Genomic DNA, 115,343 nt, shown 5'->3' with positions numbered 1-115,343 from the left:
GACGTCCCGCGCGACAGTGCCGGAAACCGGACCTACGATGCCGCGGCGGTTCGTCGGCTGGTGTTCCTCACGCGGATGAGGCTGTCGGGCATGGCCATCCGCGACCTCCAGCACTATGTGGAGCTGGTCGACCGCGGTGACGAGACCGTCGACGAACGCCTGGAGATGTTGCTCGAGCACCGTGACACGGTGCGACGCCAGATCGCGGAGCTGACATTGTCGCTTGCCGCAACCGAATACAAGATCGCCACCTACGGCGGAAGGACGCAGCCATGAGCACCACATCGAACAATCCGATCCCGCGACGACGCATCGGTGACCTCGACGTCTCGGCAATCGGTTTGGGTTGTATGGGAATGAGTTTCGCGTACGGAGAGGTCGACGAGGCGGAGGCACTCGCGACCCTGGACCACGCGATCGACACCGGGGTGAACTTCCTCGACACCGCCGACATGTACGGCCGCGGCGGGGCGAATGAAAAGTTGTTGTCGCGCATGCTGGCAAAGCGTCGCGACGAGGTGGTGTTGGCCACCAAGTTCGGCATCATCACCGATCCCGACACCGGCTATCCGACCGGCGAGGTGAACGGCTCGCCCGAGTACGTGCGGGCCGCCGTCGACGCGTCGCTGACCCGCCTGGGCACCGACGTCATCGACCTGTACTACGTGCACCGGGTGGATTCGTCACGTCCGATCGAGGAAACGGTGAGCGCGATGGCCGAACTCGTGGCCGCCGGAAAGGTCCGGCACCTGGGGTTGTCGGAGGCCAACGCCGAGACGCTCCGCCGGGCGGCGGCGGTCCATCCGATCGCAGCGCTGCAGTCGGAATGGTCGGTCTTCAGCCGCGACATCGAGGATCGCGAGTTGCCCGCCGCGCGCGACGTCGGCGCCGCGATCGTGCCGTACAGCCCGCTCGGCCGGGGCATGCTCACCGGATCGGCGCCTACCGAGCTGTCGCAGAACGACTTCCGGCAAACACTGCCCCGGTGGCAGGGCGACAATCTGACCGCGAACCTCGCTCTCGTCGACGAAGTACGTGCGGTGGCAGGTGAGGTCGGGGCCACGGCGGGCCAAGTCGCGCTCGCGTGGTTGCTGGCACAGGGCGACGACGTCGTCCCGATTCCCGGCACCAAGCGACGCCGGTATCTCGACGAGAACACCGGCGCCGTCGCACTCACGCTGTCGGCCGGGCAACTGGATCGGCTGGCGGCCTTGCGTCCGGCGGGCGAGCGCTACCCGGACATGGATTGGGTGTCCGGACGTTCGGGATAGCAGTTTTCTAGAACGTGTTCCAGTTTTTTGGAATCGGTGGCATCCTCGGGAGGTGATTCTCGACAGATTCCGTATCGATGACAAAGTGGCCGTGGTGACCGGCGCGGGACGTGGCCTGGGTGCCGCCATCGCGGTGGCGTTCGCCGAGGCGGGCGCCGACCTGGTGATCTCCGCCCGCAACGAAGCCGAACTCGACAAGGTCGCGGCCCGGATCCGTGAGGCCGGCAGGCGGGCGAAGGTGGTGGCCGCCGACCTCAGCGACCTCGACGCCGCGGCCGGACTCGCGCAGACCGCGATCGACGAGTTCGGACGCCTCGACATCGTCGTCAACAATGTCGGCGGGGCACTTCCGCGCCCGTTGATGGACACCAAGCCCAAGCACCTCTCGCAGGCCTTCGACTTCAACGTCTCGAATGCGCATGCGCTCGTCGTCGCGGCGGTACCGCATCTGCTCGCCAACGCCGACGGTGGGTCGGTCATCAACATCACCTCGATGGTGGGCCGCTCACCCGGCCGGGCGTACGCCGCGTACGGCACCGCGAAGGGCGCACTCGCGCAGTACACGCGGCTGGCCGCGATGGACCTCAACCCGAAGATCCGCGTGAACGGCATCGCCCCGGGAGCAATCCTGACCTCGGCCCTCGACATCGTCGCCGAGGACGAGAACATGCGCTCGCAGATCGAGTCGGCCACCCCGCTGCACCGGCTCGGCGATCCCGAGGATGTCGCGGCTGCGGCGCTCTATCTCGCGTCGCCGGCGGGTTCGTATGTCACCGGCAAGATCCTCGAGGTCGACGGCGGCATCGTGACGCCGAATCTCGATCTGCCGATTCCGGATCTGTAGGTCTCGATACGCCTCCTCGCTGCGCTCGTCGGCTACTCGACCGGCGGATGTGGGCGGCTACTCGTCCGGCGGGGGCGGGAGTCGCGGTCACGGGCGTTCGTTGCGGGAGGCCTTCTCGACGATGGTCGCGATGCGTCTGCTCTTGGTCGCCGGCTGCTTGGCGAACGCGATCTGACTCAGCCCGAACTTGCGGGCGCTGGGTGGAAAGGCGTCCCAGTTCGTGCGGGCCTGCGGCACGGCGTCGAGGGCGGCGGCGAGTTCGGGGGACTCGACGAGTGCCTCGGCATCGTCGAGCAGGGTCCACAGTCCGCGCGCCTTGGCGTCGTCGATCACCGACTGACCGGCCGGCCGCATCCGCTTCTCGGCGACCAGGTCCGCGACACGAGCCTTGTTGGACGCCGCCCACGCGCTGTTGCGGCCCCGGCGGGTGAACCACATACCGCGCCGCGCGTCGTCGATGGTCCGGGTGTGGCCGTCCACCCACCCCCAACAGAGCGCCTCACGTACCACCTCGTCGTAGTCGAGTGGCTGGTTTCCGGACTCCTTGCGCCAGAACACAAACCAGACACCGCCGGATTTGTCGTGGTTCTCGCGCAACCAGTTGTGCCACTCGTCGAGGGACCCGGGGTGGAGCTGCTCGGCGTCGGGATCAGCCATGGGAGAAGCCTAGGGGACCCCGGTACAGTTGAGGAGTGGGCGAGGTCTTCGCGTTTCTGGGCGAGCACTGGTGGCTGGTCTTCCCGGTCATGGGTGTGGCGGGTGGCTGGACGGCGCGCGTGGCGGCCTACAACGAGAAGCGTCGCAAGGACAAGATCGAACTCGCCCGCATCAAGGCTTCGGCACAGACCGAGCAGCTGCGGATCACCCAGACCAGCAAGACCGCCATCACCAAGGTGCTCGCGCGCCACGACGACGTCGACGCACGGTGGTTCGGCTACGAACTCGATCTGGCCACCCTCATCGAATACCCGATGATGACCGACCTGCGTGAGCCCCTGACCCTGGCCTTCCACCGGGCGAAGGTCCGCGCCGACGATCTGCGGCCCAACCATCCCGACGAACTCCTCGAACCCGCCGTGTTCGCCGAGTACCGCGACGCGGTCAGCGAATATGCGACCGCGTTCGACGCCGCCGAGCGAGAGGCCCGTCGTCGGAAGCAGGCCGACTTCTCGCCGGTCGAGCGGGAACGTCTCGAACGCGCGCGGCGATTGGTGGCAGTCGCCGCGGACAGCGCTGCGACACCGGCCGAACGTCAGGCCGCCTATCGGAAGGCGCGTGCCGAACTCGACGGTCTCATCGCGGTTCCGCCCGCCGCGAGCGAGAAGATCGAACGCCGCATCTCGGCGGCCTTGGAGCCCGGCCGCGAGCGCTGAGCTCGGCCGGACACGGGCTCACGGGGTGACCGACTCCGCTTCCTCGACCTCAGCCGGTCCGGCGAACTGGGAGTTGTAGAGCCGGCAGTAGGCTCCCTGGGCTTCGAGCAACTGCTCGTGATCGCCCTGCTCGACGATCCGCCCGTCTTCCATCACCACGATGACGTCGGCGTCGCGGACCGTCGAGAGACGATGCGCGATGACGAAACTGGTGCGGTCGGTGCGGAGATTGGCCATGGCTTTCTGGATGAGCAGTTCGGTGCGGGTGTCCACGGAGCTCGTGGCCTCGTCGAGGATCAGGATCGTCGGCTTGGCCAGGAACGCCCGCGCGATGGTGATGAGCTGCCGCTCACCGGCGCTCACCCCGCCGCCCTCCTCGTCGAGGACGGTGTCGTACCCGTCGGGGAGTGTGCGCACGAAGTGATCGACGTGGCTGAGTTCGGCAGCCTCGATCACCTCGGCCCGTGATGCCGTCGGATCCCCGTAGGCGATGTTGTCGTAGATGGTGCCGCCGAACAGCCACGAGTCCTGCAGGACCATCCCGGTCCGCTCCCGCAGGTCGTCGCGCGTCATCCGCCGCGAGTCCACCCCGTCGACCCGGATGGTCCCGGAGTCGACGTCGTAGAACCGCATGATCAGGTTCACCAGGGTGGTCTTGCCGGCACCCGTCGGTCCGACGATCGCGACCATGTGGCCGGGCTGGGCCACCAGCGAGAGATTCTCGATGAGCGGCTTGTCCTCGGTGTAGCGGAACGACACGTCCTCGAAGGCGATGAGGCCGTGGCCGTACGACGGCGACTCCGGGTCGACGGGATCGGGCGACTCCTCCTCCGCGTCGAGGACGTCGAAGATGCGTTCGGCCGACGCGACACCGCTCTGCATCAGGTTGAACATCGACCCGATCTGCGTGAGCGGTTGGGTGAACTGCCGTGAGTACTGGATGAATGCCTGTACCTCGCCGAGACTCAGCGCACCCGATGCCACCCGCAGACCGCCGACGACGGCGATCGCGACATAGTTCAGGTTTCCCAGGAACATGATCGTCGGCATGATGATCCCGGAGATGAACTGGGCCCGCCAGCTCGATTCGTAGAGTTGCTCGTTGCGGTCGTCGAAGGTCGCCTCGATCTCGTGCTGCCTGCCGAACGCCTTGACCAGCTCATGCCCGGTGAAGGCTTCTTCGACCTGGGCGTTGAGGGCGCCGGTGGAGGCCCACTGCGAGATGAAATGCGGCTTGGACCGTTTCGCGATCTGGGCGGTCGCAACCACCGCGAGCGGCACGGTGATCACGGCGATGAGTGCGAGCAGTGGCGAGATCCAGATCATCACGACCAGCAACGCGACCACCATCAGGACCGAGTTGAGGAACTGCGCGATGGTCTGCTGCAGACTCTGCGAGAGATTGTCGAGGTCGTTGGTCACGCGGCTGAGCAGGTCGCCGCGTGCAGACGCGTCGTAATAGCTCAGGGGCAGCCGGTGGACCTTTTCCTCCACGTCGGCGCGCAGACGCCGAATGGTTCCGACGACGACGATGTTGAGCAGATATGCCGACAGCCACGCCAGCACCGACGACCCGATGTACAACAACAGCACGATCATCAGGACCCGGCCGACCGCGGAGAAGTCGACGCCCACGCCGGGGGTGACGTCCATCGAGTTCACCATGTCCGCGAAGGTGCCCTGACCGCGCTCGCGCAGGTCTGCGACGGCCTGCGCCTTGGTGAGCCCGGCGGGCAGGGTGGCGCCGATGATGCCGTTGAACACCAGGTCGGTGGCATGACCGAGTACGCGGGGGCCGACCGCGGACAGGATCACCGAGACGACGATGGACCCCACCACGGTGAGAGTGAAGATGCGGTATCCGAGCAACAGCCGGAGCAGCCGTTTCACCGACGGCCCGAAGGTCCGGGCCTTCTCGGCCGGTGCGCCCATCATCGGGGGGCCGCCTCCGCCGGGGCGTGTCATGACGCCTCCTGGATGGCGAGCTGGGATTCGACGATCTCGGCGTACGTCTCGCAACTCTCGACCAGTTCGTCGTGACGTCCCAGGCCGACCACGCGGCCGCGGTTGAGCACGACGATCTGATCGGCGTCGACGATGGTCGAGACCCGCTGGGCGACCACGATGACCGCGGACTCGCGCGTCGCCGGCCGGAGCGCGGCCCGCAGCCGGGCGTCGGTGGTCAGGTCGAGGGCCGAGAACGAGTCGTCGAACAGATAGACGGCCGGTTTGCGGATCAGCGCCCGGGCGATCGCGAGCCGTTGACGCTGGCCACCGGACACCGTGGTGCCGCCCTGGGCGACGATGGTCTCGAGGCCGTCGGGCATCCGGGACACGAAATCGTCGGCCTGCGCGATCCGCAATGCCGCCCAGATCTCGTCGTCGGTCGCGTCGGCTCGGCCGTGGCGGAGGTTGGACGCGATGGTCCCGGAAAAGAGGTAGGGCCGCTGGGGGACGAGGCCGACCACCGCACGCAGTTCGTCCGGGTCGAGCCGGCGGACATCGGTGCCGCCGACGAGTACCTCGCCGTCGGTGGCGTCGATGAGACGCGGGATGAGCCCGAGGACCGTGGTCTTGCCGGAACCGGTCGAGCCGACGATGGCGGTCGTCGTGCCCGGTTCCACGCGGAAGCTGATGTCGCGCAACACCGGATCGTCGGCGCCCGGGTAGCGGAACTCGGCTCCGCGGAACTCCACGGTGGCGGGGTCGCCGGCGAATCCGACGGCCTCGGCAGGCGGTCGCACCGAGGTGTCGGTGTCGAGGACCTCGCAGATTCGTTCGGCACAGACGGCGGCGCGCGGCGCCATCATCGCCAGGAACGACGCCATCATCACCGACATCATGATCTGCATGGCGTAACTCATCATCGCCGTCAGTGCGCCGATCTCCACGCTGCCGTCGGACACCGCGTGGCCACCGAACCAGATCACCGCGACGATCGTCACGTTGGTGATGAGCATGACCAGCGGGAACATCAGGGCCATCAACCGGCCGACGCGCAAGGTCGCATCGGCGAGGCGGTCGTTGGCGACCGCGAAACGCTGGATCTCGTGGCGTTCGCGCACGAATGCGCGGACCACCCTGATCCCGGTGATCTGCTCGCGCAGCACTCGGTTGACGGCGTCGATACGCTCCTGCATCGCCCGGAATCCGGGGATCATCCGACCGATGATCAACGCCATGGTGATGCCCAGGATCGGGACCGCGATGGCCAGCAGCCAGGACAGTCCGGGTGCCACGTGGACACCCATGACGATGCCGCCGACGCACATGATCGGGGCCATCACCAGGATCGCCGTACTCATCACCACCAGCAGCTGCACCTGTTGCACGTCGTTGGTGGTGCGCGTGATCAGGGAGGGCGCACCGAATCCGCCGATCTCACGAGCCGAGAAGGTGTTCACCCGATGCAGGAGGTCGTGCCGGATGTCGCGGCCGACACCGAGCGCGGCACGTGCACCGAAGTACTGTGCGGCGATCGTGCAGATGACCTGGGCGACGGAGATGACGAGCATCCAGCCGCCGGTGCGCAGGATGTAGTCGGTGTCTCCGCGCGCGACGCCGTCGTCGATGATGTCGGCGTTCAGCGTCGGCAGATAGAGCATCGCCGCGGTCGCGACGGCCTGCAGCGCGACGACGGCAACCATGTTCCGCGGATAGTTCGACAGGTAGGTGCGGATGAGCCGACTCAGCATGACGAGATCACTCCGATGACGCTAGCAATGTCCACCGTCGGCCTGCGACCGGATTTCCGACTCCGTGGCCGGGAGCCCGCCACGCGCGCATCTCAAGGTGCGAAGGTGAACGGCACCGCGGCTTCCGGCGTGTAGGTCAGATAGGTGAACGACTCCTTGAAGTAGAGGGTCACGGTGTCCCCGTCATGTGAGTCGTATCCGATGGAGACGTCCTGGCCGATGTTCAATTCGAAGTCGCCCCCGCGGGTGCTGAGCAGGAAGGCGCCGGAGATGGCGGGCGCCCAGACGATGTCGCCACCGGCAACGAGGAGACGCTGGAGGTGGTCGCGGATCGGGACGCCGTGGTTGGACGTCTCGTTGACCAGTGTGTAGACCTCGGCCGACAGCGCCAGCGAGTACGGCCCCTCGACCGACGCGAGCCGCAGGGCACTGGTGGCCTGGGCGAGCGCCTCCGGATAGTCGCGCACGTCGTCGGGCAGCACGATCGGCGTGACCGACGCGGCGGCGCGGATTCCGCTGATGCCTGCCGCCGGGTATCCCTCGAAGACCGCCCGGTCCTCGGCGCGGGCGAGTTCGGCGGCGGCATCGCGGACCGGATCCCAGTCGGAGTCCTTCGAGCCGCGATCGACGTCGTCGATCGCCTCCCGGGTCACGGTGAACGGCACCTTCAGTTCCACCAGCGACTGTGCCTGCCGAGAGAAGGCGAGGATGCCGTCGGCGGGGGCGTCGATCTTTGTCCGGTGGCCGAGCGAGACGGACGCGACATCGTTGCCGAGCGGGCCCTTCACGTCCACGAGCCGGCGAGCGGCACTGTTGCGCTTGAACGAACGCGTGGCCTCCTCCTCGATCTCCGCCCACGCGGCGTCCGAGATCGGTGCGAGTTCGCGATGCAGGTTGTTCATGGCTGCCTCCTGTGGGTCGGCCGGTGCGGGTTGGTGGTGGTGGTCAACGCAGGGACCCGATGCCGAGTGAGTGGTCGGCGGGTCGGGTGTCCGCGGGTTCGGTTGGCTCCTCGTCGGAGGAGCCGGGCTCTTCCGAGGAGGAGGACTCCGTCGGGGCCGGGGGCGGATCCTCGAGGAAATCGATGGTGGGCGTGAAGAACTGCGCGCCGGTCACCGCGGTGGTGAAGTCGAGGAGCCGATCGTAGTTCCCGGGCGGATCGCCGATGAACATCTTGCGCAGCATCTCTTCGGTGACGTCCGGGCCGGCCGAGTAGGCGATGTAGAAGGTGCCGAGTTCACCATCGGCGGAGACGTCCCCGTACGGCATGTTGTCGCGGACCACGTCGATCTCTTCGCCGTCGTCGTTCTCGACCACGTTGAGCGCGACGTGGGAGTTGGACGGCTTCACGTCGTCGGACATCTCGACGTTGTCGGTCTTGGTGCGCCCGATCGCTGCTTCCTGCTCCTCGACGGTCAGCGCGTTCCAGGCCTCCAGATCTGTCACGTAGCGCTGGATCGCGACGTAACTCCCGCCCGCGAACTCGGGGTCCTCGTCACCGACGGTGATGGCGTCGATCGCCGCCTGCCCGACAGGATTCTCCGTCCCGTCGACGAAACCGATGAGGTCACGCAGATCGAAGTAGCGGAAGCCGTGGACCTCGTCGACGACGGTGACGGCGCCGCCGAGCGCGTTCATCGCCAGGCGGCCGACCTCGAAACACAGATCCAGCTGATCGGCCTTGATGTGCAGCAGCAGATCCGCCGGGGTGGCCGGTGCAGTGTGCACTTCGCCCTGGTAGGCGACGAAGGGGCGCAGCGACCGGGGGCGGGGCCCGTCGAACAGACGGTCCCAGGCCTGCGATCCGATGGAGGCGATCGCCGAGAGTGCGGCCTCGGGGGCACGTGAGGAGACCGCACGGGCGAGCGTGGGGAGATCCGACAAGACGTCGCGTACCGTGTCCTCGCCGCCGTCGTCGACGGTGAGGACGAGGAACAGGGCCGCCTTCGTCTTGCGCGTCAGGATCGTCTGCGGGACCGGCACCCGTTCACTCTAGCGGACCTTCGGTGGTCGTCGAGATCAGCGCCTGCGCCCGAATGGGTAGGCGAGCCAGACCTTTTAGGCCGTGAGGCGGGTCATCGCCGGGCGATCGCGCGGCCTGCGGCGCGGCCCGAGAAGATGCAACCGCCGAGGAAGGTTCCCTCGAGTGCGTTGTATCCATGCACGCCACCGCCACCGAATCCCGCGACCTCGCCGGCGGCGAACAACCCGTCGAAGGCGGTGCCGTCGGGACGCATGACCTGGGAGTCGAGGTTGGTCTCCAAGCCGCCCAACGTCTTACGGGTGAGGATGTTCAACCGCACGGCGATCAGCGGCCCGAACTGCGGGTCGAGGATGCGGTGTGGTTTGGCGACGCGCACGAGCTTGTCGCCGAGGTACTGACGGGCATTGGTGATCGCCATCAACTGAGCGTCTTTGGAGAACTTGTTGTCGATCTCGGCATCACGTGCCGAGACCACCCGCTCCACGTGCTGCAGGTCGAGCTTCGGGCCTCTCGTGATCGCGTTCATCCCGGCCACAAGTTCCGGCAGAGTGTCGCTCACCACGAAGTCGACGCCGTGTTCGGTGAACGCCTGCACCGGTCCCGGCGCGCCCTTCGCCAGGCGGCTCTTGGCGGCGAACTTGAGGTCCTTGCTGGTGATGTCGGGGTTCTGTTCGGAGCCCGACAGTGCGAATTCCTTCTCGATGATGGCCTGGGTCAGGATGAACCACGAGTAGTCGTATCCGGTGGAGAGGATCGCCTTCATCGTCGAGTTCGTGTCGAAGCCGGGAAAATTCGGTGGCGCCAAACGGTTTCCGTTCGCATCCAGCCACAGCGACGATGGCCCGGGGATGATCCGGATGGCGTGGTCGGGCCAGATCGGATCCCAATTGTGGATGCCTTCGGTGTAGTGCCACATACGATCTCGGTTGACCAGACTGGCGCCGGCGGATTCGGCGATGCCGAGCATCCGGCCGTCCACGTAGGCCGGGACGCCGGAGATCATCGTCGTCGGGGCCGGGCCGAGCCGATCGGTAGGCCAGTTCGCGCGGATCAACTCGTGGTTGTGCCCGATACCTCCGGTCGTGACGATCACGGCGTCGCCCCGGATCTCGAAGTCGTCGACCACCTCGCGCGACGACGCGACTCCCCGGTCGAGATCGGTCGGTGCCAGCACCGAGCCGGTGACGCCGACGGCGGCGTCGCCCTCGACGAGGATCTCGTCCACACGATGGCGGAAACGGAACTCCACCAGCCCGCGCTTCTCGGCCTCGAGGACCGGTTCGGCGAACACGCGCACGACCTCCGGGCCCGTGCCCCAGGTGAGGTGGAAACGCGGCACCGAATTGCCGTGGCCGTCGGCGAAACCGCCGCCACGTTCGGCCCACCCGACGATCGGGGTGATCCGGAGTCCGAGGTCGTGGAGATACTGACGCTTGGTCGACGACGCGAACTCGACGTAGGCGCGGGCCCACTGCCGAGGCCAGAAGTCCTCGTCCTCGCGGTCGAAACCGGCCGATCCCATCCAGTCCTGGAGCGCGAGTTCGGCGGAGTCCTTGATTCCGAGCCGGCGCTGTTCCGGGGTGTCGACCAGGAACAGCCCGCCGAGCGACCAGAACGCCTGTCCGCCGAGGTTGTTGCGGTTCTCCTGGTCCACGACGATGACCTTGCGGCCCGCCCGGGTGAGCTCGTAGGTCGCGACCAACCCGGCCAGACCCGACCCGACCACCACCGCATCGGCTTGCTGCTGGCTCACCGCACCCTCCCTCGTTTCCGTTGACGTCGAGACTAGCGTCCGCAGTGCGATGGTCCGCTCGGTTCACGTACCCGGGGGACGAACCACGCTGCGGGCGCGTCTCAGAGCGGGATGTCGCCGTAGCGGTGCGCCCAGGGATCGGCTTCTTCGAGTTGGGCGGCCAAGGCGAGGAGATCGCCGTCGGAGCCCAGACGCCCGACGAACTGCACGCCGAGGGGGAGACCGGCGGCCGTCCAGTGCAGCGGCACGCTGATCGCCGGTCGACCGGTCAGGTTGGCGAGCTGGGTGTAGGGCACCCAGCCGAGGCTCTGTTCGATGAGGTCGTCGAGGATTCCGGTGCGGGCCAGCAGGTTTCCGGCACGTAGCTTGGAGATGACCCGAGAGGCGGCCTGCAGCGGCGGCGGTGTCGTCGTGGCGCCGATCCGCAGCGGCGGCGTGGCGAGTGTCGGTGTGAGGAAGTAGTCGTAGGACTGGTGGAACGTCTCCAGTGAGATCACATGCTCGTTCACCTTGTTCAGAGCGCTCAGCGCCGCGACCACACCCGTGGATCGCCCGAGTTCCGCCATGGCGAGGGTGTCCGCCTCGAAGTCGCGGTCGGTGGCGCCGGTGAGGGTGCGCGCCTCGTCGACCTCGGTGGCCAGGACCGCGAACCAGATGGTCAGGAAGTCTCGCGCCAGCTCGGCGTCGTCATACGGCGGAGCCACCTCCTCGACGTGGTGACCGAGGCCCTCGAGCAGCGTGGCGGCGTGCTCGACGGCGGCGACCGCCTCGGGAGCCGGATTCGGGTTGATCGCCGACGACGCCGAATAGCCGATGCGCAACCGCGACGGCCGGTCGGCGATCCGGGTGGCGAACGGAGTGGTCGGCGTGGGTGTCGGATACACCGAGCCGGGAGTGGGCCCGACGATGGCGTCGTAGAGTCCTGCGGCGTCGCGCACGGTGCGCGACACCACCCCCTGCACCGCCATCCCGAACATCGCCTCGCCGGTCGCCGGGCCGAACGGGGAGAGGCCACGGGTCGGTTTCAGACCGACGAGCCCGTTGCAGGCCGCCGGGATGCGGATCGACCCGCCTCCGTCGTTGGCGCCGGCCGCAGGCACGATGCCCGCCGCGACCGCCGCGCCCGAACCACCAGACGAGCCGCCCGGCGTGTGATCGGTGTGCCACGGATTGCGCGCCGGGCCCCAGAAGTCGGACTCGGTGATGCCCTTCGCGCCGAACTCCGGGGTGTTGGTCTTGCCGAAGATCACGAGCCCGGCGTCGAGGAAACGACGGACCACATGGGAATGCTCGGGGGCGACGTGGCGGGCCAGTGACCGCGAGCCACTCGAGGTCGGATACCCCTTGTACTCCTGGGCCAGGTCCTTGATGAGGAACGGGACACCGGCGAAGGGGCCGGAGAGCTCCTGGCCGCTCGCCCGCGCGTCCGCCTCCTCGTCCATCCGGCGGACGATCGCGTTGAGGCGGGGGTTCACCGCATCGGCGCGTTGCCGCGCGAGCGCGAGCAACTCGGTCGGGGTGATCTCGCCTCGGCGCACCAATTCGGCCAGGGCGGTGGCGTCGTGACGGCGGTACTCGTCCAGGTTCACGGGCACAGCCTAGTGGTGCCGCCGCGGCGGCTGCGCGATGTCGCAGCGATTCACCCGGTGTCTGGCCGGCCCGCGCCTGCATCGGTACCCCGACCGATCGCGGTTGCGCACGCAAATCGATAACGGCGCGGTTTCGTCGGTGTGCACCCGCGTCCACGGAAAGTTCCGGCACCGGTGTGGAGGTCAGATACGTACAGGTAGAAGTCACGGGGCGCGTGCCAGCGCCCATCGGCAGAGATCACGATCGCCATTCCTGGCTTTGCCGGTGTGTTATCGAGCCGTTACACTGCCTCACGACGGGTATGCGCAGGGCCGTCGAGCCATAGAATCCCGTGAGATGACCGTGGCCCACTTCGTGGTCAAGATCGATAAGGACAACATCAATGCTGACACGCGCCCGTAAGCGCTTGGTCGCCGGACTTGTGGCCGTGGTGGCCGCAACGGGCGTGACCATGGTCGCTGCTCCGACAGCTCAGGCGGCCGGTAACACCGAGTACGTCTACTCCGCGGCAATGCACCGCAACATCCCGGTACGCATCGTCGACGGTGGCGGTGGTGGCCCGAAGCCCACGCTGTACGTCCTCGACGGTCTGCGCGCCCCGAACAACACCAGCGGCTGGCTGCAGAACACCGACGTCGACCGCTTCATGGTCGGCAAGGGCACCAACGTGGCGATCCCGTTCGGCGGTGGCGGCAGCTTCTACACCGACTGGGAACGCACCGATCCCAAGCTGGGCCTCAACAAGTGGGAGACCTTCCTGACCCGCGAGCTGCCCGCCTACATGCAGCGTCGCCACAACAGCGACAACCGCCGCAACGGCATCGCCGGTCTCTCGATGTCGGGCACCTCGGCACTGAACCTGGCATCGCGCCACCCGGGCTTCTACCGCGCGGTCGCGTCCTACAGCGGCTACCCGACGGTCACCCTGCCGGGCTTCAACCAGGGCATCCAGGCGTCGGTCGCCGAGATGGGCGGCAACCCGATCAACATGTGGGGCATCTGGCCGGCCGGTCAATGGGCCGCCAACGACCCGTTCCTGAGTGCCAACAACCTCGCGGGCAAGCACGTCTACGTGTCGTCGGGCACCGGCGTCGGCAGCAAGTACGACTCGTCGGTGAATCCGGCCAGCGCCAACTTCAACCCGGTCAAGTTCGCGCAGATGGTCCCGCTCGAGGTCGCCGCGTCGACCAGCAGCCAGATCTACATCGGTCGTCTGGCCGTGGTCCCGGGCGTCAAGCTGACCACGCACATCACCCCGGACGGCGTCCACTGGTGGGACTACTGGGAGAGCGACTTCAAGCAGTCGTGGGCCAGCACCTTCCGCCCGGCGTTCTTCTGATCGCCACGGACTGATCCCGACCGACGCGGCCGGTGACCTGAGGGTCACCGGCCGCGTTTGTGTTGTGCACCCACCACCCCCGCCGACCGGGCCCGGTTTCGCGTCGACCGGGCGCGTGCCCGTGAAACCGTCGGTGTTCTGACGGGGCCCCTGTGCCCGGTCGGCGGGAACTGTGCCCGGCCGGCGGGGAACTGGGCCCGAGGGTGGGGGACGGGCCGGATCGATGGCGAGGCCGCGCGGACGAACAAGGCTCCCACCACGTGCTCGGGAACGAGCGTGTGGTGGGAGCCTTGGCGGGACTACGGTCGGCTACTCGCCGGGTGGACGGCGGAAGTGCTGGGTGTCGTCGTCGTCGGTGGGCCGGAACTCGTCCGTGGGCCGCAATGTCTGCGTTTCGGAGTCGTCTGCCGCCGGAGGCTGGGTGAACGTCTGCGTCGCAGTGTCGTCGCCCGGCTCGTCGGTGGGTGTGTCCACCCGTGGGATCTGCTCGGTCGGTCGATCCCACGGATCGAGCGAGGTGCCGGCCGCCCCGGCACCGGCAGCGGCCGCCCCGGCCACCGGAACGGTCGGGTCGACCTCATGCCGCCCGGGCCCGGTGCTCCCCGTGGTCTCGGCGTCGTCCCACGCCGTCGTGTCATCGGCAGGCGGGGTGTCGTCGCCGTCCCGGTCGCGGCGTGCACGCCACATCAGGAAGCCCCACAGGCCCAGCAGCAGCACACCGACGATGCCGAGGATCAACGGCAACCAGAAGCTGCCGAGCTTGAGCTGACCGAGGTAGTCGTCGGCTTTGGCGGACTGGTTGCTGACGGTCTGATCGGACCATTTGAACCGCGCCTTGAGGACATCCATGCGGAAGTCCCGTACCGGCGCGGGCGTGTCCGAGCTCTGGTCGGGTGACCGGAAGAACTGATGCTGGTCTTCGACACCGTCGATGATGGTGCCGGTCTCCGGCTCGACGAACACGTGCCGGGTGGCCGTGGCATACCGGTGCATCGTGATCTTGTCGGTCGGCTTCACGCCGCGGCCGCTGATACCCCACCAGCTCGCGGGCATCGTCAGGATCGTGCCGATCGCTGCCTCGCCCTGCGCGTTCGGCAGGCCCGAGACGTCGGTCTCCGGCACGTCGCCGACGAACTCGTAGGTCGTGATCCCGTTGATGTCCTTCTCGCCCTTGAAGTTGACGGGGATGTCCTGGCGGGTGTTCGTGTCGTAGTACAGGTAGGAGCGCTTCTTGACGTCGAAGCCGAATTTGTACTGGAAGCCCTTGCGATCGGGGAGATCGACCGAGACGTCCTTCGGATTCACACCTTCGGGCGCGGCCTCGAGCTGCAGCGAGCTGACGGTGCCGTTGGGCACCGAGGACTTGCGATTGACCGAGACCCGATCGATGTTCGCGGTGAGCAGCCCGTCGTCACATTTGCGCTCGCTGTCGGCGGCCGCCATCGACGGGTCGGTCTCGTTGCCTGCGGCGTCTCGCACGCGGTCGATCTGAACGGTCTGGGCCGACTGCAGCGTCGCCTGGCGCTTGTCCGACGGGTCGACGATGACCGACCGGCGCTGCTGGGTGGCGTGTGCGTCCAGGACGCGTGCCTTGCGTTCACTGACCGAGCAGCGATCGAAGATCCGGGCGGGGAACCGGTCACCGCTGGATCCGTCCTCCGGCACCGTGGTCGCGACCGACGTGATGTCCAGGTCGAGGGGCACCACGCGCAGCTGAGGTACGAGGAACAGCGGTATGGCTATGGCAGCGGCGATGCATGCGGCGCCGAGGAACGCCGGCAGCGCCAGCCAAAGTCGTCTCATTCTCTCCACTCCTGTACTCCGGACTCAACGTCACAACAGTAGCGGCGCCGCGCCGTAACCCGACGGAGGTCTCGGACATTCCTGGCAACGACCGTGCCATACGCCTTCTCCCGGGCCGCCGACGGTCAGCCCGATCGGCTGCGGTCTGCTCGCCTGTCGCGTTCGGCCTCTTTCATGATCCCGGCCATGTAGCCGTAGATCTCTTTGTCGGACATGGCTTTCCATCGAGGTGCGAGCAGCTTCATGTATTTCTCGACGTAAAGAAGCTGTTTGCCGACGAGAACGAGTTCGCGCGGCAGCCGGGCATCGTGTGCTTTGGCGACTGCGGCGAGCTGGCGTCCGAGGTCCGTGTACGACATCGACCCGAGATCGGTCGATGAGAGCGGCGTCGTGACCCGCTTGATGTCCTCGGCGCCGCGGGCCGTCGACGACGTGGGATTGTGCACGGCCCCGAGGAGGAAGATGGCCCGGCCGGCCGATTCGTAGTCACCGCGCACGATGAGATCGACGACCAGTTGTCGCAGAATCCGGCGCGTCCGTTTGGTGAACCGTCCGACGATGCCGAAGTCGAGCAGTACGAGAGTGCCATCCGCATCGACGAGGACGTTGCCCGCGTGGAGATCGCCGTGGAAGAGTCCGCCGTGGAATGCGGATTCGAGCAGGGAGAGCAGCAGATTACGGCACAGCGCGACGCCGTCGTGTCCTGCCGCACGCACGGCTTCGGCGTCGTCGATGCGGATCGCGTAGACCCGTTCCATCGTGAGGACGCGGGAGGTGGTGAACTCGTCGTGGACCTCGGGCACCCGGACGCGGCTGCCATACGGACCCGGTCGTAGACACTCGTACCACTCGCGCATGGTGTCGGCCTCGTTGCGGAAGTCGAGCTCGGCCGACAGCCCGTCGGCGAAGTCCTCGACCACGTGCCGGGCGCTCAGCATGCGGCCGTATTCGGAGATCTCCGCAAGTCCCGCGAATCGCTCGAGCAGGGCGACGTCCGGTGCGAGGCGTTCGGTGATCCCGGGTCGCTGGATCTTCACCACGACCTCCTCACCGCTGTGCAGCGTCGCGGTATGGACCTGCGCGATCGACGCGGACGCGATCGGCTCGATGTCGAACGACGCGAAGACCTCTTCGGGACCGCGACCGAACTCGTCGATGAACAGTCGCCGGATGTCTGCGGGGTCGGCCGGACGCACCCGATCGAGGAGGGACTCGAACTCGGCCGACAGCGTCTCGCTGAACACCCCGGGGCTCGACGCGATGAGCTGACCGAGTTTGACGTAGGTGGGACCGAGATGTTCGAACGTCGTGCGGATCTCGTGGGCGACCCGCTGGGAGGTGGGGCGGCGGCCGTGGACGGCGTCCCCGAGGCTGTGGAGCACAAAGCGCCCGACGCCCGCCGCCGTGTGGGCGGTCGCCGTGCCGAATCGGGTGATCTCGGCGATCGGCGACACCGTCGGCAGCTGTCTGCGTAGGTCGTCGTCTGCGGAGTTCTGCATCGTCACCATCGGCAAGTGTAACGATGGCTGGTCCACCGCACCGGGGCCGCGCTGCCTCAGGCCGACGCCGCGGACGTTCGACGGTGGTCGATCCACCTGGTCAGGACGCCATTTCGCGGCGCGAGCAAATAGATCAGCGTGAACATCACACCCTGTGTCACCACCACCATTCCGCCGGGAGAGACGTCGGCGCCGTAGCTGATGTAGACGCCGACGATCGTGGCGGCCACCGCGATTGTCGGGGCGATCACCAGCATGTGCCCGAACCGGTCGGTCAGCAGGTGGGCCGAGGCCCCGGGGATGATCAGCATCGCGACGACCAGGATGACGCCGACCACCTGCAACGCGACCACACACGTCAGGGCGAGCAGACCGAGCAACAGTGCCCGAGCCATCGTCGGGAGAGGCCGATGGCATGGGCGTGGACCGGATCGAAGGCATAGAGAGTGAGATCTCGCCGCTTGGCCACCAGTACCGTCGCGACCACCGCGGCCAGGATCAGCAACTGCCACAGATCCGAGCCGGAGACGCCGAGGACGTTCCCGAACAGGATGTGGTTGAGGTCGGTCTGACTGGGCGTGGCCGAGACCAGCACCAGTCCGAGTGCGAACAGGGTGGTGAACACGATGCCGATCGCGGCATCCTCCTTCACCCGACTCGTGTCACGAACGGCCCCGATCAGCGCCACCGCCAGAAATCCGAAGATCACCGCGCCGATCGCGAACGGCACACCGACGATGTACGACAGCACCACACCGGGTAGCACCGCGTGCGAGACCGCGTCGCCCATCAACGACCAGCCGATCAGCACGATCCAACAACTGATGAGGGCACATACCGCGGCCGCGACCCCGCTCGCGAGGAAGGCGTCGCGCATGAACGACAGCGTCCACGGTTCGATGAGGAAGTCGATCATCCGGCCACCCCCGGATCGCTCGTGCGCGGGTCGAGGTGCGACGCGGCCGAGCGGCCGCGGTGGTCACCGAGGACGTCGACGCCGAAGGCGAGCGCGAGGTGCTCAGGGCGGAGCGCCTCGGCGGGGGTGTCGTGAACCAGCACGCGTTGCATCAGCAGGACGGCCTCGGTGGCGAAGGACGGCAGGGTGGACAGGTCATGGGTCGAGATCAGGATCGTCGCGCCGCGGGCGGATTCGGCCACCAGGAGATCGACGATGGTTCGTTCCGAACGCTTGTCCACGCCGGCGAACGGCTCGTCGAGCAGGAGTATTTCCGCACCCTGCGCGATCCCCCGGGCCACGAACGCTCGTTTACGTTGTCCGCCTGAGAGTTTGCCGATCTGGCGGTCGGCGAGGTCGGTGAGCCCGACCCGCGCGAGGGCGTCGTCGACGGCGGTACGATCGCGGGCCGACGCCCGACGGAAGATGTTCTGCCGTCCGTACCGGCCGGTCATCGCGACCTCGCGGACGGAGATGGGAAAGTCCCAGTCGACGTCTTCGGACTGTGGGACATAGGAGATGAGACCCTGGGCCCGTGCGCGATTCGGGGTTCCACCCGCGATCGACACGGTCCCCGACGACGGGCGCACGAGCCCCATGATCGACTTGAACAGCGTCGATTTCCCGGAACCGTTCATCCCGATCAGCCCGCAGATCCGGCCCGGCTGGAGGGTCAGTGACACCTTGTCGAGGGCGAGGACGCTCCCGTACCGGACCGTGAGGTCGGTGAGCTCGACGGCGGGAGTCCGCGAATCATCTTGCGGCGAAAGGTGTTCAGGGAGCAACACGGTCACCGTCCATTCCGGTGAGACCGCCGATGACGGTGGACAGGTCGTGCCGGAGCAACCGCAGATAGGTGGGGACCGGGCCGTTCGGCTCCGACAACGAGTCGACGTAGAGCGTTCCGCCGAACCGTGCATCGGTGGCCCGCTGTACTTGCCGCATCGGGGCGTCGTTCACCGTCGACTCGCAGAACACTGCGGGCACATGGCGATCGCGGACGAACTCCACGGTCCGCCGCATCTGCTGGGGGGTCGCCTCCTGCTCCGAGTTCACCGGCCAGATGTAATGCTCGGTGAGCCCGGTGTCACGAGCGAGATAGCTGAACGCTCCCTCGCAGCTCACCAGCGCCCGTTCGTTGTCGGGCAAGGCCGCTACCGCGGTGAGGAGCCGCGCCCGCTCGACGTCGAGGCGAGCGCCGTAGCGGTCGGCGTTCTCGCGGTAGTCGACGGCGTGGTCGGGGTCGACGCGGGCCAGACCGCGGGCGATGTTGTCGGCGTACGTCTTCGCCTCGACCGGCGACATCCAGGCGTGCGGATTGGGTTTGCCGGTCGCATGAGACGTACCGGGGTCCTCGGTGATCGGCATCGGCTCGATGCCGTCGGAGGCGACGATCCGGGGCACGTCGATGTCGGAGAGGAAGCGCTCGAACCAGTCGTCGAGGTGCAGCCCGTTGACCACCACCAGCGAGGCGTCGGCGGCTTTGTGCAGGTCGCCGGGCGTGGGTTCGTACCCGTGGATCTCCGCACCGAACTTCGTCAGGGAACTGACATCGGCATGATCGCCTGCGACGTTTCGGGCGATGTCGGCGAGCACGGTGAACGTGGCGAGCACCCGAGGCCGGTCCGGGAGGTCGCGGGTCTCGCAGGCCGAGCACGCGATGGAGAGCACGACGACCATCGCAAGGGAGATCCGATGCGTCGCTGACATGGGCCAACCCTAATTTCGGCTTACCGAACTCGCAAGTTAGCCGAGCCTGATCAGCGCGATCCCCGGAAGCGCGCGAATATTCCTGGTTGTGATCTATTCGCGCCGCATCCCACGCGTGCTCGCTTCTCCGCAACACTGGAGAGGGTGCGGAGAGATCCGCAGCGGAGTCACCGGATCATGAGTCTGAGTCCGACCCGCGAATCCGACGTCGAAGCGAGGGAGCACCCATGCCCACCACAGTCAACGCCTACATCGCGACAGCCGCCGACCAGCCGCTCAGCCCGTCCACGATCGAACGCCGTGACCTCGGCCCGAACGACGTCGCGATCGACATCGCCTACGCGGGCATCTGCCACTCCGACATCCACACCGCTCGCGGTGAGTGGGGGCGTACCGCGTTCCCGGTGGTCCCCGGCCACGAGATCGCGGGAACCGTGTCGGCCGTCGGGTCCGACGTCACCCGCCACCACGTGGGTGACCGCGTCGGTGTCGGTTGCTTCGTCGATTCCTGCCGCGAATGCGAGCCGTGTCGGCGTGGCGAAGAGCAGTACTGCGAACGTGGGATGACCGGTACCTACAACGCGGTCGGCCGCGACGGGGAGCCCACCCATGGCGGCTACAGCACCGGGATCGTCGTCGACGAGAACTATGTGTGCGGCATCCCCGAGGGCATCGACCTCGACGTCGCAGCTCCCTTGCTGTGCGCCGGGATCACCCTGTACTCGCCGTTGCGTCACTGGCAGGCCGGCCCAGGCAAGAAGGTCGCGATCATCGGTCTCGGCGGTCTCGGTCACGTCGGCGTCAAGATCGCGCACGCGATGGGGGCGGAGGTGACGGTGCTCTCGCAGTCTCTCAAGAAGATGGAGGACGGCGTGCGCCTCGGTGCCGATCACTACTACGCGACGAGTGATCCGGACACTTTCACTCAGCTGCGCAACGAGTTCGACCTGATCATCAACACCGTGTCGGCCAATCTGGACATCAAGAAATACCTCGGGCTGCTGGCGATCAACGGGACGCTCGTGGAGCTCGGCCTCCCGAGCACCCCATCGAGGTGCCCGCATTCGCGGTCACCGCCAATCGGCGGAGCTTCGCCGGGTCCATGATCGGCGGCATCGCCGAAACCCAGGAGATGCTGGAGTTCTGTGCCGAGCACGGCATCGGCGCCGAGATCGAGGTGATCGGTGCGGACAAGATCAACGAGGCCTACGACCGGGTGGTCGCCAGTGACGTGCGCTACCGATTCGTGATCGACACCGCGACCCTGTAGGCGCACCTCACCCATCTCATCCGAAGCTCCCGTGGCGCACACGCCGCGGGAGCTTCGTCGTTTCCGGGAGACGGACGGTGGGCGGCGGGAGCGCTTGACGGATACCCCCTGGGGGTATAAAACGGGCATATGGACCACACTGTCGAACACAGCTCAGTCGACGTCGCCGTCGACGACCCCGACACGAATGCCCCTGACATGCACGGTCACGGGGAACACGGCGCGCACGGCGACCACGTGGCGATGTTCCGTCGCCTTTTCTGGGCGATGGCCGTACTCGCCGTCCCGGTGGTCATCGCCAGTCCGATGTTCGCCGACCTGGTCGGTTACCAACTGCCGCAGTGGGAATGGCTGGACTGGGTGTCGCCCGTCCTCGGCACCATCATGTTCATCTGGGGCGGTCGGCCGTTCCTCTCCGGGGCGGTCGGTGAATTACGTTCTCGGACACCGGGGATGATGACCCTGATCGCGCTGGCCATCAGTGTCGCCTTTGTCGCGTCGTGGGGTGCCACCCTGGATCTGTTGCACCATGAGCTCGACTTCTGGTGGGAACTCGCGCTGCTCATCGTGATCATGCTGCTCGGTCACTGGATCGAGATGCGTTCCATATCGCAGACCACCTCGGCGCTGCAATCGCTCGCCGCGCTCCTGCCCGACGAGGCCGAACGCGTGGACGGTGACGAGCTGCAGACGGTGTCGCCCGCCGAGCTGCGGGTAGGCGACCTGGTCGTCGTGCGACCCGGCGGACGCATCCCCGCCGACGGCGAGATCACCTCGGGGACGGCAGAAGTCGACGAGTCGATGATCACCGGCGAATCGACCTTGGTGAGCCGCACGGTCGGCGACCGGGTCGTCGCGGGTACGGTCAGCGCCGACACGGCCATCCGCGTACGGGTCGGTGCGGTGGGACAGGACACCGCGCTGGCCGGTATCCAGCGGCTGGTGGCCGACGCGCAGAACTCGTCGAGCCGCGCGCAGCGACTGGCCGACCGCGCTGCCGGCTGGTTGTTCTGGTTCGCGCTGGCCGCGGCGCTGGTCACCGCGGTCGCGTGGGCCGCGGTCGGGCAGCCCGACAACGCCGTGATCCGCACCATCACCGTGCTCGTGATCGCCTGTCCACATGCGCTCGGGCTGGCCATCCCCCTGGTCGTCGCGATCGCGACCGAGCGCGCGGCCTCGATGGGTGTCCTGGTGACCGACCGGATCGCGCTGGAGACCTTGCGGCAGGCCGACGTGGTGCTGTTCGACAAGACCGGCACGCTCACCAGGGGTGAGCCTGCCGTGGTGGACGTCATCGGTGTGGGCGACCGATCGGCCGATGACGTCCTGGCCCTCGCAGCCGCCGCGGAAACCGACAGCGAGCATCCGCTGGCGACCGCCATAATCCGGGCCGCCGATGACCGCGGTGTCACAATCCCTGCGGCACAGGACTTCTCGTCGAGCCCGGCCCTCGGTGTGCGCGCCGACGTCGGCGGGCGTGAGATCGCGGTCGGCGGTCCGCGGTTGCTGGAGGAGCGCGGCCTCCGTGGGCCGGACGATGCGGAGGCACTCGTCGGGCACGGCAACACGGTCCTCTACGTGCTCGACGACGGAGCAGTGATCGGGGCGGTCGCCCTGGCCGATGCGATCCGGCCAGAGTCGGCGGACGCCGTCGGGGCACTCGCCGCCCGTGGTGTGACGTCGGTGATGGCCACCGGGGACGCGCACGACGTCGCCGCTCGGGTGGCGGCCGAACTCGGCATCGACCGCGTCTACGCGGGCGTCCGTCCCGAGGACAAGGAGTCCATCGTCGCCGACCTGCAGGCAGAGGGGCACACCGTGGTGATGGTGGGTGACGGCGTGAACGACGCTCCCGCTCTGGCACGCGCCGACGTCGGTGTCGCGATCGGTGCGGGGACAGACGTCGCGATCGGGTCGGCCGGGGTGGTGCTGGCCGGCGACGACCCGCGCACGGTGGTCTCGGCGATGATCTTGTCCGGCCAGGCCTACCGCAAGATGCGGCAGAACCTGTGGTGGGCGGCGGGTTACAACTTGGTCGCCGTCCCGCTCGCGGCCGGTGTGCTGGCGCCCATCGGATTCGTGTTGCCGATGGCTGTGGGCGCCATCCTGATGTCGATCTCGACCGTGGTCGTCGCGCTCAATGCGCAGCTGCTGCGCCGTGCCGACCTGTCGGTGCACTGACGCGCACCGCGCGCACACGGGGGAGGGGTATGGTTTTCGACTGGGAATCGAAAACAGGTCGGCGTGGTTGATCCCCACATCGACGTTCTCCCCCGAGAGGTGCGAGATGGCCCAGAACGACATGAGCCGTGACGAGCGCGACGAGACGCGCGCGGACTTCGTCGTGGTCGGCGCGGGCGTGGCCGGCCTGACCGCCGCCCTGCGCGCGGCCGAGGCGGGACTGCGCGTGGTGGTACTCAACAAGGGGCCCGCGTGGCATCCGGACCGGACCGAACAGGCGACCTCGACCTTCTATGCGCAGGGGGGTATCGCCGTCGTCGAACCCGGCACTCCCGAGGACTCGGTCGACCTCCACCTGGCCGACACGGTCGGCGCCGGGGCGGGCCTGACCGATCCGCTGAGCGCCCGGCCCATCCTCGCCGACGGCTGGCCCGCGGTGTCCGGGCTGATCAGATGGGGTGCGGAGTTCGACCGGAGCTCCGATGGAAGTCTGCTGAGGACCCGCGAAGGCGGCCACTCGGTGCGGCGGATCATCCATGCGGGCGGTGACGCGACGGGCGCCCAGATCCAGCGGACCCTGATGAGACGACTGCGGGCGGCCTCTCGGCATCTGTTCCTCATCGACCACGACGACGCGGTCGCCACCGCGATCCTGCGCGCCGACGGACAGACGGCCGGAGTCGCCTATCGCCGGGCGGGCCGGGACCGCGTCATCCATGCTCCGACCGTTCTGCTCGCCACGGGCGGCAGCGGGCACCTGTACGCGGCCACCACCAACCCGGCAGGCGCCACCGCGGACGGCATCGCCCTCGCGCTGCGGGCCGGGGCCGTGGTCGCCGACATGGAGTTCATCCAGTTCCACCCGACCATGCTCTTCGTCGAGGGCGCACGCGGTCGGCGCACGCTGATCAGCGAGGCGGTCCGCGGCGAGGGCGGCCGGCTGGTCGACGTGGACGGCAAGCCGGTGACCGCCGGGGTGCATCCGATGGGCGATCTCGCGCCGCGCGACGTGGTCGCGAATGCGGTCGAGGCGAGCATCGCCGAGTCCGGTCACCCGTGCGTCTATCTCGACGTGCGGTCGATCGCCGACTTCCCGGCGCGATTCCCCACGGTCACCGCGGGTGTCGCCGCCGCAGGACTCGATGTCGCGGCCGGCCTCATCCCGGTGGTGCCGGGCGCGCACTACCAATGTGGCGGCGTGCTCACCGACGTCGACGGCCGCACCGCGGTCCCCGGGCTGCTCGCGGCGGGCGAAGTCGCGCGGACCGGATTGCACGGCGGCAACCGGTTGGCCTCGAACAGCCTGCTGGAAGGGCTGGTCGTGGGACGCCGGGCCGCGGCGGCCGCCGTCGAGCGTCGTGGCCGCCGTGTCGGCGAGGGCCTGGTCGGCACGCCGGCGTCGCAGCCGGCCATGGCGCGGAAAGAGCTGCAGGACAGTATGTCCCGATTCGTCGCGCTCCGCCGGGACGCCGATGGACTGGCCGGGGTCGCCGCCGAGCTGAGCCGGCTCCCGGATCGGCCGATGGGTGCGGACGCCGACCTCGAGGACGCCGCGCTGACCCTGACCGCACGCGTCGTCGTCGAGGCGGCGCGAGCTCGCACCGAATCGCGCGGCTGCCACACCCGGGTCGATCATCCGCACACGGAACCGGTGGCCCGCACGAGCTGTTTCGGTCTGCTCGACGGTGAGCTCGTCGAGTGCGCAGGCAGCGAGACCGTCACCGGCCTCGTCGCGTTGGTGTCGTGAGTGGAGGCGGAGTCCCGGCGCGGTAACGTCGACGATCATGACCGCGCCCGGACGAGTCGTCCTCGACCTCGGCCATATTCGTCTGCACGCCCTCACCTGGGGTGAGCCCGATGCGCCACTCGCCATCTGCCTGCACGGTTTCCCGGATTCGGCGTGGACGTGGCGACACCTCGCCCCTCGACTCGCGGTGGCCGGCTATCGGGTGGTCGCACCGTTCACCCGCGGGTATGCGCCGTCGGAGATCCCGGACGACGGCGACTATCACGTCGCCGCACTGGCTCATGACGTTCTGCGGCTGCACCGCGAACTGGGCGGCGACGACCGGGCGGTGCTGATCGGACACGACTGGGGCGCCTTGACCGCGCACGCCGTCCTCGCCCGTGTCGACCACCCGTTCCGACGCGTCGTCGCGATCGCCGTGCCACCCATCGCCGCCATGCGGCAGGCGGGGACGTCGGGGCGCACGCGGCTGCGGCTCATCGGACGACAGATGGCGATGAGCTGGTACATCGCGTTCAATCAGATCCCGTTTCTCCCGGAACGAACTCTCGGGTGGCTCATTCCTGCTCTCTGGCGCCGTTGGGGGCCCACCCCGGAGGCCGACGACATCGACCACGCGGTGGCCGCGGTGCCGACACGCGCCCACGGTGCAGCGGTCCTCGGGTACTACCGGGCCATGCTCCGTCCGCGAGTCGATCCCCGGTACGCCGACCGCGCATCGGACTGGTTGAAGCCGCCACGCACGCCGCTGCTCTATCTGCACGGCACCCGCGACGGGTGCATGCAGGTGGAGTTCACCAACGGTTTGGCCGAGTTGCTGCCGGCGGGTAGCGAGGTCGTCCGGATCGACGGCGCAGGCCACTTCGTCCATCTCGATCAGCGCGACGCGGTCCACCGGCGGATCGTCGGGTTCCTGCGTTCGTGAACCCGGGTGCTCGACTGTCGTCGACGCCCCGGGCCACGTCGGGATTGCGGCCCGGCGCACAATCGACCCCATGTCGCGCCCCTTGACTCAGCCCGAACAGACCTCGTTCACCGGCGTCGACGGGATCGCGTTGCGCGCAGACGAATGGCGACCGGTGGGCGCGCAGGTCGGTCCGACGATCATTCTCCTGCACGGTGGCGGGCAGACCAGGCATTCCTGGAAGCAGACGGGTCAGCTCCTGGCGAATGCCGGCGCGCATGTGGTGTCGCTCGACACGCGAGGTCACGGCACCAGCGACTGGTCGTCGGACGGCCGGTACAGCCTGGAGTTGTTCACCGGAGACGTCGTCGAGGTGGTGGAGCAGATCGGAACACCCGTGACGCTCGTCGGTGCCAGCATGGGTGGGCTCAGCAGTATCGGCGCCGCTGCGCAACTCGGTCCCGACAAGGCTCGCGGGCTGGTGCTCGTCGACGTCGTCCCTCGTTTCGACCAGGCCGGGAGCGCGCGCATTCGCGACTTCATGACCGCCAATGTCGGCGGCTTCGACACCCTCGAGGATGCGGCCGATGCCATCGCCGCCTACCTGCCCCACCGGCCCAAGACCTTCAATCCGGAAGGTCTCAAACGCAACCTGCGCGCCGGTCAGGACGGACGCTGGTACTGGCACTGGGATCCGGCGTTCGTCAGGTCGAAGCCAGGCGATGACCGATTCGTGCGGGCCGAACATCTCGAGGAGCAGCTCGCGTCCCTGTCGGTTCCGATCCTGCTGATCCGCGGCAAGCTCTCCGACGTGGTGCCCGAGGAGGCGGTTGCCGGGTTCCGCGAGGTGGTCCCCGCTGCCGAGGTGATCGAGCTCGCGGACGCCGCCCACACGGCGGCCGCCGACGACAACGATGCCTTCACCCACGTCGTCCTCGACTTCATCGGTGCCCACCGCTAGGCGGGGCGCTGCCGGTCGCCGCACCTGCGTCCCGGCGACATGGGCCGCGTCTATGGCGGGGACGGTCGGTTCCTTCGTAGACTGGCCGCCGGGGAAGCATCGAGATGCACAGGCCGCCGGCCGACAGTCGTCTCAGGCGTGGCACGGTCGCCGGCCGAGGCAGATTTTCTTGATCGATTGCACATGTGCGTGACGCGCGAAGGAGAGGCCGGATGAACGGCGAGGGCTGCTGGTCGACGGTCGTATGCACGCCCGCAGAGCGCTCCGCATTGGGGCTGACGGGCCAGTCGGAGTGGTTGTTGCACTGCCGGCTCACGTCGGGTCATCAGGGTAATCACGCGACCGACGCGAGCTCGCGTCCGCGGGCCGACCGTCGACTGTGGCTGGAATGGAACGACTTCGACGACCACGCGCAGTCGCTCATCGAACGCAACCCGTGCTCGGCTCGCTCACCGCAGGGTGCGGCGTGCCTGTACTTCGAGAGCCACGGCGGCCGGCATTTCTTCGCGCCGTCGAACGGCCACGCACCGACCGCGATCCGCGGCCCGCATCCGGCGACGGGACCCACGCCGGCTCAGGGGCCAGGCCAGTCGGGCGAGATCCCGCGTCCGATGCCGCGCCCCGGTCCCGCCGGGCCGAGGACGCCCGCACCCCCGGCACATCCGGGCCAGGCCCCACAGTCAGACCGGATGCGGATGACGACCGACACCCATATCCCGATCGTCCGGCCGGCCGCCACCACCGCCACCCATGAATCGTCGTCGGAGGACGCGGCTCGCACAGGGCGTCGGTCGGGTGCGCGGCCGGCGGCACCGGTGTCGGGCGCCCATGCGAATGCGGGCAGCCGGCACGACGGTTATCGGCCGGGCAGGCGCTCCACCGATGCCGAGCCGCCGACGCCGTCGGGACCACGACCGGGAAGTCGTCATCGGCTGCCGGATGCCGCCGACGCGGGCACACCTCCCGCCGGTCCGAACCCGGCCGGCCCGCCATCCCCTCCGTCGTCCCCTCCGCCGTCGTCCCAACCGCCCTCATCCCCAGCGCCTCCGCCGCAGAAGCCGGCGCCGGAGGCCCAGCAACCGACGTCGTCGGTACCTTCGGGCGCCGCCACGCCATCGGTCAGCACGCCGAGCCCCTCGACCGATCGTGGCGATGCCGACCTCGCCACGGCTCTGAGCGAGGTCGCGGTGGCGTTGGAGAAGTTGGCCGCAGCGGTACGCGCATCACGTAAATAGAACCGGCGTCCCTGGTCGCAGTGGGTGGGCGCGGTACCTTGCGATGGACATACCCTAGGGGGTACCGGTATCCGTGGATCGCTGGTATACCTGTAGGGGGTATTGAAACCTGCCGACGTCGAGAGGATCGCACCGATGGAGCACGCACAGCACGGGTACATCGGCCGTAAGGACGACTACCTGCGGAGACTGCGTCGTATCGAAGGTCAGGCCCGCGGGTTGCAACGGATGGTCGACGAAGAGGCCTACTGCATCGACATCCTCACCCAGGTGTCGGCGATGACCAAGGCGCTGCAGGCCGTCGGGCTCGGCCTCCTCGAGGAGCACATGAACCACTGTGTGGTGAATGCCGCGCAGGAGAGCGACGCCGCGGGCCAGGAGAAGGTCGACGAGGCGATGCAGGCGATCACGCGCCTGGTCAGATCCTGACCGAATAGACACGGTCAGATCCTGACCGAATGGACACGGTCAGATCCTGACCGAATAGACACGGTCAGGTCCTGACCGATCCGAAACATGACTGCAAGGAGGAGTTGTCCATGACCACCAGTACCTTCACCGTCAGCGGGATGACCTGCGAGCACTGCGTGTCGTCGGTTCGCGAGGAAGTCGGTGAGATCCCCGGCGTCGACCGTGTCGAGGTTTCGCTCGACACGGGCGCCGTCGAGATCACCAGCGATCGTGCACTGGACCGAGACGAGGTGGCGGCCGCGGTGTCCGAGGCCGGTTACCGACTCACATGACCACCGGAACCCGGGTCGTCGGCTTCCTCGTCGCGTTGGCGGCCGTCTTCGGCGTCGCGTTCGGGATCGGGCGAGCGGTCGACCCGTGGGGTGGTGACGCCCCGGTGCAACCCCCGGGCGTCCATCAGCAACACACGGAGTAGAAGAGATGTCGCACACCATCGAGCGGATCGATCTCGACATCGACGGCATGACCTGTGCGTCGTGCGCGAATCGCATCGAACGCAAACTCAACAAACTCGACGGGGTCAGCGCGACGGTCAACTATGCGACCGAACAGGCGCATGTGGAATTCCCGTCCACGCTCGACTCTGCGGATCTGGTGACGGTGGTTCGTGGCGCGGGATATGGCGCGACGCCGGTACCGCAACCCGGGGACCGGGCTGACGGTGGCCAGGACGCGGAGGCGGACGGACCCGAGGACCGCGAACTGCGCGGGTTGCGGCAGCGGCTCATCGTGTCCGCGGTGCTCACGATCCCGGTGATCGTGCTCGTCATGGTGCCCGCGTGGCAGTTCACGTACTGGCAGTGGCTTTCGCTGACACTCGCCGCGCCGGTCGTGGTGTGGGGTGCTTATCCCTTCCACCGTGCGGCCTGGATCAATCTGCGTCACGGCACCACCACGATGGACACGCTGGTGTCGATGGGCACGTCGGCGGCGTTCGCGTGGTCGGTGTACGCGCTGTTCATCGGGACCGCAGGCGAGCCGGGGATGCGGCATGGATTCGACCTCTTCGCCTCCCGTGGCGACGGCGCGGGGAACATCTACCTCGAGGCGGCCGCGGGGGTCACCACTTTTCTGCTGGCGGGCAGGTACTTCGAGAAGCGCGCGAAGCGCCGCGCCGGCGATGCCCTGCATGCGCTGCTCGATCTCGGCGCCAAGGACGTCGCCGTCCTGGTGGACGGGGTCGAACGTCGAATGCCGGTGTCGGAGTTGTCGGTAGGCGATGAGTTCGTCGTCCGCCCCGGCGAGAAGGTCGCCACCGACGGCGTGGTGGTGCAGGGCGCATCCGCGGTCGATGCGTCGATGATCACCGGTGAATCGGTGCCGGTGGAGGTCACCGAGGGTGATGACGTGACCGGCGCGACGGTCAACACGAGTGGCCGGTTGGTGGTGCGCGCGAGCCGGGTTGGTGCCGACACCGCGCTCGCGCAGATGGCGAATATGGTGGCCGACGCCCAGGCAGGCAAGGCAGATGCCCAACGTCTCGCCGACCGCATCTCGTCGTACTTCGTCCCGGCGGTCATCGCGATCGCCGTTGCCACCCTGGGCTTCTGGCTGGGTGTGGACAGTGCGTCGGGCGGAACCGGCGGGGTCACCTTCGCATTCACCGCAGCAGTTGCAGTGCTCATCATCGCCTGTCCGTGCGCACTCGGACTGGCCACGCCCACGGCCCTGATGGTCGGAACCGGTCGGGGCGCGCAACTCGGCGTGCTGCTCAAGGGCCCCGAGGTGCTCGAGACGACGCGACGCGTCGACACGATCGTGCTGGACAAGACGGGAACGGTCACGACGGGCGAGATGAGCCTGGAATCGGTGACGGTGGTCGACGACGGGCCGTTCGACGAGGATCGGTTGTTGGCATCGGCGGCCGCCGTCGAAGCGGGCTCGGAACACCCGATCGGTGTCGCGATCGTCGCAGGCGCCGCCGGGCGGTCGTCGGAACCGTTACCCGAGGTCACCGGATTCCGGGCGACCGAGGGCTCCGGGGTGCGAGGCGTCGTCGACGGGGCCCGCGTGGAGGTCACGAACCCGCGCCGGCTCGAACAGCCCTTGCCCGAACGACTTTCCCGTGCTGTCGAGGAAGCGCACGAATCGGGCGCGACCGCCGTGGTGGTGTCGTCCGATGGCCGACCCGTCGGCGTCGTGGTGGTCGGGGACCGGATCAAACCATCGTCGGCGGCGGCGATCGCCGAACTGCGGCGCATGGGCTTGACGCCGGTACTCCTCACCGGCGACAACGCGGGTGCGGCCGATCATGTGGCGAGAGAGGTCGGGATCGACCGTGTGGTCGCCGAGGTGTCTCCCGCAGACAAGCTGTCTGCGATCAAAGATATTCAGGAGCAAGGCCATTCGGTTGCCATGGCAGGCGACGGGATCAATGACGCGGCTGCGCTGGCGCAGGCCGACCTCGGACTCGCGATGGGCACCGGAACGGATGCGGCGATCCAGGCGAGCGACCTGACCGTGGTCAGTGGAGACCTCTGGGCAGTGGTCGATGCGATCCGTCTGGCCCGGCGAACTCTCGCCACCATCAAAGGCAACCTCTTCTGGGCGTTCGCGTACAACGTCGCGGCGATCCCGGTAGCGGCGGCCGGATTGCTCAACCCGATGCTCGCGGGGGCGGCGATGGCGCTGTCGTCGGTGTTCGTGGTGGCGAACAGTCTCCGGTTGCGGCGCTTCCGTCCGCATCCCCGCTGACCCGCTCCCCGTTCCTCGCCGAGCGGTGACCGTCGTCCCCTCCTCTGACGGGGAGAACTAGAACAGGTTCTAGTCAATCGTCTACGCTATGCCCATGGCAGGTTCTGAGATCCCGGACACGATCGCGCTGGACTCGGTGGAGTCCTTTTCCGACGACGTCGACGTGCTGGTCATCGGGTGTGGTGTCGCGGGCGGGAGTGCGGCCGTGGAAGCGGCCGCGGCCGGGGCGAAGGTCCTGGTCCTCGAACGCGCGGCCGCCGCGGGCGGGACGAGCTGTATGGCCGGTGGCCACTTCTACCTGGGCGGCGGCACAGCGGTGCAGCAGGCCACCGGGCACGACGACAGCCCGGAGGAGATGGAGAAGTACCTCACCGCGGTGTCCCGGGAGCCCGAGCCGGAGAAGATCCACGCGTATTGCTTCGACAGCGTCGAACACTTCAACTGGCTGGAGGGTCTCGGATTCAGTTTCGAGCGCAGCTTCTACCCGGAGAAGGCCGTCATCCAGCCGCAGACCCAAGGGCTGATGTTCACGGGCAACGAGAAGGTGTGGCCCTTCAAGAACATCGCGACGCCCGCGCCTCGCGGGCACAAGGTCCCCGTACCCGGCGACACCGGTGGTGCGTCCATGGTCGTCGACCTTCTGGTCAAGCGCCTCGCCGAACTCGGGGCCGAGATCCGTTACGAGACCGGTGCGCGGCACCTCGTGGTGGACGAGGCCGGCGGCGTGGTCGGTGCATCGTGGAAACGTCCCGGCGAAGAGGGCGTCATCCGGGCGCGGTCGGTCATCATCGCGGCCGGAGGGTTCGTGATGAACGAGGAGATGGTGGCCCGATATGTGCCACATGTCGCCGAGAAGCCGTTCACCTTGGGCAGCACCTACGACGACGGTCTGGGTATCCGGCTCGGCGAATCGGTCGGTGCCGCGCTCAAGCACATGGACCAGGCGTTCGTCACCGCCCCGATCTACCCACCCAGCATCCTCCTGACCGGCATCGTGGTGAACCGCGACGGCGAGCGTTTTGTCGCGGAGGACTCGTATCACTCGCGAACCTCGGGATTCGTGATGGATCAACCGGATTCGGCCGCGTTCCTGATCGTCGACGAGGCGCATATGAAGCGTCCGGAAGTACCGCTGATCAACCTCATCGACGGCTGGGAGACGGTCGCCGAGATGGAATCCGACCTCGGGATCCCTGAGGGCAAGTTGCAGAAGACCCTCGCCGACTACAACGCGAACGCGGCAAAGGGTGAGGACCCGGACTTCCACAAGTCGGCGGAATTCCTCGCTCCCCAGGACCAGGGGCCCTGGGGCGCTTTCGATCTCAGTCTCGGCAAGGCCATGTACTCGTGCTTCACCATCGGCGGCATGGCGACATCCATCGACGCCGAGGTGCTCGACGGCGGCGGCGCACCGATCGCCGGGCTCTATGCCGCCGGCGCCTGCGCCGCCAACCTGGCGCAGGACGGCAAAGGGTACGCAAGCGGGACACAGCTCGGAGAGGGCTCGTATTTCGGACGGCGTGCCGGCAGGCATGCGGCTCGCCGCGCGGAGGTTGTGACCGAAGGGTGACGTCGCGGCCCGAGCCGGTCCATTTGTCGACCGACTGAGGTATCAAGGGGTGTGACCACGACTTCTCATCGCCCCGCCGGACTCTGGGCCGCCGCGTTTGCCGGCATCGTCGCGGTCGGCGCGGGGCTTGCGATCGGCGAACTCTTCGCGATCATGGTGGCCCCTGGCGCCTCGCCCTACTTCGCCGTCGGCTCTGCGGTTGTCGATCACATGCCGGACGGAATCCGCGAGTGGGCGATCGGGACCTTCGGGACCTCCGACAAGCTCGCGCTCTTCATCGGCATGGGTTGCATCATCGCCGCACTCGCCGCGGGTTGCGGTGTTGCCGAACGTCTTCGACCGCCCGCCGGCACCGTGATCGTCGTCCTCTTCGGCATCGTCGGCGTGATCGCCGCGCTCGCACGGCCGGACTCACGGTGGACATTTGCGATCCCGTCGGTGGTCGCGGCGCTCACCGCTGTGCTCGTGCTGAGAATTCTGGTCGGGATGCTGCGCCCATCGGTCGAAACGCCAGACGAGGACCCGCTCCCGGCGCCGGCCGGGGTGGGCCGGCGGTTCCTGCTGACCGCCGGTGGGATCGCCGCCGTTGCGGTGGCCGCCGGTGTCGTGGGCAGACGGGTCCTCGCCGACACCGCGCGAACCGTCGCCGACCGCACCAACGTCCGCTTGCCCATTCCCCGATCGCCCGCCCCACCCGTCCCCGCCACGGCTGATCTGCAGGTACCCGGCGCGACCCCGTTCATCACCACCAACGACGACTTCTACCGCATCGACACGGCATTGCAGGTCCCCAGTCTCACGACCGCGGATTGGTCACTGCGGATTCACGGCATGGTCGACAACGAGATCCGGATCGGTTGGGACGAACTGCTCGCGATGCCGATGACCGAACGGATCGTCACCCTGACGTGTGTGTCCAACGTCGTCGGGGGCGACCTGATCGGCAATGCGCGATGGCTCGGGGTGCCCATGAAGACTCTTCTCGACCGCGCCGGGGTACAACCGGGCGTCGACATGTTGCTCTCGACGAGCGCCGATGGCTGGACCTGCGGAACCCCACTGACGGCGGCCACCGACGGGCGAGATGCGTTGCTGGCCATCGGGATGAATGGGTCCCCGCTGCCGGTCGAGCACGGATATCCGGTGCGGCAGGTGATCCCGGGTCTCTACGGCTACGTGTCCGCCACCAAATGGGTGGTCGACTGGGAACTGACGCGATTCAGCGACGCCAAGGCCTACTGGACCACGAGGGGATGGTCGGCGCTCGGCCCGATCAAGCTCGCATCGCGGATCGACCGACCCGACTCACGGTCGGAACAGCCACGCGGAGAGGTGATCATCGCCGGGACCGCATGGGCGCAGCACACCGGCGTCGCGTCCGTGGACGTGCGCATCGACGACGGCGCGTGGGAGCCCGCTGTGCTGGCCGACGAATACTCGGTCGACACATGGCGCCAGTGGCGGTTCACCTGGAACGCGACACCGGGCGACCACACCGTGACCTGCCGCGCCACCGACAAGAACGGGCGCGTACAAGTCGAGGCGTACGCGTCTCCGGTTCCGGACGGAGCGACCGGACTCGACTCGAGGACGTACACGATCAGCTGACCGGGTCATCCGACCGGACGAGGTCGACAGACGAGAAACTCGCCCGTTCGACGAGCACGCCACATCCCTTCGGTCGTGCCCGATACACTTTGCTCACTTTGTCGGAGCGAGTGGTTCGAGGGCGAGTGAGCGTAGGGCGTGTGCGTCGGGTTCTGTTGTCGCTGACCGTGTTTCTGTCGGTCGGACTGTTCCTCCAACCAGGGTTCCAGCCGGGGTCGGCGAATGCGCTGGGAATCGGCGGGATCCAATTCCCCGACATCGATCCGCCGGTCTCGATCGGCGACCAGGATCTGACCCGTGCGAAGCCCGAATGGTTACCTCCCGCCCTCGGGGAGAACGCGTCGGTGATCCTGGTGCCCGGAACCACCGACTACGACGGCTCCGACCAGATGGCCAGGACGGCGGGGATCGGCTTCTACGATTCGCCCGACGGCGTGGACCACCAGCCGCCGATCACCATCGTCGACTATCCGGCGGCCTTCGGCCTCAACGTGTTCGGCATCCGGATCGACCTCGCGGGCGTCGGGACGTTCAACGACTCGGTCGACGCCGGGACCGCGACCGGCGTCGACGACGCCTATGCGGCCTGGCGCAAGCAGGGGCAGCAGGGCACGGTGATCGTCAACGGCTACTCCCAGAGTGGCCCGGTGGCGATGAACATCGCCTACGAGTTGCACAAGGATTATGTCAACGGGGTGGAGGGAGCCATCCCGGACGAGAACATCGTCGTGGTCGTCGGTGCGGACTCCCGCTTTCCCAACACGGGCGTGGAGAACGTCGTCCCGAGTTTCATGGACGGGATGTACACCAACGGTGATCGGGATCCGGCCGATACCGGTGACATCAAGGTCATCTCCTACTGCGTCCAGGGTGATGCCACCTGTGGGGTGGGCAACCCGTTCGCCGACCCGATCGGCACCTTCTTCTACCTGATCCCCGGCTTCTACACGCACGCATTCCTCGAGAGCCACGTCAACGACTACACCGAGGTCAAGAAGTGGGACAGCGACGACGGCAACACCACCTACGTGGTGCTCAAGGGCGACGGCGGCGGCAATCCGTGGGGAATGATGCTGCGTGACGTCGGCATCCCCGTACCGAAAGAGGTCGACGAGGCGCTGAACACCTTGATCCCGGTGCCGATGCCGGGCGAGCAGGCGGAGATCGGCGGCCACGTGATCCCGACGCCGCGGGAGTTGCAAGAGCAGATCTATGAGCGGCTCGGCTGGACTGTTCCCGCGACCGATCCGGACGTCCTCGACAAACGTGCACCGAGCGACGTCGATCCCACGACACCGGCAGCGACCACACCGGCAGCCACCACACCGGCGGCGCCCACCCCACCGGTGGCGAGCGCGACAACCGAGTCGACCTCATCGGCATCGGAGGCGACGACAACGACCGCGCCGGACACGCCGACCCCCGCGCCGGCGGTTTCGGCGACGACGGCTACGGAATCCGCCGACTCCACATCCGCATCCGAATCCGAATCCGAGCCCGGGATGGCGTCGGACCCCGCTGGGGAGCCGACCCACTCCGAGGCAACGGCCGATCAGGCCGGCCCGGATTCGTCGGATGGCAGGTCGTCGGGCGATTCGCCGGACTCGGAATCGGCCTCGGACACCTCGGATGACACGTCCGCCGATGGCGCCGGGCCGGGGGCCGGACGAGTGTCCGGCGACGCGCCCGCGCGGTCGTCAAGAGGTGAGTGACCTATCTGACTGCGTCGCCCCCATCAAATGAGCCCATGCTATGTTCGTCGCACGTTTTTGTGAGCCGGGTGACAAATGCACTGCTCCCGGTGCATCGCGACCCGACGTGGACGTGATGCAGGCATCGACCGCGGGGGTCCGGTCTGCCCGGTGTGAACCAGACAGGGTGAGAACTATGAGCGTGGGTGTCGTGCGCGAGTCCGCCGCGGGCGAACGCCGAGTGGCGTTGGTCCCCAAGGTGGTCGGCTCGCTGGTCGGTAAGGGTGTCCCGGTGATCGTGGAATCGGGCGCCGGCCTCGGGGCGTTGATCCCCGACGAGCATTATGTCGAGGCGGGTGCGTCGATCGGCGACCCGTATTCGGCGGACGTGGTGGTCCGTGTGGCGCCACCGTCGGACGACGAGATCGGTAAGTTGCGCGACGGGCAGAAGCTGATCGGTTTCCTCGCGCCGCGCAACGCCGACAATCAGATCGGTGCGCTCAAGGCCGCGGGCGTCGAGGCGTACGCGGTCGAGGCCATTCCGCGCATCTCGCGCGCCCAGGTGATGGATGCGCTGAGTTCGCAGGCCAACGTCTCCGGGTACAAGGCGGTCGTCGTCGCGGCCGATCTCTCCACCCGGTACTTCCCGATGATGACGACGGCGGCGGGCACGGTGAAGCCGGCGACGGTACTCGTGCTCGGTGTGGGTGTCGCGGGGCTGCAGGCATTGGCCACGGCCAAACGCCTCGGCGGTCGCACCACCGGATACGACGTCCGGCCGGAGGTGGCCGAGCAGGTGCGATCGGTCGGTGCCCAGTGGCTCGATCTCGGTATCGATGCCGCCGGTGAGGGCGGGTACGCCCGCGAGCTCACCGACGACGAGCGTGCCGCGCAGCAGCAGGCCCTCGAGGATGCGATCAAGGGATTCGACGTGGTCATCACCACCGCACTGGTGCCGGGTCGACCGGCGCCCCGGTTGGTGACGGCCGCTGCGGTGGAGGGCATGAAGGCAGGCAGCGTGGTGGTCGACCTCGCCGGTGAGACCGGTGGCAACTGCGAGCTGACCGAGCCCGGTGAGACCGTCGTCAAGCACGACGTCACCATCGCGTCGCCGCTGAATCTGCCGGCGACGATGCCCGAGCACGCCAGCGAGCTGTATTCGAAGAACCTCCTTGCACTGCTGGAACTCATGCTCGACGACAACGGCGCTTTCACACCGGATTTCGACGACGAGGTGTTGGCCGGAGCCTGTGTCACCCGTGAGGCCGGGGCGAGCGAAGCAGGAAACAAGACAGGGGCGAGTGCCTGATGTACAACGAACTGCTTGCGAACATCGCGATCCTGGTGCTTGCCGGGTTCGTGGGATTCGCCGTTATCTCCAAGGTCCCCAACACATTGCACACTCCGCTGATGTCGGGCACCAACGCCATCCACGGCATCGTGGTGCTCGGTGCGCTGGTCGTGCTGGGTTCATTGCCTGCCGACGCCAATTGGGGCGTACGCATCATCGCGTTTGTCGCGCTGGTGTTCGGAACGCTCAACGTGGTCGGCGGCTTCGCGGTCACCGACCGCATGCTCGGCATGTTCAAGGGTAAGAAGGAGACCGCCAAGTGAGCGCGCCCGTCCTGCAGTCAACCAGCCTGAACCTCGCCGTGGAATCGTCCGGCCAGGTATCCGAGGGACTCGGCTACGGGGTCACCGTCCTCTACATCGTCGCGTTCTCGTTGTTCATCTACGGCCTGATGGGCCTGACCGGACCCAAGACCGCGGTGCGTGGCAACTGGATCGCCGCGACCGGTATGGGTATCGCGATCATCGCGACCCTGCTCGGTGTGTACAACAACGCCGGCGATGCCGGGGTGCCGACGATCAACTGGGTGCTGATCGTGGTGGGTCTGGCAGTCGGTGTGGTGCTGGGCATCCCGCCGGCACTCAAGACCAAGATGACCGCCATGCCGCAGCTGGTGGCGTTGTTCAACGGAGTCGGTGGCGGCACCGTCGCGCTGATCGCGTGGTCGGAGTACATCGAGACCGACGGTTTCACCGCGGTCGGGGAGACCCCGGATGTGCACGTGATCGTCGGGTCGCTGTTCGCCGCGATCATCGGTTCGGTGTCGTTCTGGGGGTCACTGGTCGCGTTCGCCAAGCTACAGGAACTGCTGAACAAGAACTTCGAGAAGTCACTGGTCAAGGCGGCCAAGGGTTTCCAGTTCGCCAACATCGTTCTCGCCATCGCGGCCGTCGCGATCGCCGTGTACATCGGCCTGCGTGCCGACTCCACCTCGGCGACCCCGTGGTTCTGGATCGTGCTGCTGCTGGTGATCGCCGGGCTGATGGGCTTGTTCGTGGTGTTCCCGATCGGTGGCGCCGACATGCCGGTGGTCATCTCGCTGCTCAACGCGTTGACCGGTCTGTCGGCTGCGGCGGCAGGTCTGGCGCTCAACAACCAGGCGATGATCGTCGCCGGCATGATCGTCGGCGCGTCCGGCTCCATCCTCACCAACCTGATGGCAAAGGCGATGAACCGGTCGATCCCGGCGATCGTGTTCGGTTCCTTCGGCGGTGGTGACGACGCCGCCGGTGGCGGACCGGGTGCTGCCGGCGGCACGGTGAAGGCCACCTCGGCCGCCGACGCCGCGATCCAGATGGCCTACGCCAACCAGGTGATCGTGGTGCCGGGTTACGGACTCGCGGTCGCGCAGGCCCAGCACGCGGTCAAGGAGATGGCCGCGCTGCTCGAGGGCAAGGGTGTGGAGGTCAAGTACGCGATCCATCCGGTCGCCGGGCGTATGCCCGGGCACATGAACGTGCTGCTGGCCGAGGCCGACGTCGCCTACGACGCGATGAAGGAGATGGACGACATCAACGGCGAGTTCAACCGGACCGATGTCGCCATCGTCATCGGCGCCAACGACGTCACCAACCCGGCTGCCCGTACCGATCCCAGTTCGCCGATCCACGGCATGCCGATCCTCAACGTCGACGAAGCCCGTTCCGTCATCGTGCTCAAGCGTTCGATGAGCTCCGGCTACGCCGGCATCGAGAACCCGTTGTTCTACGGCGACGGCACCAGCATGCTCTTCGGCGATGCCAAGAAGAGCGTCGACAGCGTCATCGAAGAGCTCAAAGCGCTGTAGAGCGCGCCATCGCGAACTGCCCCCGCGCCCGGAAACGGGATGAGCGGGGGCAGTTCTCTGTGCGGACAATCGCCACACGCATGCGATTGCCGATGAGTTTCTCGCGGGGGTGGTGTCTACCTCAACACAACACCACACCACCACCAACAGAGGAGCTCGTCATGGCCACCGCAACCGCCACCCCGTCCACCACGCGCGAGATCGCCCGCACCCGTAGCGTGTGGCAGATCGTGGGCATCGTCATCAGCGTCGTGATCGGCGCCTTCCTCGCCTTCGACGTCGTCGGCAAGCTGACGCGGCCCGAGGCCGTCGTCGAGGGCACCGCGAAGCTCGGATTCCCGCTCGAGCAGACATACGTCATGGGCGTCGTCCTGCTGATCTGCCTTGTCGTGTACGCGATCCCGCGCACCGCGGTGCTCGGCGCGCTCGGCATCACCGCCTACCTCGGAGGCGCGGTCACGGCCAACCTGCGGATCGAGTCGCCGCTTGTCAGCGCGACTCTGTTCGCGGTGTACGTCGGTGTGCTGATGTGGGTCGGACTGGTCCTGCGTCGCCCGGAGTTGTTGAAGGTCGTCGGATTGCGCAAGTGAGGCGCGTTCTGTCTCGGTCACGTCGGTCTCGCTCATCCGCGCAGGGTGAGCGAGACCGACATGTGTGGTGGATTGGATAGACGTGCTCGTTCGGGTGGCGGGCGTTATCGACTTGGGATCGGACGGGTGTCGTGGCGTTGCCCGACCACCCTACTGTTACGTGAGTGACAATTGTGACCAGAGTGACTCGACGTCGTGCTGCTGCGCTGGCGGTCATCGCCGTGGCGGGCATCGGCGGTGTGGGCGTCGGCACGATGCCCCTCGTATCGGAGCGATCCGTCGCTCCGGCGGCAACGAGTGTCGATCCGGCGACGCTGTACAACTCCGCTCAGCAGAAGTTCGCCGCAGGAGACGTGGCGGGTGGCCTCGACGCGATCAAGCAGGCTCTGGCGATCATTCCGGTCGATCCGGATGCGCTTGCTCTGCAGGCGATCTGGTCCGATCAGGCCGACGACGTCGCCACGCGGCAGGCCGCTCTCGCGCGGCTGCGTGGGATCAATCCAGCGTTGGCGACCGCTGCCCGCAACATCAACGAGGGAGTCGCGGAGGCCGCGAGGATCGTCCCCGACACCACACCGAAGGCCGTCGGCGGACGAGCCGCGATCGTCGTTCTCGGGTACGGGCTCGGCCGTGACGGGAAAATGGCACCCGAACTGGTCCGACGGGTGACCGCCGGCAAGGCTCAGGCCGAAACCACCACCACCGCACCGATCGTGGTCACAGGTGGCGTCCCCAAGGCCGGGATCACCGAGGCGGCGGCGATGAAGAAATGGTTGGTGGCAGCCGGTGTCGACGCAGCCCGGATCACCGAGGAGGGCCGATCCGGGTCCACGGTCGCCAACGCTCAGAACACTGCCGAGATCTTGCGTGGCCAGGGCATCTCCGACATCATCCTCATCACCTCGCCGAACCACATCCGGCGCGGTGCAGCAGATTTCGCGGCAGTGGGGATGCGGACCGTCGCGACCGTGACCACGGCGACCGACCTGGCCAAGTATGCGAAGCCGTTGACTCGCGACCAGCAGAAGGGAATCCGGCTCGAGGCAACCCGAACCGCCAAGATCCCGGCGTCCCGCCAGACCGGGCTGCCGTCGCCGCAGAACCTGCCGGACACCGGACCCGGGCTGATCACCGAGTTCGGCGGCAAGTTGCTGGAGACCCTCCTCGGGACGGGATCGTCGGAGGCCAACTGATCGGGCGCGTGATGCGTCGCCGTCGAAAACATAAGCGGTGATGCATGTTTCGCCGCCAGGCAGGCGGCGGTGAACCAGGACACAGTGCCGCCGTCAGATTGTCCGGTCTCACAGAACTCGCTACGTGGGGGAAACCTCGGCTCAACATCCCATCGGTACGGTCGAGTGCATGCAGATGCCGGAGATGTCCTCTTTGCACGAACTTCGCGCCAACCTGAGATACGACCTCCCTGCTTCGCTGGTCGTGTTCCTGGTCGCCCTTCCCCTCTCGTTGGGTATCGCGATCGCATCCGACGCGCCGGTGATGGCCGGTCTGATCGCCGCCGTCGTGGGTGGTGTGGTGGCCGGACTGATCGGCGGCAGTCCGTTGCAGGTGTCGGGCCCGGCAGCCGGACTCACGGTGGTCGTCGCGGAACTGGTCGCCAATTTCGGTTGGAAGATCACGTGTTTCATCACCGTCGCCGCCGGAATCCTTCAGATTCTGTTCGGCCTGAGCAAGAAGGCGGGAGCCGCGCTGGCGATCGCCCCGGTGGTGGTGCACGCGATGCTCGCCGGGATCGGCATCACCATCGCGCTCCAGCAGGTCCACGTGCTCCTCGGCGGCGAATCGGGCAGCACCGCACTGGAGAACGTGACCCAACTCCCGGCCAATGTGTTGAACGTCGACTGGCAGAGCGCAGTGATCGGTGGGCTGGTGATCGTCATGATGCTCACCTGGACCATGCTTCCGGTGGCGGTGCGCAAGGTGCCCGGACCGCTCGTCGCGATCGTCGCCGCGACCGCTCTGACGGTGATCCTCGGACTCGATATCGAACGGATTGCGCTGGACGGCAACCTCTTCGAGGCCATCGCACTCCCCAGCTGCCGACCGGCAACTGGGGTGCGGTGGTGATGGGCATCGTCACCGTCGCTCTGATCGCGAGCGTCGAATCGTTGTTGTCGGCGGTCGCCGTCGACAAGATGCACACCGGCCCGCGCAGCGACTTCAACCGCGAGATGCTGGGCCAGGGCGGCGCGAACATCACGTCGGGTCTGCTCGGCGGGCTGCCGGTCACCGGTGTCATCGTGCGCAGCACCACCAACGTCGCCAGCGGTGCGAAGACCCGGGCGTCGGCGGTCCTGCACGGCGTCTGGGTATTGGTGTTCGCCGTGTTGCTGACCGGGCTCGTGGAGCAGATCCCCACCGCGGCTCTGGCCGGTCTGCTGGTGGTCATCGGTATCCAGTTGGTCAAGCTCGCGCACATGAAGACCGCGCTGAAGACCGGTGATCTCTGGGTGTACGCGGTCACCGTGGCCTCCGTGGTCTTCCTCAACCTCCTCGAAGGGGTCGCGATCGGTCTGGCACTGGCCATCGCGCTGGTGGTCTGGCGAGTGGTGCGGGCCGACATCGTCTCGGAACCCTTCGGGACGGAGGGGTCGCGTCAGTGGCTGATCCACGCCAGGGGCTCGCTGAGCTTCCTGTCCCTGCCGAAGCTCAACAAGGCGCTGACCGCGGTACCCGAGGCCGCCCATGTGACCCTGGAACTCGACACGGACTTCCTCGACCACGCCGCGACCGAGGCGATCGAGGACTGGGTATGGGCGCACGAGGCGGCCGGTGGATCGGTCCTCGTGCTCGAGAGGGGCAAGGCCCGTCTGGAACACGCGCGTGCGGCACCGCCGCGACGTCACACCTCAGGCGCGATCGGACTCACGCCGTGGCGTAGTCGTCGGCCACACGCCGCGGCCACCGGCACCACCGCGCCCGCGCTCCGCTCGATCATGGGCGGTGTCTCGGAGTATCACCGCGATCACGTCGACATCCTGCGCGCGGCGACGTCCGACGTCATCCACAGCCAGGACCCGGACTCGTTGTTCCTGACATGTGCCGATTCGCGGCTGATGCCCAACATCATCACCGCGAGCGGCCCGGGTGATCTCTTCACCGTCCGCAATGTCGGCAACCTGGTTCCGGGTGAGGCGTCCACCGACACGTCGGTGGCCGCATCACTCGAGTTCGCGGTAGGCGAGATCGGTGTGAGTTCGGTTGTCGTCTGCGGACATTCGTCCTGTGGGGCGATGAAGGCCATGCTCGCCGGCGCCGACGCGGCCGGTGGCAAGATCGGATCGTGGCTGGGCCATGCCATCCCGAGTCTGGCGGCACACCGACTGGGTCATCCCGCCGGGCGTGCCGCCGCGGACGCGGGATTCGCCGAAGTCGATCAACTCGCCGTGGTCAACGTCGCCAAACAGGTCGAGAACCTGATGCGTGATCCGGTGGTGGGTCCCGCGGCCGCCGACGGCAGGTTGCGCGTGGTCGGTCTGTTCTTCGACATCCCCACCGCGCAGGTGTTCGAGGTGACCGCGACCGGCCTACAGCTCGCGGGTACCGAGGCGCACGCGGGCACCACACTCACGTAGTGGCGGTGCGCACCCGTGCCGCCGACGTCAGAACTCCACCGAACGGAAGTGGGTGATCAGGCGCCAGCCGTCGGGCGGTCCGTCGAGTCCGTCGAGAACATGGAACGAGATGCCCGGCGGCTGGCCGCGGTTGACGATGTCGGAGCCCTCGAACGGCAGGTTGAGTGTCGAGGCGACCCCGGGTGCGATCGCCAGCGGCCGACCGGCGAAGGTGGTGACAGATGGCGTGTGAGCATGGCCGCACAGGAAGGCGACGATGTTCGGATGCTGGTCGACGAGCGCGGCCAGTCGCTCTTCACCCATCTGCCGGATGGAATCCATGAACGGCATCCCCAGCGTCGTCGGCGGGTGGTGGAACGCGATCAGCACCGGGGTGGTCGGTCCGGCGGCGGCGATCTCGGCGGACGCCCAGGCGAGCGTGTCGTCGGTGAGGTGGCCGTCGTTGCGTTCGGGGATGGAACTGTCGCAGACCACGAACAACACGCCGCCGATCAGCGCGACCTGATTGACCGGTTCATCGGTCACCCGGCCCATCAGGTGAGCGTTGAAAGCCTCTCGTCGGTCATGATTGCCCGCGGTGATGAGCATCGGCAGCGGGCTCTCGAGCACCCCGAACGCCTCGCGGTACTCCGACTCGCTGCCCTCATCGGTGATGTCACCGGTCACCAAGAGTGCGTCGATGCCGTCGGCGCGGGCATTGATGTAGCCAAGCGTCGATTCGATACGGCTGCGGTTGTACCGCGTGCCATTGAAATGCAGGTCGCTGATGTGGGCGACGACAAACACACGCGCTCCTCGATGACGGACTCACCTGAGGCTAGTCACATCGGCGACGGAAGGCGCACTGAGCCCTCGATCCCCGCGCGTCCCGTCCGGACCGGGTGTTGACAGCCGGCGTCGGGCATATGAAAGTCGGCGGATGAGACTACGAGGTGGGCGGCAACGTGACATGGCGCGATTCGCCGGAGCGACTGCGGTGGTGACCGGTGGGGGTTCGGGAATCGGCGCCGCGCTCACCAGAGCGCTCACCTCCGCGGGCGCGAACGTCGTCTGCACGGATCTGGACGTCGCTGCGGCGGAAGCGGTCGTGGGTGCGACGGCCGGCGCGCCAGGGACGTCGCGGGCCGCGGCTCTCGACGTCACCGACGGCGATGCGGTCCGTGCCCTGATCGACGAGGTGGTGTCGACGGACGGACGCATCGACCTCATGTTCAACAACGCGGGGATCGTGCTCGGTGGGAACACCGAACTCCTGGCGCCCGACCAGTGGGACCACATCATCGATGTCAACATCCGCGGCGTGGTGCACGGTGTCGCAGCGGCTTACCCGCACATGATCCGGCAAGGCTCCGGGCACATCGTCAACACGGCGTCGATGGCCGGGCTCGCCCCGGCCGGACTGCTCACGAGTTATGTCATGACGAAACACGCGGTCGTCGGGCTGTCGCTGGCATTGCGGACGGAGGCCGCCGCGCGCGGCGTCGGTGTGCTGGCGCTCTGCCCGGCGGCCGTGGACACGCCGATACTCGACGCGCCAGGTGTCGGCGGGTTCACCGGGCGGACCTACTACCTGTCAGGGCAAGGGATCCGGACACCCTATGCGCCCGACCGGCTTGCGAGGGAGGCGCTCGGTGCGATCGTCGACGACAAGCCGCTGCTGGTGGTACCCGTCCAGGCGCGGATGGCGTGGCGCTTCTCGCGCATGGCGCCGGGCCTGATGCAGAAGCTGGCGGCGACATTCGTCGCCGATCAGCGGGTGCGCCAGCAGCTGTGACCCGTGGTCGACCGGTGCCCGCCTCGCACCGGTTCAGTGGAGGGCGCGGTCGAACAGCTTCTGCAGTTCCGCGAAGTGCTTCTCGGTGGCCTCGTGGTGATAGATCGCGGTGTCGGCCATCGTGTAGCCATGGTGGGCTCCCGGGTACACCGACGCGGAGTGGGTGACACCGCATGAGCTGAGTGCGTGCTCGAACGCGGCGACGGCCTCCGGGGGCAGCGACTGATCCTCGTCGGCGTGGATGGCGAGGACGTCGGCACGGACGTCGGGCAACCGCCGGTGCGGGCTGCTGTCGTCGTCGGTGACCAGGCCGCCGGTGTGGAACATCCCGATCGCGCCCACGACGTCCGGTCGGGTGGCCGCGGCGAGCAGCGCGAGACGTCCGCCCATACAGTAGCCGGTGATCCCCACGTCCCCGTCGGCGACGCCGTCCAACCCCCGCAGTGTGTCGATGTACGCCGACAGGTCCGGCGCGGCGAGATCGTCGGTGAGTGCCCGGACCCGGGGCATCACCTCCGTGAAGAAGTCGGCCCGGCTCGCCGGATCGGTGAGGTCGGCGGTGGGCTCGAGATCGGTTGCGGCACCGGAACGATAGAAGACATTCGGCGCCAGCACGACGTATCCCCACGACGCGATCCGATCTGCCATCTGCTTGGTCTGCGGGCGCAAGCCGATGGCGTCGATGGCGAACAACACACCCGGCAGAGGGCCGGAGGCGTCGTCCGGACGCGTGAGATAGGCGTCGGCCACGCCGTCGGGGGTGGAGATCGTGATCATCTCGTCGGACACAGGTGTTCCTTTCCACGATGGACAGGGGTTCAGAGATCTCCGGGCAGCTTGTCACGCCGGATGCCGCGCCAACTCGGGTGGCGCAGGTGCCCGGTGGTGGTCCAATCCATGAACCGGACCTCCCCGACGAGCTTCGGCAGCACCCACACCGCGCTCGACGAGACGGGCCTGTCGAGCTTGTCGACGAACGGACAGGTCTTGATCCGCAGCGGCTCGAGTTCGTCGGCGAGTGAGCGTAGTTGGGCATCGCTGAAGCCCGTGCCCACCCGCCCGACGTACCGTAGCCCGGTCTCCTCGGGCAGGCCGAGCAGCAACGACCCGATGGTGTTCGACCGGTTGCCGCGACCGGGACGGTATCCGCCGATCACGACCTCGATGTCGCTCCAGTTCTTGTGTTTGAGCCATTTGGTGGTGCGTCGACCCTGCTGGTACGTCGATGTCCGTCGCTTGGCGACCACGCCCTCATAACCCTGTTCGCGACTGTGCTCCAGTGCGGCCCGTCCGGGCCCGTCGAGCAGCGGTGGCACTTCCGCATATGCGGAGTGTGCGAACGCAGGTGCGAGTTCCTCCAGCAGCTCCCGTCGTTGCGACCACGGCCGGCGTAACAGTGACGTGCCGTTGAGGTACAGCACGTCGAAGATGTACAGCTTGACGGTGAGGTCCTCGGCGGTGGTGTTCCGCGCTGCGAGCAGCGTGAAGTTGGTGCGGCCGCTCGCATCGAGAGCCACCACCTCGCCGTCGAGAACCACGTCGATCAGCCCGAGATCGTCGGCGACAGAACGTAATTGGGGAAAATCCGCGGTCATGTCGATACCCGAACGCGACGTGAGGCGGAAATCACCGTCGATGTAGCGCAACAGGATCCGATATCCGTCCCACTTCCCTTCGAACGCCCAGTCGCGGCCGTCGAGGTTCTCGATCGACTCGTCGGTGGCCAGCATCGGGCGCGGATCGCGCAGACTGTCGGGCATGATCGGACGCGGCTCATCGCTCATCAGATGGGCGAGCCAATTCTTGTCGCCTGTCTTGATGAGTGCGTACCGACCCTGCACCCGACTGCCGTGTAATCGGACGATCACCTCGTTCTCGCGCCACTTCTCGGTCTCATATGTGCCGCGGTCCCAGATCTCCACGTGTCCGCCGCCGTACTCGCCGTGCGGGATGTCGCCTTCGAAGTCGGCGTAATCCATCGGATGATCTTCGGTGTGCACCGCCAGCCGGTTCTGCCCGGGGTCGTCGGGCAGGTTCTTCGGGACCGCCCACGAGACCAGCACGCCGTCGCGCTCCAACCGGAAGTCGTAGTGCAGGCGGCGTGCGTGGTGCTCCTGGATGACGAAGATCGGATCGGACGACGCATCCCCGTCGGCGCGGTCGCGGTGCGCTTCGTCGCCGAACGGCTCGGGAGTCTTGTCGGCGTCGCGCTTGCGACGGTATTCACCCAGGCTGACAACCGCGTTGGGGATGGGCGGGTCGGCGGTGGGCGGGTCCGTGGTGGGCCGATCCGTGACGGGGGGAGCCGCGGTGGCGGCCGCGACGACGGCGTCGGTGTCGAGGTCCCCGGCATCGTGCTCGTCGTCGAGGTCGAGGAGTAGGTCGCCCTCGGTGGCAACCCGTTCGAGGACCTCGTGGAAGAGCAGCTGGCCGATGTCGGGGTCGGTCAGCTCGTCCCAGGACCGCGGCGCGGCGACCCACGGCTGCTCGCGCCCGCGCATCGAGTACGGCGCCAGCGTGGTCTTCGACCCGCTGTTCTGGCTCCAGTCGATGAAGACCTTGCCGGCCCGGATCGACTTGGACATGGTCGCGGTTATCGACTCGGGATGTGCGGCGGCGAGGCTGGTGGCGATCTGCTTGGCGACCGTGCGCGCCGCGTCCGGAGAGACGGGGCGGTCGAACCGCGCGTACAGGTGCAGACCCTTGCCGCCGCTCGTCACCGGATAGGCGGTCAGGCCGGCGGCCGACAGCATGTCGCGGATCATCAGCGCCACCTCTGCGCACTGCGACAGCGGGACGTCCGGGCCGGGGTCGAGATCGAGGACGAGGCGATCGGCGTTGGGTGCCGTGTGCGGGTCGGGGACGCGCCACTGCGGGGTGTGCAGTTCCAGCGCAGCCATCTGTCCGAACCACACGAGGTCGGCGCGGGAGGTCGCAAGCGGGTAGGTGATGACCCGTTTGCTGTGCTGCTCGCCGAACCGCTCGAGCCAGGCGGGCGCCGACTCCGGTAGATCCTTCTCGAAGAACGGCATCGACTCCACGCCGTTCGGCCAGCGTTTGCGGGTGACCGGTCGCCCGGCGAGATGCGGGAGCATGACGTCGGCGATCCGCGAGTAATAGTCGATGACCTCGAACTTCCGGGTACCGGTCTCCGGATACAGCACCTTCTCGAGGTTGGTGATGGGGATGCGACGACCGTCGACCTCGAGAATGTCTCCGCCCGCCATGACGACCATTGTCCACGTTCCGGGCCGAGGTTTCGGGTAACCGATGGCACAATGAACCCCATGCGCTCGATCTGGAAGGGCGATCTGAGCTTTGGCCTGGTGAACGTCCCGGTCAAGGTGTATTCGGCCACGGAAAGTCACGACCGGAAGTCGTACCAAGTCGATTCCAAGGACGGGACGCGGATTCGGTATCGCCGGGTACGTGAGGGAACCGATTCGGAGGTCGATTACTCCGACATCGCAAACGCGTACGAGACCGACTCCGGTGAGACGGTGATCCTCACCAAGGAGGATCTGGGGATGCTGCCGGTGCAGAAGAGCCCGGAGATCTCCATCCTCGAGTTCGTCCCCACCGAACAGGTCGATCCGATCTACTTCGACAAGCCCTATTACCTCGAGCCGGCGTCGAAGTCGCCGAAGGCCTACGCGTTGCTCGCCCAGGCGCTGCAGAAGACCGACCGGCTGGCCATCGCCAACTTCACACTGCGCAACCGCACCAGGCTCGCGGCGCTGCGCGTCGTCGACGGTGTGATGACACTGCAGACCCTGCTGTGGCCGGACGAGGTCCGCGCCGCCGACTTCGACTTCCTCGGTGACGAACCCGAGATCCGACCTCAAGAACTCGAGATGGCCGCGTCGCTGATCGAGACCATGGCAAAGGACTTCGACCCCACCGAGTTCGAGGACACCTATCAGGTCGAGTTGTCCAAGCTCGTCGAGGCGAAATCCGAAGGTGCCGAGGCATTCCCGACGACGGAGGAGGACACGTCGGCCGACGAGGACTCCGAGGTGGCCGACCTGCTCGCGGCGCTACGCGCTTCGGTGAAGGACAAGGGAGCCTCCGACAGTTCGTCGGATGACGACGAGAAGAAGTCGGCGCCGGCAAAGAAGGCCGCAAAGAAGGCCCCCGCAAAGAAGGCCCCTGCCAAGAAGGCGCCCGCGAAGAAGGCCGCCGCCAAGCAGGAGCCGGCCAAGAAGACCACTGCCAAGAAGACGACGGCGAAGAAGTCGGCCTGATGCTGCGACCGCGGTGCGCGGATGGGGTGACAGTGTGATGACCGACGAGCCCGGACATCTCGATGTGCTTATCGTCGGGGCCGGTTTGTCGGGCATCGACGCCGCCTTCCGGATCACCGAACGCAATCCCGGCCTGCGCTACCGGATCGTCGAGCGGCGCAGCCGAATCGGTGGCACCTGGGACCTGTTCCGGTACCCAGGCGTGCGATCGGATTCCGACATCTTCAGCCTGAGCTTCCCGTTCCGTCCGTGGCCCGGGGACCGAACCATCGCCGAAGGTGACGAGATCCGCGACTATCTGGAGGACACCGCACGCGAACTCGGGATCGACGAACACATCGACTTCGAGGTGTCGGTCACCGCAGCCGATTTCGACACGACCACCGATCTCTGGACGGTCACGACCGAGGCGGGTGGGTCGCGTAGGACCTATGTGTCGCGATTCCTCTACATGTGCACCGGGTACTACCGCTACGACGAGGGATACCTGCCGGACTTCCCCCGCATGGCCGACTTCGGCGGCGTCGTCGTCCATCCGCAGTTCTGGCCGGAGGATTTGGACTATGTGGGAAAGAAGGTGGTGGTGATCGGCAGCGGCGCCACCGCGGTCACCCTGATCCCGGCGATGGCGAAGGCCGCGGCCGAGGTCACGATGCTGCAGCGTTCGCCGACGTTCATGTTGCCTCTCCCGTGGCAGGATCCGATGACGAGACTGCTGCGCCGGGTGCTACCGAACACGTGGTCACATCATCTGATCCGGTGGCGAAATGCTCTGGGTACCATGGCCTTCTACCTCTACTGCCGGGCCTTCCCGAAACTCTCCCGACGTACCCTCCGGCAGATCGCGATCCGGCTGCTGCCGAAGGGGTACGACGTCGACACCCACTTCCGGCCGCGCTACGAGCCGTGGGACGAGCGGTTGTGCATCATCCCCGACGGCGACTTCTACCGAACGATCCGCAACGGTGACGCCGACGTCGTCACAGATCAGATCGATCGATTTCTGCCGGGCGGAATACGTCTCGTCTCCGGCCGGGAACTCGACGCGGACATCGTGGTCACCGCCACCGGACTCCAGTTGATCGCTTTCGGCGGTGCGTCGCTGAGCATCGACGGTCGCGACTTCAAGCCACACGACAAGTTCGCCTACCGCGGATACATGCTGAACGACGTGCCGAACATGGCGTGGTCGGTCGGTTACACCAACGCGTCGTGGACCCTTCGCGTCGATCTGACCAGCCAGGCCTTCGCGGACCTGATCGCGCACATGGACGAGCACGGTTACACCCACGCGTATCCGACGGTCGGGTCGGCGGTACTCCCGGAAGAACTGCTGCTGGCCCTCGACTCGGGGTACGTGAGACGATCCGCGACACTGCTGCCCAAGGCTTCGTCGGAAAGTCCGTGGCGCGTGCGGCACAACCTGATCCTCGATGCCATCGACGCGCGACGGTACGACGTGACCGAGGCGATGGTGTTCGGGACCGTCGAGCCACGGGTCACCGCGCCCTCGGCCTGAATAATCGCTGGCCGGGCGGGGTGGCGATCCGGCAAGCTCGACATGTGAGCACCGAGTCCGGTCGGCAGATGTCCGACCATGGTCTGTCCGTGGCGCTGAGGCCGTTCGCGTCGCGGCAGTACCGGCTGCTCGCCGTCGGGCTGGTGTTGGCCATGTTCGCCGACGGCGTGTGGACCGTCGGTGTGGTGTGGCAGGTCATCGAGATGGGTGGCGGGCCCGGCCGGCTCTCCGCCGTCACGGGTGTGGCCGCCCTCGGCATGGTGGTCTCCACCCTCGCCGGTGGCGTGCTCGCCGACCGGGTCTCGCAGCGCCTCATCATGATCGCGCTGGAGATGGTGAAGTTGCTGGCGTTCGCCGTCGTGGGAGTCGCCGCCATGCTCGGCGTGCTGAATCAGCCGTGCCTGGTCGCCGCGGCCTTTGTCGGCGGCGTCACGATGGGGATGTACTACCCGGCGTACTCGGCGCTGCTGCCGAGCATCGTCGAGCCTCGACAGTTGCAGGCCGCCAACGGGATCGAGGGATTCCTGCGTCCGGTCGTCTTCCAGGCGCTCGGCCCGATGGTGGCCGGTGGCGCGATCTCCATCGCCTCGCCCGCAGTGGCAATCGTGCTGGCGGGCTTCGCGAGTGCGGCGTCGTCGATCTTCTACGTCGCCATGGAGCCGGTGCGGGTCCGGCGTGAGCGCAGCGAGATGCCGGTGCACCACCCGTTCGTCTCGGTGTTGACCGACATCGCCGAGGGTTTCGCCTACATGTGGCGGACCCCGTGGCTCTGGGCGACGTTGTTCTTCGCCTGCATCCTGGTGCTCGCCACCATGGGGCCGATCGAGGTGCTGGTGCCGTTCGCCCTGCGGGAACGGGTGCACGGCGGTGCCGGCGACCACTCGTTGGTGCTGGCGGCGTTCGGCATCGGCGCGGCGTTGTCGTCGCTGGTGTTCGCCTCGATCCCGATGCCGCGGAGATATCTGACGGTGATGTTCTCGATCTGGGGTCTGTCGAGTGTGCCGTTGGTGATCATGGGATTCGCCGACAGCACGTGGATGTTCGTGGTCGCCGGGTTCCTGATGGGCATTCTCTTCGACGGTCCGATGGTCTTGTGGGGCACGCTGTTGCAGCGTCGGGTGCCACCGGCACTACTGGGGCGGGTCGCGAGTCTCGACTTCTTCGTGTCCGTGGCGTTGATGCCGGTCTCGATGGCGATTGCGGCACCGATGAGTCACGCGATCGGGTTGACCGCCACCTTCGTGGCGGCCGGTCTGCTCCCGGTGCCGGTCGCGGCGAGCTTCTACCTCGCCGCGCGCCTGTGGCGTGACGAGATCGATCACCCGCTGCGGATTCAGGTGACCGACAATCCCAAGGTCCTCACCTGATCCGTTCCGGCGGCGCCACGAGGTGTTCGGCAGCAGCTGCGACGGTCAGCTCGGTCAAGGCATCGAGGATCGGCGAGCTGAGTTTCCAGTACTGCCAGAACAGCGGGACGTCGACATGGTGGTCGACGATCGGGACCACCCGGCCCGCGGCGAGCGCGTCGGCGATCTGCACCTCGGGTACCGCACCCCAGCCGACACCGAGTTCCACGGCGAGGTGGAACTCGGTGGAGGCGGGGATGTAGCTGATCGGCGGCGAGACGGGTTGCGCAGCAAGGGTTGTCAGAACATCGCGCTGGATGTAGTCGTTGCGGTCGAACAGCACCATCGGCGCACGGGACAGGGCTGGCGCACTCGGTCCGTCCGGGAGCCAACGGGCCACGTAATCCGGTGTGGCGACGGGCAGATAGCGCATCGATCCGAGTGCTCTGGTGGTGCAACCGCGGATGCCGAGCGGATCGGAGGTGATGGCGGCGAGCACTTCTCCCGACTGCAGGAACCGGGTGTTCTGGCTCTCGTCGTCGCGGACCACCTCGATGGCGACCGGATGCTCGTGGTGCATGCGTGCGAGAACCGGGAGGAACCAGGTGGCCAGTGAGTCCGCGTTCGCCGCGATCGGGAGGTGGATGCGCGTGGAGTCCTCGCCGCCGGAGCCGCTGCCGAGGAGTTCGGAACGGGTCTCCTCGACCAGCAACTCCCATTGCTTGGCAAGGCGCACGAGCACCTCACCGTCGGGCGTGGCGGTGGCGGGTTTGGTCCGGCGGAGGACCACCCGGCCGACCGAGGTCTCGAGTGCCTTGATCCGCTGGCTGACCGCCGATGGCGTGATGTGCAGTGTCGTCGCGGCTGCGTCGAAGGTGCCCTCGCGAAGAACTGCGGCAAGGGTCAGCAAGCCTTCCTGGCTGATCTCCACGCCCGCCATCATAAGCTCTGCTGATGATTCGTGAAAAACATTCGCTGGATTGTCGGTGCGGTCGGCCTTAGCGTCGTTGCCATGAGCACTTACGTCCTTGCCGCGATCGCCGGGTTGCTGACCGGCGCCGGGCTGATCATCGCGATCGGTCCGCAGAACGTCTTCGTCATCCGACAGGGCGTGGCTCGCGCGCATGTCGTCCCCGTCGTCGCGGTGTGCGCGATCTCCGATGTGGTGCTGATCGTCGCGGGCGTCGCCGGCCTGGGCGCTCTGGTCTCCGCGCATCCCGCGGTCATCACGCTCGCCAAGGTCTTCGGCGGGGGGTACGTGATCGTGCTCGGGCTGCTGGCGGCGCGTCGGTGCCTGCGGAGCACCGAGGCGATCGTGACCAACGCCGGTGAGGCGAACACCGCGAGCCGTTGGGCGGCGGTCGGGATGACCCTGGCCCTCACATGGCTCAACCCGCACGTCTACCTCGACACGGTGCTGACGATGGGAGCCATCGCGAACAGTCACGGAAATGCCAAGTGGGCGTTCGCCGTCGGCGCCTGCCTCGCGAGCCTCCTGTGGTTCGTATCGCTCGGTGGTGGTGCCACCAGGCTCGCCCACCACTTCGCGTCGCCGAGATCGTGGCGGATCCTCGATGCCGTCGTCGCGGTGGTGATGCTCGCGATGGGGGCCATGCTGATCGCGTCGGTGGGTTCCTGAGGCCCTTCGTGACGCTCGCGGGCTCGCTCCTCAGGGAGCGGGGTGGCCGCGGGCTCGCTCCTCAGGGAGCGGGGTCGCCGCGGTGTCGCTCCCTCAGGGAGCGGGGGTCACACCCTGGCGGGTTCGGGCTTCCAGAGCGCCGGGTCCACCTGGGTCTCGATCGAGATCTCCCGGATGGCCGATCCCTCGACGTCGACATTGGGCACGATGCGGTCCAGCCAGCCGGGGAGCTTCCACGCCGAGTCGCCGAGCAGCGTGATCACCGCGGGCACCACCGCCATCCGGATGATGAAGGCGTCGAAGAAGACCGCCGCCGCGAGCGCGAAGCCCATCATCTTGGCGATCGTGTCCGGCGCCAGCATGAAGGCCGCGAACACGGAGATCATGATGACCGCCGCCGACGCGACCACCCGGGCACCGTGCTGGTATCCGATGATGACGGAATCCTTCGCCGAGACGCCGTGCACGTACTCTTCGCGCATCCGGGTCACCAGGAACACCTGATAGTCCATTGCCAGACCGAACACCACGCCGACCAGGAAGATCGGCAGGAACGAGATGATCGGTTTGGTGTGGTCGATCAGTCCGAAGTCGCCCTCCTGGAAGATCGCCACCGTCGCACCGAACGTCGCGCACACCGAGAAGAGGAACCCGATGGTGGCGATCAGCGGGACGAGCAGCGACCGGAAGACGATGGTCAGGATGATGAAGGCCAACCCGACCACCACGATGAGGAACGGGATCAACGCCGAACTGAGTTTCGACGAGATGTCCGACATGATCGCGGTCTGGCCGCCGACGTTGATGGTGGCACCGTCGGGCGCGCTCGCGCCGTAGTCGCGGATCTGTTCCATCAGTTCATGGGTCTGTGGACCGCTCGGCGACTGTTCCGGCGTGACCGAGATCAGCGCGGCCGTCGCGCCGGCCTGCGGGTTGGCCGGGTCGGAACCGTTGCCGATCCAGGTGATCTGGGCCGGGTTCGCCACGTTGTCGAGGCTCTTGACCTTCTCGACGACGGCCGTCGCGGCGGGGGCCACGTCACCGCCGTCGGCGTCGCTCACGACCACCAGCAGCGGACCGTTCACACCCTCGCCGAATCCGCGGTTGAGCAGCTGCGTGGCCGCATACTCGCTGTCGGTGGTCGACTCCATCCCGAGTTCCATCTTGGTCATCGGGATCGCGGCGACGGCCAGCAGCACGAGCCCGACGATGGCCACCGGTAGCGGGTAGCGGGTGACGAACCGTGCGAAGCGCAAACCGTTCGACGGCTCCGAGTCGGGTTCGTCGCCGTGCCGGACACCCGGGATGCGGGGCTTGAACGCGAATCGTCCGAAGGCGCCGAGGAGTGCCGGGATGAGCGTGATCGCGCCCAGCACGGCGACGAGGACGGCGACCGCCGCCGCAACGCCCATCTGGGTGATGAACGGGATCCCGACCACCGCGAGCGCGGCGACCGCGACCATCACGGTGAGGCCGGCGAACACGACGGCCGATCCCGCGGTGCCGACCGCTCGCCCGACGGCGGCCTCACGACTGCCACCCAGATTCAGCTCGGACCGATACCGGGACACGATGAAGAGCGCGTAGTCGATCGACACGGCGATGCCGAGCATCGTGATGATGGTGGTCGCACTCTGCTGGACGTCGATGATCTTGGCGCTCAACGTGACCAGCATGATGGTGATGCCGACGCCGAGGATGCCGGTGACGATCGGGATGAACGCGGCGATGAGCGCGCCGAACGCGACGATCATGATGACGAATGCGATGGCGAAACCGAGGAGTTCGGCGACGCCGCCCTGCTCGAAGACCTGCATCAGCGAACCGGTGCCCTGGACGTCGAGACCGCCGCCGCGGAACTCGGACAGCAGATCCTCGAACTGTTGCATGTCCTCGCCGGTCAGGTCCTGCACCGGGATGTCCTGGCGGATCTGGATCAGACCGACCTTGCCGTCGTCGCCGAGCACCGCGGACGCCATCGCAGGGTTCTGCGCGGCGGCGGTGACCGGGTTGACGACGGTCTGCGAATCGATCACCTCGGGCAGGGTCCGCGCCTTCGCGACGAGTGCATCGATCTGCTCGGTGTGATTGGCCAGCCCGTCGTCGGCGGCCACCAGGATGCTGGTCGACGCCTTGAGCTGCTGTTCGTTGATCGCCGAGAAGTCGGACTTCATCACCGACATCGCGCGATCCGAGTCGGTACCCGGCAACTCGAAGTCGGTGGAGAACTTGGGTGCGACCGCGCCGACGATCGCGCCGAGCGCGATGATCACGGCCAGCCAGGCTCCGACGAACCACCACTTGTGTCGGAACGTGAAACGCCCGAGCCGGTACAACCACAACGCCACGACGACCTCCCAATCGATGTGCCAGCCAGCCTATCGGGCGCGCCCGGGAGACCTGTGTGACAGCTCCCACTCACGACGGGGCGAACCCTACGATGTACCCATGATCGCCCCGATGAGCGTGGAGTGCCGACCGTGACCGAATCCGCCGAGACGCCCATGGCCGGTGCCGGCCGCCTGCGCCAGAACGAGATCTACACGCAAGGCATCCACGGGCGCAGGCCGCGAGTGCCCACCGACCATGCCGAACTCGAACGCCAGGCGCGGCGCGCGATGTCGGAGCGGGCGTGGGCCTACATCGCCGGCGGTGCGGGCGAGGGCTCCACGATGACGGCGAATCGCGCCGCACTCGACCGGTGGGCGATCGTGCCCCGGGTGCTGCGCGACGTGTCGTCGCGGACCACCGGCATCGAGCTGTTCGGGCAGCATCTTCCGGCGCCCGTGCTGTTCTCGCCGGTGGGTGCCGGCGCGCTCGCCGCTCGCGACGCCGACGTACACATCGGGCATGCGGCCGCCGAACTCGGTGTGCCCTACATCTTCTCGAATCAGGGCAGTGCCCCGATGGAGACGGTGGCGGCCGAGATGGATCGGGTCCGGCCGGGCGCGCCACGCTGGTTCCAGCTGTACTGGTCCACCGACGACGAGCTCGTCGACAGCCTGCTCGCGCGTGCCGAGAAGATGGGTGCCGCCGCCGTCGCGGTCACGCTCGACACCACGATGCTCGGCTGGCGCCCGCAGGATCTGAACCTGGGGTCGTTGCCGTTCGCGCGGGGGGAGGGCATCGATCAGTACACCTCGGACCCGCGCTTCACCGAGATCGTCGCCGAGCGCGTCCGATCTGCCATGGGCGGCCAGCGTCCGGAGATCTCCCTCGGCGCCATCAAGACCCTCTTCTCCATCGCCCGCAACGCGCCGGGCCGGATGCGTGACAACCTGCGCAGGCCGGAGCCGAGGGTCGCGGTGCAGACCTTTCTCGACATCTACTCACGGCCCTCGTTGAACTGGGACGACATCGAGGGGTTGCGTGACCGGACGTCGTTGCCGATCGTTCTCAAGGGGGTCCTGCATCCCGACGACGCGCGCCGGGCCGTCGATGCCGGTGTCGACGGGATCATCGTGTCCAACCACGGCGGCCGTCAGGTCGACGGTGCGATCGGCTCGATCGATGCCCTCGCGGCGATCGCTCCTGCCGTGGACGGGCGGATCAAGGTGCTCGTGGATTCGGGTATTCACACGGGCGCCGACGTCTTCAAGGCACTCGCACTCGGCGCAGACGCCGCGTGTATCGGCCGTCCGCACATGTATGGTCTCGCGCTGGCCGGCGCCGACGGCGCGCGCGATGTGGTCGCCAACATCATCGCCGAACTCGACCTCACGCTCGGGCTGGCCGGGCACACATCCGTCGCCGACGTGAATCCGACTGCGTTGCAGCGGGTGTGAGGGGTCTCGACAGCGAGCGGCTTATCGAGACCCGCGGGACGTCCTCAGACCAGGGGACGCTTGGTCCGGATACGGAAGCGGACATCCCACAACAAGAGGTTGAACGGGAATTCACGCAGCGGTTTCGGCAGTCGGTTGCTGATGGCGCGGGCGACCTTGTTGTGGGTGTCGAAGACGACGCGTTGCCACGGCTTGAACTCGAGCCCCATCTTGTCGCGGAAGTTCTCGGGCAGGAAGCCGATGGTCAGCAGTTCGAACCACCAGCCGACCAGCACGCTGAACCAGCGCGGCATGAACTCGGCACGGGTGATGCTCATCAGGTGCTCGCGGATGACCGGGTCGATCTCGAAGCTCTCGACGGTCTCGTTCCAGTACTCCTCGAAATCGGCCCGGGTGGCCGGCCACATCTCGCGCGGCACCTGCAGCGTGGTGCCGAGGACCGCCCCGTTCTGATACGCCTCGTCGGTGATGTCCGCGGGATCGCCGTAGATGTGCTGCATGTCCTCCCAGCCCTTGTAGAGGCAGGCCGCCACCCAGAGCTGCAGTGCGGGATCGAAGGCGTTGTACTTCACGGGACTGTCCGCGGTGGAGCGGACCTTGGCGTGCGCCTTGCCTACCGCCTTGCGATACGCCTTGCGATCGGCCGGACTGCCCATCACGGCAACCGCGAGGTAGCTCAGGGTGGTGCGAGTGCGCTTGATGGGGTGCTTGAACAGGTTGCCGCTGTCGACCCGGCTCTCGTACACGCCGTAACCGACCGCGGGCATCGCGAGCTGCATGATCACGTTGGCGGGGCCGGCCAGCGCCGAGATGCCCTTCATCTCGTTCATCCGGGTCGGTAGGGCGTCGAGTTCGCCGCGCGTCATCCGGGCGGCCGGTGGTAGGTATTCGGTATCCGGCGCTGTTGCCGAGTATGCGGTCGGCAGATCGACGTCATCGATGATCGGTTCGGTGCTCACCAGGACTCCCTGAAGTTGCTCGGGACGCATTCTGACAACGCGTGTTTTCTCTTTCATTCAACGATGTCATGGTCGTCGGTGTCAAGATGGACGTGTGGCAAGCACCTCCGAGACCAGGCCGACCGGCTCTTCGAGTACCGGCGGCAGACTGCGTGCGTATGGCGGGGAGGACGGCGGCAGCCGCGTCGCCCGTCGACGAGCCACTCTCATCGACGCCGCGCTCGAGCTGCTCGGCGCCTCCGACGGAGGGTCGGTCACGGTGCGTGGGGTGTGTCGGGAGGCCGGACTCACCACGCGCTACTTCTACGAGAGCTTCGATTCGATCGAGGCACTGGTCAACGCCACGTTCGACGAGGTGATCGCCGAGATCTCCGAGGACGCGCTCGCCGCCTTCGGCGCCGGCGACGACGTCGAGAGCAAGGTGAGTGGTGCCATCGCCACGATCGTCCGCATCATCGACGAGGACCGGCGCAAGGGGCGACTGTTGTTCTCGCAGTCGTTGCTCAGCCCGACGATCGCGGCCAAGCGAATGGAATCGACCGCGCTCTTCGCAGGACTGACTCTGCAATCGGCCTCGGGGTGGTAGAGGTCAGGTCGCATCCGAAGGCCCTGGCCGCGGCGCATTTCCAGGTCGGCGGTCTCGCTCACCTGCTGGCCGCGTGGCTCGACGGCCACCTGGACCTCGACCGGGAGGGAGTGGCGAGAGTGAGCGTCGGGCTGATGATGGCACTCGCCGACGGAGTGGAACGGTTCGGCGCATAGCGGTCGGTCCATGTGTTGCCGCTTCACCGCCATACCCGCAGGGACGCTATGTTGGAACCCATGAGTAGTGGAGCCGGCGAGGCGGAGGTGCGCCCACACTCCATCGGTGAATGGCGAGACTTCGGCGAGGCGGAACTCCCGGTACCGCTGGCGGCGGCGCTGGCCGCGTTCGCCGAGCAGGGCTATCACGGGACGTCGGTGCGGGAGATCGCGTCCCGCGCGAATCTGTCCGTGCCCGGGCTCTATCACCACTACCCGTCGAAACAGTCGTTGCTGCAGGGCCTGCTGGAACGGACCATGACGGACCTGCTGAGCCGGTCGGAAAGGGCCATCTCCGAGGCCGGTGACGAACCCATCGATCAGTTCGACGCGGTGGTCGAGTCGCTCCTGAGGTTCCACATGTATCGGCGAGAGCAGGCGTTCGTCGGGTCCACCGAGATCCGGAGTCTCGACGACAGCTACCGGCAGACCTATATCGGGCATCGGGACCGGCAGCAGCACATGGTCGACGAGGTCGTCTTTGCGGGTGTCGAGGCCGGGGTGTTCTCCACCCGATACCCCAAAGATGCGAGTCGCGCGGTCGCCACGATGTGCGTCGGGGTGTCGACCTGGTTCAAGCTCGACGGCGAACTCGGTGCCGACGAACTCATTGCGCGCAACCTGCAGCTCGCCCGCGCGCTGGTCGGATACCGCGCCGTCGCCGACGCGAACTGATCCGGCCGGCATCGACGCCGGTCCGACTTGACCGGCGTCTTCGCGGCTGGCATCGTGAGGGCGCCGAACGATCGCTCGGTCGGCGGACCTTGAGGAGATGCCATGCCCGTAGACCTGAGCTACGACCCGAATGTCTCGGAGATCGTCGACAAGACGAGCCGATTCGTACGCGACCACGTCTTGCCGATCGAGAACGCCCATGGCGGCGACGTCACCGCGGCCGGCGGGGACGACCTGCGTCGCGAGCTCAACGCGAAGGCCAAGGCCGAGGGGATCTTCGCACCGCACGCGCCGGTCGAGTTCGGTGGGCTCGGTCTCAACATGTCCGACCGCGCACCGGTCTTCGCGGCCGCCGGATACTCGACCTTCGGGCCGGTGGCACTGCACATCGGCGCGCCCGATGAGGGCAACGTCCACATGCTCGCGCACGTCGCCAGCCAGGAGCAGAAGCACAAGTACCTTGCCCCGCTCGCGGCCGGCGACGTCCGCTCGGCATTTGCGATGACCGAACCCTCGCCGGGCGCGGGCTCCGATCCCAATGCCTTGCGCACCAGCGCCGTCAAGGTGGACGGCGGTTGGAAGATCAACGGCGAGAAGCGGTTCATCACCGGCGCCGAGGGTGCGGGGTTCTTCATCATCATGGCGCGCACCGCGGGCGCACCCGGTGACCGCGGCGGCGCGACGATGTTCCTCGCCCCGGCCGACACTGCGGGGATCTCCGTGGACCGGCACATCGTGACCACCGACCGTTCGATGATCGGCGGCCACTGCGAGGTCAGCTTCACCGACGTCTTCGTCCCCGACGAGGACATCCTCGGTGAGGTCGACGAGGGCTACCGCTACGCGCAGGTGCGGTTGGGTCCGGCGCGGATGACCCATGTGATGCGGTGGTTCGGCTCGGCGCAGCGCTGCCACGACGTCGCCGTCGACTACGTGTCGCGACGAGAAGGATTCGGCGGCAAGCTCGGCGACCTCGGCATGATCCAGCAGATGGTCGCCGACAACGAGATCGACCTGGCGGCGAGTAACGCACTGCTGGTGAAGGCTTGTCACGAACTCGATCTGGGCAACCACGCGTCGAACGAGACCTCCATCGCCAAGACCTTTGCCGCGGAGGCATACACCAGGATCGCCGACCGCAGCATCCAGATGTGTGGCGGGATGGGTGTCTCCGACGACCTGCCGCTCGCACGGCTGCAGCGTGAGCTGCGTCCGTTCCGTATCTACGACGGGCCGTCCGAGGTGCACCGATGGGCCATCGCCCGCCGGGCGATCGGCCGGGCACGGAAAGCAGCCCAGTCGGCCGGGTCGGGGGCGAGCCGGTGAGCGAACACCCGGCATTGAATTCTGTTCTGCTTCGGGACTTCCTGGTCGGCCGCGGCGTCGACGTCATCGGGGACCTCCGCGTCGATCTCATCAGCGGCGGCAAGTCGAATCTCACCTTCAGTGTGCGTGACGATGTTTCGCACTGGGTGGTGCGCCGTCCACCGACGAGCGGGCTCACCCCGTCGGCGCACGACATGAACCGCGAATGGGCGGTGACGAGCGCGCTGCAGCAGACCGACGTCCCGGTGGCGCGAACTGTCGCGATCGATTCCGACGGGGAGGTCTTCGGCGCGCCGTTCACGGTGGTGGAGTTTGTCGACGGACCGGTCATCCGTACGTCGACTGACCTGAAAGCATTGTCGGACAGCGATATCGAGCGCAACCTCGACGGGCTCGTCGAGACGTTGGCCCGGCTGCACGAGGTGGACTACCGGGCTGTCGGGCTGGGCGAGTTCGGTCGGCCCGATGGTTTTGTCGCGCGGCAGGTGAAGCTGTGGGCGCGTCAGTGGGGGCACGTGAAGAGCCGCGAGCTCGACGACGTGGACAAGTTGGTCGCCGCGCTCGGTGACCGCGTGCCGACCGAGGCGCGCAACACCATCGTGCACGGTGACTATCGGGTGGACAACACCATCGCCTCGGCCGATGACCCGGGAATTGTTCGCGCGGTGGTGGATTGGGAGTTGTCGACACTCGGCGACCCGCTCACCGACATCGCGCTGATGTGCGTGTACCGTCGCCCTGGCTTCGACCAGGTGGTCGGCTTCGAGGCGGCGTGGACCAGCGATCGCTATCCGTCGGCCGACGACATCGCCGAGCGTTACGCCACGCGGACCGGACGTGACCTGGGTGACTGGGACTTCTACCTGGCACTGGCGAATCTGAAACTCGGTGTGGTCGCGGAAGGTATCGCACACCGGGCACGGGCCGGCGCATCGTCGGACGGCGCGGAAAGCGCCGGTGAGGCAACGGCCGAGTTCATTTCTGCCGGTCTGGAACAGCTGAGGGGGACACGGAATGTCGGATGACAAGGTGGCATTGGTGACCGGGGCGTCCCGGGGGATCGGTGCGGCGATCGCCGAGCGGTTCGCCGCGGACGGTTGGGACCTCACCATCAGTTCGCGTGGGCGAGAGGCGTTGGAGAGCAGGGCCGCCGAGCTCTCGGAGATGGGTGCCGGGCGAGTGGAGGTGATCCCGGCGGACATGACCGACGGGGATGCCGTCGCCGAACTGGCGACGGGGCATGTCGAGGCGTTCGGTAGGTGCGACACGCTGGTGATCAACGCCGGCATGGGACAGAAGGGTGCCGTCGCTGACCTACCGGTGCGTCGTTTCGATCGCCTCTATCAGGTGAATGTCCGTGCGCCGTACATTCTTCTGCAGACGCTGTTGCCGACGTTGCGCGCCACCGCCGAGACCAACGGTGTGGCGAAGGTGATCGCCATCGCGTCGATCACCGGTGTCTACCCCGAGCCGGAGCTGTCGGCGTACGGCTCGACGAAGGCCGCGCTGATCTCGCTGTGCGAGACGTTCAATCTCGAGGAATCCCGTAACGGCGTGAGCGCGACGACCATCGCGCCCGGGTACGTCGACACGGACATGTCGGATTGGCTCAAGGAGCAGATCCCCGGCGACGAGATGATCACCGTCGGTGACGTCGCCACCATCGCGCACTCGGTCACCCAGTTGTCGCGATACGCGGTGTTGCCCAACGTGGTTCTCACGCGCCCGGGGAACAATCTGCACCGGGCGTGACCCTTCGAGACGCTCGCAAGCTCGCTCCTCAGGGATCGGAAAGTCCTCTGCCGCAAGCTCGCTCCTCAGGGATCGGAAGGCCGTGCCCCTGCGAGGAACGAGCGATGCGGCCTGCCTGTTCCCTGAGGAGCGTCGCGAGGAACGAGCGATGCGTCTCGAAGGGTCCGTCAGCGGAACGTCGCTACTCCGCCGTCGCGATCCGCGAGGTGGGCGTGTTCGTTGAACGACACCACCGAGACGCCCGTGCGTCCGACGATCAGCTTCGACACCGAGGCGTTCACCATGGTGCGCGACAGCAGCGGCCAGGTCTGCGCCGGCACGTCCCAGAGCTGGCCCAGCCATTGGGTGATCGAGCCGGCGGAGGCGACCACGACGACGGTCTGTCCCGACCCGGCCAGGGCGACGGCGCGGTCGGCGGCGGCGGAGATACGCGTGCTGAAGTCGCGGTAGGTCTCCCCGCCCGCCTCATGGTGCTGGGCTGTGTCGGCGATCCACGCGGCCAGCCCGGCGTCGAGACGCTGTTGATAGCTGCGGCCGTCGCGATACTCCTCGGCGCTGGCCGAACCGACGAGGGCCGGCAGCGCGTACTCGTTCCAGTCGGGGTCGACCTCCGGAGCCGGGGCAGCGTCGAACGCTTCGAGAACTCCGGCGAGGGTCTGCGACTGCCGTGGGAGATCGCCACTCACCGCCGCCGTCACCTTGTCGGTGAGGCTGGCGAGCAATGCGCCGGTCAGTCGCGCCTGCATGACACCTGTGTCGGTGAGACCGCCTGGCCCGTTGGGCGCAGCATCGTCGGTGCCCTGGATTCCGTACGCATTCGGGTCCGCCTGTCCGTGCCGGACCAGATAGATCACGCCCATGCCTCACACCTTATGGCGTCTGCGGGCCTGGTGTTCGGGCGGCTGCCGATGAGTTCGGCTTGTCCGATCGGTCGATACACCGTGGGATCACGCGATGTCAGGAGTGTCCGAATTGTCGACGATGCTGTTCGTCAATCTTCCCGTGGCCGATGTGGCGCGCTCGCGGGCGTTCTACACCAGCCTGGGTTTCCGCTTCGACGCGATGTTCTGCGATCAGGGCACGGTCTGTATGGAGATCAACGATCACAGCCGAGTGGTTCTCCACACGCGGCAGCGGTTCGCGGGATACGCGGCAGGCGCGGTGGCGGATCCATGCGCAGGACGTGAGTCGCTGGTGGCGGTGTCGGCCTGCTCACGCGCCGACGTCGACCGATGCGCCGATGCGGCGCTGAGACATGGCGGTTGCGCGTTGCGGGAACCCGAGGATCTCGGCTTCATGTACTGTCGCAGCTTCTGCGATCTGGACGGCCACGCGTGGGAGATCGTCTGGATGGACCCCTCGCAGATACCCGCCGACGACTCGGCGACGTAGCGCCTGGGACGAATTCAGTGCAACGAACTCGGCGCGGTGCGGTCGGACGCCTCATACGGCGTGGAGGGTAGCCCGAACCGCGCAAAATCCTCCTCCAGATTGTCGCTGAAGAAGGCCACGACGTAGGAGACCTTTCCGGTGGCGTCGATATCGAGGACCTGGAGATGGAACGGACGGTGCACACCATCGGCCTCGCGCATGTAGAGACCGAAGGCCGGCTGTCCGTTCGCAATGGTCGGCAAGAGGATCTGATCGCCGTCCTTCTCCGCAGGGCAGTTGCGGCGGATGAGTTCGCCGATCGCGATGGCACCCTGATACCAGCCGGTGAACGGCGGCATCTCCCAGATGGCCTTGTCGGTGAACAGGTCCACGATGGCGTCGATGTCGTAGCGCTCGAAGGCCGATACATATTTGGCGAGCAGTTCGCGCTTGGCGTCGTCATCGAGCGTGCTCGGTGAATCCTTCTCGGGCGCGGCATTCTTCAGTTGCTCACGGGCGCGCTGCAGAAGGCTGTTGACGGTCGCCGTGGTGACCCCGATGGTGTCGGCGACCTCCGCGGCCCGCCACTGCAGGACGTCGCGGAGGATCAGGACGGCGCGTTGACGCTCCGGGAGATGTTGCAGGGCTGCGATGAAGGCGAGACGGATCGACTCGCGAGCCCCCACCACGTAGGCGGGGTCGGCGTCATCGCCCGGTGCGATCTCATCGACCGTGCCGGAGAACGGCTCGAGCCAGGGGACCTCATGGTCTTGCAGCAGGCTGTCGGTCGGGTCGAAGGCATCGCCTCCGAGGCCGGACGGGAGCGGCCGCCGCTGTCGGCTTCCCAGAGCGGTGAGACAGGTGTTGGTGGCGATCTTGTGTAACCACGTGCGCACCGACGCGCGCCGATCGAATCTGTCGTAGCCACGCCACGCGCGCAGGTAGGTCTCCTGCATGAGGTCCTCGGCGTCGTGATGCGACCCCATCATGCGGTAGCAGTGCGCCAGGATCTCGCGCCGGAACGGTTCGGCGACCTCAAGGAACTCGGCGTCGGACGCTTGCGGCGCAGTCGTGGTGGACATGTGACCCAGATTACGGGAAGGGTCCGACAAGATCAGCCCTCGAGTCGAGCGTTCGACGGAACCGAAACCGTGCCCGCTGCGTCAGAAGTAGGACCGGCGCGTAGGTGCCGGGCAACCGTGTCGGCCCGGCGGTCGTGAGGGGGATCGCCGGGCCGGCCGGATACGACCCCGCACTGCACGCGCGTCGTCGGCGGCGGGGTCCTCGGCGGTGGGTTCGGATCAGGCTGCGCACAACCGGCGTCGCGCGGTCGGTGCCGACCTATCATCGCCGGTGAACGACCATATTCGTGTGCCGACAGGGACACGGGCGGGCACCTGCGCGAGGTTGCCAGTGTCCATCGTGCGTTGCTAGCTTGATCGACATGACGAGCCGCCAGCCCTACGTCCCAGAGGTCACCTATGTGACGACCGCTCTGGGCTGTCGGCTGCCGTTCGCTCGTGTTCTGTGTTGTCGCCGAATGCGCTGATCTCAGCAATCACCCCCGGGCCGCATGCGCGGCCCACTCATATCCGCTGATCCGAGCGACCGGTCGTGCCGTGGCGCCGATCGGACCCGGATGTGGCACATTCGATGAGGACTCACAGATGACCGCAACGCTCGACCACCACCACACCGCCAATCCGGAACCCGCCCGACCGCAGGCGCCCCGCATCCAGGGACACCGGCTCGCCGCCCGCGTTCCCCGGCCTCCAGCGCAAGGGTCACCGCGGAAGGGAGCGTCTGCCATCCACATCGCCACACCGCAGCTGCAACTGTCGTCGAAACCCGCCGCCCTGGTCCTGCGCGCCGCGCGTCTCTCCGGCCCGGTGTTCCGTGATGACGCCGCCGAGCACACCGGGCTGAGCGTCTCGACCGTGAACCGGCAAGTGGGCGCCCTGCTCAAGGCCGGTTTGATCCGTGAACGCGCGGACCTGGCTCCCGCCGGGGCCATCGGCAGGCCGCGCCTGCCGTTCGAGCTCAACGTGACGGACTTCCTCACGTTGGGTATCCACATCGGTTACAAGGTCACCTCCATCACCACACACGACCTCCTGCATCGGGTGGTCGGCGCCATCCAGATTCCGACGCCTGCGACGGATTCCCCGGAGGAGACACTCACGGCGATCGGGGTGAGTGCCCGACGATTCCTGGGCCGATGGACGGGTCGTCGTGTGCTCTGGGCCGGTGTGGCGCTCGGTGGCCGGGTTGCGCCGGGCGGCCTCGTCGACCATCCGCGCCTGGGCTGGACCGCCGCGCCGGTCGGTCGGATCATCGCCGGGGCGGTCGGCCTGCCGGTGTCGGTCGCGTCGCACGTCGAGGCGATGGCTGCCGCGGAACTCGTCGTCAACCCCGATCAGAAGAAGTCGAGCTTTCTGTACTTCTATGCCCGTGAGATGGTCGGCACCGCGTTCTGCGTCGACGGCACCGTGCACACCCCGACCGCGGGCCCGCCGGTCATCGGACATTTCCCCACCGGACCCACCACGCTCCTCGACCCGGAGAACACCGGGCGACTGGAACCGACGGCCAGCGACACCGGTGTGGTGGATGCGGCGCGCACTCTCGGCCTCTCGGTCGACGACATCGACGGAGTGCACGACCTCGCCCGCGCAGGGGACTCCACCGCGCGTGCCCTGCTCGAAGAACGAGCCGAAGTGCTCGGACGGACCGTCGCGCTGATCGCCGACATCTTCAACCCCGACCACATCGTGCTCGGTGGTCAGGCGTTCACCGACTTCCCGGCCACGCTGCCGACCGTCGCGAAAGCCGTCAAGGCGACCTCGGTGGTCGCCAATCGTGATGTGCGAGTGTCGCATTCGGGGACCACGGTGCAGCAGCAGGCCGCCGGTGCCGTTTCTCTCGACGCGATCTACACCGATCCGCTGGAAGCGCTCGCGTTCACTGCCTGACCGACACCCCACCCCCGCAATCCCCACCCCCGCAATCCCCACTCTGCAGCCGCGACGTTTCCCGGCAGCCGCGACGCCATTTCGGGGTCGCGGCTGCCGGGAACCGTCGCGGCTGCAGGGAGGGGCGGGGAGGGAGGGAGAGGGTGTGTTGGTTGGGTTCAGTCGGAGGTGCGCTTGTTGTAGGCGCGCAGTGCGAACGGTGCGAACACCAGCGTCAACACGACCGCCCAGATCAGGGTGGCCACCTCCGGATGCTGCAGCGGCCACGGCGAACCCGGTCCGGCTGCCGGGCCGTTGCCCCACAGCACACGCATCGACTGGACGAGCGCCGAGATGGGATTCCACTCCGCGATGGCACGCAGCCAGGACGGCATCGGTGCGGTCGGGACAAAGGCATTCGACAGGAATGTGAGCGGGAAGAGGGTGGTGAACATGAAGCCGTTCACCGCCTCCACCGAGCTCAGCCAGGACCCGATCAGGATGCCGAACCAGATCATCCCGAAGCCGAACAGCAGGACGAGGGCGAAGGCGAGGACTGCCTCCGCGAAGGTTCCGTGAATGCGCCAGCCGATTGCGAGCCCGGTGACCGCCATGACGACGATGCCGATCGACGAGTGCAGGAGGCTCGCGATGCTGCGCCCGACCAGAACCGATGATCGGCGGATCGGCAACGATCGGAAGCGATCGATGATCCCCTTCTCCAGGTCGGCGGTGATGCCGGTGGCCACGATGAACGCGGTGAAGACGATCGTCTGGCCCATGATCCCCGGGAGCAGGAACTCCTTGTAGGACACGCCGCCGGTGTTGGTGATCGACGCGCCGAAGACGTAGGCGAACAGCAGCACGAACATGATCGGCTGGATGGTGACGTCGGAGAGCATCTCCGGCATCCGCTTGGTGTGGATCATGTTGCGTTTCACCATGATCCATGACTGCTGCCAGATGGTTGTCTGATGGATCTCGGGTCGCTGGGCGACGGCGGGATCGGAAGTGACGGTGGTGGTCATGCGGTCTGCTCCTCCTCGGAGGCCGTGTCGTCTTCGGCGCGGTGGCCGGTGAGTGACAGGAAGACATCATCGAGACTGGGTCGGGCCAGTCCCAGGTCGTCGACGGCGATACCGCTCTCGTCGAACCATGCGACGACTCGGGTGAGGTCACCGAGGCCCTCGGCCGGTGCGGTCAACCTGCGGGCACCGTGATCGATGAAGACATCGGTGCCGGTCTTGCGGAGGAGTGCCTCCGCTTCGGGGATGTCGTCGGCATCGGAGACGGTCAGCACCAGACTTGCCGCCCCGGCCTGCTGCTTGAGCTCCAGCGACGTGCCGTGCGCGATGATCTTCCCCTTGTCGATCACCACGATGTCGTCGGCGAGCTGGTCGGCCTCCTCGAGGTACTGCGTGGTCAGCAACAGCGTGGTGCCGTCGGCAACCAGGTTGCGCAGCACGTCCCACAGTTCCTGACGGCTGCGGGGGTCGAGGCCGGTGGTCGGTTCGTCGAGGAACAGCACCGGCGGCGCCGCCAGCAGACTGACCGCGAGGTCGAGGCGTCGCCGCATGCCGCCCGAGTAGGACTTGACCTGTTTGTTGCCGGCCTCGGTCAGCGAGAACTGCTCGAGCAGCCGATCGGCTCGACGGTTGAGTTCCTTGCGGCCGATGCCGTACAGGCCACCGATCATCCGAATGTTCTCGCGTCCGGTGAGGATCTCGTCGACAGTGGCGGCCTGACCCGTCAATCCCATACTGCGGCGGACCATCTCGGGTTGAGTTGCGACGTCGTAGCCGGCGATGCTGGCCGAGCCACTCGTCGGCGGCGACAACGTGGTCATCATGCGGACGATGGTGGTCTTGCCTGCTCCGTTGGGGCCGAGCAGGCCGAGCACCGAGCCTTGCGGCACGGTGAAACTGACACCGTCGACGGCGGTGAAATCGCCGAACTTCTTGACCAGGTCGACGGCCTCGATGGCGACATCAGGCGTCGCCTGTCGGTCACGCGAGGCTACGGCGGGGGCGGTGGGTGAGCTCATGTTTCTCCACATTACGGTGCAAATCGGACATCCAGCGACCTATTTTTCGGCCCTCCGCGACGCTGCGTGAAGGGCACCAGGGCAGACCACGGAGACGATCGGAACTCATCGGCACATCGCGGGTGCTCGGTGTCAACGCTAAGAGTTCAGGTGGACATGAAGTCAACGATAACGGGACTGGTTCCGCAGATGCGTGGCCAAGGGCACTGCTGGGGCGCATATGCGGATACGCTGATGAAATGAATGTCATTCGAGTGCGTGATGCCGCCATGTTGCTGGGCGTCAGCGACGACACCGTACGACGGTGGATCGCCGCAGGCGAACTGACGGCGTCCACCGGCGATCGTGAGGTCACCGCGGTCGACGGAGCCGAACTGGCCGCGCTCGCCCGCAGGCGGGCCGCGACGCCGCCGGACGACGACGGGGTCCTGCGGTCGGCGCGCAATCGGTTCGCCGGCCTCGTCACCGCGGTGTCGATCGACGGGGTGATGGCGCAGGTGACGATGCAGTGCGGCCCATTCGAAGTGACCTCGCTGATGAGCGCCGACGCGGCACGCGAACTGCAGTTGGCTCCGGGATCGGTCGCCACCGCGGTGGTGAAGGCCACCACCGTGATCGTCGAGACGAAACGAGCCGGACAGTGAGGAAGATCCTGGCCGCCGCGTCGGTGGTCGTGTCGGTGGTGGTGGCATCCGGTTGCTCGTCGTCGGATGACGCCGCGTCGTCCGGCCCGTCCCCGACGACGCTGAACGTTTCTGCCGCAGCGTCATTGAAGAAGACGTTCACCGCGATCGCCGACGAATTCGAGAAGCAGCATCCGGGCACCACGGTGTCGCTGTCCTTCGACGGCTCGTCGACCCTGGCGAACCAGATCAAGCAGGGCGCCCCCGCCGACGTCTTCGCCAGCGCGGACCAGAAGAACATGGAGAAACTGGGCGAGGAGGCGGTCGACCCGAAGACCTTTGCCACCAACACCTTGGTGATCGTGACGGCGCCGGGTAATCCAAAGGGCATCACGTCCTTCGCCGACCTCGACAAGCCGGGCGTGACCACCGTCGTATGCCAGGCGGCGCAGCCGTGCGGCAGCGCGACCGCCACCGTGGAACGCGACACCGGCGTCACCATCGACGCGGCCTCCGAGGAGCAATCGGTCAGCGCGGTGCTCACCAAGGTGACGTCGGGACAGGCAGACGCCGGCCTGGTGTACGTGACCGACGCCAAGGGAGCGGGCGACAAGGTCGCGACCGTGACGGACCCGGCTTTTGCGTCGGTGGTCAACTCGTACCCGATCGCCACGGTCCGGGACGCTGCGAACGAGGGCGTCGCCGAGGAGTTCGTCGATGCAGTGCTGAGCCCGGCCGGCCGGCAGATCTTCCGGCAAGCGGGATTCGGAAAGCCTTGATCCGCAGACCAGCCATCCCCGCCGGGCTACCCGCCTGGCTGTATCTTCCGGCGGCCCTCGGCATCACGCTGATCGTGCTGCCCCCCATCGCGCTGCTGGCGCAGACACCGTGGGACACCTTCCTCGATCAGGTCGGCTCCCAATCGTCGCGGCAGGCACTGTGGTTGTCGCTGCGGACAGCGGCGATCAGCACGCTGTTGTGTGTCGCGCTCGGCGTGCCGATGGCGGTGGTGTTCGCGCGCCACGACGGTGCCGTCACCCGGTTGTTGAGATCACTGGTCCTGCTGCCGCTGGTGTTGCCGCCAGTGGTCGGCGGCATCGCCTTGCTCTACACCTTCGGCCGGTTCGGTCTCGTCGGAGAGCATCTGCGCGCCATCGGCATCGACATCGCGTTCACATCGGCAGCGGTGGTCCTGGCGCAGACCTTTGTGGCGCTGCCGTTCCTGGTCATCAGCGTCGAAGGCGCGTTGCGGGTTGCCGGGACGAGGTATGAGGAGGTGGCCGCGACTCTCGGGGCCGGTCCCTCGCGAACCCTTTGGCGGGTGACCCTGCCGCTCGTCGTACCGTCGCTGTTGGCTGGGGTGGTACTGGCATTCGCCAGGGCCATGGGGGAATTCGGCGCGACGATCACCTTCGCGGGCAATGCGCCGGGCATCACCCAGACCGCGCCGCTCGCGATCTACGTCGCGGAGATCGACGACCCGCAGGCCGCGATACCGTTGTCGCTGGTGCTGGTGGTCGTCTCATTGATCGTCGTGGTCGCGGTACACACCCGACGTCGCCGGTCGGTCCAGGAGGCGCTGTGAGCTCCGGGCCCCTGGAGAGGGCATTGCAGGTCGACATCGCGAATACGCTCCCGCCCTTGCACATCGAGCACACCTTTGCATTTGGCAGCACCACTGCGGTGGTCGGACCCAACGGTGCGGGCAAGACCACCCTCCTGCGCGTGGTCGCCGGACTGATCCGCGGGGGCGAGTCGCGGGTCACCCTGGATGGCGATCTGTTGGCCGGTGGACACACCTTTGTCCCGGCACATCGGCGGGGCGTGGCATTGCTGTCCCAGGAGGCACGCCTGTTCCCGCATCTGACCGTGCGGGGAAACGTCGCGTTCGCACCGGCCGCGCAGCGCCTCGGCCGATCCGAGGTCGCCGCCCGCGTGCAACGGTGGCTCGAGGCCGTCGAAGTCGCCGATCTCGCCGATCGCAGGCCTGCCGAACTCTCTGGAGGCCAGGCCCAGCGTGTGGCCATCGCGCGCGCATTGGCCGCACAACCGCGGATTCTGTTGCTGGACGAGCCCTTCCGGGCCCTCGACGTCGAGGTGGCAGGCCGGCTGCGGGCATTGCTCCGAGACCTCCTCCTCGACCGGACGCGGACGACGATCATGGTGACCCATGACGTCGTCGACGTGGTGACGCTGGCCGACTCCGCGATGGTCGTCGATGACGGGCGCATCGTCGACAGCGGGCCGGTAGGCCGGGTGCTGGCCAGTCCTGCCAACGCTTTTGCTGCGCGTCTGGCCGGGCTCAATCTCGTGTCCGGTCTCTGGGACGGATCGACCGTCGTATCCGGCGCGGTCGCGGTCGCGGGAACCGTCGCCGAGCCAGTGCACACCGGAGGACACGTGACCGCGGTGTTCGCGCCGGATGCGGTCGCGGTGTTCCGGGCGCCGCCGTCGGATGCGAGTTTCCGCAACGTGTTCGAGATATCGGTCGGCCAGGTGGTCCCACACGGCGACCGAATGCTGGTGCGCGGCACCGTGGACGGACATGTGCTGGCGGCCGAGATCACCGCCGCGGCCGTGACCGAACTGTCGCTCGTCGTCGGTGCGCAGGTCTGTTTTGCGGTCAAGGCGAGCGCGGTGCGCATCTACTGACCGCCGTTGCTCAGGTGTCGTCGAGGTGCCGATTGGTCTCCAGGGCGCGGGCTTTCAGGCGTTTGTAACCGCGCACGCTCAGCGTCGGCACCGACTTCAGGTAGAACCGGTCATCATCACTGAGACTTTCGCCCATCATCTCGTCGACGAGTGTCGTTCCGGGCCGAGCGGATCCGGCCAGGCGGGCGGCGATGTTGACCGGTTCGCCGAACACGTCACCGAGGCGGCTCAACACCCGACCACGGGCCAGGCCTGCGCGCAGTTGCGGGATGCGTTCGGTCTCGGACAGGCCATGGAGCGCCACCGTGGTCGCGGCCGCGGCCCCCGGGTCGTTGAATGTGAACATCACCGCGTCGCCGAGTGTCTTGACGACGTGTCCGCCGTTCGCCGCGACGATCTCGAAGGTGTCCTCCTCGAAGGATTCGAGCAGTTTCTCCAGTTCGTCGAGGGCGATACGACGGGAGAGGCTGGTGTACCCGACGATGTCGGCGAAGCCGACCACCAGATCGAGTCGCTCGTCGGTCTCGCGCTCGACGCCGTGCTCGAGAGCGATGGCGAGGTGTCGCCGCCAGATCAATTGCTGGATCTGCCCGAGCGCGCCGCTCATCTGGTCGAGCGACCACGGTACCTCCGGGTTGCGATCGAGTTCCCGCAGCTGATCTGCCTGCCACTCCGCGAGTCGCGACATGGTCTGGCCGATGGCGCGGGCGGTCGCGACCTGCGCTTCTTCCGGCATCGTCGACTCGGAGTCGGCGAACAGGCGCAACGCCGCGACGTCGGCATCGGTGAAGATCTTGTCGGGTGTCGATCGCCGGGCGAATCCGAAAGCGTTCCAGACCTTTTCCGCGTACTCGGGGGTCAGGCCGAGCTCGGCGATCAGCTCGTCACGGGTGTAGCGGGCAGCGTCGCCCCCGTCTGCTCTGCTCACGGTTCTCAGCATAGTGAAGGGGTGGGTGCCGTGGTCTCGATACGGCACTCGCGCGCTCGTGCCAACTCGAGGGGCGAATGGCTGTCGATCGTTTGCCGCGACCACCCTCAGACGTCGAGTACGCCTTTCATCAGGTACGCCATCTGCGCACCGAATTCCGGCCGCTTGACACCGCGACGCATCCGAATCGCGTCGTTGACCACCGACAGGGCGGCGCGGACGTCCACAGCGGCACGTTCGCGGGGGAGGTCTGGCTGCGCTTCCATCAGGAGGTCCACCCAGCGCGCCACGTAGTGGCGCTGGAGGTCGACGAGATCATGCGCGGTGGGTTGACCCGCCAGTGCATAGGAATTGTTGAACGACACCGACAGGTCTGGTGTCGACGTGATCACGTTGACGTACGAATCGACCAGCATGGCAATCAGTTTGGCGGGATCGGCGGTGGACGCGTAGGCGGCCACGACACCCGCTTCGAGGCGGGTGGCGCTGCGCTGGCCGATGCCGGCGAGGATCGCCATCTTCGAGCTGAAGTGTTTGTAGACGCTGGGGCCGGTGATCCCGACGGCGGCACCGATGTCGTCGACTCCGACGCCGCTGTACCCGCGCTCGGCGAACATCGCTGCGGCTGCGTCGAGGATCTCGTCCCGTCGCGTGGGCACGCCGGCACCGGGAGGCGGCAGCGGAGGCAATGGCGGGGCAGTCGCCGGTCGCAGGGCGATCACCCGCCGCACCAGCAGTTCGACTTCCTCGAGTGCGCGTGTCGTCGACATCCGCGTGTTGTGCACCGACATGCTGCCCGCGACGCTCAGGGCCGCCCAGGCAAGGGTGACGGCTTCTCGCTCGGAGAGGTCGGTGCCCTGGGCGAGGGCACCCGCCCAGCGATGCAGGATCGCCCGGGTACGCAGCACCACCTCCCGGTTCTGGTCGTCGGTGAGGTGCTGGCTGGCCCACCGCCACAACGACGTCGATTGCGGACGCCGCACACCGAGGGTGCAGACCGCTGCGATCAGATCAGCGACCTGGGCGTCGTCGTCTGCCAGCGCCCGTCCCGTGCAGGCCTCCAGATCGTCGACCCCGGCCAGCACCGCCGCCGCCAGCAACGCCTGCTTGTCGTCGAAGTGCCGATAGACCGAGGGCGCGGTGACCCCGGCCGCGCGGGCGATGTCCGCCAGCGAGACCTGCGTGTACCCACGCTCGGCGAACAGCGCCGCCGCATGCTGGACGAGCTGTCCCTTGCGGTCGGCCGGCCGGGTGCGCCGGGTCGGTTTCTCGGTAGCCATGGTTAATCGACCATAGCGCATTCTTTGCGGCGCGAGGATGCCTCTGAGCACCCGCTATAGCCAAACAAGTTATTCCGCGTTAGCCTGACAAGGTAACCACACATGGTTCATGCGAAAGGAACACTCAACGTGGCTGAGCAAGCATTCATCTATGAGGCGATCCGTACGCCCCGTGGCAAGCAGCGCGGTGGCTCGCTGCACAGCATCAAGCCGGTCGATCTGGTCTCCGGCCTGATCGACGAGGTCCTGTCCCGTCACGGCGGCCTCGATCCGGCCGACGTCAACGATGTCGTCCTCGGCGTCGTGTCGCCGGTGGGCGAGCAGGGCGCGGTCATCTCCCGCACCGCGGCGCTCAACAGCGGCCTGCCGGAGAGCGTCCCCGGTACGCAGATCAACCGCTTCTGCGCATCCGGCCTGGAAGCCACCAACCTCGCCGCGGCCAAGGTCGCATCCGGCTTCGACGACCTGGTCCTGGCCGGTGGCGTCGAGTCGATGTCGCGCGTGCCGATGGGCAGCGACGGTGGTGCACTGTTCACCGACCCGGCCACCGCGTACGACAACTACATCGTCCCGCAGGGCATCGGTGCCGACCTGATCGCGACCATCGAGGGCTTCAGCCGCGAGGACGTCGACGCCTTCGCCGCCGAGTCGCAGGCTCGCGCCGAGAAGGCTTGGACCTCCGGCTATTTTGCGAAGTCCGTCGTCCCGGTCCGGGACATCAACGGCGTCATCGTGCTCGATCAGGATGAGCACCGTCGGCCCGGCAGCACCGTCGAGGGCCTCGGCAAGCTCAAGCCTGCCTTCCAGGCACTGGCCGACATGGCCGGCTTCGACGATGTCGCGCTGCAGAAGTACCACTCGGTCGAGAAGATCAACCACGTGCACACCGGTGGTAACAGCTCCGGCATCGTCGACGGCTCCGGCCTGGTGCTGCTCGGCAGCGAAGAGGCGGGCAAGCGCAACGGCCTCACCCCGCGCGGCCGGGTCGTCACCTTCGCCGAGATCGGCAGCGAGCCGACCATCATGCTGACCGGCCCCACCCCGGCCACCGAGCTGGCGCTGAAGAAGGCCGGACTGACCGTCGACGACATCGACGTCTTCGAGCTCAACGAGGCGTTCGCGTCGGTCGTCATGAAGTGGATGAAGGATCTGAAGATCCCGCACGAGAAGGTCAACGTCAACGGCGGCGCGATCGCCATGGGCCACCCGCTCGGCGCGACCGGCGCGATGATCTTCGGCACCTGCCTCGACGAGCTCGAGCGCACCGGCGGCCGCTACGGCCTGGTCACCCTGTGTATCGGCGGCGGCATGGGCGTCGCGACCATCATCGAGCGTCTCTGACCTTCCATTTCGCAGTCCCCGACCCTTCGTGACGTCTCGCCCCTTCGTGACGCCTCGCTCGTTCCTCGCGAGGCTCCTCAGGGGGCAGAACGCGCTCCTCAGGGATCGAGGACGCCGCACAGAAAGAATCTTCGAAACACATGAGTGACAACCTGTTCAACTGGGAGAAGGACGCCGACGGCGTCGTCGTTCTGACCATGGACGATCCCAACCAGGGCGCCAACACCATGAACGAGCTGTTCATGACGTCCGTCCCTGAGATCGTGGACCGCCTCGAGGCCGAGAAGGACGACATCACCGGTGTCGTCATCACCTCGGCCAAGAAGACCTTCTTCGCCGGTGGCGACCTGAAGGACATGAGCAGCGACCGCGGCCCGCAGTCGAAGGAAGAGATCGCCACCGCGATCACCGAGCGCACCAACAGCATGAAGAAGGTGCTGCGCCGCCTGGAGACCCTCGGCAAGCCGGTCGTCGCGGCGATCAACGGTGCCGCCCTGGGCGGTGGCCTCGAGCTCGCGCTGCACACCCATTACCGCATCGCGGCAGACGTCAAGGGCAACCAGATCGGTCTTCCCGAGGCCACCCTCGGCCTGCTGCCCGGTGGCGGCGGTGTCGTCCGCACCGTGCGTCTGCTCGGCATCCAGAACGCCCTGATGGGTGTCCTGCTGCAGGGCCAGCGTTTCAACCCGACCAAGGCCAAGGAGACCGGCCTGGTCGACGAGGTCGTCGGCTCGATCGAGGAGCTCCTGCCCGCCGCCAAGGCGTGGATCAAGGAGAACCCCGAGGCGCAGCAGCCGTGGGACAAGAAGGGTTACAAGATCCCGGGCGGTGCTCCCACCAACCCGGCGTTCGCCGCGAACCTCCCGGCTCTGCCTGCGTTGCTGCGCAAGCAGATCAAGGGCGCGAACATGCCTGCGCCGCGGGCCATCCTGGCCGCTGCCGTCGAGGGTGCCTACGTCGACGTCGACACCGCCGACATCATCGAGACCCGTTACTTCGTCTCGCTGGTGACCGGTCAGGTCGCACAGAACATGATCAAGGCCTTCTTCTTCGACCTGCAGCACATCAACGGTGGCGGCTCGCGTCCCGAGGGCATCGAGAAGTACACCGCCAAGAAGGTCGGTGTGATCGGCGCGGGCATGATGGGTGCCGCAATCGCCTACGTGTCGGCCAAGGCCGGCATGGAGGTCGTGCTCAAGGACATCGACATCGAGGCTGCCAAGCGCGGCAAGGGCTACTCGGAAAAGCTCGAGGAGAAGGCGCTCGCCAAGGGCAAGACCACGCAGGAGAAGAGCGACGCTCTGCTCGCGCGGATCACGCCGACCGTCGACGCCGCCGACTTCAAGGGTGTCGACCTGGTGATCGAGGCGGCCTTCGAGTCGGTCGACGTGAAGCACAAGGTCTTCCAGGAGATCGAGGACATCGTCGAGCCCGACGCCGTGCTCGGTTCCAACACCTCGACCCTGCCGATCACCAGCCTGGCGCAGGGTGTGAAGCGGCAAGAGGACTTCATCGGTATCCACTTCTTCTCGCCCGTCGACAAGATGCCGCTGGTGGAGATCATCCGTGGTGAGAAGACCTCGGACGAGGTGCTCGCCAAGGTCATCGACTACACGCTGGCCATCCGCAAGACCCCGATCGTGGTCAACGACAGCCGCGGCTTCTTCACCAGCCGCGTGATCGGCACCTTCATCAACGAGGCCGTTGCGGCCGTCGGCGAGGGTGTGGAGCCTGCGTTCATCGAGCACGCGGGAACCCAGGCCGGTTACCCGGCCGCGCCGCTGCAGCTGATGGACGAGCTGACCTTGACGCTGCCGCAGAAGATCCGCAAGGAGACCGAGGCCGCGCTCAAGGCCGAGGGCAAGTCGATCCCGGAACACGGCAGCAACGCCGTCGTCGACTGGATGGTCGAGAACGGTCGCACCGCCAAGAAGGACGGCAAGGGCTTCTACGACTACGACGAGAACGGCAAGCGCACCGGACTGTGGACCGGTGGGCGTGACCACTTCAAGTCGGGCACCACGGAGATCCCGTTCGAGGACATGCAGGAGCGCATGCTCTTCGCCGAGGCGCTGGAGACCGTGAAGTGCTTCGACGAGGGTGTGCTCACCTCCGTTCCCGACGCCAACATCGGTTCGATCTTCGGCATCGGCTTCCCGGCGTGGACCGGTGGCGTCATCCAGTACATCAACCAGTACGAGGGTGGCCTGCAGGGCTTCGTCGACCGCGCGCGTGACCTGGCATCGAAGTACGGCAAGCACTTCGAGCCGCCGCAGTCGCTCGTCGACAAGGCAGCCAAGGGCGAGAAGTTCTGATCTCGCGCTGATCTGACGCTGAAGGGGCCCCGACCGGTTGGTCGGGGTCCCTTCTCGCTGCACCGATGCGTTCCCGCTGCACCGATCGATGCAGCGGAACCGCAATGGTGTAGCGGCGAGCGCGGCATCAGGACCTGATGGAACCGGTCGCTCGGCGGGCTGCGTCCAACAACGCATGACCCGCTATCCCCCCGATCGATTCGGCCTCATCCGCCGGGAGGCCGCCCGCGCCACAGACATCGCAGACGATCACCTCCGCGCTGCGGTCCGCGCCGGCGATCTGCTCCGCCTCATTCCCGGCGTCTTCGTCGAGAGCAGCGATGACTTCGCCGGACATGCCGGTGAAGATGCGCTCTACCGTCTGAGATGTATCGCGGTGGCCACGTCTGAGCTCACCGGCGAGACCCCTCCGCCGCTGAGCTTCGACTCTGCGGCCGCGATGCACGGACTCCCGCTCCTCAGATCCGACCGCAACCGGGTTCACGTCACCAATGGGCGTCTCGCCGGCGGCTCGGTCCGGAGATACCGCCACACGCATGCCGGAATGTGGACGCCGGCCGAGCTCGACGTCGTCGACGGCATCAGGGTCACCAGCCTCGAGCGGACGGCGGTGGACGTGGCCATGGCCGGGACGTTCGCACAAGGTCTGACCGCATTCGACGGCGCGATCCGTGCCGGCGCCGACCGGGCGACGATGGCTGACATGTGCGGTCGCCGTCGTCGGCAGGGGATCGCCACGGCGCGTCGCGCACTTGCGGCCGCCGATCCGCTGTCGGCGAGCGTCGGTGAATCCTGGAGCCGAGCGCAGATGATCGAAGGTGGGCTGCCGTTGCCGCGGCTACAGAGGGAATACCGTTGTGGGACAAAGACCTACGAGGTCGATTTCGACTGGGAAGGTCGGATGGTCGGTGAGTTCGACGGCAAGAAGAAGTATGTGACGTTGCGTCGGCCGGGTGAAAGCGCCGAGGACGCGGTGATGCGGGAGAAGGTCCGCGAGGACCAGCTGAGCGCGCTCGGCGTGAAGGTGATCCGCTGGACCTGGGCCGTTCTGGAGAAGCACGGTCTGGTGGCGCTGTTGCGGCCCTGGCTCCTCCAATTCGGGCTCCTCGCCGCCTGATCCCTCGACCCCGCTGCACCATTCCGTTCCCGCTGCATCGATCGACGCAGCGGGAACGGAATGGTGCAGCGGGAACGTCGTCAGCGCAGCAGGAAGGCGCGAACGGCCGACTCGAACGCCTCTTTGGCCTCGATCATCACCCAATGTCCGCACTTGGGGAAGATGTGCAGTTCGGCGTCGGGGATCAGGCGCATCGGCACCATCGACATGTCGGGAGGGCTGACGCGGTCGTCGCGGCCCCAGGTCAACAGCGTGGGGCAGGAGACCTTGTGCATCATCGCCCAGTACGGCGGTGTGTCGGAGGCCGCCATGAACTGCTGCTGCATCTCGAAGGCCGCCGAGCCGTACATCATCTGCGCGGTCTTCTGGGCGTCGGGATGGATCGCGGCCTCCCATCGCTCCTCGATGAGCTCATCGGTGACGAGCTTGCGGTCGTAGACCATCGCCGAGAGCCAGCGGACGAGTTTGTCGCGGTCGGGGGCATCGGTGAACTCTTGCAGCAGTCGCAGCCCCTCGCTCGGGCTGGAACTGAACACGTTGGGGCCGACGCCGCCGATGGTCACCAACTTCTCGACGCGGTCGGGCTTCTTGATCGCGAGGTTCACGCCGACGACGCCGCCCATGGAGTTGCCGATCATCGGAGCGGACGGGATGTCGAGGGCGTCCATGAACCGGATTACCGACGACCCGGCGGTGAGCACCGGATGGCCTTCCACCGGGTCACTCACGCCGAAGCCCGGGAACTCCACGACATAGCAGTGGTGGGTCTGGGCGAAGTACTCGAGGTTGCCCCGGTAGTTGCGCCAGCCGGTGACGCCGGGCCCGGAGCCGTGCAGCAGGATCAGCGGTGGCGCCGAGGCGTCGCCGGCCTCGTGATAGCGCAGTACGCCCTGGTCAGTGGTCAGTTCGCGTTTGGTCGCGTCGAAGGTGACATCCACGCACACCAGAGTAGAACCTGTTCTAGTTTGTTGTCACGGGTGGTTTCGATACGCGTCGGGCTCACTTCGTTTGCACGGCGCCACTCAACCAGCGGCGAGCGCGGCGCTGGTCAACCAGCGGCGGGCGCGGCACTGGTCGACCAGCGGTTGGAGGGGTGACGCTTCACCGTCCGAGCGCGTTGATGTCCTCTTCGCCGAACTGTTCCTCCAGGGTCTCGGGCGAGTAGTCGAGGTCGATCTCGGCCACCGGCCGTCCGCGAGCGGATTCGATCGCACTCAGCCGCCGCTGGCCACGGTCGGCCGCGTAGGCGATGAACTCGCTGTTGTCGAGGCCGAAGGGCTGTACCTCGAACTGTTCGTTGACCCAGTTGATCATCCCGAGGGCCAGGGGCATCAGCTCCTCCATCCGCGCGGTCACCACGTCCCAGAGCGAGTCGTCGGCGGCCACGTGGCGTCGACACGTGAAGGTGCCCCACGCCATGTGCCGGCGTTCGTCGTTGCCGATGAAGCGGATGAGCTTCTGCATCCCGGGAAAGATGTCGTGCCGCGTACACACCGTCTGCCAGGCGTGATAGCCGGTCAGAGCGAGGCTGCCCTCGATGACGTGGTTGTAGGTGACGCTTGCCCGGATCTGATTGCGTGGCGACGGGTCGCTGTCGAGAAGCTGCAGCGACGAGGGGAGTTCCTCGTAGAACAACTGCCGGTAGTACGGATTGTCGGCGACGAACGACTGCAGATCCCCGGTCAGGCCGACGGCGTCCATCCACATCCGGAACACCTGGGTGTGCTTGGCCTCCTCGAAGCAGAATTGCGACAAATACATCTCGTCGCCGAAACGGCCGTCGGCCGCCATCGCCTTCATGAACGGCTGGATGTCCTGGGTGACCGCCTCCTCGCCCGCGATGAACTGACTCACCAGGTAGGTGGTGCTGCGTCGTTGCTCGTCTGTGATCTCGTTCCAGTCCTGGCTGTCGCGGCGGAAGTCGATGGCGGCCGGATCCCAGAATCGGGCATTGCCTTTGATGAAGAGCCGCAACGGAAACGAGTCCCAGTTGAGGCCGCCGGTACGTAGGGACGCGAAGTCCTCGCGCCCACGCGACTTGTGTTCGGCCAGAGTCATGGTGATCACCCGCTAACGATCATTTGGGAGAGATAAATCGACGCTAGTCCGCGCACCACCCAAACGTGTTGATTTCTCCGAACTCTCAGGATCGCGATTTGGTGTCGGTGGTGCGGCCGACTGACCGACCGATCGTGTGGACCATCCCCGCAAACGGCGAGATGCTCAGCGGGACAGGCGACTTGGCCACCACACCTTTTTTCCGATGTCGAGTGTGAGCGCCGGGACGAGCAGCGACCGGACGATCAATGTGTCGACAAGGACACCGAACGCGACGAGGAAGGCGATCTGCACCAGGAAGAGCAGGGGGATCACGGCGAGTGCGGCAAACGTGGCAGCCAGCACCACGCCCGCGGACGTGATGACTCCGCCGGTGGCGGTGAGCCCCCGGATCATGCCGGGTCGGGTGCCGTGGGTGTGCGCTTCCTCCCGGACGCGGGTCATCAGGAAGATGTTGTAGTCGATGCCGAGTGCGACGAGGAACACGAACGCGAACAGGGGCACCACCGGGTCCGCGCCCGCGAAGCCGAACGGTCCATTGAACAGCAATGCCGCGACGCCGAGGGTGGTTGCGAACGACAGCACGGTGGTGGCGAGCAGGAGCACGGGCGCGACGACACTCCTCAACAGCAGCATCAGGACCACCAAGACCACCAGCAGCACGATGGGGATGATCAGGTTGCGGTCGTGGATGGCCGTGGTGCGGGTGTCGAGATCGGTCGCGGTACTGCCACCGACCAGCGCATTCGCGCCGTCGATGGAATGAACGCGGTCGCGGATTCGGGTGACGGTGTCCTGCGCGGCCAGGGACTCCGCGTTGTCGGTCAGGGTCGCCTGGACGGCGACGCGACCATCCACCACCAGAGGCGCGCCGCCCTTCTCGACGAGTTCGGCCGTCGCGACCCCGTCCACGTCGCGGACCGCCGCCAGGACGTCGTCTCCGGTGGCGTCGTCGGCGATCACCCAGGTCGGCGAGCCGCTGCCGGCGTCGAAATGCCGGGCCTGGATGTCGGCGCCCTCCACCGACTCGACCGTTCCGATGAAGTAGTCGGTTTGCGCGATGCCGTCGGCCTTGAACGTCGGCGCAAACGCGGCGCCGACGAGGAGGACCACGAGCGTGACGATCCAGATGGTGCGGGGTCGCGCGGCGACCCGGTCGGCGACCCTGGCCCAGAGGCGATGCGCACTGCCGGGCTCGGAGTCATCGGTGTGGGCAGGGCGTAACGGCCAGAAGGCGGTGCGGCCGAGGAGCGCGAGGGCCGCGGGCAGGAAGGTCATCGACGCGAGGAACGACGTCGCGATGCCGAGGGCCGCCACCGGGCCGAGGCTGCGATTGGAGTTGAGGTCGGAGAACAGCAGGCAGAGGACCCCCAGGATGACGGTCCCCGCCGAAGCGGCCACCGGCTCGATGGTGGCCCGCCAGGCGCTGCGCAGTGCGGCGTACTTGTCGTCGGTGCGCGTGAGCTCCTCCCGGAATCGGGACACGAGGAGCAGCGCGTAATCGGTCGCGGCGCCGAAGACGAGGATGAACAGGATGCCCTGGCTCTGCCCGTTGAGTTCGAGTACGTCGCCCTTGGCGAGTACGTAGACGAGACCGGAAGCCAGGCCCAGGGCGAAGATCGCCGAGAGGATGACCACGAACGGCAGGATCGGGCTGCGGTAGACCACGATCAGGATGGCGATCACGACTGCCCCTGCCACCAGCAACAGGATTCCGTCGATGCCGCTGAACGCATCGCTGAGATCGGCCGCCTGACCCGCCGGCCCGGTCACCTTCACGACGAGCCCCGGGGGTGCTCCGCCGAGCGCGTCGCGGAGTTGTTCGACGGCGTCCTCGGGTTCGCCGTCGGTCGCGACCGGGACGAACATCTGGGCTGCCTGGCGGTCCGCGGACGGGATCGGCGGCGAGAACTCGGGTCCGAAGCCGGGAGTGCCCTGCAGCGGCTGGGTTGCGCTGGTGAGGAATTCCAGATCCTGCGGCGTGATGCCGGAAGTACGTTCGGCGATGACGATGGCGGGCAGCGTGTCGGTGTCGGAGAAATCGCCGAGGACCTTGTTGACCTCGGTCGACTCGGCCGACGCCGGCAAGAAGGTGGTGTTGTCGTTGCTGGAGACCGAGGCGAGCTTGCCGGCGTAGGGGCCGGTGACACCGCCGATGACGATCCATCCGAGCAGTAGGAGTGCGGGAATCAGCCAGCGGAGCCGGGGCCGTGTCGCCATGGCGTCATCCTTCCATGGCCGCTGTGGGCCGGCTCGACGGCGGTGCCGGAATTGTCCGGAGCGCCCGAGGACGCTCGATGGTGTGCGTGGCGACCACGACGGCCCCCATAGTGCCCGAGCGTTCGATCGGTCTGCTCAAATCCTCACCGCCGCAACGTGACCAACGATTTCGTATGCACGTGAGTGCATATGAGGCAACGATATGGAGCAGGTCTCATATCGCTGTCTGAGAGAAAGGTGCGAACGAGATGAAAACCAAAGGGGCTATCCTCCGCAACCCGGGTGAGAAGTGGCAGATCGAAGAGTTCGAACTGGGTGATCCGGTGGCCGGTGAGGTCCAGGTCAAGCTGGTCAGTTCCGGTCTCTGCCATTCCGATCATCACCTCCGCACCGGCGACAGCCCGGCGCCCATGCCGGTCCTCGGCGGCCACGAGGGTGCCGGTGTGGTCACCAAGGTGGGTCCGGGTGTGACGCGGTTGAAGGAAGGCGACCATGTGGTCACCGCCTTCATCCCTGCGTGCGGCGTCTGCGAGCCGTGCTCGCGCGGCGACCAGAACTTCTGCGACGAGGGCGCTCGGCTCCTCACCGGGCTGTCCATCTCCGACGACACGAACCGGGCGCACACCAGTGACGGTGAGGCGCTGACCCAGATGTGCATGCTCGGGACGTTTGCGCCGTACATCACGGTGAACCAGGCATCGCTGGTCAAGATCGAGGAGGACATCCCGCTGCAGCAGGCAGCGCTCCTCGGTTGCGGTGTCGCCACCGGCTGGGGTTCGGCCGTCGAGATCGGTGGAACGCACGCCGGCGACGTCGTCGTCGTGGTCGGTATCGGTGGTGTCGGCATCAACTCGGTGCAGGGTGCGGCAGCGGCCGGTGCCCGCATCGTCGTCGCGATCGACCCGGTGCCGTTCAAGCTGCAGATGGCCGAGAAACTCGGCGCCACCCACACCTTCTCGTCGATGGACGAGGCGCTGCCGGTCCTCGGCGAGATCAGCTGGGGCAAGATGGCCAACACGACCATCCTGACGGTCGGCGAGATCGACGGCTCCATGCTGGCGCCGGCGCTCGCGCTCACCGGTAAGGGCGGCCAGGTCATCGTCACGGGCATGGGCAACTTCGCGTCGATGGATGCGCAGGTCAACCTGTTCGACCTGACCCTGATGCAGAAGCGCGTGCAGGGAGCCATCTTCGGTGGGGCGAGCCCGCGCACACAGGTGCCGACGCTGCTCAACGAGTACCGCGCCGGCAAGCTCAACCTCGGCGACCTGGTGACCCAGACCTATCGGCTGGACCAGATCAACGAGGCCTACGACGACATGCTCGAGGGCAACAACATCCGCGGCATGATCGTCTACGGCGACGACGACTACTGAGCACCCCTCGCCTGAGGAGCACCCCAACCCCCGCCCCCTGAGGAGCGCAGCGTCACGAAGGGTGATTGACGCCCTTCGTGACGCTCGCAGGCTCGCTCCTCAGGGGGCGGTGTGGGCTGGCAAGGCTCGCTCCTCAGGGCGGTGGGTTCCTCGGGGAGTGGTGGGTCCGTCAGGGTTCGGTGGGCGGTTTCCCGTGCATCGCGGCCAACCGCGCGTTGTATGCCGCCAGCGCGGCCTCGTCGTCGTCGACGTCGACCGAATCGGTGCCCAGCGCATCACGCCGTGCCGACTCGAGGAACGACGGACGGACCTTGCCGAGATGTCGTGCCGCAGAGTCCTGACGTCCACGCCCGAGTCCCTCGGCCCGGATCCATTCCCACGCAAGAAACACCAGCAGGCACATCATCAGCCCGTCGCCCGCCCACCACATGATGGCACCGGCCGCGCTCTGGTCGGCCATCGCCGACGGGTTGAGGATCGATTCCGCACCCCATCCGGCCCGCGAGGCCGAGAAAGCCGGCGCTATCTCGTAGCTGGTGAGCATCAAGATCACACCGACGAAGGTGTCGGCGCCCATGGCCACCAGCAGAGTCACGAACCGTGCGGCGTAGCTGTAGTCGTGTCCGGTCAGTTCGTCGCCGACCAGGGGCAACAGCAAGAGATACCCGCTGACCAGGTAGAGCACGAGTTCGCTCTGATGAATCCACATGTGCTCGCTCATCTGCTGCTGAAAACCGGTCAGATGTGTCAACACCAGAACTGCGGTGTACAGCGGCACCGTGAACATCGGTGCGGTGATGAACCGGATCGCGGAGCTCGTCATGGCCCGTTCCACCGCCGTCCCGCCGCGGGCACCGAGAGCCAGCGAGCACAACCTGATGGGTTGCGCGAGTACGAGGAACAGCGGGATCACGGTGATCATCAGCAGGTGCACCACCATGTGCATCCAGAACAGATGGTGGGCAAACGAGGCCACGCCAGAATTGAGTGAGACGACGAACAGTGCCATCGCCAGCACCCAGGAGGCGGAGCGGGACACCGGCCAGTGGCCGACCCGGATCGCGCCGACGGCATAGGCCAGGGTCGCGACGGCCAGCAGCACCCAGACGATCGGCGTCGCAGTCCAGGATGTCCAGAAATCGGGCATCATTCCGTCGTGCATCGTCACACCGACCAGCCTAGGCCTGTGCCCGACCGGCTCACCAGACAGCCGTCAGCGGCGGGCGCGGGCCGTCACGAGCACATTGAGGAACCGCAGACCCAGTCCGAGCAGGACCAGGGTGCTTGCCATCTGGATGGAGACCGCGACCCGGGCCGCCTGCGAGTCCGCGGCGATGTCGCCGAATCCGGTGGTGGTGAACACGGTGAGGCAGAAGTACAGCGCGTCGATCCTGGTCAGGTGTGCGTTAAAGCTCCCGTCGGCGTACTCGGAGAACAGGAAGTACGCGGTGGCGAACGCGACGATGTACAGCGCGGCGATCGCGACGAGCATCTCGACCGCCGTGGCGATCGGGTAGTCCGAATGCACGAAATGCCGGATCTCCCACGCGCAGAAGGCGATGAGCAGCGCGGCGCCGACGATCAGGCCGACCAGGTTCGCCGAGCTCTCCTTGCCGATCGGCAGCAGAAAGTAGCCGAACAGCAGGATGACCGCAGCGGCGATCGGGCGGATGATCGCCTTCGCGATCTGTCGCCGCCCGATCCGCTCCGGCAACCCGCGTGCCGCGCCGGTCGAGTTGTCGCTCAACGCATCACCAGATCCGCACGCGATCCGCCTCGTCGAGATAGAGCTTGTCCCCGGCCGAGACGTCGAAGGCATCGTAGAAGGCGTCGATGTTGCGGATCACGCCGTTGCACCGGAACTCGGGCGGGGAGTGCGGGTCGATGGACAGCCGCCGGATCGCCTCGGCATCGCGGGTCTTGGTCCGCCAGATCTGCGCCCAACTGTAGAAGACTCGCTGGACTCCCGACAGTCCGTCGATCACGGGAGGCGTGGTGTTCTGCGTGGCCAGCCGGTAGGCGACCAGCGCGATCGACAGACCGCCGAGGTCGCCGATGTTCTCACCGATGGTGAACTCGCCGTTGACCTTGTACTTCTCGTCGAGTCCGTCCGGCGTGAACTCGCTGTACTGATCGATGAGTTTGCGTGTGCGCGCCGAGAACTCGGTTCGATCGTCGTCAGTCCACCAGTCGACGAGGTTTCCGTCACCGTCGTATTTCGCGCCCTGGTCGTCGAACCCGTGGCCGATCTCGTGACCGATGACCGCCCCGATCCCGCCGTAGTTGGCCGCGTCGTCGGCGTCGGGGTCGAAGAAGGGCGGCTGCAGGATCGCCGCGGGGAACACGATCTCGTTCATCCCGGGGTTGTAGTAGGCGTTGACCGTCTGCGGCGTCATGAACCATTCGTCGTGGTCGACCGGGCGGCCGATCTTGGCGAACTCCCGATCCTGCTCGAATGACGAAGCGCGGGCGACATTTCCGATCAGGTCGCCGCGGTCGACGGTGAGCGTCCCGTAGTCGCGCCAGTGGGCGGGGTAACCGATCTTGGGGGTGAACTTGCCCAGCTTGACAAGTGCCTTTTCCCGCGTGGCCGGCGTCATCCATTCCAGGTCGGAGATGTTGCGACGGTAGGCGGCCACCAGGTTGTCGATCAGCTCGTCCATCCGGGCCTTTGCCTCGGGGCCGAAATGCTTGTCGACGTAGAGCTTTCCGACGGCGAATCCCATCGCGTCCTCGACGAAGCCGACGCCGCGCTTCCAGCGGTCGCGGATCGACTCGGCGCCGGTGAGGGTACGGCCGTAGAAGTCGAAGTTCTCGTCGACGAACTCCGACGACAGGTACCCCGCGGCCGAGCGCAGCAATCGCCAGGTCAGCCAGGTCTTCCACTCCTCGAGGGGACGTGTCGCGATGAGTTCCGCGGTACCGGTGACGAAGCTCGGCTGTCCGACGACGACCTCGGCGAAGGTCGCGTCGCCGGTCTTCCCGAGACCGCCCAGCCATGAGTCGACATCGAAATCGCCTGCTGCGCCGGCAAAATCGGCGAGGGTCATCAGGTTGTAGGTGAGGTCGGCGTCGCGGCGGCGCACCACATCCCAGTGATGGGTGGCCAGTGCGGTCTCGAGGTCGAGGACCGCCCGGGCCCGGTCCTGCGCGTCGTCGAAACCGGCGAGCGCGAACATCCGGCCGACGTGCGCCACGTAGGCCTCGCGGGTTTCGGCGTGCTTGTCCTCGCGGTAGTACGACTCGTCGGGAAGACCGAGGCCGGACTGGACGACGTGTACGAGATAGCGGTCGGACTGCTTGGCGTCGGTGTCGACATAGAAGCCGAAGAGGCCGCCGACACCGTGCCGCTGCAGACGGCCGATGCGGGTGCTCAGTTCGCTCAGCGAGCTGATGGCCTCGATCTTGTCGAGCTCTCCGCGGATCGGGCCGATCCCGAGGGCGTCGATGTGCGCGGTGTCCATGAACGACGCGTAGAGGTCACCGATCTTCTGGGCGTCGGTGCCGCTGTCCGGGTCCGACCCGGCACATGCGGTGATGATGTCGCGCACGTTCTCCTCGGCGCGATCACGAAGCACGTGGAACGCTCCGTCCACCGAGCGGTCGTCGGGGATCACGTGGCTCTCCAGCCACTGGCCGTTGACGTGGGTGAACAGGTCGTCTTGCACGCGGACATCGGCGTCGACCCAGCTGAGATCGATTCCGGAAACGGGCGTGGTGTCAGTCTGTGAAGCGGTCACCCGTCCATCCTGGCATCGGATACGCGATTCGTCAGCCGGCTCTGCCGCCGGCGCAATCGCTCTACGGTGGTGGCATGAGCGGAGCATCGGATGTGAACGCGTATGACGTGGTCGTGATCGGCGGGGGACCGGTGGGTGAAAACGCCGCCGAGTACGCGATCAAGGGCAGTTCCCGAACAGCGGCGATCATCGAGCACGAACTCGTCGGCGGCGAATGTTCGTACTGGGCGTGTATGCCGAGCAAGGGACTGCTGGGTCCGGGCGCCGCGCTCGAGGCGGCGTCCGGGTTGGCCGGCGCCCGTGAGCGGTTGACGGCGCCCGCGCCGGACCGCGGCGCCGTGCTGGGCTGGCGCGACACCATCACCCACGGCCGCGACGACAGCTCGCAGGTCGAGTGGGCGACCGGTGCCGGCATCGACGTGATCCGCGGGCACGGGCGGATCGTCGGTGAGCGCGAGGTCGAGGTCGGGGATCGCCGAATCGTCGCGCGACAGGCGGTGGTCGTCGCCACCGGGAGCACCGCGTCGGTGCCACCGATCCCCGGGCTGCGTGAAGCGCGGCCGTGGACGTCGCGGGATGCGACCAACATGGTGGAGGTCCCGGAGCGGATGGTGGTGCTCGGCGGTGGGGTCGTCGCGTGCGAGGCCGTCACGTGGCTGCTCGACCTCGGAGTTCGGGAGCTGACAATGGTGATCCGCGGCGACCGGCTGCTGCCGAAGGCCGAGCCGTTCGTGGGTGAACACGTCGCGGTAGGGCTCACGCGGCGTGGTGTCGACATCCGATTCGGTGCACAGATCTCGGCCGTCGAACGGCCCGACGTCGCGGACACGGGCTACGGGCACATCCACGGTGGTCCGGCTCGTGTCACGGTGGACGAGGGCGCGGGCAGCGCGGTGCTCGAGGTCGACGAGATCCTGGTGGCAGCCGGAAGGTCCCCTGCCACAACCGATCTCGGCCTCGAGGCGTTGGATATCGAGGATTCCGGCCCCCTGCGGGTCGACCACCACATGTCCGTTCCCGGTCAGCCGTGGCTCTATGCGGTCGGCGACGTCAACGGGCGGGTGGCGTTGACGCACATGGGCAAGTACCAGGGCCGGGTCGCGGGGGACGTGATCGCCGCACGAGCCGAGGGGACGCCGCTCGACGGCTCACGGTTCACCGCCTCGGCCGACCGTGACGCGATCCCGCAGGTGGTGTTCACCCGTCCCGAGATGGCGGCGGTCGGCCGGACCGAGGCGCAGGCACGCGACGAGGGTATCGACGTGGTGATCGCGGAAGCCGACATCGCGGTCGCCGGGTCGTACCTCGTATCGCCCGACTACGCCGGTCATGCCAAGCTCGTCATCGATCGGTCGCGCGATGTGCTGGTCGGCGCCACCTTTGTCGGTGCGGAGACTGCCGAACTCGTCCACTCCGCGACGGTCGCGGTGGTCGGCGAGGTGACCGTCGACCGGTTGTGGCATGCGGTGCCGTCGTATCCGACCGTCAGTGAGGTGTGGCTCCGGCTGCTCGAACAACTGCACTGAACTGTCGCCCGTGTCGACGGCCTCGCTCACTTCGAACTGTTGGACTCCGCGGCCGCGCGAAAGAGGGCGAGCAGCGCCTTCTCGTCGATCTCGTCGTCCTCGTGGAAGTCGATGGCCCGGCGCGTGTTGCCGTCGAGGCTCGAGTTGAAGAGCCCGACCGGATCGTCGAGGGAGGCGCCCTTGGCGAAGGTCACCTTCACGTAGTTCTTGTACGACTCGCCGGTGCACAGCATCCCGTCGTGGTACCAGACCGGGACGCCTCGCCACTTCCATTCCTCGGTGACGTCGGGGACGGCCTGCTTGATGAGGTCCCGTAGCAGGGCGAGCGTCTCACCTCGCCAATCACCCAGCTCGTCGATTCGGCGATCGATCAACTGTGCGGGAGTCATGTTCTGGCCGTCACCCGTGTCGTCAGAAGTCATGCCGATGATCGTGCCACGGGCGGTGAACCGATCGAGGCATTCTGTCCACGGGTGAACTGGTAAGACCACTTGACCACCTGACCGGGTTCCCTTAGCGTCTGAACCATGCCGTTCGAGCCGATCGCGCCCCGCAGCGTGCCCGAAGATGTCTACGAGCAGATCGTGGAGGGCGTGTTGTCGGGGGACCTCCCCGCCGGCGAGACGCTGCCGAGCGAACGGGAACTCGCCCGGGTGCTGGGGGTGTCGCGGCCCGCCGTCCGCGAGGCGCTGCGTCGCGTCGCGAGCGCCGGGTTCGTGACGATCCGGCAGGGGCAGGGCACGCGGGTGCTCGATCCGATCGCCACCGGGGGGCTCGATCTGCTGCCACGACTCCTGGTGCGGAACGGGCAGCTGGTCCCCGGGGTGATGCGGTCGATGGTCGAGGCACGCGCATTGATCGCGCCGAAGGTGGCCGAGCTCGCCGCTCGCCGGTGCGGCGACGACACCGTGCAATCCCTTCGGGCCTGTGTCGACCGGCTCGCAACCGGCACCGACCCGGTCGCGCAGCAGGTTGTCGCGCTGGAGTTCTGGGGTGGGGTGGTCGACGCGGCGGAGTCGATTGCGTTCCGGTTGATGTTCAACTCGCTGCGAGCCGCCTACGAGCCCGCGTTGCCTGCGCTCGCCGCGGTGCTCGAACCCGAGGTCGGCAATGTCGAGGGCTATCGCGCCGTTGTCGACGCGATCGCCGGGCGCCGGCCGGCGGAGGCGGAGAAGGCGGCCCGTGCGCTGCTCGCGCCGGCTACCGCGGCGCTCCTCGAACTATGCGAGACGATCTCGGACGACTCGTCGGCCGGATCGGACACGGAGGGATGAATCCGGTGAGAAGCAAAGGGAAACAGCTGATGTCGACGCGGGCCGGCCGCCGCGACGTGACGTTGCGATCGGCCTTCGGTGAATTCGTGAGACACCCGTCGCCCTGGATGATCGCCGGCCTGCTGGTCGGCGCTGTGGTTGCCCGGGTCTGGATCGGCGGCTGGGGCATGGCCGACCTGCTGGTGCCGGTTGTGATGGTCGCGGTGTTCCCGATCGTCGAATGGCTGATCCACGTCATGATCCTGCACTGGCGTCCCAGACGGTTCGGACCGGTGACTCTCGACACCCAGCTGGCGCGTAAACACCGTGAGCACCACAATGATCCGCGTGACATCCCGCTGATCTTCATCCCCTGGCGGTCGCTGATCCCGGTGCTGATCGCCGCGCTCGTCGTCGCCTTCGTCCTGTTCCGCAGCGTCGAGCGGGGGCTGACATTCCTCGTGTTGCTCGGTGCTCTCGGGCTCGTCTACGAGTGGACGCACTACCTGATCCACACGGACTACAAGCCGCGCTCGCCTCTGTACCGCGCCACCTGGCGCAACCATCGGTTCCACCATTACCGAAACGAGCACTACTGGTTCACCGTCACCACCTCGGGTACGGCCGACCGCCTGCTGCACACGTACCCCGACCCTCAGTCGGTGGCGAAGTCGCCGACGGCCAAGAATCTGCACGCACTGGACGAGGCCGGGTAAAGCGTTCAGGACATGAGGTCTCGCAGGTCACGATCCATGGACCAGACGAGGACTTCGGCATCGGTGTGTGCCGTCAGCGGCTCGCCGCCGAGGTCGCCGGCGCGGACCGAGTCCCCTTCGTCGAGGCGGGTGCCTGCGAGGTCGAGGGTGCCGCGGGTGACGTACACGTGCGTGTGGCGGGCGGCAGGCAGATCGACCGTCGACCCGGAGACGAAACGGGCGGCGTACAGCGTGGCCGACCGGTTGGCGATGCGGATGGCAGAATCACGGGCCGGATCGCCCGATGCGATCGGGACCAGTCGGCCCGGCGCGAGCTCGTCGTCGACCTCGCGCTGATCGTAGGACGGAGCCAGCCCGAGCTCGTCGGGCATCACCCACATCTGCACGTATCGCACGGGTGTCACGCCGGCCTCTGCGCGGGGTGCCCAACGGTCGTTGCGTTCCGAGTGCTCGATGCCGGTGCCTGCGCTCATCCGTTGTGCCAGTCCGGGATAGACGATTCCGGAGTGGCCCTCGGAATCCTGGTGCACCAGTGAGCCGGACGTGACCCACGTGACGATTTCGGACTCGCGGTGCGGGTGTGTAACGAACCCTTCACCCGGCGCGACGATTTCATCGTTATTCACCAACAGAACACCGAAATGGGTGTTGGATGGATCGTAGTGATCGCCAAAGGAGAAGGCATGGCGGGACGTAAGCCACTCGGTCGTCGTTACCGCACGGTCTCCGGCCGGAATCACGCGAAAGTCCATGCCACATTATGGGCCGATTCTGCGACGACGAAGTCGTCGACTATGGTCCCCGTCACGTCGCCGGAACCCCGAGACCCGATCGTGACCGCTCGGATACCCGAATGGAAGCTGGCGGCATCGAAATCCAGTGTGACAAGAGTGAAAATTGAGACTATGAAGATCTGGGCGAAGCGTGCGCCGAAGATGGCCTGCGCAGCGGCAACCTGCAGCGTCGCCGTCGTCGTGCTCAGCGCATGTGGAATCGGCGGCGACGACGACAGCGGTGCAGCGGGCGCTGCGCGGCATTTCGCGGCTGCGATGGAGCGGCAGGACGCCGGCGGCGCCGCCGGATTCACCACTGCGCCGGGACAGGCCGGAGAGGCACTGACCCAGACGCTGCAGGCGATGAACGCCGAACACGTCGACGTCGACGTGGTGAAACCCGTGGAGTACAGCGACGGGACGGCGTCGTTCTCGCTGAAGACGACATGGCGATGGGCCAAGGACCGGAGCTTCGAGACGACCAGTTCGGGGACCGCTCGGCACCTGTCGACCGGATGGAAGCTCACCTGGGAACCGTCGATCATCTATCCCGGGCTGCCCTACGGTGGTCAGCTGCGTGAGATCCGCACCGACGCCACCCCGGCGCCGACGGTGCGCAGCAAGTCGGGCAAGACCTTCATGTACCTGCAGCCCGTGAACGAGATCATCCTGGACCCGAACCGGACCAAGGACGTCAACCAGTCCGCGCGGGCGCTCGCCAGGACACTCGCACCCATCGCCCCGCTGGTGACGACGCAGGTGATCTCGCAGAAGCTCGCCGAGTCGCAGGGCAAGCCGATCAAGGCGGTCACCCTGCGCGATCCGGACATGGAGGTCATGACGTCCAACCCGGACACCGTTCCGGGGGTGAGCGTGCGCAAGGCCGGCATGCTGGTGATGGCCGACAGACGTTTGTCGTCGCCCCTGGAGCCCGGCATCACCAACTACTGGCAGGCCATCCGTGACGCCACGGCCGGGTGGCAGGTCCAGATGGTCGGCCCCGGTATCAAGCCCCGCAAACTGGCGGGTGAACAGGGACCCCCCGGGCCGAGCGTGGACACCACCATCGACCAGAACCTGCAGCTCACCCTGGGTGATGCGGCGGTCGAGGTCGGCCAGCCAGCCACCATCATGGCCCTCGACGCCGGCAGCGGCGCGATCCTGGGCATGGCGCAGAACAGCTACGCCGTCGAACGTGGCATCAACGCCAATTCCACCCACCCCGTCGGGAGCACGCTGAACCCGGTGCTGGGCGAGGTCGATCGGACGGCCACGGCCACTCAGCAGTCCACGGACGCGATCATGGATCGGCTCGGCCTCGGTGTGCAGTTCACCGTCCCGGGTGCCAGCGCACCGACGGCCGATCAGCCGGGTGTCACGACCGTGGACTTCCGGCCCGGCGACCTGAACGCCTCGATGATGAACATGGGTGCCCTGGGTGTCGCGCTGGCACGCAGTTCGATGGGTCAGATGAGCTCGGTGCCGCCGTTCGTGATCAAGGGCGCGCCGACCAGCGTGGTGGGCGGGAAACTCGGCGAACTCGACGCCGCGACGACGGCTCCGATCCTGCAGGCGATGGCCGTGACCGCCAAGACCGGTGACGCCAGTGACCTGACCGGAGCGCCGGGACTGCGGGCACTCGTGGGCACCAACGGCCCGCAGGGGCCCGGCTGGTTCCTCGGGCTGCAGGGTGGCAAGGTCATCGTGATCTACTGCGAAGGCGACAAGTCGGGCACCGCGGCTCTGCAGGTCGCGCAGAAGTACTTCCGGATCAAGTAGTGCGCCGTCGGGCGATGAACCCGGCGACCGCGCGCCACCCGATGAGGAACACGCCGAGCGAGATGGTGGCGACGATGATGAAGCTGACCGCAACTCCCTGGTGGAGCAGGTAACGCAGGATCATCCCGACGGCAACCGCGCAGAACCAGATGATGACGCCGGCAGGGGCGATGCGTTCGGGGCGGAAGTCGTGGCCGAACCAGTCGCTCGACCGGACATGGGAGTAGACGTAGGCGATCGACCATCCGGCGGCCGCGCCGACGGCGAACGGCCACAGCGTCTGGAGCACGCCGACGACTGCGAGGCCTTCTTCGTGACTGGACCGTCCGATGAGGACGAAGACGGTGACCGCGACCAGGTCGATCACCGCGGTCACCGGCATGGGCAACGAGCGCGTCGACGTCGGGGCGGCGTCCGCGGCGACAGGCGTGGACCTCGACATGGTTTTCTACGGTAGCGGGTCGTCGGGCCTGCGGGAACTCTCCCCGTCCGCGTCGTGCTCCCGGGGTGTCGGATCCGGCGTGTCGTCGCCGGTGTCGTGCTCCAACTCCTCCTCCAGGGTCTCGCCCTTGCGGAAACTGTTGCGGAACATCACCAGCACGACGATCCAGCCGATCGCCGCGACCAGCACATAGCTGATCAGCCGGTACACCAGAACCGCGGTGATGGCGTCGGCGGCGGGCATACCCGCGCTGGTGAGCGCTGGGACGAGGACGGCGTCGACCACACCGATGCCGCCCGGCAGGAGCGGTATCGCGGTACCGACCGCCTTGCCCGCCGCGTAGGCGACCATCAGGCCTGCGATGCTCGGATGGGCGCCGACGGCCCAGCAGGCGAAGGCCAGGCAGGCCACGTCGGCCACCCAGTTGAACATGCTCCACGCGAACGAGATCGTGAGGTCCCGCCGGGACAGCTGCACGGCGCGCAACTGCTCGAGGACCTCGATGACGCGCTCGTGGCCGTGTTGCTTCGGCTTGTTGCGGATCTGGTTGAGCCAGTCGAGGATGCGCAGGACCGTGCTCTGCAGTGACTCCGGGTGGCTGGCCAGGTATTGGAACACCACGACCACCGCGACGAACCCGACTATGGAGAAGAACACCGAGAACGGGCTGGTCTTGGCGCCGGCGAGGAGTGCGCCACCGAACCCGAGCACGGCGAGTCCGACGCCGGCCAGCAGCCCGGACATCACGACCTGCCAGGATGCGACCACCGGGGTGGCACCCCACTTGCGGCTCTCCCGGTACACGAACGCGGGCGAGAGGACGGGCCCGCCCGGCATGGTCTGACTGACCGAGTTGGAGGCCAGGACCACCGACAGCGACTGCCATTGTCTGACCCGTACGCCCGCCGATCGCAGCAATGCTCGCTGTACCTGCGCGAAACTGTCCATCGACAGCAGCGCGGCGAAGATGCTCGCCACGATCCAGACCCAGTCGAGGTCGCCGATGCGGCGCCAGGCCTCTTCCAGGCTCGGCGAGATCAGCACCACCTCGACCGCGAGGACCGCCACCACGACCGCCAGCAACACCCATCGCAGCCACCAGAAACGTCGCCGCGTCGCGACGCGCCCGGTTTCTGGTCTGTCGGTCGACATAGCCCACACCATATCCACAGCTAGGCTGGCAGCTGTGAGCGATGCCGACACCGCCGGCCGCGCGCGGGACGAGCCTGCCCGCGACCGGGGCTCCCGTGTTCGTGACGACCGGGTCGGTGACGACCCCGTCGTCGGCCCGGTGGCCCCCGCCGTCGCCGATCGCGAAAAGGTGCACCCGCTGGTCCGCGCGACCGCCGAGTGGGGCTGGCGACTGCTGGTGATCGCAGCCGTGGTCTACGTGCTGCTGATGGCCTTCAACGAGTTCGAGGAAGTGCTGGTGCCGGTGGCCCTGGCCATCCTCGGGGCGGCCATGCTGGTACCGGTGGTGGACTGGCTGGATCGCCACCGAGTGCCGCGGTCGCTCGCGGTCCTCATCACCATCGTCGTGGCCTTGAGCTTGCTCGGACTGGTGATGACGTTCGTGGTGCAGGAGTTCATCCGTGGGTTCCCCGAACTCACCAAGCAGATCACGGTCACCATCGACCGGTCTCGTGACTGGCTCGTCGACGGTCCGCTGAAGGTCGACGACGACCAGGTCAGCAACATCGGCAACGACATCACCGATTTTCTCCAGCACAACCAGGACAAGGTCACCAGCGGTGCCCTGGCGACCGCCACGACGGCCACCGAGATCGTCACCGGCGCATTGCTGACGATCTTCGTGCTGATCTTCTTCCTGTACGGCGGCGGCCAGATCTGGACGTTCGTCACCAAACTCGTGCCGCACGGCACCCGTGGTCGGGTGCGGGCCGCGGGCACCGCCGGATTCGGCACGCTCGTCGGCTACGTTCGCGCGACCGTTGCGGTGGCCTTCGTCGACGCCCTGGGCATCGGCATCGGGCTGGCCATCCTGGGTGTGCCACTGGCACTGCCGCTGGCGTCGCTGGTGTTCTTGGGCGCCTTCATCCCGATCGTCGGCGCACTGGTGGCGGGCACCTTGGCGGTGGTGGTCGCGCTGGTCACCCAGGGCTGGATCGCGGCGGTCATCGCAACGGCCATCGTGGTCGGTGTGATGCAGGTGGAAAGCCATGTGCTGCAGCCGTTCCTGCTCGGCCGATCGGTGCGGCTGCATCCGGTTGCCGTGGTTCTCGCCATCGCGGCCGGGATCGTCTCCGCGGGCATCGTCGGAGGATTGCTCGCGGTGCCGCTGCTCGCGTTCGGCAACACCGCCGTCCGGCATCTGGCCGGCAGCGCCGCCCGGGCCCGCGACCGCGAGGACGGCACGGCCGGGCGGTTCTACACGGCCGAGCCCGATGAGCCGAGATGGGATCGCCTCGACGCGGCCGACGAGGCCGACGCGTCGCCGCCGGACGCGACCGACGAGGAGATCTCCCCGGAGCAGACGCCCCGCGACGGCGAGTGACGCCCCAGATGACCCTTCGTGGCGTGCCCGAACCGCGTGAGCCCAGCCGCGCGCGTCAACTTGCCATGGAGGCCGACACCGATCCGGTCGGCCCGCTGTGGCGGGCCGCGCAGCTGTTCCGCTTCTTCTCCTATCTCTATGCGCTCGGCTTCCAGATCGCCGTCAACGACGACCTCCTCCACGACGACACGACGTGGGCGCTGTTCGGAGTGCTCTCCGCGTGGACCCTGGCCAGCGGTATCGCCTACTACGCGGGCTTCGGCCGCAACCGGTATTGGGTGGGTGCCGACGTCGCGGTCGCCTGCGGGCTCATGCTCACCACGTCGTATGTGGCCGACACGTCGTGGGCGATGAACAACCAGACCTGGCCGACCACGCTGTGGGCGGTCAACGCGGTCATCTCGGTCGCGCTGCTCGCCGGACCGATCTGGGGCATGCTCTCCGGGCTCCTGGTCGGCGGCACGAGTGCCTTCGTGAAGGGGGCCTTCGACCTGAATTTCGGGCGCAACGCGACGATCATCATCATCGTGGCGGCCGGTGTGGCCGTGGGGCTCGCGGCGGTGATCGCGCGGCGTGCCCACGCCGTCCTCGTGCAGGCGGCCGCGATCGCCGCGGCCACCGAGGAGCGGGAGCGGTTGTCGCGCGAGGTCCATGACGGCGTGTTGCAGGTTCTCGCGCTGATCGCCAGACGCGGCCGGGAGATCGGCGGTCCGACCACCGAACTCGCCCGGCTCGCCGGCGAGCAGGAGCGGGCGTTGCGGCAACTGGTTTCCGACGCCGGCCAGATCGCCGCCGCGCACAGGCGGGCCGATCGGGCTGCCGCCGACCTCGGCGCGATCCTGCGGGGGTTCGCCGCCGAGCAGGTCTCGGTGAGCGCACCCGCGTCGCCGGTGGTCATCGATGCCGTTGTCGCCGAAGAGATCCGGGCGGCTCTCCACAACATCCTGGACAACGTGAACCACCACGCGGGCGTGTCTGCGCAGGCTTTCGTGCTGCTCGAGGATCTCGGTGATCGGGTGGTGGTCAGTGTCCGCGACGACGGAGTCGGGATTCCGGCCGGACGACTCGACGAGGCGCGACGGCAAGGCCGCATGGGGATCTCGACGTCGATCGTCGGCCGGGTGGAGGCGCTCGGTGGGACCGCGATGCTCGATTCCGGGCCGGGTGCCGGCACAGAATGGGAACTGACGATTCCGGTGGACCGGGAGGGCTGATGGCGAGCGTGGACAGGACATCCGACGGTGCGTGTCTGCGGGTGATGGTGGTCGACGACCACCCGATCTGGCGCGATGGCGTGGCACGCGATCTTGCCGAGGAAGGCTTCGAGGTGGTCGCGACCGCCGACGGGGTCGGCAGCGCCCGGCGCCGGGCCGGTGCGGTGACGCCCGACGTTGTACTGATGGACATGCAGTTGCCGGACGGGAGTGGCGCGGACGCGACGGCCGCCGTGCTCGAGGTGTCGCCGTCGTCGCGGGTGCTGGTGCTGTCGGCCTCCGATGAACGCGACGATGTCCTCCAGGCGGTGAAGGCCGGGGCGAGTGGATATCTCGTGAAGTCGTCGTCGAGAGCGGAACTGGTCGCCGCGGTGCGGGCCGTCGCCGACGGTCAGGCGGTGTTCACCCCGGGTCTCGCGGGCCTGATCCTCGGCGAGTACCGGCGACTGTCGGCAGAGCCGGATCGCGATCAGCCCCGTCCCTCCCTGACCGATCGGGAGACCGAGGTGCTCCGTCACGTCGCAAAAGGGTTGAGCGCCAAGCAGGTAGCGAACAAGCTGTCGCTGAGTCATCGGACCGTCGAGAACCATGTGCAGGCCACCCTGCGCAAGTTGCAGCTCGGCAACCGGGTGGAGTTGACCCGGTACGCGATCGAGCACGGGCTCGACGAGTGAGACGCCACGAAGCCGACGGTCAGCTCTCCGGGTGACTCCGGACGATCATCACCGGACACGGTGCCACGTGGAGGACCGCCCGGCTGGTGGAACCGAGCAGCAACCCGCGGAACCCGCCGCGACCACGGCTCCCGAGAACCACCAGTTGCGCGTCCCGAGCGGCCTCGAGGATGCACTGTGCGGCCGGCTGCGCCGCGACGACGGTCTCGACCTCGACGTCGGGCTGGTCGTCGCGATGGCCGGCCAACTGTTCGCCGATCAATTCGGTGGCCTCCTCGTGCAGTTGCCGCAGCAGTTGTTCGGCCTCGCCGTAGAACATCTGGCTGGTGAACCCGGGATAGCTGTGGACGGCGACGACAGAGGTGTTCAGCAGCGCCGCCTGCTGGAGTGCGAGCACGATCGCAGACTTCGAGACCGGCGAACCGTCGACGCCGACGACGACCGGTCCGGTGACCGGTGAATCGTCACCGACCACCACCACCGGGCAGTCGGCGTGAGCGGTCACGTTGGTGCTGACCGAGCCGAGCAGCAGACCCTGTACACCACCGAGGCCTCGGGTGCCCATCGCGAGAAGGTGTGCGTGGCCGGACACCTCGCGCAAGACGAGTGCGGGCTTGCCGTCGACCACGTGGCCCGTGGCGGTGACACCCGGCGCCAGCTCCTCGACGAGCGCGGTCGCCTCCCGGACGGATTTCTCCGCATCGGCACGCAGCGCGTCGACGACTCCTCGTTTGAACACCGCGCCGCGTGCGATCTCGGCGGTGGGCTTCTCGAGTGCCTGCACGATGTTCAGCGGCCGCTTCTCCCGGTCGGCGGCCGCGGCGGCCCATCGCAGTGCTCCGAGTGATCTTTCCGAACCGTCCACCGCGGCGACGATCGGTACATCCAACGTGGACATTGCTTGCCTCCTCGCTTGCAGGTCGGGTCGACAGATCCACCGCTCCGCCATCGTTTTCCGACGGCGTTCACGCGATTCGTGCCGGGGTCGCGACCATGCGGCGCACGACCCCTCGAGTCAACGTAACCCGATCGGCGGTCACCTCGCGCGCGAATGAGGAGTACGGAGCTCAGCTGTCCGAACGACTACGGCGCAACAGGTCCTGCACGCTGATCTGCGAACCGTCGCCATCGGCGTCCGACCGCGCGTGCCGGTCCGTTCCGCGCCGCCGACCGTCCTGCGCGGGACGATCCTCGCCCTCGGGCGCCGGATGCGAGTCGCTCAGGCCCCGTTCCATCGGCGATCCGCCGGTGCGTGACGTCGCTGAGGGGGAGGGGGAGGCGGGCCGGTGTCCCTCGGGGGACAGCGACGCGGCCAGCGGGCGCTTGCCGGTGGTGTCGAGCGCCGGACGCCTGCCCAGTGGCGAGTCGTCTCGGCGGGCCGGATTCGCCTGCGGCGGTACCGTTCCGGGCCGCGACGGCTGACCGCCGGGTGGGGTTGGCGGCTGCGCGGGCCGTTGGGGCGGTGGGCCGGACGGGCGGACGGTGGCGGGCTGCGACGCCGACGGCCGGGCCGGTTCGTCGGAGGCCAGCCGGATGCCGCCGGCGCCGAGGCGCCAGCTGCCGGTATCCGGGCCCGACGACCGGTCGCGTGCCGTGCGCCCGAGACGCGGGGCCGGCGGCGCGGCCGGGGCCGGGGGTGCCGTGGCCGATCGTGACTGCGGGCCCGAGGGCGGCGCGGACGGGCCGACGCGGGCTCCGGTCGGGGTGGCGGCCGGCGCGCCCAGGCGCGGCCCTGCGGGCGAGGTGTCCGGCCGGGGTGCGGGAGGCCGGCCGGGGGCGGGCACGCCACGTTCCGGTACCCGGCGGCCCGGCCGGTTCGCCTCGGCGGGCGGGGCGGATTGGGGCGGCTGAGCCGGCTGGGCGACGGTCCGGCCGGGCTGGGCCATCGAGCGGTTCGGCTCCCGACGGGTCGTTGCGCGTGCGGCCGCGGTCTCGGCGGGTGCGACGCCCGCGCGCGGCGCGGCCGGCATCGCCGACGTGGGAGCCTCGGCCGCCAGGATGCCCACCGACCGCGTGCGGGCGGCCGCGGCACCGTCGCGCAGTTCGTCGGGCTCGTCGTCGAGGACGGTCTCGCCCAGGCCGATCTTCTGCTGCAGCACCTGCATCCAGCGAGGGGCCCACCAGCAGTCGTCGCCGAGGAGTTTCATCACCGACGGCACCAGCAGCATGCGGATGATGGTGGCGTCGAGGATGAGCGCCGCGATCATGCCGTAGGCGATGTACTTCATCATCACGATCTCGGAGAGACCGAACGCGCCGGTCACCACCACCAGGATCGCCGCGGCGGCCGTGATGATGCGACCGGTGTGAGCGGTACCGACGCGTACCGCCTCGGTGGTGGACGCGCCCTTCTGTCTGGCCTCGACCATTCGGGACAACAGGAATATCTCGTAGTCGGTGGACAGGCCGAACACGATGGCGATGATCAGCACCAGGACCGCCGCGAACAGCGGACCGGGTGTGAAGTTCGCGATGCCTGCGCCATGCCCGTCGACGAAGATCCAGGTCAGGATGCCCAGCGTGGCTCCGAGGCCCAGCGCCGACATCAGCGCCGCCTTGATCGGCAACACCACCGACCCGAACGCCAGGAACATCAGGAAGCCGGTGACCAGCACGAGCAACACGGCCATCAGGGGCAGCCGGGACATCAGCGCATCGATCGAGTCCTGGGTCAGGGCGGGCGTACCGGCCACCCACATCTTCAGGCCGTGCGTGTCGATGCCGCGCAGTTCCTTGATGGCCTCGGCGGCGGTGTCACGGTTCACCAGACCTGCCGACATCTGGATGACCGGCGGTCCGTTGTCGCCGTACTGGCCGGTCAGCGCGCCGTCGTCGGCGGAGGGACTGAACTGTTTGGTGAACCCGGGGATCTTGTTGGCCTCGGTGGCGATGTCGTTGATCTTGTCGCCACTGTCGTTGTCGTTCGGGTCATAGGCGATGACCAGCTTGATCTCTTCGGTGCGTTCACTCGGGAAGTACTTGTCGAAGTTCTCCTGGGCGACCCGGTTCGGATTGTCGGGCGGCAGGTAGGCCTCGCTGATGCCGCCGAACTTGATGCCGCCGAACGGGATGGTCAGCACGAGCAGGACCAGCACCGTCGGCACCGCGGTCGCGATCGGATGGCGCATCACCCAGCCGGACAGCCGCCCCAGAAGCCGTCCTCGACCTCTTGACGGGTCTTGGTGCGGCGGAGGAAGGGCAGCCCGAGCGCGTCGATCCGCTTGCCGAGGATGCCCAGGATCGCCGGCATCACGGTGAGGGAGAGGATGGCGGCGAGCGACACCGACGCGATGGCACCGTAGGCGACCGACTTGAGGAACCCCTGCGGCATGATCAGCAGACATGCGAGGGCCGCGACGATGATGGTCGCCGAGAACACCACGGTCTGTCCCGCGGTCATCACCGTTCTTCGTACCGCGGCCTTGGTGGAGTACCCCTCCGCGAGTTCCTCCCGGAAACGGCTGACGATGAAGAGGCCGTAGTCGATCGCGATGCCCAGACCGATCAGTGTGACCACCGACTGGGCGAAGATGTTGAGTTCGGTGACCTGCGCGAGCACCTTCATGATGCCCAGCGAGCCGGCGATGGTGAGGCCGCCGATGAGGACGGGCAGGCAGGCGGCGATCACACCGCCGAAGATGAAGAAGAGCATGATCGCCACCAGGGGCAGCGCGATCACCTCGGCTCGGTGGATGTCCTTGTCCATCCCGTCGGCCATGCTGCCCGCCACCGGTTGCAGGCCCGCGAGCTCGAATGTCGTCCCCTCGAGATTGAACCTCTCCGGGATGTTGTCGAACGACGGCTCGATCGTCTTGTAGTTCTTCAGGACCGTGGTGTCGTCGTCACCCTTGACACCGATACTGATGAACGCGTGCGTCTTGTCCGGACTGAAAGTCCTGGCCCGGATGGTCTCCTGGGCCGCCTTCGAGGTCGGGGTCTGATCCCGCAGGTAGAAGGGGTCGATGAGGCCCGGATCCTCGCGGTCGACCACGTCGCCGTGCTGGGTGATCAGGTCGTCGACGAAGTTCTCGACCTTCGCCCCGAACTCCGGATCGTCGACGGTCGTACCCGCGGGCGGGGTGATGAGCAGGATCACGTCCGAGCGGTGGTCGCGGCCGAGTGCGGTGTCGGCGACGACCGAACCCTGCGACGATTCCGACGTCGGGTCGAACCAGCCGCTCTGACTCAGGTGCTTCGAGAGATCGAGGCCATAGAGCCCGAGTCCCGCCATCAGTGCGATGAGCACGCCGATGACGGCAAAGCGCATTCGATAGACGAAAGTGCCGATGGCTCCGAACACGCCGTGGTTCCTTCCTCGTCGCGGGATCTGGTCGTCGGGTCGGGGTCGTGGTGCGGGTTCGTCGATCCGTGGTCGCATCGACGATGACCGTTGATTCTTCCAGGCGGTCCTGAGTTGTCCCTGAGTCGGCTGGTGCTGTTGTGTCGACTCAGTGCAGGAGTGCCTGCAGTGGTCGGAACGGTGTGAGCCACGCCCCGTCGTCGGGCAGTGAATCGAGCCCGATGCGCGGCAGCGGCTCACGGAACACCGCCGGGATGTCCTCCAGGTCGACGAACTCCAACTCTTCGGTGGTCAATGCCCAGCTGGCGTGTTCCCGGAACCCGATCACCGTGACCGGGATACCGTCGGCCACCACGTCGAGCAACGGCTCCCGGAACGCTTGTCCGTCGGCCGAGGCCACGATCAGGCCAGCTAGTCCCACAGTGTGCCTGCGAAGTTCGATGTGGTCGAGCATGTCGGCGTCCACATCGCTGTCGTCGGACAGCTTGGGCTTCGCGAACACCGCATATCCGACATTGCGGAGTGCGTCGACCCACGGCCGCACCACGTCGGCGCTGCCCGGCACGATGTTCGTGAACACCGTCGCCTCGGGCTCGACCCTTCGAGACGCTTCGCTCCTCAGGGTGCTGGGAGGCGTTTCGTTCGGGCCGGCCGCGCCTGCCGATATCTCCGCGGTCCGCTGCAGCAACCAGCGCCCGAGAGCGTCGAACCGCGGACGATAGGCAGCCGTGGGACGCCCGCCGAGGATCGCCCCGAGTCCCATGTCCATGTTGGGCGCGTCCCAGACGAGTAGTACCCGGGGGGCGGCGCTCTGACCGGAGATGTTCTCCGCGAACCCTTTTCCGGCGGACGCGGGTGGGGGAGTGATCTCCGGTGTGACTGTGTCGTCGCTCATTCGTGGCCGCCTTCGGTGTCCGGAGATGTCGGGAGATCGGGACGGACATAGACGAATTCGTTGACCCCGCGTCCCTCGCGCTCGGCACGGCCCTCGAACTTCGTGGTCGGCCGGTCGAGCAGGATCGGTGCGTCCCGGGTCAGCTGGATCACGTGCGGCCGGTCCCGGCGCTGGGTGGCGAGATGCTCCGCGATCCATTCCGCGTACCCGGCGTGGTCGGTGGCGATGTGGAGCACGCCGCCCGGCACGAGGCGGTCGGCCATCAGCTCCAGGGTGCCGCTCTGCACCAGCCTGCGCTTGTGGTGGCGTGATTTCGGCCACGGGTCCGGGAAGAACACCCGGATCCCGGCGAGGCTCTGCGGTGCCAGGAGTTCGGTGAGCACCACGACGGCGTCACCGCGGACCATCCGGACGTTTGTCAGTCCGCCGCGATCGACGAGCCCGAGCAGCTGGGCGAGCCCTGGTTTGTAGACCTCCACCGCGAGTACGTCGACGTCTGGTTCGGCCGCCGCCATCGCTGCCGTCGACACCCCGGTACCGCTGCCGATCTCCAGGACAGTCGGCGCGTCGCGCCCGAACAGCTCGGACAGGTCGACTGCTTCTTCAGGTTCGCGATCCACCCCGAGGGCCAGATCGCGGCCCAATCGGGGCCACAGGGTTTCCCAATTGCGCTGCTGACCCGTCGTCAGGGAGCCGCGGCGAAACCGGAAACTGGTGACCCGCGGATAGCGACTGGACTGATCGAGACTCTCGCTCACCGGTCCATCGTTGCGCATCGGTGCCCGTCGAGGACAGCCGACACGGGTTCTGTGCCGGTCAGCGGCACGCCGCGGGCCTCGGGAGGCTAGATTGCGAGGCATGTCGCACGACCCGATGACGCCCTTGACGAGCGCTCTGGCGCGGGTCGTCGAGTCGGGGCGGTTGGTGGCGCTCGTCGATCCGTTGTCGCCGGCGCGCGCGGCACTCGACGACGCCGCTCGTCGATACGGGCGGCCGTTGCAGATCTGGGTCGGCGGCCGTCCCGGAACCGGGCGCGACACCTTTGCCCGTGCGCTGCGGGAGCGGCTCTCGGTGACAACGATCGGCCCCGGCGCGGGCGAGATGGCCGACGCCGACGCCGACCTGTGGATGTATGTGCTGTCGGGACCGCCGCGGGCGGCCGATCGGGCCGCGGTTGCGGCGTTGCCCGCGGATCGCTCGGTGGTGGTGCTCGGCAAGGCCGACACCCAGGGCGCCGGGGCGGCGGCTGCCGACCTCGCCGCCGGCTGTGCCGCACGACTCGGCGTCCCGGTGCTCGCGGTGTCACAGTTGCTGGCCTGCGCGGATCTGTCCGACGCCGAGTTCGACTTCCTTCATCGGCTGAGCGCGGCAGGTGTGCGGATGCCGTCGATGGCCGGGCAGTTCCTCACCATCACGCCGGGCCGGGACCCCGATGCCGCCCCACTTTTCCCCGGTGACGAGCGTGCCCTGCGTGCCGGCCTGCTGCGCCGCATCGATCGGCGTGGCATCGAGATCGCGCTGGATCTCCTGGCCACCGACGACCCGGTCGTCGTCGATGCCGCCACCCTCAACGCGACCCTGCAGGCGCGGAGCGGCATCGAGCAGCTCGTGCCCCTGATCCGGGAGCGGGTCGACATCGTCCGTCACCGGCGGCTGGCGGACGTGCGATCGCGACTCGAGCTCGTCGCCGCCCGCGGATGGGATCGCGACGTGATCGAACAGCTGCTCGCAAATGGGGAGGTGGCGTGACGACCGCGCCGTCCCAGGTGGACGCGACCGCCCGGGTCCACGGGCTGACCGGATTCGATCCGGCCACGGTCGCGGGAACCGGGACGGGGGTCGCGGTGTACGGGATCGGCGGCACCGGGGTCAGCAGCTTGGTCGAGGCGTGCCGGGTGGTGGAGCCGAGCTCGCCGGTGACCGAGGGGCGCTGGGGCCGTCGCCCCGACGACGATGCCATCGGTATCGCCCTGATGGTGCTCGATCCGTCGTCGTCGGTGGGTGACGAGGAGAAGCAGGCCGTCGACGAGCTGCGGTCGCGGTTCGGGATCGTCGCGCTGGTCGGCACCAAGATCGACGCATTCTGGGATTGGCCGCGCATCCTGCGGGCGCATCGCGCCCTGCTCGACCCGTTCGAGCAGCTCCCGGTGTTCGCGGTCTCCTCGACGGCCGCGTTGTCGGGGGCGATCGAGGAATCCGGTGTGCCCGCGGTGGTCGAATGGATCACCGAGCACCTCGCGGCGCCGTCCGGTGTCCGGCGCGAACGGGCGCGGGTCTGCGCGGCACTCGCGGCCGTCGACCAGGCCCTGGAGACCCTGATGCGGGCGACCGATCCCGATGCCGTGTCGGCGACCGTCGACCGGCTGGCCGACCGGCGGCGGGCGCTGCTCGAATCCCGCGACCGGGGCCGTGCGGACCGGCTCGCCGCGGCGCGCACCGGCCTGGCGAGGGCGCGCAGCGAGTCCCTCGCCGATGTCGCGTCCGGGACGCGGGCTCTCGCGGCCGCGGCGACGGCCCGGTCGGCGACCCTGAAGCCCGCCTCGGTCGACAGCTACGTCCACTGGCTTGCCGGCGAGGCGTCGGCGCTGCGTGAACGCGTCGATCACGCGATCGACGACCGCATCGAGGAGGTGCGGGCGCCGGCGCTGCTCGGGATCGAGGCCCAGGTGGACGGTGGTCCTCGGCCTCGGCCCGACGTTCGTGCGCCCGACGATCGTGCGCCCGACCCCCCGTTCGGGCGGGCGGTGCCGTCCGGACGCCGCGGTGGCGAGGACGCCCTGCTGGTGCTGATCGGTGCGTCCACCGGGCTCGGGGTGGGACGACTGATCGTCGCGCCGATGGCGTCGGTGCAGACGCTGCAGTGGGTGAGCATGCCGCTCACCCTGCTGCTCGGGGTCGCCGTCGCCGCACTGGTGATCCGGGTGCGTCGGACCGCGGCCCTGCGTGCCGACCTGCGGAGTTGGAGCACCGACGCGCTGAACGAGACGCGCGGCCGGCTCGAACACCGGGTCGGGCTGCGGCTGGCCGCGGCCGACCCTCTGGTGGCCGGTCACATCACCCGCTTCTACGAACGGCGTGCGCGACAGGTGTCCGCGGAGGTCGCGGCGATCGATGTGAGACTGCGCGACCTGCGCTCGGGATCGGCGACGCAGGATCAGCGCGACCAGATCGGCCGGCTCCGCGGCACGCACCGCGAACTGGTGACGCTCGCACAGGCCTTGATCGGCGACGACGGGGATGTCTGAGCAGAATCGGAACCGCCCGGCGACTCGCTGCGTCCTATCATCACGGTGGTGTGCGGCACGGGTCCCGGACGAAACGAGGCAGCGTAGATGGACATGTCATTTCTCGGCGGTGACCCGCTCGGCGCAGATGGGTTCGGCGCAGATGGGTTCGGTGCGGATGGGTTCGGTGCGGATGGGTTCGGTGCCGACGAGTTCGGTGATGCGGATCGTGTGACGGCCGGCCAGGAGGCATCCTCGCCGGAAGATCACCTGTGGATGCATGCCGACGGGCGGGTCTGGGACCTCGGGCCGGCCGACGTCGACACCGACGACGACGGCGTACGGGATTCGCTCACCCGCACCGGCGCCGGCGGCATGACCGTCTACACCGATGCCGACCACGACGGTCAGGTCGACAAGATCACCGAGATCGACGCGCAGGGCATGTTCTCCTCGAGCACCCTTGACCTCGACAGCGGCGCCTGGGTGCCGACCGACACCGGGCGTCTCGGCTGAGGCTCCCTCACCTTCGGCGGATCGGCCGCTGCGAGCGGTTGCGATGCATGGGACTGTGGGATATGCCGCATCTGTTGGCCCCGGTACCTAGCGCCCGCTCGGTGAACGTATCCTGAGTTGACGACGACATCGCCGACGGCTATGCATCGGGCCGTCACCTCGGAGGAGACCCAATCATGACCTCAGCCACCATTCCCGGCCTGGACCCGAACACCGCCCCGACGAAACACGCCGGACTGCTGGCGTGGGTCGCCGAGGTCGCCGAGCTGACCCAGCCGGATCGGGTCGTCTGGTCCGACGGCAGCGACGCCGAGTGGGAGCGGTTGACCTCGCAGCTCGTGGAGGCGGGCACCCTCGTCAAGTTGAACGAGGAGAAGAAGCCCAACTCGTTCCTGGCCCAGTCCGACCCCGCCGATGTCGCCCGCGTGGAGTCGCGCACCTTCATCTGTGCGAAGACGCAGGAAGAGGCCGGTCCCACCAACAACTGGGTCGATCCGGCGGAGATGCGCGCCACGATGAACGACCTGTACCGCGGATGCATGCGTGGGCGCACGATGTTCGTCATCCCGTTCTGCATGGGACCCCTCGGTTCCGACGACCCGAAGCTGGGCGTCGAGATCACCGACTCCGAGTACGTCGTCCTGTCCATGAAGATCATGACCCGCGTCGGCCCGAAGGTGCTCGAGCTGCTGGGTGAGGACGGCTTCTTCGTCAAGGCGCTGCACTCCGTCGGCGCCCCCCTCGAGCCGGGTCAGGCCGACGTCCCGTGGCCGTGCAACTCCGAGAAGTACATCTCCCACTTCCCCGAGGACCGGGAGATCTGGTCGTTCGGCTCCGGATACGGCGGCAACGCCCTGCTCGGCAAGAAGTGCTACGCACTGCGCATCGCCTCGGTGCTGGCCCACGACGAGGGCTGGCTGGCCGAGCACATGCTGATCCTCAAGCTCACCAGCCCGCAGAAGAAGGTCTACTACGTCGCGGCCGCGTTCCCGAGTGCCTGCGGCAAGACCAACCTCGCGATGATCCAGCCGACCATCCCGGGCTGGACCGCCGAGACCGTCGGCGACGACATCGCCTGGATGCGCTTCGGCGACGACGGCCGCCTGTACGCGACGAACCCCGAGTTCGGGTTCTTCGGCGTCGCCCCGGGTACGAGCAACGACTCTAACCCGAATGCCATGAAGACCGTCGAGGCAGGCAACACGCTGTACACCAACGTCGCGCTCACCGACGACGGCGACATCTGGTGGGAGGGCATCGGTGGCGAGACGCCCGCGCACCTCACCGACTGGCTCGGCAACGACTGGACGCCGGACTCCGATTCGAAGGCGGCGCACCCGAACTCGCGCTACTGCACCCCGCTGGACCAGTGCCCGTCGCTGGCCGACGAGTGGGACAACCCGCAGGGCGTGCCGCTGTCGGCGATCCTCTTCGGTGGACGCCGCAAGACCACCGTGCCGCTGGTCACCGAGGCCCGCGACTGGCAGCACGGCGTGTTCATGGGTGCCACCGTGGGCTCGGAGCAGACCGCAGCGGCCGAGGGCAAGGTCGGTACCGTCCGCCGTGACCCGATGGCGATGCTGCCGTTCCTCGGCTACCACATCGGCGACTACTTCGCCCACTGGATCGACCTCGGCAAGAACGCCGACGCGACGAAGCTGCCGAAGATCTTCTACGTCAACTGGTTCCGTCGCGGCGACGACGGCCGTTTCCTGTGGCCGGGATTCGGCGAGAACAGCCGTGTGCTCGAGTGGATCGTCGGACGGATCGAAGGCGAGAACGAGGGCGTCTCCACCCCGATCGGGATCGTCGCCAAGCCCGACGAGATCGACATGGACGGTCTCGGCGACGTCCCGGCCGAGGACATCGAGGCAGCGCTCGCCGTGAACGCCGAGGAGTGGCGTCAGGAGATCCCGCTGATCGAGGAGCTCTTCGAGTTCGTCGGCGACAAGCTCCCGACCTCTCTGCAGGATGAGCTGGATCAGCTCAAGCAGCGTCTGAGCTGAGCGGGTAAGGTCTCCCCCTATGAGGTTTCGCTTGTGGGGGGCGGCACTCGTGTCCGCTTGTGCTGTAGGACTTTCCGTCGTGTCGGTCGGCGGGGCCGTGGCGGCCCCGCCGAGTCCGTCGTCGGGTGTGACGTCGTTCTACCGGGATTCGACGACCATCTCCGGACTGCCGAGCTTCGGCGGGATCTCCGGTATCGACCGCACCGGTAACGGCACCTACGCGATGATCTCCACCGACGTCGGCCGATTCGGCCCGGCCCGGTTCTACAACGCGACCATCCCGTTCAGCTCGGCGACCGGTATGGCGTCGGTCGGCCGGATCACCGGCGGCGGCACCGTCCTGGCCCCCGGCAATCTGCCGGTCCTGCCGGGTGGCGCGCAGTTCGAGGGCATCCGCCGTCTCGGCGGCGGCTACGTGGTCGCCAGCGGCGGCAACCAGCAGTTCGTGCGCGTGGTCGGCGGGCTCGGCAATCATCTGCGCGACCTCCCGCTCCCGGCCGCCTACCGCGTCTCCGCGAAGTCGGGACTGAACGGCCAGCGCGGACTCACCGGCGTCGCGGTGGCTCCCGGCGATCGGGTCAGTGCCATCACCGCGGGAGGGCTCAAACAAGACCCACGAACCTCTGCCCGCCTGCTCACCTGGGCCGGTCGAGGCACCTCCGAGCACGTCTACCGCACCGACGGCGACAAGGTGGCGGCAGATGTGCTGGCGGTCAACAACACCGACTATCTGGTGCTCGAGCGTGGCAAGGGCCGCGTCTCCCGCATCTACTGGACCACCACCCGCGGTGCTCAGTCGGTGACGGGCAAGCAGCGTCTCTCCGGCCGCGAGACGGCGATGCCGAAGAAGCCGATCTTCTCCACCGCGCCGCTGACCGGACTGGTCGCCGGGAACATGTCCGGATTGGCCTGGGGCAACTGGTTCCCCGACCACCCGTGGCTCACCTACCGTGCGCGGGCCTTGTACATCGTGACCAACGACGCGTTCTCGGGTCCGACGCGCGTGCACGTGCTCGAGGTCCGGCTACCGAAGCGCTGATCTGTCCGATGTTCGATCTACCCAGAACGTCGGGGTGGTCACTCAGGGATATTCCGGATAGCCAACGGACCGGAGATTTGGCACCGTTGAGGCCATGACATCGGCCCGTACGGACAGCCCCCACGTCGCAGCACACCCCATCGCCGCCGGTGCGGCCGATCTGACCAAGGTCTACGGCACGGGTGACACCGTCGTCGAGGCGTTGCGCGGGGTCACCATCGAGTTCGCCGCCGGTGAGTTCACCGCGATCATGGGACCGTCCGGATCGGGCAAGTCCACCCTGATGCACTGCCTCGCCGGCCTCGACGTGGCGACCGAGGGCAAGGTGCACATCGGCGATGTCGATCTCACCGGGCTGTCGGACAAGGCGATGACGATGCTGCGGCGCGACCGGATCGGGTTCGTCTTCCAGTCGTTCAATCTGGTCCCCACCCTCACCGCGGCGGAGAACATCACGCTGCCGGTGGACATCGCGGGCCGCGAGGTGGACAAGTCCTGGTTCGACGCGGTGGTCGACCGGCTCGGGATCACCGACAGGCTCACCCACCTGCCCAGCGAGCTGTCGGGGGGACAGCAGCAGCGCGTGGCGTGTGCCCGTGCGCTGGTCGGCAAGCCGGACATCATCTTCGGTGACGAGCCGACCGGCAACCTCGACTCACGGTCCTCCGGCGAGGTCCTCGACATCCTGCGTGCGGCGACCGACGAATTCGGCCAGACAGTGGTGATCGTGACGCACGATCCGCGTGCGGCCTCGTATGCCGACCGGGTGGTGTTCCTGGCCGACGGGCAGGTCGTCCGCGAGCTGGCGCGTCCATCGGCCGACGACGTCTTCGAGGTGATGAAGAACCTCGACGAGCCGGCGCCCGCCGAGCCGCACGCGCCCAAGCATGCCGCCGACGCCGCGGGCGACGACACCACGTCCGAGGTGCGCTGACACCATGGCATCGTCATCGGTGATGCGCCGGGTCTCGTTGCGAAACCTGCGTGCGCACAAGCTCCGTCTGTTCCTGACGGTCTTCTCCATCGTCCTCGGCACGTCGTTCGTGGCCGGCTCCATCGTCTTCACATCGACCGTCTCCAAGGCGTTCAACGAGATCTTCGACTCCGCCGCACCCGGGGTGTCGGTGCAGATCACCCCGGAGAACAATCAATCGCCGGGGGTCCCGCAGGCCGTCATCGACGATCTCGAGGCCCGAAAGTCCGAACTCGGCATCGACCGGATCGTCGCCGACTACTCGGGTCTGGTGACGATCGCCAACTCCGAGGGCAAGGCGTTGCAGACCGGGGGTGCGCCGAGCATCGGCAGCGCATATCTGCCACCCGACGTCGCGTTGTCGCCGGACACCAGCAAACTCGAGCCGGGCGGGCGCGGGCCCACCAACCCGAACGAAGTCGCGCTGAATGCCTCGGCGGCGGAGAAGGCAGGTCTGAAGGTCGGGTCGAAGACGAAGGTGGTCCTCGGACAGGGCTCGGCCGAACCCCGCGAGGTGACGGTGGTTGGGCTGCTCGATCTGCCCGGTTCCACCGGCGGATACGTCAACGTGCAGTTCGATCAGGCGACCGCACGCACGCTCTTCTCCGACGGACAACATGTGGCCCAGGTGGACATGTCCGCGGCCGCCGGGGTGACGCCTGCGCAGTTGCAGGAACGCGTCGAGAAAGCCCTGCCCCCGGATCTGTACAAGGTGCGCACCGGTGATCAGGTACGCCAGGACGAGAAAGACAACGTCAACCAGTTCCTGACCATCTTCACCGGAATCCTGTTGGCGTTCGCGGCGATCGGGCTCATCGTCGGAACCTTCATCATCTACAACACCTTCTCGATGATCGTCGCGCAGCGTAATCGCGAGCTGGCGTTGCTGCGCGCGGTCGGTGCGAGCCAGAAGCAGGTGTCGCGATCGGTGCTGTTCGAGGCCTTCGTGGTGGGTGTCATCGGTGGTGTCGTCGGTCTGGGGATAGGAATCGGTCTCGCCGCATTGCTGAAGGCGCTGACCAGTTCCGCATCCGGATTGCCCCAGGCGCCCTTGCAGATCAGCGTGTGGGCGGTGCTGGCAGCCCTGTTCGTCGGCGTCGTCGTGACGATGGTGAGTGCGTGGGTGCCCGCGGTGCGCGCGTCGAAGGTGCCGCCGGTGGAGGCGATGCGATCCGGGATGGCCGAGGGCTCGGCGCCGTTGCGCGTGCGCACCATCGCCGGGATCGTCGTCGGCGTCGCGGGGCTCGCGGCCATCATCATCGGTGCCATGGGCGTGGGTCTCGGTCCGGCCATCGCGGTCGGGTGCGGCTCGGCCGCGGCGATCGCCGCGGTTGTCCTGGCCGGACCGGCCCTGTCGCGGCCGGTGGTCGGTGCGCTGGGAACCGTCATAGGCGCACCCTTCGGCAAGATCGGACGGCTCGCGCGGACCAATGCGGTACGCAACCCACGCCGCACCGCCGCGACAGCCTTCGCCCTGACCCTCGGCCTGATGCTGGTGGCCGTGATCGGCACCCTCGGCACCTCGTTCAAGGGCACCATCGACGACGCGGTCGACACGGGGCTGCGCGCCGAGTTCATCGTGGCGGGGGCCAATCAGCTGCCGATCCCCGGCGCGGTCGCCACCGCCGTGGAGGGCGTGGACGGTGTCGGGTCGTCGGTCAGCTTCGGCGTGGTCCGCGCCGAGGTGGACGGCAAGACCGTCGCCGGTTACGGCGCGCTCGGCGGCCAGCCGAACGACGTCGCCGTCATGGACATGAAAGACGGTGCCTCGCCGAACCTTCCGGCTGACGGGATGCTGGTCAGTGAACGCACGCGGAACACACAGGGGTGGGATCGCGGCGACGTCGTCACGTTCACCGGGCCCACCGGGGAACAGATCCCGACGACGGTGTCCGGTGTCTACGCCGACAACGAGGCGTTGCAACCGTGGATGGTGGGGCCGGCCGTCTACGACAAACTCGTCCCACCCCCGGCGCGGGTGAGTGCCACCATCTTCGTCACGCCCGCACCGGGTGTGCAGGCCGACGAGCTGCGACAGAATCTGGAGAACGCCACCGATTCGTATCTGACGGTTCAGGTCCAGGACCGCGACCAGTTCAAGAGTTCGGTCTCGAGTCAGATCGACCAGATGCTGGCGACGCTCTACGCGATGCTCGGACTGGCCTTGCTGATCGCCGTGCTCGGCATCGTGAAC

The 115,343-nt window shown here is 67.4% G+C and carries 92 protein-coding genes and 5 pseudogenes (2 of these 97 running past the window's edge); 59 read left to right on the top strand and 38 right to left on the bottom strand.

The window, feature by feature from the left end; all coding sequences use genetic code 11:
* The 3 genes in view from GTV32_RS13500 to GTV32_RS13490 are tightly spaced (at most 52 nt apart) and all read left to right on the top strand, a layout consistent with a single transcriptional unit that may run on beyond the window.
* Positions 1-276, top strand: the 3' portion of a protein-coding gene (locus GTV32_RS13500; RefSeq protein WP_161060750.1) for a MerR family transcriptional regulator. It extends 192 nt beyond the left edge of the window; the window shows 276 of its 468 coding nt (coding positions 193-468); its start codon lies beyond the left edge, outside the window; it ends in the stop codon at positions 274-276.
* Positions 273-1,271 (top strand): aldo/keto reductase, encoded by a 999-nt coding sequence (locus tag GTV32_RS13495; protein WP_161060749.1) that lies wholly within the window; start codon positions 273-275, stop codon positions 1,269-1,271. The genes GTV32_RS13500 and GTV32_RS13495 overlap by 4 nt, the downstream gene beginning before the upstream one ends.
* A gap of 52 nt (positions 1,272-1,323) precedes the next feature.
* Entirely contained in the window at positions 1,324-2,115 is a 792-nt protein-coding gene (locus GTV32_RS13490) for an SDR family oxidoreductase (RefSeq protein ID WP_161060748.1), read from the top strand.
* An 87-nt stretch (positions 2,116-2,202) separates the two neighbouring features.
* On the opposite strand, the gene GTV32_RS13485 is transcribed toward GTV32_RS13490, so the two are convergent.
* Positions 2,203-2,772 carry a YdeI/OmpD-associated family protein gene (locus tag GTV32_RS13485; protein ID WP_161060747.1) on the bottom strand — a complete coding sequence of 190 codons (570 nt, stop codon included), beginning with the start codon at positions 2,770-2,772 and terminating at the stop codon, positions 2,203-2,205.
* 89 nt (positions 2,773-2,861) lie between these two features.
* Here GTV32_RS13485 and GTV32_RS13480 point away from each other — a divergent pair, with 89 nt between their 5' ends.
* Complete coding sequence (locus GTV32_RS13480; protein WP_161062522.1) at positions 2,862-3,488, top strand: hypothetical protein; 627 nt, start codon at positions 2,862-2,864, stop codon at positions 3,486-3,488.
* A gap of 18 nt (positions 3,489-3,506) precedes the next feature.
* Here GTV32_RS13480 and GTV32_RS13475 read toward each other — a convergent pair whose 3' ends face one another.
* From GTV32_RS13475 to GTV32_RS13450, 6 genes are all read right to left on the bottom strand, one after another.
* Positions 3,507-5,453, bottom strand: a complete 1,947-nt coding sequence (locus GTV32_RS13475) for an ABC transporter ATP-binding protein (RefSeq protein ID WP_161060746.1) — start codon at positions 5,451-5,453, stop codon at positions 3,507-3,509.
* Positions 5,450-7,183, bottom strand: a complete 1,734-nt coding sequence (locus GTV32_RS13470; protein WP_161060745.1) for an ABC transporter ATP-binding protein — start codon at positions 7,181-7,183, stop codon at positions 5,450-5,452. Before GTV32_RS13470 ends, GTV32_RS13475 begins: the two co-directional genes overlap by 4 nt.
* Positions 7,184-7,275: 92 nt before the next feature.
* On the bottom strand, positions 7,276-8,085 hold the full coding sequence (locus GTV32_RS13465; RefSeq protein ID WP_161060744.1) for a family 1 encapsulin nanocompartment shell protein: 810 nt from the start codon (positions 8,083-8,085) through the stop codon (positions 7,276-7,278).
* A gap of 43 nt (positions 8,086-8,128) precedes the next feature.
* Entirely contained in the window at positions 8,129-9,166 is a 1,038-nt protein-coding gene (locus tag GTV32_RS13460; protein ID WP_161060743.1) for a Dyp-type peroxidase, read from the bottom strand.
* Positions 9,167-9,258: 92 nt separating this feature from the next.
* Positions 9,259-10,920, bottom strand: a complete 1,662-nt coding sequence (locus GTV32_RS13455; RefSeq protein ID WP_161060742.1) for an FAD-binding dehydrogenase — start codon at positions 10,918-10,920, stop codon at positions 9,259-9,261.
* A gap of 101 nt (positions 10,921-11,021) precedes the next feature.
* Positions 11,022-12,509: an amidase gene (locus tag GTV32_RS13450; RefSeq protein WP_161060741.1), complete on the bottom strand. Its 1,488-nt coding sequence runs from the start codon at positions 12,507-12,509 to the stop codon at positions 11,022-11,024.
* 383 nt (positions 12,510-12,892) lie between these two features.
* On the opposite strand from GTV32_RS13450, the gene GTV32_RS13445 reads away from it, so the two are divergent.
* Positions 12,893-13,849 carry an alpha/beta hydrolase family protein gene (locus GTV32_RS13445; RefSeq protein WP_161060740.1) on the top strand — a complete coding sequence of 319 codons (957 nt, stop codon included), beginning with the start codon at positions 12,893-12,895 and terminating at the stop codon, positions 13,847-13,849.
* A 309-nt stretch (positions 13,850-14,158) separates the two neighbouring features.
* On the opposite strand, the gene GTV32_RS13440 is transcribed toward GTV32_RS13445, so the two are convergent.
* From GTV32_RS13440 to GTV32_RS13420, 5 genes and pseudogenes are all read right to left on the bottom strand, one after another.
* Entirely contained in the window at positions 14,159-15,652 is a 1,494-nt protein-coding gene (locus GTV32_RS13440; protein ID WP_161060739.1) for a DUF3068 domain-containing protein, read from the bottom strand.
* Positions 15,653-15,777: 125 nt separating this feature from the next.
* Positions 15,778-17,157 carry an AarF/UbiB family protein gene (locus GTV32_RS13435; protein ID WP_161062521.1) on the bottom strand — a complete coding sequence of 460 codons (1,380 nt, stop codon included), beginning with the start codon at positions 17,155-17,157 and terminating at the stop codon, positions 15,778-15,780.
* A 50-nt stretch (positions 17,158-17,207) separates the two neighbouring features.
* Positions 17,208-18,067, bottom strand: a pseudogene (locus tag GTV32_RS13430) (metal ABC transporter permease).
* A complete protein-coding gene (locus tag GTV32_RS13425; protein ID WP_343287321.1) occupies positions 18,064-18,894 on the bottom strand; it encodes a metal ABC transporter ATP-binding protein in 831 nt (276 codons plus the stop codon). Before GTV32_RS13425 ends, GTV32_RS13430 begins: the two are co-directional and overlap by 4 nt.
* Positions 18,881-19,786, bottom strand: a complete 906-nt coding sequence (locus GTV32_RS13420) for a metal ABC transporter substrate-binding protein (protein ID WP_237421841.1) — start codon at positions 19,784-19,786, stop codon at positions 18,881-18,883. Before GTV32_RS13420 ends, GTV32_RS13425 begins: the two co-directional genes overlap by 14 nt.
* 257 nt (positions 19,787-20,043) lie before the next feature.
* Here GTV32_RS13420 and GTV32_RS13415 point away from each other — a divergent pair.
* The 19 genes and pseudogenes from GTV32_RS13415 to GTV32_RS13325 all read left to right on the top strand — a co-directional run bounded on the left by GTV32_RS13415 (position 20,044) and on the right by GTV32_RS13325 (position 43,468).
* A pseudogene (locus tag GTV32_RS13415) lies at positions 20,044-21,086 on the top strand (NAD(P)-dependent alcohol dehydrogenase).
* A 198-nt stretch (positions 21,087-21,284) separates the two neighbouring features.
* Positions 21,285-23,267, top strand: a complete 1,983-nt coding sequence (locus GTV32_RS13410; RefSeq protein WP_237421840.1) for a heavy metal translocating P-type ATPase — start codon at positions 21,285-21,287, stop codon at positions 23,265-23,267.
* 106 nt (positions 23,268-23,373) lie between these two features.
* A complete protein-coding gene (gene nadB / locus GTV32_RS13405) occupies positions 23,374-25,014 on the top strand; it encodes an L-aspartate oxidase (RefSeq protein WP_237421541.1) in 1,641 nt (546 codons plus the stop codon).
* Positions 25,015-25,051: 37 nt separating this feature from the next.
* Complete coding sequence (locus tag GTV32_RS13400) at positions 25,052-25,939, top strand: alpha/beta hydrolase (RefSeq protein ID WP_161060736.1); 888 nt, start codon at positions 25,052-25,054, stop codon at positions 25,937-25,939.
* A gap of 70 nt (positions 25,940-26,009) precedes the next feature.
* Positions 26,010-26,879 (top strand): alpha/beta hydrolase, encoded by an 870-nt coding sequence (locus GTV32_RS13395; RefSeq protein ID WP_161060735.1) that lies wholly within the window; start codon positions 26,010-26,012, stop codon positions 26,877-26,879.
* Between the two features lie 212 nt (positions 26,880-27,091).
* Positions 27,092-28,114: a hypothetical protein gene (locus GTV32_RS13390; RefSeq protein ID WP_161060734.1), complete on the top strand. Its 1,023-nt coding sequence runs from the start codon at positions 27,092-27,094 to the stop codon at positions 28,112-28,114.
* Between the two features lie 135 nt (positions 28,115-28,249).
* The gene (locus tag GTV32_RS13385) at positions 28,250-28,543 is read left to right on the top strand and encodes a metal-sensitive transcriptional regulator (protein WP_161060733.1); all 294 of its coding nucleotides are present in this window, start codon (positions 28,250-28,252) and stop codon (positions 28,541-28,543) included.
* 110 nt (positions 28,544-28,653) lie between these two features.
* Positions 28,654-28,857 (top strand): heavy metal-associated domain-containing protein, encoded by a 204-nt coding sequence (locus GTV32_RS13380; protein WP_161060732.1) that lies wholly within the window; start codon positions 28,654-28,656, stop codon positions 28,855-28,857.
* The gene (locus GTV32_RS13375; protein ID WP_161060731.1) at positions 28,854-29,000 is read left to right on the top strand and encodes a hypothetical protein; all 147 of its coding nucleotides are present in this window, start codon (positions 28,854-28,856) and stop codon (positions 28,998-29,000) included. The genes GTV32_RS13380 and GTV32_RS13375 overlap by 4 nt, the downstream gene beginning before the upstream one ends.
* 5 nt (positions 29,001-29,005) lie before the next feature.
* Positions 29,006-31,279: a heavy metal translocating P-type ATPase gene (locus GTV32_RS13370; protein WP_161060730.1), complete on the top strand. Its 2,274-nt coding sequence runs from the start codon at positions 29,006-29,008 to the stop codon at positions 31,277-31,279.
* A 94-nt stretch (positions 31,280-31,373) separates the two neighbouring features.
* A complete protein-coding gene (locus tag GTV32_RS13365; RefSeq protein ID WP_161060729.1) occupies positions 31,374-32,849 on the top strand; it encodes an FAD-binding protein in 1,476 nt (491 codons plus the stop codon).
* A 51-nt stretch (positions 32,850-32,900) separates the two neighbouring features.
* Positions 32,901-34,457 carry a molybdopterin-dependent oxidoreductase gene (locus GTV32_RS13360; protein ID WP_343287320.1) on the top strand — a complete coding sequence of 519 codons (1,557 nt, stop codon included), beginning with the start codon at positions 32,901-32,903 and terminating at the stop codon, positions 34,455-34,457.
* Between the two features lie 140 nt (positions 34,458-34,597).
* On the top strand, positions 34,598-36,169 hold the full coding sequence (locus GTV32_RS13355; protein WP_161060728.1) for a hypothetical protein: 1,572 nt from the start codon (positions 34,598-34,600) through the stop codon (positions 36,167-36,169).
* A 175-nt stretch (positions 36,170-36,344) separates the two neighbouring features.
* The gene (locus tag GTV32_RS13350; protein ID WP_161060727.1) at positions 36,345-37,457 is read left to right on the top strand and encodes a Re/Si-specific NAD(P)(+) transhydrogenase subunit alpha; all 1,113 of its coding nucleotides are present in this window, start codon (positions 36,345-36,347) and stop codon (positions 37,455-37,457) included.
* Positions 37,457-37,762, top strand: a complete 306-nt coding sequence (locus tag GTV32_RS13345; RefSeq protein WP_124708935.1) for an NAD(P) transhydrogenase subunit alpha — start codon at positions 37,457-37,459, stop codon at positions 37,760-37,762. The genes GTV32_RS13350 and GTV32_RS13345 overlap by 1 nt, the downstream gene beginning before the upstream one ends.
* Positions 37,763-37,773: 11 nt before the next feature.
* Entirely contained in the window at positions 37,774-39,285 is a 1,512-nt protein-coding gene (locus GTV32_RS13340; protein WP_202422552.1) for an NAD(P)(+) transhydrogenase (Re/Si-specific) subunit beta, read from the top strand.
* Between the two features lie 161 nt (positions 39,286-39,446).
* On the top strand, positions 39,447-39,875 hold the full coding sequence (locus tag GTV32_RS13335; RefSeq protein ID WP_161060726.1) for a DoxX family protein: 429 nt from the start codon (positions 39,447-39,449) through the stop codon (positions 39,873-39,875).
* A gap of 182 nt (positions 39,876-40,057) precedes the next feature.
* Entirely contained in the window at positions 40,058-41,068 is a 1,011-nt protein-coding gene (locus GTV32_RS13330; RefSeq protein ID WP_343287319.1) for a YdcF family protein, read from the top strand.
* 169 nt (positions 41,069-41,237) lie between these two features.
* Positions 41,238-43,468, top strand: a pseudogene (locus GTV32_RS13325) (bifunctional SulP family inorganic anion transporter/carbonic anhydrase).
* A gap of 27 nt (positions 43,469-43,495) precedes the next feature.
* Here GTV32_RS13325 and GTV32_RS13320 read toward each other — a convergent pair.
* Positions 43,496-44,254 (bottom strand): metallophosphoesterase, encoded by a 759-nt coding sequence (locus GTV32_RS13320; protein WP_161060725.1) that lies wholly within the window; start codon positions 44,252-44,254, stop codon positions 43,496-43,498.
* Between the two features lie 163 nt (positions 44,255-44,417).
* Here GTV32_RS13320 and GTV32_RS13315 point away from each other — a divergent pair, with 163 nt between their 5' ends.
* Positions 44,418-45,242 carry an SDR family NAD(P)-dependent oxidoreductase gene (locus GTV32_RS13315; RefSeq protein WP_161060724.1) on the top strand — a complete coding sequence of 275 codons (825 nt, stop codon included), beginning with the start codon at positions 44,418-44,420 and terminating at the stop codon, positions 45,240-45,242.
* 33 nt (positions 45,243-45,275) lie between these two features.
* Here GTV32_RS13315 and GTV32_RS13310 read toward each other — a convergent pair whose 3' ends face one another.
* Complete coding sequence (locus tag GTV32_RS13310; RefSeq protein WP_343287318.1) at positions 45,276-46,031, bottom strand: dienelactone hydrolase family protein; 756 nt, start codon at positions 46,029-46,031, stop codon at positions 45,276-45,278.
* 29 nt (positions 46,032-46,060) lie between these two features.
* Positions 46,061-48,469: an ATP-dependent DNA ligase gene (locus GTV32_RS13305; protein WP_161060723.1), complete on the bottom strand. Its 2,409-nt coding sequence runs from the start codon at positions 48,467-48,469 to the stop codon at positions 46,061-46,063.
* Between the two features lie 51 nt (positions 48,470-48,520).
* Between GTV32_RS13305 and GTV32_RS13300 the strand changes: the two genes are divergently transcribed.
* The 3 genes from GTV32_RS13300 (at position 48,521) to GTV32_RS13290 (ending at position 52,372) form a co-directional block, all read left to right on the top strand.
* The gene (locus GTV32_RS13300; RefSeq protein WP_161060722.1) at positions 48,521-49,486 is read left to right on the top strand and encodes a Ku protein; all 966 of its coding nucleotides are present in this window, start codon (positions 48,521-48,523) and stop codon (positions 49,484-49,486) included.
* A gap of 37 nt (positions 49,487-49,523) precedes the next feature.
* On the top strand, positions 49,524-51,005 hold the full coding sequence (locus GTV32_RS13295) for an NAD(P)/FAD-dependent oxidoreductase (RefSeq protein ID WP_161060721.1): 1,482 nt from the start codon (positions 49,524-49,526) through the stop codon (positions 51,003-51,005).
* 68 nt (positions 51,006-51,073) lie between these two features.
* Entirely contained in the window at positions 51,074-52,372 is a 1,299-nt protein-coding gene (locus tag GTV32_RS13290; protein WP_161062514.1) for an MFS transporter, read from the top strand.
* Here GTV32_RS13290 and GTV32_RS13285 read toward each other — a convergent pair.
* Positions 52,365-53,282: a LysR family transcriptional regulator ArgP gene (locus GTV32_RS13285; protein ID WP_161060720.1), complete on the bottom strand. Its 918-nt coding sequence runs from the start codon at positions 53,280-53,282 to the stop codon at positions 52,365-52,367. The two genes, GTV32_RS13290 and GTV32_RS13285, sit on opposite strands and share 8 nt — an antisense overlap.
* Before the next feature lie 81 nt (positions 53,283-53,363).
* Between GTV32_RS13285 and GTV32_RS13280 the strand changes: the two genes are divergently transcribed.
* The gene (locus GTV32_RS13280) at positions 53,364-53,990 is read left to right on the top strand and encodes a LysE/ArgO family amino acid transporter (RefSeq protein ID WP_161060719.1); all 627 of its coding nucleotides are present in this window, start codon (positions 53,364-53,366) and stop codon (positions 53,988-53,990) included.
* A 107-nt stretch (positions 53,991-54,097) separates the two neighbouring features.
* Here GTV32_RS13280 and GTV32_RS13275 read toward each other — a convergent pair whose 3' ends face one another.
* Entirely contained in the window at positions 54,098-56,338 is a 2,241-nt protein-coding gene (locus GTV32_RS13275) for an MMPL family transporter (protein WP_161060718.1), read from the bottom strand.
* 156 nt (positions 56,339-56,494) lie between these two features.
* Between GTV32_RS13275 and GTV32_RS13270 the strand changes: the two genes are divergently transcribed.
* Positions 56,495-57,775, top strand: a complete 1,281-nt coding sequence (locus GTV32_RS13270; RefSeq protein WP_161062513.1) for an alpha-hydroxy-acid oxidizing protein — start codon at positions 56,495-56,497, stop codon at positions 57,773-57,775.
* A gap of 44 nt (positions 57,776-57,819) precedes the next feature.
* Here the strand turns inward: GTV32_RS13270 and GTV32_RS13265 are convergent, their stop codons facing one another.
* Positions 57,820-58,641 carry an oxygenase MpaB family protein gene (locus tag GTV32_RS13265; RefSeq protein WP_237421838.1) on the bottom strand — a complete coding sequence of 274 codons (822 nt, stop codon included), beginning with the start codon at positions 58,639-58,641 and terminating at the stop codon, positions 57,820-57,822.
* 187 nt (positions 58,642-58,828) lie between these two features.
* Here GTV32_RS13265 and GTV32_RS13260 point away from each other — a divergent pair.
* The 5 genes and pseudogenes from GTV32_RS13260 to GTV32_RS13240 all read left to right on the top strand — a co-directional run bounded on the left by GTV32_RS13260 (position 58,829) and on the right by GTV32_RS13240 (position 63,288).
* A pseudogene (locus GTV32_RS13260) lies at positions 58,829-59,496 on the top strand (TetR/AcrR family transcriptional regulator).
* Between the two features lie 60 nt (positions 59,497-59,556).
* A complete protein-coding gene (locus tag GTV32_RS13255; protein ID WP_202421789.1) occupies positions 59,557-60,210 on the top strand; it encodes a TetR/AcrR family transcriptional regulator in 654 nt (217 codons plus the stop codon).
* Between the two features lie 102 nt (positions 60,211-60,312).
* Positions 60,313-61,536: an acyl-CoA dehydrogenase family protein gene (locus tag GTV32_RS13250; RefSeq protein ID WP_161060715.1), complete on the top strand. Its 1,224-nt coding sequence runs from the start codon at positions 60,313-60,315 to the stop codon at positions 61,534-61,536.
* Positions 61,533-62,561 (top strand): phosphotransferase family protein, encoded by a 1,029-nt coding sequence (locus GTV32_RS13245; protein ID WP_343287317.1) that lies wholly within the window; start codon positions 61,533-61,535, stop codon positions 62,559-62,561. The genes GTV32_RS13250 and GTV32_RS13245 overlap by 4 nt, the downstream gene beginning before the upstream one ends.
* Positions 62,551-63,288: an SDR family oxidoreductase gene (locus tag GTV32_RS13240; RefSeq protein WP_161060713.1), complete on the top strand. Its 738-nt coding sequence runs from the start codon at positions 62,551-62,553 to the stop codon at positions 63,286-63,288. Before GTV32_RS13245 ends, GTV32_RS13240 begins: the two co-directional genes overlap by 11 nt.
* A gap of 167 nt (positions 63,289-63,455) precedes the next feature.
* Here the strand turns inward: GTV32_RS13240 and GTV32_RS13235 are convergent, their stop codons facing one another.
* The gene (locus GTV32_RS13235) at positions 63,456-64,148 is read right to left on the bottom strand and encodes a histidine phosphatase family protein (protein ID WP_161060712.1); all 693 of its coding nucleotides are present in this window, start codon (positions 64,146-64,148) and stop codon (positions 63,456-63,458) included.
* 112 nt (positions 64,149-64,260) lie between these two features.
* Between GTV32_RS13235 and GTV32_RS13230 the strand changes: the two genes are divergently transcribed.
* Positions 64,261-64,680 (top strand): VOC family protein, encoded by a 420-nt coding sequence (locus GTV32_RS13230; RefSeq protein ID WP_161062512.1) that lies wholly within the window; start codon positions 64,261-64,263, stop codon positions 64,678-64,680.
* A gap of 14 nt (positions 64,681-64,694) precedes the next feature.
* Here GTV32_RS13230 and GTV32_RS13225 read toward each other — a convergent pair whose 3' ends face one another.
* A complete protein-coding gene (locus GTV32_RS13225; RefSeq protein WP_161060711.1) occupies positions 64,695-65,741 on the bottom strand; it encodes a sigma-70 family RNA polymerase sigma factor in 1,047 nt (348 codons plus the stop codon).
* 585 nt (positions 65,742-66,326) lie between these two features.
* On the opposite strand from GTV32_RS13225, the gene GTV32_RS13220 reads away from it, so the two are divergent.
* The gene (locus tag GTV32_RS13220; RefSeq protein ID WP_161060710.1) at positions 66,327-67,631 is read left to right on the top strand and encodes an ROK family transcriptional regulator; all 1,305 of its coding nucleotides are present in this window, start codon (positions 66,327-66,329) and stop codon (positions 67,629-67,631) included.
* 158 nt (positions 67,632-67,789) lie between these two features.
* Here the strand turns inward: GTV32_RS13220 and GTV32_RS13215 are convergent, their stop codons facing one another.
* A complete protein-coding gene (locus GTV32_RS13215; protein WP_161060709.1) occupies positions 67,790-68,638 on the bottom strand; it encodes an ABC transporter permease in 849 nt (282 codons plus the stop codon).
* A complete protein-coding gene (locus tag GTV32_RS13210; RefSeq protein WP_161060708.1) occupies positions 68,635-69,654 on the bottom strand; it encodes an ATP-binding cassette domain-containing protein in 1,020 nt (339 codons plus the stop codon). Before GTV32_RS13210 ends, GTV32_RS13215 begins: the two co-directional genes overlap by 4 nt.
* A 239-nt stretch (positions 69,655-69,893) precedes the next feature.
* Here GTV32_RS13210 and GTV32_RS13205 point away from each other — a divergent pair, with 239 nt between their 5' ends.
* Genes GTV32_RS13205 through GTV32_RS13190 form a run of 4 tightly spaced genes read left to right on the top strand, consistent with a single transcriptional unit; the run spans position 69,894 to position 72,929 of the window.
* The gene (locus GTV32_RS13205) at positions 69,894-70,298 is read left to right on the top strand and encodes a TOBE domain-containing protein (protein WP_161060707.1); all 405 of its coding nucleotides are present in this window, start codon (positions 69,894-69,896) and stop codon (positions 70,296-70,298) included.
* Entirely contained in the window at positions 70,295-71,056 is a 762-nt protein-coding gene (gene modA / locus GTV32_RS13200) for a molybdate ABC transporter substrate-binding protein (protein WP_161060706.1), read from the top strand. Before GTV32_RS13205 ends, modA begins: the two co-directional genes overlap by 4 nt.
* A complete protein-coding gene (locus GTV32_RS13195; protein WP_161060705.1) occupies positions 71,053-71,862 on the top strand; it encodes an ABC transporter permease in 810 nt (269 codons plus the stop codon). The genes modA and GTV32_RS13195 overlap by 4 nt, the downstream gene beginning before the upstream one ends.
* Positions 71,859-72,929, top strand: coding sequence for an ATP-binding cassette domain-containing protein (locus GTV32_RS13190; protein ID WP_343287316.1), 1,071 nt, complete (start codon positions 71,859-71,861; stop codon positions 72,927-72,929). The genes GTV32_RS13195 and GTV32_RS13190 overlap by 4 nt, the downstream gene beginning before the upstream one ends.
* Positions 72,930-72,939: 10 nt before the next feature.
* Here GTV32_RS13190 and GTV32_RS13185 read toward each other — a convergent pair whose 3' ends face one another.
* Together GTV32_RS13185 and GTV32_RS13180 are read right to left on the bottom strand one after the other, a co-directional pair.
* Positions 72,940-73,857 carry an adenylate/guanylate cyclase domain-containing protein gene (locus tag GTV32_RS13185; protein ID WP_343287315.1) on the bottom strand — a complete coding sequence of 306 codons (918 nt, stop codon included), beginning with the start codon at positions 73,855-73,857 and terminating at the stop codon, positions 72,940-72,942.
* Positions 73,858-73,964: 107 nt separating this feature from the next.
* Entirely contained in the window at positions 73,965-75,137 is a 1,173-nt protein-coding gene (locus GTV32_RS13180; protein ID WP_161060703.1) for a TetR/AcrR family transcriptional regulator, read from the bottom strand.
* Positions 75,138-75,266: 129 nt separating this feature from the next.
* On the opposite strand from GTV32_RS13180, the gene GTV32_RS13175 reads away from it, so the two are divergent.
* The 3 genes from GTV32_RS13175 (at position 75,267) to GTV32_RS13165 (ending at position 79,910) form a co-directional block, all read left to right on the top strand.
* Positions 75,267-76,478 (top strand): acetyl-CoA C-acetyltransferase, encoded by a 1,212-nt coding sequence (locus GTV32_RS13175; protein ID WP_161060702.1) that lies wholly within the window; start codon positions 75,267-75,269, stop codon positions 76,476-76,478.
* 140 nt (positions 76,479-76,618) lie between these two features.
* Positions 76,619-78,793, top strand: coding sequence for a 3-hydroxyacyl-CoA dehydrogenase NAD-binding domain-containing protein (locus tag GTV32_RS13170; RefSeq protein ID WP_161060701.1), 2,175 nt, complete (start codon positions 76,619-76,621; stop codon positions 78,791-78,793).
* A gap of 175 nt (positions 78,794-78,968) precedes the next feature.
* Entirely contained in the window at positions 78,969-79,910 is a 942-nt protein-coding gene (locus GTV32_RS13165) for a hypothetical protein (RefSeq protein ID WP_161060700.1), read from the top strand.
* An 80-nt stretch (positions 79,911-79,990) separates the two neighbouring features.
* Here GTV32_RS13165 and GTV32_RS13160 read toward each other — a convergent pair whose 3' ends face one another.
* From GTV32_RS13160 to GTV32_RS13150, 3 genes are all read right to left on the bottom strand, one after another.
* A complete protein-coding gene (locus tag GTV32_RS13160; RefSeq protein WP_161060699.1) occupies positions 79,991-80,848 on the bottom strand; it encodes an alpha/beta fold hydrolase in 858 nt (285 codons plus the stop codon).
* A gap of 163 nt (positions 80,849-81,011) precedes the next feature.
* Complete coding sequence (locus GTV32_RS13155) at positions 81,012-81,968, bottom strand: R2-like ligand-binding oxidase (protein ID WP_161062510.1); 957 nt, start codon at positions 81,966-81,968, stop codon at positions 81,012-81,014.
* Positions 81,969-82,133: 165 nt separating this feature from the next.
* Positions 82,134-84,188 carry an MMPL family transporter gene (locus GTV32_RS13150; RefSeq protein ID WP_161060698.1) on the bottom strand — a complete coding sequence of 685 codons (2,055 nt, stop codon included), beginning with the start codon at positions 84,186-84,188 and terminating at the stop codon, positions 82,134-82,136.
* 248 nt (positions 84,189-84,436) lie between these two features.
* On the opposite strand from GTV32_RS13150, the gene GTV32_RS13145 reads away from it, so the two are divergent.
* On the top strand, positions 84,437-85,564 hold the full coding sequence (locus GTV32_RS13145; protein ID WP_161060697.1) for an NDMA-dependent alcohol dehydrogenase: 1,128 nt from the start codon (positions 84,437-84,439) through the stop codon (positions 85,562-85,564).
* A gap of 169 nt (positions 85,565-85,733) precedes the next feature.
* Here GTV32_RS13145 and GTV32_RS13140 read toward each other — a convergent pair whose 3' ends face one another.
* The 3 genes from GTV32_RS13140 to GTV32_RS13130 are packed head-to-tail and all read right to left on the bottom strand — an operon-like array spanning position 85,734 to position 89,304.
* The gene (locus GTV32_RS13140) at positions 85,734-86,726 is read right to left on the bottom strand and encodes a cytochrome c oxidase assembly protein (protein ID WP_237421835.1); all 993 of its coding nucleotides are present in this window, start codon (positions 86,724-86,726) and stop codon (positions 85,734-85,736) included.
* A gap of 51 nt (positions 86,727-86,777) precedes the next feature.
* The gene (locus tag GTV32_RS13135) at positions 86,778-87,311 is read right to left on the bottom strand and encodes a potassium channel family protein (RefSeq protein ID WP_237421540.1); all 534 of its coding nucleotides are present in this window, start codon (positions 87,309-87,311) and stop codon (positions 86,778-86,780) included.
* Positions 87,312-87,315: 4 nt separating this feature from the next.
* Positions 87,316-89,304, bottom strand: coding sequence for a M13 family metallopeptidase (locus GTV32_RS13130; protein ID WP_343287314.1), 1,989 nt, complete (start codon positions 89,302-89,304; stop codon positions 87,316-87,318).
* Positions 89,305-89,378: 74 nt separating this feature from the next.
* On the opposite strand from GTV32_RS13130, the gene GTV32_RS13125 reads away from it, so the two are divergent.
* A complete protein-coding gene (locus tag GTV32_RS13125) occupies positions 89,379-90,830 on the top strand; it encodes an NAD(P)/FAD-dependent oxidoreductase (protein WP_161060693.1) in 1,452 nt (483 codons plus the stop codon).
* Positions 90,831-90,856: 26 nt separating this feature from the next.
* Here the strand turns inward: GTV32_RS13125 and GTV32_RS13120 are convergent, their stop codons facing one another.
* Positions 90,857-91,252, bottom strand: coding sequence for a DUF1801 domain-containing protein (locus GTV32_RS13120; protein ID WP_161060692.1), 396 nt, complete (start codon positions 91,250-91,252; stop codon positions 90,857-90,859).
* A gap of 105 nt (positions 91,253-91,357) precedes the next feature.
* Here GTV32_RS13120 and GTV32_RS13115 point away from each other — a divergent pair, with 105 nt between their 5' ends.
* A complete protein-coding gene (locus tag GTV32_RS13115; protein ID WP_161060691.1) occupies positions 91,358-92,104 on the top strand; it encodes a GntR family transcriptional regulator in 747 nt (248 codons plus the stop codon).
* A 29-nt stretch (positions 92,105-92,133) separates the two neighbouring features.
* A complete protein-coding gene (locus tag GTV32_RS13110) occupies positions 92,134-92,799 on the top strand; it encodes a sterol desaturase family protein (RefSeq protein ID WP_237421834.1) in 666 nt (221 codons plus the stop codon).
* A gap of 5 nt (positions 92,800-92,804) precedes the next feature.
* Here the strand turns inward: GTV32_RS13110 and GTV32_RS13105 are convergent, their stop codons facing one another.
* Positions 92,805-93,551, bottom strand: coding sequence for a pirin-like bicupin family protein (locus GTV32_RS13105; RefSeq protein WP_161060689.1), 747 nt, complete (start codon positions 93,549-93,551; stop codon positions 92,805-92,807).
* 153 nt (positions 93,552-93,704) lie between these two features.
* On the opposite strand from GTV32_RS13105, the gene GTV32_RS13100 reads away from it, so the two are divergent.
* Positions 93,705-95,351, top strand: coding sequence for an NTF2-like N-terminal transpeptidase domain-containing protein (locus GTV32_RS13100; protein ID WP_161062509.1), 1,647 nt, complete (start codon positions 93,705-93,707; stop codon positions 95,349-95,351).
* Here the strand turns inward: GTV32_RS13100 and GTV32_RS13095 are convergent.
* Positions 95,344-95,793: a DUF3054 domain-containing protein gene (locus GTV32_RS13095; protein ID WP_161060688.1), complete on the bottom strand. Its 450-nt coding sequence runs from the start codon at positions 95,791-95,793 to the stop codon at positions 95,344-95,346. The genes GTV32_RS13100 and GTV32_RS13095 overlap by 8 nt on opposite strands.
* Before the next feature lie 6 nt (positions 95,794-95,799).
* Positions 95,800-96,945: a YbhN family protein gene (locus GTV32_RS13090; protein WP_161060687.1), complete on the bottom strand. Its 1,146-nt coding sequence runs from the start codon at positions 96,943-96,945 to the stop codon at positions 95,800-95,802.
* A gap of 139 nt (positions 96,946-97,084) precedes the next feature.
* Between GTV32_RS13090 and GTV32_RS13085 the strand changes: the two genes are divergently transcribed.
* From GTV32_RS13085 to GTV32_RS13075, 3 genes are read left to right on the top strand one after another with little or no spacing between them, the layout of a single operon-like run.
* On the top strand, positions 97,085-98,308 hold the full coding sequence (locus tag GTV32_RS13085; protein WP_343287449.1) for an AI-2E family transporter: 1,224 nt from the start codon (positions 97,085-97,087) through the stop codon (positions 98,306-98,308).
* Positions 98,309-98,316: 8 nt separating this feature from the next.
* On the top strand, positions 98,317-99,522 hold the full coding sequence (locus GTV32_RS13080; RefSeq protein ID WP_161060686.1) for a DUF5931 domain-containing protein: 1,206 nt from the start codon (positions 98,317-98,319) through the stop codon (positions 99,520-99,522).
* The gene (locus GTV32_RS13075; RefSeq protein ID WP_161060685.1) at positions 99,522-100,196 is read left to right on the top strand and encodes a response regulator transcription factor; all 675 of its coding nucleotides are present in this window, start codon (positions 99,522-99,524) and stop codon (positions 100,194-100,196) included. Before GTV32_RS13080 ends, GTV32_RS13075 begins: the two co-directional genes overlap by 1 nt.
* A 19-nt stretch (positions 100,197-100,215) precedes the next feature.
* On the opposite strand, the gene GTV32_RS13070 is transcribed toward GTV32_RS13075, so the two are convergent.
* The 4 genes and pseudogenes from GTV32_RS13070 to trmB all read right to left on the bottom strand — a co-directional run bounded on the left by GTV32_RS13070 (position 100,216) and on the right by trmB (position 106,167).
* A complete protein-coding gene (locus GTV32_RS13070; RefSeq protein ID WP_161060684.1) occupies positions 100,216-101,094 on the bottom strand; it encodes a universal stress protein in 879 nt (292 codons plus the stop codon).
* A 169-nt stretch (positions 101,095-101,263) separates the two neighbouring features.
* Positions 101,264-104,496 (bottom strand): annotated as a pseudogene (locus GTV32_RS13065) (MMPL family transporter).
* A 148-nt stretch (positions 104,497-104,644) separates the two neighbouring features.
* Positions 104,645-105,391, bottom strand: a complete 747-nt coding sequence (locus GTV32_RS13060) for an NYN domain-containing protein (protein WP_161060683.1) — start codon at positions 105,389-105,391, stop codon at positions 104,645-104,647.
* Positions 105,388-106,167: a tRNA (guanosine(46)-N7)-methyltransferase TrmB gene (gene trmB / locus GTV32_RS13055; protein WP_161060682.1), complete on the bottom strand. Its 780-nt coding sequence runs from the start codon at positions 106,165-106,167 to the stop codon at positions 105,388-105,390. Before trmB ends, GTV32_RS13060 begins: the two co-directional genes overlap by 4 nt.
* An 82-nt stretch (positions 106,168-106,249) precedes the next feature.
* Between trmB and GTV32_RS13050 the strand changes: the two genes are divergently transcribed.
* The 7 genes from GTV32_RS13050 to GTV32_RS13020 all read left to right on the top strand — a co-directional run.
* Positions 106,250-107,140 (top strand): hypothetical protein, encoded by an 891-nt coding sequence (locus GTV32_RS13050; protein WP_237421539.1) that lies wholly within the window; start codon positions 106,250-106,252, stop codon positions 107,138-107,140.
* Complete coding sequence (locus GTV32_RS13045; protein ID WP_161060681.1) at positions 107,137-108,636, top strand: hypothetical protein; 1,500 nt, start codon at positions 107,137-107,139, stop codon at positions 108,634-108,636. The genes GTV32_RS13050 and GTV32_RS13045 overlap by 4 nt, the downstream gene beginning before the upstream one ends.
* 87 nt (positions 108,637-108,723) lie before the next feature.
* Positions 108,724-109,131: a DUF6802 family protein gene (locus GTV32_RS13040; protein ID WP_161060680.1), complete on the top strand. Its 408-nt coding sequence runs from the start codon at positions 108,724-108,726 to the stop codon at positions 109,129-109,131.
* 176 nt (positions 109,132-109,307) lie between these two features.
* On the top strand, positions 109,308-111,137 hold the full coding sequence (locus GTV32_RS13035) for a phosphoenolpyruvate carboxykinase (GTP) (RefSeq protein ID WP_161060679.1): 1,830 nt from the start codon (positions 109,308-109,310) through the stop codon (positions 111,135-111,137).
* A gap of 19 nt (positions 111,138-111,156) precedes the next feature.
* Positions 111,157-112,176 (top strand): esterase-like activity of phytase family protein, encoded by a 1,020-nt coding sequence (locus tag GTV32_RS13030; RefSeq protein ID WP_161060678.1) that lies wholly within the window; start codon positions 111,157-111,159, stop codon positions 112,174-112,176.
* Between the two features lie 94 nt (positions 112,177-112,270).
* The gene (locus GTV32_RS13025; RefSeq protein ID WP_161060677.1) at positions 112,271-113,110 is read left to right on the top strand and encodes an ABC transporter ATP-binding protein; all 840 of its coding nucleotides are present in this window, start codon (positions 112,271-112,273) and stop codon (positions 113,108-113,110) included.
* Between the two features lie 4 nt (positions 113,111-113,114).
* A protein-coding gene (locus tag GTV32_RS13020; RefSeq protein ID WP_161060676.1) for an FtsX-like permease family protein crosses the window boundary here: on the top strand, positions 113,115-115,343 show its 5' portion. 330 nt of this gene lie beyond the right edge of the window; the window shows 2,229 of its 2,559 coding nt (coding positions 1-2,229); it begins with the start codon at positions 113,115-113,117; the stop codon falls past the right edge of the window.

This window comes from Gordonia sp. SID5947 (assembly GCF_009862785.1).
Lineage (GTDB): Bacteria > Actinomycetota > Actinomycetes > Mycobacteriales > Mycobacteriaceae > Gordonia.
This window is presented reverse-complemented; position numbering and strand designations above follow the sequence as displayed.

Coding starts and splice junctions, on each gene's coding strand:
- GTV32_RS13040 (WP_161060680.1), top strand. CDS start 108,724: ATGGACATGTCATTTCTCGGCGGTGACCCGCTCGGCGCAGATGGGTTC.
- GTV32_RS13410 (WP_237421840.1), top strand. CDS start 21,285: ATGCACGGTCACGGGGAACACGGCGCGCACGGCGACCACGTGGCGATG.
- GTV32_RS13400 (WP_161060736.1), top strand. CDS start 25,052: ATGACCGCGCCCGGACGAGTCGTCCTCGACCTCGGCCATATTCGTCTG.
- GTV32_RS13120 (WP_161060692.1), bottom strand. CDS start 91,252: ATGACTTCTGACGACACGGGTGACGGCCAGAACATGACTCCCGCACAG.
- GTV32_RS13395 (WP_161060735.1), top strand. CDS start 26,010: ATGTCGCGCCCCTTGACTCAGCCCGAACAGACCTCGTTCACCGGCGTC.
- GTV32_RS13210 (WP_161060708.1), bottom strand. CDS start 69,654: ATGAGCTCACCCACCGCCCCCGCCGTAGCCTCGCGTGACCGACAGGCG.
- GTV32_RS13290 (WP_161062514.1), top strand. CDS start 51,074: ATGTCCGACCATGGTCTGTCCGTGGCGCTGAGGCCGTTCGCGTCGCGG.
- GTV32_RS13115 (WP_161060691.1), top strand. CDS start 91,358: ATGCCGTTCGAGCCGATCGCGCCCCGCAGCGTGCCCGAAGATGTCTAC.
- GTV32_RS13075 (WP_161060685.1), top strand. CDS start 99,522: ATGGCGAGCGTGGACAGGACATCCGACGGTGCGTGTCTGCGGGTGATG.
- GTV32_RS13140 (WP_237421835.1), bottom strand. CDS start 86,726: ATGCACGACGGAATGATGCCCGATTTCTGGACATCCTGGACTGCGACG.
- GTV32_RS13170 (WP_161060701.1), top strand. CDS start 76,619: ATGAGTGACAACCTGTTCAACTGGGAGAAGGACGCCGACGGCGTCGTC.
- GTV32_RS13445 (WP_161060740.1), top strand. CDS start 12,893: ATGCTGACACGCGCCCGTAAGCGCTTGGTCGCCGGACTTGTGGCCGTG.
- nadB (WP_237421541.1), top strand. CDS start 23,374: ATGGCCCAGAACGACATGAGCCGTGACGAGCGCGACGAGACGCGCGCG.
- GTV32_RS13030 (WP_161060678.1), top strand. CDS start 111,157: ATGAGGTTTCGCTTGTGGGGGGCGGCACTCGTGTCCGCTTGTGCTGTA.
- GTV32_RS13495 (WP_161060749.1), top strand. CDS start 273: ATGAGCACCACATCGAACAATCCGATCCCGCGACGACGCATCGGTGAC.
- GTV32_RS13295 (WP_161060721.1), top strand. CDS start 49,524: ATGACCGACGAGCCCGGACATCTCGATGTGCTTATCGTCGGGGCCGGT.
- GTV32_RS13370 (WP_161060730.1), top strand. CDS start 29,006: ATGTCGCACACCATCGAGCGGATCGATCTCGACATCGACGGCATGACC.
- GTV32_RS13155 (WP_161062510.1), bottom strand. CDS start 81,968: ATGACTCTGGCCGAACACAAGTCGCGTGGGCGCGAGGACTTCGCGTCC.
- GTV32_RS13280 (WP_161060719.1), top strand. CDS start 53,364: ATGAGCACTTACGTCCTTGCCGCGATCGCCGGGTTGCTGACCGGCGCC.
- GTV32_RS13050 (WP_237421539.1), top strand. CDS start 106,250: ATGTCGCACGACCCGATGACGCCCTTGACGAGCGCTCTGGCGCGGGTC.
- GTV32_RS13100 (WP_161062509.1), top strand. CDS start 93,705: ATGAAGATCTGGGCGAAGCGTGCGCCGAAGATGGCCTGCGCAGCGGCA.
- GTV32_RS13165 (WP_161060700.1), top strand. CDS start 78,969: ATGACCCGCTATCCCCCCGATCGATTCGGCCTCATCCGCCGGGAGGCC.
- GTV32_RS13125 (WP_161060693.1), top strand. CDS start 89,379: ATGAGCGGAGCATCGGATGTGAACGCGTATGACGTGGTCGTGATCGGC.
- GTV32_RS13105 (WP_161060689.1), bottom strand. CDS start 93,551: ATGGACTTTCGCGTGATTCCGGCCGGAGACCGTGCGGTAACGACGACC.
- GTV32_RS13035 (WP_161060679.1), top strand. CDS start 109,308: ATGACCTCAGCCACCATTCCCGGCCTGGACCCGAACACCGCCCCGACG.
- GTV32_RS13390 (WP_161060734.1), top strand. CDS start 27,092: ATGAACGGCGAGGGCTGCTGGTCGACGGTCGTATGCACGCCCGCAGAG.
- GTV32_RS13095 (WP_161060688.1), bottom strand. CDS start 95,793: ATGTCGAGGTCCACGCCTGTCGCCGCGGACGCCGCCCCGACGTCGACG.
- GTV32_RS13205 (WP_161060707.1), top strand. CDS start 69,894: ATGAATGTCATTCGAGTGCGTGATGCCGCCATGTTGCTGGGCGTCAGC.
- GTV32_RS13270 (WP_161062513.1), top strand. CDS start 56,495: ATGGCCGGTGCCGGCCGCCTGCGCCAGAACGAGATCTACACGCAAGGC.
- GTV32_RS13440 (WP_161060739.1), bottom strand. CDS start 15,652: ATGAGACGACTTTGGCTGGCGCTGCCGGCGTTCCTCGGCGCCGCATGC.
- GTV32_RS13145 (WP_161060697.1), top strand. CDS start 84,437: ATGAAAACCAAAGGGGCTATCCTCCGCAACCCGGGTGAGAAGTGGCAG.
- GTV32_RS13420 (WP_237421841.1), bottom strand. CDS start 19,786: ATGGTCGTCGTGCTCTCCATCGCGTGCTCGGCCTGCGAGACCCGCGAC.
- GTV32_RS13315 (WP_161060724.1), top strand. CDS start 44,418: ATGGCGCGATTCGCCGGAGCGACTGCGGTGGTGACCGGTGGGGGTTCG.
- GTV32_RS13365 (WP_161060729.1), top strand. CDS start 31,374: ATGGCAGGTTCTGAGATCCCGGACACGATCGCGCTGGACTCGGTGGAG.
- GTV32_RS13375 (WP_161060731.1), top strand. CDS start 28,854: ATGACCACCGGAACCCGGGTCGTCGGCTTCCTCGTCGCGTTGGCGGCC.
- GTV32_RS13350 (WP_161060727.1), top strand. CDS start 36,345: ATGAGCGTGGGTGTCGTGCGCGAGTCCGCCGCGGGCGAACGCCGAGTG.
- GTV32_RS13465 (WP_161060744.1), bottom strand. CDS start 8,085: ATGAACAACCTGCATCGCGAACTCGCACCGATCTCGGACGCCGCGTGG.
- GTV32_RS13300 (WP_161060722.1), top strand. CDS start 48,521: ATGAACCCCATGCGCTCGATCTGGAAGGGCGATCTGAGCTTTGGCCTG.
- GTV32_RS13150 (WP_161060698.1), bottom strand. CDS start 84,188: ATGGCGACACGGCCCCGGCTCCGCTGGCTGATTCCCGCACTCCTACTG.
- GTV32_RS13250 (WP_161060715.1), top strand. CDS start 60,313: ATGCCCGTAGACCTGAGCTACGACCCGAATGTCTCGGAGATCGTCGAC.
- GTV32_RS13385 (WP_161060733.1), top strand. CDS start 28,250: ATGGAGCACGCACAGCACGGGTACATCGGCCGTAAGGACGACTACCTG.
- GTV32_RS13255 (WP_202421789.1), top strand. CDS start 59,557: ATGAGTAGTGGAGCCGGCGAGGCGGAGGTGCGCCCACACTCCATCGGT.
- GTV32_RS13080 (WP_161060686.1), top strand. CDS start 98,317: ATGACCCTTCGTGGCGTGCCCGAACCGCGTGAGCCCAGCCGCGCGCGT.
- GTV32_RS13225 (WP_161060711.1), bottom strand. CDS start 65,741: ATGTCCACCACGACTGCGCCGCAAGCGTCCGACGCCGAGTTCCTTGAG.
- GTV32_RS13060 (WP_161060683.1), bottom strand. CDS start 105,391: ATGAGCGACGACACAGTCACACCGGAGATCACTCCCCCACCCGCGTCC.
- GTV32_RS13475 (WP_161060746.1), bottom strand. CDS start 5,453: ATGACACGCCCCGGCGGAGGCGGCCCCCCGATGATGGGCGCACCGGCC.
- GTV32_RS13025 (WP_161060677.1), top strand. CDS start 112,271: ATGACATCGGCCCGTACGGACAGCCCCCACGTCGCAGCACACCCCATC.
- GTV32_RS13090 (WP_161060687.1), bottom strand. CDS start 96,945: ATGTCGACCGACAGACCAGAAACCGGGCGCGTCGCGACGCGGCGACGT.
- GTV32_RS13485 (WP_161060747.1), bottom strand. CDS start 2,772: ATGGCTGATCCCGACGCCGAGCAGCTCCACCCCGGGTCCCTCGACGAG.
- GTV32_RS13305 (WP_161060723.1), bottom strand. CDS start 48,469: ATGGCGGGCGGAGACATTCTCGAGGTCGACGGTCGTCGCATCCCCATC.
- GTV32_RS13470 (WP_161060745.1), bottom strand. CDS start 7,183: ATGCTGAGTCGGCTCATCCGCACCTACCTGTCGAACTATCCGCGGAAC.
- GTV32_RS13265 (WP_237421838.1), bottom strand. CDS start 58,641: ATGACGCGCGGCGAACTCGACGCCCTACCGACCCGGATGAACGAGATG.
- GTV32_RS13480 (WP_161062522.1), top strand. CDS start 2,862: ATGGGTGTGGCGGGTGGCTGGACGGCGCGCGTGGCGGCCTACAACGAG.
- trmB (WP_161060682.1), bottom strand. CDS start 106,167: ATGCGCAACGATGGACCGGTGAGCGAGAGTCTCGATCAGTCCAGTCGC.
- GTV32_RS13235 (WP_161060712.1), bottom strand. CDS start 64,148: ATGGGCGTGATCTATCTGGTCCGGCACGGACAGGCGGACCCGAATGCG.
- GTV32_RS13345 (WP_124708935.1), top strand. CDS start 37,457: ATGTACAACGAACTGCTTGCGAACATCGCGATCCTGGTGCTTGCCGGG.
- GTV32_RS13380 (WP_161060732.1), top strand. CDS start 28,654: ATGACCACCAGTACCTTCACCGTCAGCGGGATGACCTGCGAGCACTGC.
- GTV32_RS13240 (WP_161060713.1), top strand. CDS start 62,551: ATGTCGGATGACAAGGTGGCATTGGTGACCGGGGCGTCCCGGGGGATC.
- GTV32_RS13180 (WP_161060703.1), bottom strand. CDS start 75,137: ATGGCTACCGAGAAACCGACCCGGCGCACCCGGCCGGCCGACCGCAAG.
- GTV32_RS13070 (WP_161060684.1), bottom strand. CDS start 101,094: ATGTCCACGTTGGATGTACCGATCGTCGCCGCGGTGGACGGTTCGGAA.
- GTV32_RS13110 (WP_237421834.1), top strand. CDS start 92,134: ATGTCGACGCGGGCCGGCCGCCGCGACGTGACGTTGCGATCGGCCTTC.
- GTV32_RS13220 (WP_161060710.1), top strand. CDS start 66,327: ATGACCGCAACGCTCGACCACCACCACACCGCCAATCCGGAACCCGCC.
- GTV32_RS13335 (WP_161060726.1), top strand. CDS start 39,447: ATGGCCACCGCAACCGCCACCCCGTCCACCACGCGCGAGATCGCCCGC.
- GTV32_RS13215 (WP_161060709.1), bottom strand. CDS start 68,638: ATGACCACCACCGTCACTTCCGATCCCGCCGTCGCCCAGCGACCCGAG.